Origin of the sequence: Hydrotalea flava (assembly GCF_001623405.1) — a bacterium.
In the GTDB taxonomy this organism is placed as follows: Bacteria; Bacteroidota; Bacteroidia; order Chitinophagales; family Chitinophagaceae; genus Hydrotalea; species Hydrotalea flava.
The window spans coordinates 1-115,343 of sequence record NZ_LUHG01000065.1 but is presented as its reverse complement, the minus strand read 5'-3'; the positions used below and the strand labels follow the sequence as shown (position 1 = coordinate 115,343).

101 protein-coding genes and 1 pseudogene (1 of these 102 running past the window's edge) are annotated in these 115,343 nt (G+C 37.4%); 63 read left to right on the top strand and 39 right to left on the bottom strand.

What is annotated here, in order from left to right; translation table 11 throughout:
- Together galA and A0F92_RS07365 are read left to right on the top strand one after the other, a co-directional pair.
- Positions 1-1,470, top strand: partial view of a beta-galactosidase GalA gene (gene galA / locus A0F92_RS07370; protein ID WP_068243608.1) — the end only. The gene continues 1,956 nt to the left of window position 1, outside the view; only the last 1,470 of its 3,426 coding nucleotides appear in the window; the start codon falls outside the window, past its left edge; the stop codon is at positions 1,468-1,470.
- Between the two features lie 57 nt (positions 1,471-1,527).
- Entirely contained in the window at positions 1,528-2,118 is a 591-nt protein-coding gene (locus A0F92_RS07365) for a methyltransferase family protein (RefSeq protein WP_167516894.1), read from the top strand.
- Between the two features lie 155 nt (positions 2,119-2,273).
- Here A0F92_RS07365 and A0F92_RS07360 read toward each other — a convergent pair whose 3' ends face one another.
- The 3 genes from A0F92_RS07360 to A0F92_RS07350 form a co-directional block, all read right to left on the bottom strand.
- Entirely contained in the window at positions 2,274-3,554 is a 1,281-nt protein-coding gene (locus A0F92_RS07360) for a M24 family metallopeptidase (RefSeq protein ID WP_167516893.1), read from the bottom strand.
- A 150-nt stretch (positions 3,555-3,704) separates the two neighbouring features.
- On the bottom strand, positions 3,705-5,483 hold the full coding sequence (locus A0F92_RS07355) for a glycoside hydrolase family 2 protein (RefSeq protein WP_068243603.1): 1,779 nt from the start codon (positions 5,481-5,483) through the stop codon (positions 3,705-3,707).
- Between the two features lie 146 nt (positions 5,484-5,629).
- Complete coding sequence (locus A0F92_RS07350; protein ID WP_068243600.1) at positions 5,630-6,010, bottom strand: YidH family protein; 381 nt, start codon at positions 6,008-6,010, stop codon at positions 5,630-5,632.
- 845 nt (positions 6,011-6,855) lie between these two features.
- Between A0F92_RS07350 and A0F92_RS07340 the strand changes: the two genes are divergently transcribed.
- The 4 genes from A0F92_RS07340 to A0F92_RS07325 all read left to right on the top strand — a co-directional run bounded on the left by A0F92_RS07340 (position 6,856) and on the right by A0F92_RS07325 (position 16,392).
- Positions 6,856-9,831, top strand: a complete 2,976-nt coding sequence (locus A0F92_RS07340) for a PAS domain-containing protein (protein WP_068243593.1) — start codon at positions 6,856-6,858, stop codon at positions 9,829-9,831.
- A 143-nt stretch (positions 9,832-9,974) separates the two neighbouring features.
- Positions 9,975-14,330, top strand: coding sequence for a PAS domain-containing protein (locus A0F92_RS07335; RefSeq protein ID WP_167516892.1), 4,356 nt, complete (start codon positions 9,975-9,977; stop codon positions 14,328-14,330).
- A 179-nt stretch (positions 14,331-14,509) separates the two neighbouring features.
- Entirely contained in the window at positions 14,510-14,935 is a 426-nt protein-coding gene (locus A0F92_RS07330) for a response regulator (protein ID WP_068243587.1), read from the top strand.
- 14 nt (positions 14,936-14,949) lie between these two features.
- Positions 14,950-16,392, top strand: a complete 1,443-nt coding sequence (locus A0F92_RS07325) for a response regulator (RefSeq protein WP_068243583.1) — start codon at positions 14,950-14,952, stop codon at positions 16,390-16,392.
- 37 nt (positions 16,393-16,429) lie between these two features.
- Here the strand turns inward: A0F92_RS07325 and A0F92_RS07320 are convergent, their stop codons facing one another.
- Positions 16,430-16,702 carry a CBU_0592 family membrane protein gene (locus A0F92_RS07320; RefSeq protein WP_068243742.1) on the bottom strand — a complete coding sequence of 91 codons (273 nt, stop codon included), beginning with the start codon at positions 16,700-16,702 and terminating at the stop codon, positions 16,430-16,432.
- 5 nt (positions 16,703-16,707) lie between these two features.
- Positions 16,708-17,478 (bottom strand): biotin--[acetyl-CoA-carboxylase] ligase, encoded by a 771-nt coding sequence (locus A0F92_RS07315; RefSeq protein ID WP_253810251.1) that lies wholly within the window; start codon positions 17,476-17,478, stop codon positions 16,708-16,710.
- Positions 17,479-17,653: 175 nt separating this feature from the next.
- Between A0F92_RS07315 and rsfS the strand changes: the two genes are divergently transcribed.
- From rsfS to A0F92_RS07295, 4 genes are read left to right on the top strand one after another with little or no spacing between them, the layout of a single operon-like run.
- Positions 17,654-18,061 (top strand): ribosome silencing factor, encoded by a 408-nt coding sequence (rsfS, locus tag A0F92_RS07310; protein WP_068243580.1) that lies wholly within the window; start codon positions 17,654-17,656, stop codon positions 18,059-18,061.
- 47 nt (positions 18,062-18,108) lie between these two features.
- The gene (ftsH, locus tag A0F92_RS07305; RefSeq protein ID WP_167516891.1) at positions 18,109-20,196 is read left to right on the top strand and encodes an ATP-dependent zinc metalloprotease FtsH; all 2,088 of its coding nucleotides are present in this window, start codon (positions 18,109-18,111) and stop codon (positions 20,194-20,196) included.
- A complete protein-coding gene (locus A0F92_RS07300; protein ID WP_068243577.1) occupies positions 20,196-20,837 on the top strand; it encodes a LutC/YkgG family protein in 642 nt (213 codons plus the stop codon). The genes ftsH and A0F92_RS07300 overlap by 1 nt, the downstream gene beginning before the upstream one ends.
- Before the next feature lie 27 nt (positions 20,838-20,864).
- Complete coding sequence (locus A0F92_RS07295; protein ID WP_068243574.1) at positions 20,865-21,623, top strand: UDP-2,3-diacylglucosamine diphosphatase; 759 nt, start codon at positions 20,865-20,867, stop codon at positions 21,621-21,623.
- A 191-nt stretch (positions 21,624-21,814) separates the two neighbouring features.
- Here the strand turns inward: A0F92_RS07295 and A0F92_RS07290 are convergent, their stop codons facing one another.
- From A0F92_RS07290 to A0F92_RS07275, 4 genes are all read right to left on the bottom strand, one after another.
- A complete protein-coding gene (locus A0F92_RS07290; RefSeq protein WP_068243571.1) occupies positions 21,815-22,381 on the bottom strand; it encodes a hypothetical protein in 567 nt (188 codons plus the stop codon).
- Positions 22,350-22,883 carry a hypothetical protein gene (locus tag A0F92_RS07285; RefSeq protein ID WP_167516890.1) on the bottom strand — a complete coding sequence of 178 codons (534 nt, stop codon included), beginning with the start codon at positions 22,881-22,883 and terminating at the stop codon, positions 22,350-22,352. The genes A0F92_RS07290 and A0F92_RS07285 overlap by 32 nt, the downstream gene beginning before the upstream one ends.
- Positions 22,884-23,099: 216 nt before the next feature.
- Positions 23,100-23,666: a hypothetical protein gene (locus A0F92_RS07280; RefSeq protein ID WP_068243562.1), complete on the bottom strand. Its 567-nt coding sequence runs from the start codon at positions 23,664-23,666 to the stop codon at positions 23,100-23,102.
- The gene (locus tag A0F92_RS07275; RefSeq protein ID WP_167516889.1) at positions 23,635-25,086 is read right to left on the bottom strand and encodes a hypothetical protein; all 1,452 of its coding nucleotides are present in this window, start codon (positions 25,084-25,086) and stop codon (positions 23,635-23,637) included. Before A0F92_RS07275 ends, A0F92_RS07280 begins: the two co-directional genes overlap by 32 nt.
- A gap of 219 nt (positions 25,087-25,305) precedes the next feature.
- On the opposite strand from A0F92_RS07275, the gene A0F92_RS07270 reads away from it, so the two are divergent.
- Entirely contained in the window at positions 25,306-26,409 is a 1,104-nt protein-coding gene (locus tag A0F92_RS07270) for a mechanosensitive ion channel family protein (RefSeq protein ID WP_068243556.1), read from the top strand.
- Positions 26,410-26,411: 2 nt separating this feature from the next.
- Here A0F92_RS07270 and A0F92_RS15555 read toward each other — a convergent pair whose 3' ends face one another.
- Entirely contained in the window at positions 26,412-27,002 is a 591-nt protein-coding gene (locus A0F92_RS15555) for a MerR family transcriptional regulator (protein WP_167516888.1), read from the bottom strand.
- A 75-nt stretch (positions 27,003-27,077) separates the two neighbouring features.
- On the opposite strand from A0F92_RS15555, the gene A0F92_RS07260 reads away from it, so the two are divergent.
- From A0F92_RS07260 to yidD, 18 genes are all read left to right on the top strand, one after another.
- Positions 27,078-27,929, top strand: a complete 852-nt coding sequence (locus A0F92_RS07260; RefSeq protein ID WP_068243550.1) for a 3-hydroxyacyl-CoA dehydrogenase family protein — start codon at positions 27,078-27,080, stop codon at positions 27,927-27,929.
- A gap of 40 nt (positions 27,930-27,969) precedes the next feature.
- The gene (locus A0F92_RS07255; RefSeq protein WP_068243548.1) at positions 27,970-29,100 is read left to right on the top strand and encodes a glycosyltransferase family 4 protein; all 1,131 of its coding nucleotides are present in this window, start codon (positions 27,970-27,972) and stop codon (positions 29,098-29,100) included.
- Between the two features lie 95 nt (positions 29,101-29,195).
- On the top strand, positions 29,196-29,549 hold the full coding sequence (gldC, locus tag A0F92_RS07250) for a gliding motility protein GldC (RefSeq protein WP_068243545.1): 354 nt from the start codon (positions 29,196-29,198) through the stop codon (positions 29,547-29,549).
- A gap of 32 nt (positions 29,550-29,581) precedes the next feature.
- On the top strand, positions 29,582-30,034 hold the full coding sequence (locus A0F92_RS07245) for a GatB/YqeY domain-containing protein (protein ID WP_068243544.1): 453 nt from the start codon (positions 29,582-29,584) through the stop codon (positions 30,032-30,034).
- A 105-nt stretch (positions 30,035-30,139) separates the two neighbouring features.
- Positions 30,140-30,649, top strand: coding sequence for a CvpA family protein (locus tag A0F92_RS07240; protein WP_068243542.1), 510 nt, complete (start codon positions 30,140-30,142; stop codon positions 30,647-30,649).
- A gap of 204 nt (positions 30,650-30,853) precedes the next feature.
- Positions 30,854-31,633 carry an alpha/beta fold hydrolase gene (locus tag A0F92_RS07235; RefSeq protein WP_068243539.1) on the top strand — a complete coding sequence of 260 codons (780 nt, stop codon included), beginning with the start codon at positions 30,854-30,856 and terminating at the stop codon, positions 31,631-31,633.
- A gap of 30 nt (positions 31,634-31,663) precedes the next feature.
- Positions 31,664-32,323, top strand: coding sequence for a CBS domain-containing protein (locus tag A0F92_RS07230; RefSeq protein ID WP_068243536.1), 660 nt, complete (start codon positions 31,664-31,666; stop codon positions 32,321-32,323).
- Positions 32,324-32,448: 125 nt separating this feature from the next.
- Positions 32,449-33,849: a POTRA domain-containing protein gene (locus tag A0F92_RS07225; protein WP_068243532.1), complete on the top strand. Its 1,401-nt coding sequence runs from the start codon at positions 32,449-32,451 to the stop codon at positions 33,847-33,849.
- A gap of 178 nt (positions 33,850-34,027) precedes the next feature.
- Complete coding sequence (locus A0F92_RS07220) at positions 34,028-34,906, top strand: NAD kinase (RefSeq protein ID WP_068243529.1); 879 nt, start codon at positions 34,028-34,030, stop codon at positions 34,904-34,906.
- Between the two features lie 71 nt (positions 34,907-34,977).
- Positions 34,978-35,829, top strand: a complete 852-nt coding sequence (porG, locus tag A0F92_RS07215; protein ID WP_068243526.1) for a type IX secretion system protein PorG — start codon at positions 34,978-34,980, stop codon at positions 35,827-35,829.
- Between the two features lie 178 nt (positions 35,830-36,007).
- Positions 36,008-36,769: an isoprenyl transferase gene (locus A0F92_RS07210; RefSeq protein ID WP_068243523.1), complete on the top strand. Its 762-nt coding sequence runs from the start codon at positions 36,008-36,010 to the stop codon at positions 36,767-36,769.
- Between the two features lie 160 nt (positions 36,770-36,929).
- Positions 36,930-39,686 carry a BamA/OMP85 family outer membrane protein gene (locus tag A0F92_RS07205; protein ID WP_068243732.1) on the top strand — a complete coding sequence of 919 codons (2,757 nt, stop codon included), beginning with the start codon at positions 36,930-36,932 and terminating at the stop codon, positions 39,684-39,686.
- Between the two features lie 87 nt (positions 39,687-39,773).
- On the top strand, positions 39,774-40,292 hold the full coding sequence (locus A0F92_RS07200; protein ID WP_068243730.1) for an OmpH family outer membrane protein: 519 nt from the start codon (positions 39,774-39,776) through the stop codon (positions 40,290-40,292).
- 38 nt (positions 40,293-40,330) lie between these two features.
- Positions 40,331-40,930, top strand: a complete 600-nt coding sequence (locus A0F92_RS07195; protein WP_167516887.1) for an OmpH family outer membrane protein — start codon at positions 40,331-40,333, stop codon at positions 40,928-40,930.
- Between the two features lie 70 nt (positions 40,931-41,000).
- On the top strand, positions 41,001-41,831 hold the full coding sequence (gene murI / locus A0F92_RS07190) for a glutamate racemase (RefSeq protein ID WP_068243517.1): 831 nt from the start codon (positions 41,001-41,003) through the stop codon (positions 41,829-41,831).
- Positions 41,832-42,050: 219 nt separating this feature from the next.
- The gene (rpmH, locus tag A0F92_RS15550; RefSeq protein ID WP_074419624.1) at positions 42,051-42,206 is read left to right on the top strand and encodes a 50S ribosomal protein L34; all 156 of its coding nucleotides are present in this window, start codon (positions 42,051-42,053) and stop codon (positions 42,204-42,206) included.
- A gap of 76 nt (positions 42,207-42,282) precedes the next feature.
- Entirely contained in the window at positions 42,283-42,696 is a 414-nt protein-coding gene (gene rnpA, locus A0F92_RS07185; protein WP_068243514.1) for a ribonuclease P protein component, read from the top strand.
- On the top strand, positions 42,668-42,901 hold the full coding sequence (yidD, locus tag A0F92_RS07180) for a membrane protein insertion efficiency factor YidD (protein WP_167516886.1): 234 nt from the start codon (positions 42,668-42,670) through the stop codon (positions 42,899-42,901). Before rnpA ends, yidD begins: the two co-directional genes overlap by 29 nt.
- A gap of 5 nt (positions 42,902-42,906) precedes the next feature.
- Here the strand turns inward: yidD and A0F92_RS07175 are convergent, their stop codons facing one another.
- The 6 genes from A0F92_RS07175 to A0F92_RS07150 all read right to left on the bottom strand — a co-directional run bounded on the left by A0F92_RS07175 (position 42,907) and on the right by A0F92_RS07150 (position 49,659).
- The gene (locus A0F92_RS07175) at positions 42,907-43,521 is read right to left on the bottom strand and encodes a hypothetical protein (RefSeq protein WP_068243508.1); all 615 of its coding nucleotides are present in this window, start codon (positions 43,519-43,521) and stop codon (positions 42,907-42,909) included.
- A 49-nt stretch (positions 43,522-43,570) separates the two neighbouring features.
- Positions 43,571-45,367, bottom strand: coding sequence for an AMP-dependent synthetase/ligase (locus tag A0F92_RS07170; RefSeq protein ID WP_068243504.1), 1,797 nt, complete (start codon positions 45,365-45,367; stop codon positions 43,571-43,573).
- A 171-nt stretch (positions 45,368-45,538) separates the two neighbouring features.
- A complete protein-coding gene (locus A0F92_RS07165; RefSeq protein ID WP_068243501.1) occupies positions 45,539-46,561 on the bottom strand; it encodes a tetratricopeptide repeat protein in 1,023 nt (340 codons plus the stop codon).
- A 33-nt stretch (positions 46,562-46,594) separates the two neighbouring features.
- Positions 46,595-47,830: a DUF1015 domain-containing protein gene (locus A0F92_RS07160; RefSeq protein ID WP_068243498.1), complete on the bottom strand. Its 1,236-nt coding sequence runs from the start codon at positions 47,828-47,830 to the stop codon at positions 46,595-46,597.
- A 33-nt stretch (positions 47,831-47,863) separates the two neighbouring features.
- Complete coding sequence (serC, locus tag A0F92_RS07155) at positions 47,864-48,934, bottom strand: 3-phosphoserine/phosphohydroxythreonine transaminase (protein ID WP_068243727.1); 1,071 nt, start codon at positions 48,932-48,934, stop codon at positions 47,864-47,866.
- A gap of 83 nt (positions 48,935-49,017) precedes the next feature.
- The gene (locus A0F92_RS07150; RefSeq protein ID WP_068243490.1) at positions 49,018-49,659 is read right to left on the bottom strand and encodes a DUF502 domain-containing protein; all 642 of its coding nucleotides are present in this window, start codon (positions 49,657-49,659) and stop codon (positions 49,018-49,020) included.
- 218 nt (positions 49,660-49,877) lie between these two features.
- Between A0F92_RS07150 and A0F92_RS07145 the strand changes: the two genes are divergently transcribed.
- From A0F92_RS07145 to lpxD, 11 genes are all read left to right on the top strand, one after another.
- A complete protein-coding gene (locus A0F92_RS07145) occupies positions 49,878-50,246 on the top strand; it encodes a YciI family protein (RefSeq protein WP_068243487.1) in 369 nt (122 codons plus the stop codon).
- A gap of 293 nt (positions 50,247-50,539) precedes the next feature.
- Positions 50,540-51,166, top strand: a complete 627-nt coding sequence (locus A0F92_RS07140; protein WP_068243484.1) for a TetR/AcrR family transcriptional regulator — start codon at positions 50,540-50,542, stop codon at positions 51,164-51,166.
- A gap of 80 nt (positions 51,167-51,246) precedes the next feature.
- Positions 51,247-52,653 (top strand): TolC family protein, encoded by a 1,407-nt coding sequence (locus A0F92_RS07135; RefSeq protein WP_068243481.1) that lies wholly within the window; start codon positions 51,247-51,249, stop codon positions 52,651-52,653.
- A 26-nt stretch (positions 52,654-52,679) separates the two neighbouring features.
- Positions 52,680-53,882 carry an efflux RND transporter periplasmic adaptor subunit gene (locus tag A0F92_RS07130; RefSeq protein ID WP_068243479.1) on the top strand — a complete coding sequence of 401 codons (1,203 nt, stop codon included), beginning with the start codon at positions 52,680-52,682 and terminating at the stop codon, positions 53,880-53,882.
- A 51-nt stretch (positions 53,883-53,933) separates the two neighbouring features.
- A complete protein-coding gene (locus A0F92_RS07125) occupies positions 53,934-57,536 on the top strand; it encodes an efflux RND transporter permease subunit (protein ID WP_068243477.1) in 3,603 nt (1,200 codons plus the stop codon).
- Positions 57,537-57,650: 114 nt separating this feature from the next.
- Positions 57,651-58,442, top strand: coding sequence for a TIGR00266 family protein (locus A0F92_RS07120; protein WP_068243724.1), 792 nt, complete (start codon positions 57,651-57,653; stop codon positions 58,440-58,442).
- A gap of 10 nt (positions 58,443-58,452) precedes the next feature.
- Positions 58,453-58,944 carry a DinB family protein gene (locus A0F92_RS07115; protein WP_068243721.1) on the top strand — a complete coding sequence of 164 codons (492 nt, stop codon included), beginning with the start codon at positions 58,453-58,455 and terminating at the stop codon, positions 58,942-58,944.
- Between the two features lie 80 nt (positions 58,945-59,024).
- A complete protein-coding gene (locus A0F92_RS07110; RefSeq protein ID WP_068243474.1) occupies positions 59,025-60,920 on the top strand; it encodes a mechanosensitive ion channel family protein in 1,896 nt (631 codons plus the stop codon).
- A gap of 84 nt (positions 60,921-61,004) precedes the next feature.
- Positions 61,005-61,568 carry a Crp/Fnr family transcriptional regulator gene (locus A0F92_RS07105; RefSeq protein ID WP_068243471.1) on the top strand — a complete coding sequence of 188 codons (564 nt, stop codon included), beginning with the start codon at positions 61,005-61,007 and terminating at the stop codon, positions 61,566-61,568.
- A 68-nt stretch (positions 61,569-61,636) separates the two neighbouring features.
- Positions 61,637-64,024, top strand: coding sequence for a glycoside hydrolase family 3 C-terminal domain-containing protein (locus A0F92_RS07100; protein ID WP_068243468.1), 2,388 nt, complete (start codon positions 61,637-61,639; stop codon positions 64,022-64,024).
- Between the two features lie 188 nt (positions 64,025-64,212).
- On the top strand, positions 64,213-65,235 hold the full coding sequence (gene lpxD, locus A0F92_RS07095; protein WP_068243465.1) for a UDP-3-O-(3-hydroxymyristoyl)glucosamine N-acyltransferase: 1,023 nt from the start codon (positions 64,213-64,215) through the stop codon (positions 65,233-65,235).
- A 32-nt stretch (positions 65,236-65,267) separates the two neighbouring features.
- Here the strand turns inward: lpxD and A0F92_RS07090 are convergent, their stop codons facing one another.
- From A0F92_RS07090 to A0F92_RS07045, 10 genes are all read right to left on the bottom strand, one after another.
- Complete coding sequence (locus tag A0F92_RS07090) at positions 65,268-66,245, bottom strand: fatty acid desaturase family protein (RefSeq protein ID WP_068243462.1); 978 nt, start codon at positions 66,243-66,245, stop codon at positions 65,268-65,270.
- A gap of 70 nt (positions 66,246-66,315) precedes the next feature.
- Positions 66,316-67,458: a methionine aminotransferase gene (locus tag A0F92_RS07085; RefSeq protein ID WP_068243460.1), complete on the bottom strand. Its 1,143-nt coding sequence runs from the start codon at positions 67,456-67,458 to the stop codon at positions 66,316-66,318.
- A gap of 33 nt (positions 67,459-67,491) precedes the next feature.
- A complete protein-coding gene (locus tag A0F92_RS07080; protein WP_068243457.1) occupies positions 67,492-68,802 on the bottom strand; it encodes a TolC family protein in 1,311 nt (436 codons plus the stop codon).
- 62 nt (positions 68,803-68,864) lie between these two features.
- A complete protein-coding gene (gene pyrH / locus A0F92_RS07075) occupies positions 68,865-69,581 on the bottom strand; it encodes a UMP kinase (protein ID WP_068243449.1) in 717 nt (238 codons plus the stop codon).
- A gap of 110 nt (positions 69,582-69,691) precedes the next feature.
- Positions 69,692-70,534 (bottom strand): translation elongation factor Ts, encoded by an 843-nt coding sequence (tsf, locus tag A0F92_RS07070; protein WP_068243448.1) that lies wholly within the window; start codon positions 70,532-70,534, stop codon positions 69,692-69,694.
- 193 nt (positions 70,535-70,727) lie between these two features.
- Positions 70,728-71,609, bottom strand: a complete 882-nt coding sequence (gene rpsB / locus A0F92_RS07065; protein WP_068243447.1) for a 30S ribosomal protein S2 — start codon at positions 71,607-71,609, stop codon at positions 70,728-70,730.
- 51 nt (positions 71,610-71,660) lie between these two features.
- Complete coding sequence (gene rpsI / locus A0F92_RS07060) at positions 71,661-72,050, bottom strand: 30S ribosomal protein S9 (protein WP_068243446.1); 390 nt, start codon at positions 72,048-72,050, stop codon at positions 71,661-71,663.
- Between the two features lie 28 nt (positions 72,051-72,078).
- Positions 72,079-72,522 (bottom strand): 50S ribosomal protein L13, encoded by a 444-nt coding sequence (rplM, locus tag A0F92_RS07055; RefSeq protein WP_068243444.1) that lies wholly within the window; start codon positions 72,520-72,522, stop codon positions 72,079-72,081.
- 316 nt (positions 72,523-72,838) lie between these two features.
- Positions 72,839-74,494 carry an amidase gene (locus tag A0F92_RS07050; protein ID WP_068243442.1) on the bottom strand — a complete coding sequence of 552 codons (1,656 nt, stop codon included), beginning with the start codon at positions 74,492-74,494 and terminating at the stop codon, positions 72,839-72,841.
- Between the two features lie 130 nt (positions 74,495-74,624).
- Positions 74,625-75,368, bottom strand: a complete 744-nt coding sequence (locus tag A0F92_RS07045; protein WP_167516884.1) for an NUDIX hydrolase — start codon at positions 75,366-75,368, stop codon at positions 74,625-74,627.
- A gap of 148 nt (positions 75,369-75,516) precedes the next feature.
- Here A0F92_RS07045 and ligA point away from each other — a divergent pair, with 148 nt between their 5' ends.
- The 3 genes from ligA to A0F92_RS07030 all read left to right on the top strand — a co-directional run bounded on the left by ligA (position 75,517) and on the right by A0F92_RS07030 (position 78,983).
- Positions 75,517-77,631: an NAD-dependent DNA ligase LigA gene (gene ligA / locus A0F92_RS07040; RefSeq protein WP_068243436.1), complete on the top strand. Its 2,115-nt coding sequence runs from the start codon at positions 75,517-75,519 to the stop codon at positions 77,629-77,631.
- A 13-nt stretch (positions 77,632-77,644) separates the two neighbouring features.
- Positions 77,645-78,223 carry an HNH endonuclease gene (locus tag A0F92_RS07035; protein ID WP_068243435.1) on the top strand — a complete coding sequence of 193 codons (579 nt, stop codon included), beginning with the start codon at positions 77,645-77,647 and terminating at the stop codon, positions 78,221-78,223.
- 91 nt (positions 78,224-78,314) lie between these two features.
- On the top strand, positions 78,315-78,983 hold the full coding sequence (locus A0F92_RS07030) for a DUF2461 domain-containing protein (protein ID WP_068243430.1): 669 nt from the start codon (positions 78,315-78,317) through the stop codon (positions 78,981-78,983).
- On the opposite strand, the gene A0F92_RS07025 is transcribed toward A0F92_RS07030, so the two are convergent.
- Together A0F92_RS07025 and A0F92_RS07020 are read right to left on the bottom strand one after the other, a co-directional pair.
- Positions 78,980-80,482: a bifunctional ADP-dependent NAD(P)H-hydrate dehydratase/NAD(P)H-hydrate epimerase gene (locus tag A0F92_RS07025; RefSeq protein ID WP_068243427.1), complete on the bottom strand. Its 1,503-nt coding sequence runs from the start codon at positions 80,480-80,482 to the stop codon at positions 78,980-78,982. The genes A0F92_RS07030 and A0F92_RS07025 overlap by 4 nt on opposite strands.
- An 84-nt stretch (positions 80,483-80,566) precedes the next feature.
- Positions 80,567-81,556: an aspartate-semialdehyde dehydrogenase gene (locus tag A0F92_RS07020; protein ID WP_068243425.1), complete on the bottom strand. Its 990-nt coding sequence runs from the start codon at positions 81,554-81,556 to the stop codon at positions 80,567-80,569.
- A 268-nt stretch (positions 81,557-81,824) separates the two neighbouring features.
- Here A0F92_RS07020 and A0F92_RS07015 point away from each other — a divergent pair, with 268 nt between their 5' ends.
- The 4 genes from A0F92_RS07015 to A0F92_RS07000 all read left to right on the top strand — a co-directional run bounded on the left by A0F92_RS07015 (position 81,825) and on the right by A0F92_RS07000 (position 86,858).
- Complete coding sequence (locus A0F92_RS07015; RefSeq protein ID WP_068243422.1) at positions 81,825-82,874, top strand: 3-oxoacyl-ACP synthase III family protein; 1,050 nt, start codon at positions 81,825-81,827, stop codon at positions 82,872-82,874.
- Positions 82,875-82,928: 54 nt separating this feature from the next.
- Entirely contained in the window at positions 82,929-83,840 is a 912-nt protein-coding gene (locus A0F92_RS07010) for a diacylglycerol/lipid kinase family protein (RefSeq protein ID WP_068243419.1), read from the top strand.
- Positions 83,841-83,993: 153 nt separating this feature from the next.
- Positions 83,994-84,449 (top strand): universal stress protein, encoded by a 456-nt coding sequence (locus tag A0F92_RS07005; RefSeq protein ID WP_068243716.1) that lies wholly within the window; start codon positions 83,994-83,996, stop codon positions 84,447-84,449.
- Positions 84,450-84,470: 21 nt separating this feature from the next.
- Positions 84,471-86,858 (top strand): plasma-membrane proton-efflux P-type ATPase, encoded by a 2,388-nt coding sequence (locus tag A0F92_RS07000; protein WP_068243713.1) that lies wholly within the window; start codon positions 84,471-84,473, stop codon positions 86,856-86,858.
- A gap of 10 nt (positions 86,859-86,868) precedes the next feature.
- On the opposite strand, the gene A0F92_RS06995 is transcribed toward A0F92_RS07000, so the two are convergent.
- Complete coding sequence (locus tag A0F92_RS06995; RefSeq protein ID WP_068243711.1) at positions 86,869-88,077, bottom strand: glycoside hydrolase family 27 protein; 1,209 nt, start codon at positions 88,075-88,077, stop codon at positions 86,869-86,871.
- A gap of 29 nt (positions 88,078-88,106) precedes the next feature.
- On the bottom strand, positions 88,107-89,105 hold the full coding sequence (gene mgrA, locus A0F92_RS06990; RefSeq protein WP_068243417.1) for an L-glyceraldehyde 3-phosphate reductase: 999 nt from the start codon (positions 89,103-89,105) through the stop codon (positions 88,107-88,109).
- A gap of 243 nt (positions 89,106-89,348) precedes the next feature.
- On the opposite strand from mgrA, the gene A0F92_RS06985 reads away from it, so the two are divergent.
- The 3 genes from A0F92_RS06985 to A0F92_RS06975 all read left to right on the top strand — a co-directional run bounded on the left by A0F92_RS06985 (position 89,349) and on the right by A0F92_RS06975 (position 92,029).
- Complete coding sequence (locus tag A0F92_RS06985; RefSeq protein ID WP_068243415.1) at positions 89,349-90,479, top strand: redoxin family protein; 1,131 nt, start codon at positions 89,349-89,351, stop codon at positions 90,477-90,479.
- 62 nt (positions 90,480-90,541) lie between these two features.
- On the top strand, positions 90,542-91,543 hold the full coding sequence (locus A0F92_RS06980) for a Gfo/Idh/MocA family protein (protein ID WP_068243708.1): 1,002 nt from the start codon (positions 90,542-90,544) through the stop codon (positions 91,541-91,543).
- Positions 91,544-91,645: 102 nt separating this feature from the next.
- Positions 91,646-92,029 carry a hypothetical protein gene (locus A0F92_RS06975; protein ID WP_068243412.1) on the top strand — a complete coding sequence of 128 codons (384 nt, stop codon included), beginning with the start codon at positions 91,646-91,648 and terminating at the stop codon, positions 92,027-92,029.
- 49 nt (positions 92,030-92,078) lie between these two features.
- On the opposite strand, the gene A0F92_RS06970 is transcribed toward A0F92_RS06975, so the two are convergent.
- Positions 92,079-93,002 (bottom strand): LysR family transcriptional regulator, encoded by a 924-nt coding sequence (locus A0F92_RS06970; RefSeq protein ID WP_068243407.1) that lies wholly within the window; start codon positions 93,000-93,002, stop codon positions 92,079-92,081.
- An 86-nt stretch (positions 93,003-93,088) separates the two neighbouring features.
- Here A0F92_RS06970 and A0F92_RS06965 point away from each other — a divergent pair, with 86 nt between their 5' ends.
- The 4 genes from A0F92_RS06965 (at position 93,089) to A0F92_RS06950 (ending at position 97,810) form a co-directional block, all read left to right on the top strand.
- Positions 93,089-94,525: an NADP-dependent isocitrate dehydrogenase gene (locus tag A0F92_RS06965; protein WP_068243405.1), complete on the top strand. Its 1,437-nt coding sequence runs from the start codon at positions 93,089-93,091 to the stop codon at positions 94,523-94,525.
- A 488-nt stretch (positions 94,526-95,013) separates the two neighbouring features.
- Positions 95,014-95,616 carry a YceI family protein gene (locus A0F92_RS06960; RefSeq protein ID WP_068243402.1) on the top strand — a complete coding sequence of 201 codons (603 nt, stop codon included), beginning with the start codon at positions 95,014-95,016 and terminating at the stop codon, positions 95,614-95,616.
- A gap of 34 nt (positions 95,617-95,650) precedes the next feature.
- Positions 95,651-97,045: a hypothetical protein gene (locus A0F92_RS06955; RefSeq protein ID WP_068243399.1), complete on the top strand. Its 1,395-nt coding sequence runs from the start codon at positions 95,651-95,653 to the stop codon at positions 97,043-97,045.
- A 153-nt stretch (positions 97,046-97,198) separates the two neighbouring features.
- Positions 97,199-97,810, top strand: a complete 612-nt coding sequence (locus A0F92_RS06950) for a YceI family protein (RefSeq protein WP_167516883.1) — start codon at positions 97,199-97,201, stop codon at positions 97,808-97,810.
- Here the strand turns inward: A0F92_RS06950 and A0F92_RS06945 are convergent.
- The gene (locus A0F92_RS06945; protein WP_068243706.1) at positions 97,807-98,214 is read right to left on the bottom strand and encodes a hypothetical protein; all 408 of its coding nucleotides are present in this window, start codon (positions 98,212-98,214) and stop codon (positions 97,807-97,809) included. The genes A0F92_RS06950 and A0F92_RS06945 overlap by 4 nt on opposite strands.
- Before the next feature lie 229 nt (positions 98,215-98,443).
- Here A0F92_RS06945 and leuC point away from each other — a divergent pair, with 229 nt between their 5' ends.
- Genes leuC through leuB form a run of 4 tightly spaced genes read left to right on the top strand, consistent with a single transcriptional unit; the run spans position 98,444 to position 103,147 of the window.
- Positions 98,444-99,850, top strand: coding sequence for a 3-isopropylmalate dehydratase large subunit (gene leuC / locus A0F92_RS06940; protein ID WP_068243393.1), 1,407 nt, complete (start codon positions 98,444-98,446; stop codon positions 99,848-99,850).
- 23 nt (positions 99,851-99,873) lie between these two features.
- Positions 99,874-100,470, top strand: a complete 597-nt coding sequence (gene leuD / locus A0F92_RS06935; protein ID WP_068243390.1) for a 3-isopropylmalate dehydratase small subunit — start codon at positions 99,874-99,876, stop codon at positions 100,468-100,470.
- Between the two features lie 55 nt (positions 100,471-100,525).
- The gene (locus A0F92_RS06930; RefSeq protein WP_068243387.1) at positions 100,526-102,052 is read left to right on the top strand and encodes an alpha-isopropylmalate synthase regulatory domain-containing protein; all 1,527 of its coding nucleotides are present in this window, start codon (positions 100,526-100,528) and stop codon (positions 102,050-102,052) included.
- 15 nt (positions 102,053-102,067) lie between these two features.
- Positions 102,068-103,147: a 3-isopropylmalate dehydrogenase gene (gene leuB / locus A0F92_RS06925; RefSeq protein ID WP_253810245.1), complete on the top strand. Its 1,080-nt coding sequence runs from the start codon at positions 102,068-102,070 to the stop codon at positions 103,145-103,147.
- A 93-nt stretch (positions 103,148-103,240) separates the two neighbouring features.
- On the opposite strand, the gene A0F92_RS06920 is transcribed toward leuB, so the two are convergent.
- From A0F92_RS06920 to recA, 3 genes are all read right to left on the bottom strand, one after another.
- Positions 103,241-103,750, bottom strand: coding sequence for a GNAT family N-acetyltransferase (locus A0F92_RS06920; protein WP_068243385.1), 510 nt, complete (start codon positions 103,748-103,750; stop codon positions 103,241-103,243).
- A gap of 55 nt (positions 103,751-103,805) precedes the next feature.
- The gene (locus A0F92_RS06915) at positions 103,806-104,273 is read right to left on the bottom strand and encodes a methylglyoxal synthase (RefSeq protein ID WP_068243383.1); all 468 of its coding nucleotides are present in this window, start codon (positions 104,271-104,273) and stop codon (positions 103,806-103,808) included.
- A gap of 132 nt (positions 104,274-104,405) precedes the next feature.
- Positions 104,406-105,431 (bottom strand): recombinase RecA, encoded by a 1,026-nt coding sequence (gene recA, locus A0F92_RS06910; protein WP_068243379.1) that lies wholly within the window; start codon positions 105,429-105,431, stop codon positions 104,406-104,408.
- 258 nt (positions 105,432-105,689) lie between these two features.
- Between recA and A0F92_RS06905 the strand changes: the two genes are divergently transcribed.
- The 5 genes from A0F92_RS06905 to pdxH all read left to right on the top strand — a co-directional run bounded on the left by A0F92_RS06905 (position 105,690) and on the right by pdxH (position 113,053).
- Complete coding sequence (locus tag A0F92_RS06905) at positions 105,690-106,667, top strand: c-type cytochrome (RefSeq protein ID WP_068243376.1); 978 nt, start codon at positions 105,690-105,692, stop codon at positions 106,665-106,667.
- 321 nt (positions 106,668-106,988) lie between these two features.
- Positions 106,989-107,948: a nitrilase family protein gene (locus A0F92_RS06900; RefSeq protein ID WP_068243374.1), complete on the top strand. Its 960-nt coding sequence runs from the start codon at positions 106,989-106,991 to the stop codon at positions 107,946-107,948.
- 196 nt (positions 107,949-108,144) lie between these two features.
- The gene (locus A0F92_RS06895; protein WP_068243371.1) at positions 108,145-109,203 is read left to right on the top strand and encodes an efflux RND transporter periplasmic adaptor subunit; all 1,059 of its coding nucleotides are present in this window, start codon (positions 108,145-108,147) and stop codon (positions 109,201-109,203) included.
- Positions 109,204-109,255: 52 nt separating this feature from the next.
- Positions 109,256-112,321 (top strand): efflux RND transporter permease subunit, encoded by a 3,066-nt coding sequence (locus A0F92_RS06890; protein ID WP_068243368.1) that lies wholly within the window; start codon positions 109,256-109,258, stop codon positions 112,319-112,321.
- An 87-nt stretch (positions 112,322-112,408) separates the two neighbouring features.
- Entirely contained in the window at positions 112,409-113,053 is a 645-nt protein-coding gene (gene pdxH, locus A0F92_RS06885; RefSeq protein ID WP_068243700.1) for a pyridoxamine 5'-phosphate oxidase, read from the top strand.
- 90 nt (positions 113,054-113,143) lie between these two features.
- Here the strand turns inward: pdxH and A0F92_RS06880 are convergent, their stop codons facing one another.
- The 4 genes and pseudogenes from A0F92_RS06880 to A0F92_RS16050 all read right to left on the bottom strand — a co-directional run.
- Positions 113,144-113,707: a TlpA family protein disulfide reductase gene (locus tag A0F92_RS06880; protein ID WP_068243366.1), complete on the bottom strand. Its 564-nt coding sequence runs from the start codon at positions 113,705-113,707 to the stop codon at positions 113,144-113,146.
- Positions 113,708-113,763: 56 nt separating this feature from the next.
- Positions 113,764-114,183, bottom strand: coding sequence for a Fur family transcriptional regulator (locus A0F92_RS06875; RefSeq protein ID WP_068243362.1), 420 nt, complete (start codon positions 114,181-114,183; stop codon positions 113,764-113,766).
- Between the two features lie 16 nt (positions 114,184-114,199).
- Positions 114,200-114,838 carry an SCO family protein gene (locus A0F92_RS06870; RefSeq protein ID WP_068243356.1) on the bottom strand — a complete coding sequence of 213 codons (639 nt, stop codon included), beginning with the start codon at positions 114,836-114,838 and terminating at the stop codon, positions 114,200-114,202.
- Between the two features lie 289 nt (positions 114,839-115,127).
- Positions 115,128-115,208 (bottom strand): annotated as a pseudogene (locus A0F92_RS16050) (DUF2442 domain-containing protein); the annotation flags it as partial.
- Positions 115,209-115,343: the final 135 nt, after the last annotated feature.

Sequence of the window (115,343 nt, the reverse complement as noted above, 5' to 3'; positions counted from 1 at the left end):
AAAAGCCTTGGCAAAAAAACAATGCCGCGCAATGGGCATTTACAATGGTCGGTACCCTATCACCCGGGTACCTTATCTGCTATTGCTCATAAAGCAGGCAGGGTTTTAAAAACAGCCATTGAAACTACAGGTATACCTGCCGAAGTAGTGCTATCGCCTTCTTCAACAACTATTTTGGCCGATGGTAAATCCGTGGCCGTTATGAATGTTTCATTAGTAGATAAAGAAGGAAGAGAAGTGCCCAATACCGATAATATGATTCGTTTTTCTGTTACCGGTGATGCCAAGATTATTGGTGTTGGCAATGGCGATCCCAGCAGTCATGAACCTGATCAATGTATGGATGGTGCCTGGCAACGTAGTGCCTTTAATGGAAAGTGTCAGTTTATTGTACAGGCCGGGAAAGTACCCGGAATGATAAAAGTAGAAGCAACAGCTGCTGGTTTATGGCCGGGTTGTACTGAAATAATAACGGTTTCACCAACAAGTTTACAAAATAACCACATTGATCCAAAATATGCTGTATCTGCTACGGAAAGCCAACCACGTAATTCGGGTAAAATGATTGGTGCCGATATTTCTTTTCTTCCACAGTTAGACGCTGCCGGTAAAAAATTTTACGATGGTAATACTGAAAAAGATGCCATACAAATTTTAAAAGATCATGGTTTCAATTATATCCGATTACGCATTTTTAATGACCCAGCAACCGATAGTGGTTATGCTCCCGGAAAAGGGTTTTGCGATTTAGCTCATACTTTGCAAATGGCTCAACGCATTAAGGCCGCAGGCATGCAATGGCTACTCGATTTTCATTACAGCGATACATGGGCCGATCCCGGTAAACAATTTATGCCTGCAGCCTGGCGCCATTTGAATTTTCAGGAATTGAAAGCTGCTGTGTATCAATATACCCGGCAAGTGTTACTGGCTTTAAAAAAACAGGGCACACTACCCAATATGGTTCAGGTAGGTAATGAAATTAATCATGGTATACTTTGGCCGGCGGGCAGTATACAACACCCGGATAGTTTGGCGCAATTGCTGAATGCAGGAATTGCTGCGGTGAAATCGGTGGATCCTTCCATAGTAATTATGTTACATATAGCTTTAGGCGGACAAAATGATGAGTCGGTTTTCTTTCTCAATAATATATTGGCTCGTGGTGTACATTTTGATGTAATTGGATTGTCATATTATCCTAAATGGCATGGCAGTTTAGATGATTTAAGGAATAATTTAACCGATTTGGTACAGCGGTATGGAAAAGATGTTGTGGTGGTAGAATATTCTGCCCGAAAAGAAGCGGTGAACAATATTGTGTTCCATTTACCTAATGGAAAAGGGAAAGGTACTTTTATTTGGGAACCATTGAATACCTGGGAAGCTTTGTTTGATAAGGAAGGTCACTCCAATCAATATTTACCTTTGTATGATACATTGCACAATTTGTATTTAATGAAGCATTAAAAAAGTGTGCAATAACTTTTTTTTGAAATAAATGTTGCTTAATTCATCATCAATTACATGAACCAATCACTCTGGATATTAATGATTGCATGGCTGCTCTTTGCCACCATACATAGTCTTACTGCGTCATTGCAGTTTAAGCGTCTCATGCAAAAGTGCATGAGACAATGGTTTCCATATTATCGCCTGTTGTATGCGCTGTTTGCATTATTCAGTATGAGTGGTATTTTGTATTATCAGTTTCATATACCTGCTAAACCTATTGCATTGCATCAATACATACGTTATACTTTTGGAATGTTAATGGGTGTTGCAGGCTTGGCGTTAATGAGCATCACCATCCGTAAATATTTTTTTTATCTCAGTGGTATTGATGTGTTTTGGAAGAAAAAAAAGGAAGCACATTTAGATACTACGGGTATTCATCAATTTGTACGCCATCCCTTGTACTTAGGAACACTCTTGTTTGTTTGGGCATGGTTTCTGTTTTCACCATTGGTAACCAACTTATTAAGTTGTATTATGATGAGCTTATATACATGGATAGGTATGTATTTTGAAGAAAAGAAATTAGTGAAAGAATTTGGCGCTGAATATAGCGCCTATCAACAACGTGTTCCCATGATTATTCCCTTTCTTAAAAAATAATACATTATTACATGTTGCTATTCAATGGCAATCTTGCAATAACAAATCCGTTTCATAGAAATTATTTCAACAGGTTGTATAACATGCATAGCTAATTGCGGTTTTAATGGTGCGTTTATGCAATAAACATCCATGTATTTAAGAAAGCTGTTTTTTTATGCAAATGGCGCATCAATACTATGTGCAGGTTTAGAAAACCAGTGTGCACCATCTTCAGCAATGTATGCACAATCTTCCAATCGCAAACCCATTTCACCGGGAATAACAATGGTAGGCTCAACACTAAAACACATACCCACTTGAATGGGTTGTTGATTGCCATTCACCATATTACCCCATTCATGTCCATCCATACCAATACCATGACCGGTTCTGTGCGGACAGCCGGGTAATTGATACCCTGGCCCAAATCCCGCATCAATTAATACTTTTCGGGCAGCATGGTCCACATTTTCGCAAGGCTGTCCAATTTGTGCAGCAGCAAAACCTGCCGCCTGTGCCTTCTTCTCTAAGTCCCAGATAGTACGTTGCCTTTGTGTAGGTGCTGCACCAAATACAATGGTTCTGGTAATGTCTGATGTATAGCCTTCAATTTTACATCCACAATCCATGAGTAACACTTCGCCTTTGTGCAATTGCTGTGGTTGAATGCTTCCATGTGGTAAAGCAGAAGCGGCACCAATGGTTACCAATGCACCATCTGATTCTGCTCCCATTTTTCGTTGTGCCTGACTAATGATAGCAGCTACATCGTTATTCGACATTCCTTCTTTTACATTAGCTGCACAAAATTGTATGGCGGCAAGGGTAATATCATTGGCTTTTTGCAACAAGGCAATTTCTGCCGGCGATTTAATGAGCCGGCATGGAATGCTGATTGGATCGCCACTAATGAAGTTCATGTTCGGTGCGGCTTTTCGTAGACCATCCAATATAAAAAACCGCAAACGTTCTTCCATGCCGATATTACCACCGGTAATGCCATTTTGATGTAATACTTCCACTATTTTTTCATAAGGACTTTCATCTTCCTGCCATATATGTACACCCTGACCAATGATAATTAATTCTTTCAATCGGTCTGCTTCAAAAGCAGGGCTCACATAAGTCACTTCCCCTTTTACAGGAATAATGGCTACCATGGTTCTTTCACTGGGCCACCAGGGTATTCCTGTAAAATAATTTAATGAGGTACCTGCATCTAAAATCAATGCCTGTATTTGGTTGCTTGCCATGAGTTGTTGTGCCTTGGCAATTCTTTGTTGTCTTTCGGCAACGGTAATGGGTTTTACATCTCCCGTCATATTGTGTAACTGGCTCCAATCGGGGTCATTGTATTCAGTTTTTTTAGTAAAGGCAATAATGCCCGAAAAAAATGAAACGGAAGCAGCACTTCCGGCTGAGTATTTTAAAAATTTTCTGCGTTCTATGCCCATCTTGATGCGTTGAATAGTGAAGGAATTATTTTGCTATACACAACTTAAAGTTATTAAAACAGAACTGTCTTATGAATATAATGTATTGTATTTGTAAAAAACGGTTTGATTAAAAAATCAGAAATTTTTTTTGTACTTTAATACTGGTTATCAATTAAAGTTATTTTGTTCCTTCTCCTCATAAAATACCCGCATAATATACCAGGCTTTCTTTTTATATCCCTTATCCGATAATAATCCTTTTCTGTTCCAGCCTTGCTGATACACGGGTTGTAGCCGACTGGGCGAACGAAAATCGGCCAATACCCATGGGGTGGTACCACATAAAAAGGGTATATTTTTAAACATAGCTACCTGATTTTTATACAATTGTTCCTGATACTCCTCACTCCAACTGCTGGCAGTATCTTTCGATCCATGATGGCCATACAGTGCTTCTCCACCAAACTCTGACATAATCAGTGGTTTATTGAAAGGATTTTTCCAAACCATTGCTTCCGGTTTTGCAGGCCAGGGGGTATACCAACCAATATATTCATTTACACCTACCACATCCAATATTTTACTGAGGCTGTCATCAATGGTAACGGTATTGCCCTTGTATGCAACATGATTGAATGCAGATGTAATGAGCCTTGTAGGATCTAATGCTCTGGCATGTGCTGCCATTGCGCTTAAAGTGGTATCCCTGCTTTCAGCTGGTGTGGTTTCATTAGATAAGCTCCATAGTATAATGGCACTGCGGTTTTTATCGCGTTCTATCATTTCATCCAACAACCGGTTGGCTTTGGCTAATATAACGGGGTTACTAAATTGTATGCCCTGCCAAAGCGGAATTTCTTCCCATAACAATATGCCCATTTTGTCGGCCATCCGCACCATGTGTTCATTGTGCGGATAGTGGGTTAACCGTACAAAATTACAACCCAGTTCCTTTGCCCAACCCAATAGCATGGCGGCATCTGTTTCAGAATAAGCCCTGCCGGCACGTTGTGGTATTTGTTCATGAATATTAATGCCGCGTAAAAATATCGGCTGTCCATTTAATTCAATTTCGGTGCCCTTTACTGCAATAGTTCTAAAGCCAATGGCTTCTGCAACAGTATCTGTGGCTGTAGCAATTTGAACAGTATATAAATGCGGATGTTCGGGGCTCCATAATGCAGGATGTGCTGCAATACTGATATTGGCCCTGCCTGCTGCATTGGTTTGGGTAGTGTAATGTATGTGTAAATCAGGAATATGAATGCTTACTTTTTGCGGGCCATTGCTTCCTGCAACCTGTACCCAGCCTGCTATATGGCTGGTATCATTTTTTTGCAATTGAATAAAATAATCCTGAATATAATTGCCCGGTGTAGTTACCAAATCTACATCGCGGGTAATGCCACCATAATTCCACCAATCGTAGTTCAATGCAGGAATGGCATCTGCCCTGCGTTGATTATTCACCCGAACAATTACCTCGTTTTCGCCCGCTTTTAACAAGTGCGTTACATCAAACTGAAAGGGGGTAAACCCACCTTCATGGCTACCGGCTTTTTGTCCGTTGCAATACACATCTGCTATATAATTGGCCCCGCCAAAACAAAGAAAACTGTGCTGGCCGGGCTGCGGTTGGTATTGAAAAGTTTTTTTATACCATACTGTTCCTTCATAATACACCAAATCGTTGCGTTGCGAATTCCAGTCGCCAGGCACCTGTAATGTAATGGTATTGTCAAATGCATATTCAAAAAAATCATGCGCACCAGTAGCATGCTGGTCTTTCCATATCGGTTTCCAGTTACTTTCGCCTGCATTAAACGGGTCTACAATAACCGCCCAGCTTCCATTTAAGTTCAAGGTATTTCTTCCTGCAATATTGGCTACCAGCCATTGGGCCTGTACCACTGTTGCTATACAAAAACAAGTGAACAGTAATGTCATTTTTTTTAAAAAAACGATTGGTGAAGTTGCTTGCATGGCTATCAATATTGTAAGGTTAGATAAATGCAGTGTATGGTTTGTTCAATCACGAAATGCACTTCCACTTTTTTGTATGCCTTGGTTTAAAATGTGGCAGTGTTTGCATTTTATATGCTCCTGATGAGATAAACCAATAATAAAATGCTCACCAAAAATATGCCTATGGTTAATAAGCTAACCAAACGGGAGGAGTGCCGGTAATACCCATCTAATAACTGCTTTTCTATGTTTTTATAACGTAAATAAGATAAAAGCAATACCAATGCACCAACGGCTACCAGTACTATGCCAATAATGTCCGAATAACTGCCTGTTGGCGTACCATTTGTTTTACCCAAAATAAGGGAAATTTGTTTTACAAACAGGGTAAATTTTACTACTACAAAACCAAAGGCCATAATGCCAATACTGGTGCGTATCCACGATAAAAAAGTTCTTTCATTGGCCAAGTGGTCGGCTGTTGTTGAAGTTGGATGGGTTTGCTGCATATATTTCAATATTCAAACAATAAATGAGTATGTATACCTGTATGCGCTTTTCGTTAAAACACATCATAATAACATACGCCCTTGTTCAAGGGGGAATCAATACATTCAAACTTCAAGTTACATCAACTATTGTTTTTGGGACGATAAATTTTATCGGCTAATCAAAAACAATGGGATGATACGGATGATAGTAAAAAATACACCCTTTTAAACCACGTAAAATGCAATCAGCTATCATTATATCCTAAATAATGGGCTTTAAATAGCGGTAATTAGCGTAAAATAGTATTACAACCGCTAATGATTCGGATGTTATTCATACTAATATAGTGGGGCTTATCAGTGGCTTATCTATGGCTTTTCACCTCCTTATTTTAGATTGGGATATCTATTTTACCTTACCAAAAACTGTTATTTCTTTTTTTAAGCGCCAATACCTATTTTTATTAAGCGGATACTTTCCTATTCCTATTACAGTTGAATCCAATACAATTATGATAAATACCCAAACAATGTTGCAGGCACGCACCTCCCATTCCAACAATTTTTCTTTGCTTCCCTGATTATTGGGCAGTTTTGGTATTTTAAAATGCAAAACAGTTCTTTCAAAGGGAGAAACTATTATACATGTAGGATATTTTATTGCTGCAGGGAAAAAGAGGTAGTATTGGCTATTTTTGGTAACATTTATTTTCACTATGATCTTTATACATAAAAGTTACAATAGCCTAAATAGTAATGGGTTTAAGTATTTCAATCAATATAGAGTAGTTGTTGCCGATATTTATTGCGGATACTGAGGTACATGTCCCAATTATTTTTATTCACAAAAGCGCAAGTAAACAATGTTTTCAAACGAGGCTGAACAGTTATTACATTTTGGCACCTGGCAATACAATTTGGCTACTCAGGCAATTGTTTGGTCAGATGGTGTATACCGTATTTTAGGCTATGCACCGGGTGAATTCGAATTGAATTTTGATTCCATTATATCGTTATTGCATCCTGACGACAGGCAGTCTACAATAGATCAAATACAGTTTACCATTACAACCGGTCAGCCATATGCTATTCAAAAGCGGTTTATCCATAAAAACAATCAAATTATTCTAGTGCTGTCGGCAGGAAAATTATTGTATAACGAAGCAGGACAACCCATTGAATTAACAGGTGTTTTTCAGGGTATAACAGAACAGGGAAAAGAAAAGGAACGCTTAAAATTATTAGAATCGGTTGTAGTACATACCAACGATGCAGTCATTATAACTGAAGCTGAGCCAATAGAATTACCCGGACCCAAAATTTTGTATGTAAATGCCGCATTTACTGAAATGACAGGCTTTACAGCTGAAGAAGTAATAGGTAAAACACCCCGTATTTTGCAAGGTACTGACACCAATAAAGCTGAACTAGAAAAATTAAAAAAGGCACTAAAAGCCTGGCAACCTTGTGAAATAACCGTATTAAACTATAAAAAAAACGGGGAATCTTTTTGGTGCAATATGCAAATAAAACCCATTACCAATGAACAAGGCTGGTATACCCATTGGATTTCCATTGAACGAGATATTACCGAACAAAAAAAACTACAAACACTGTTAGATGAGTCGAATGAACTGGCACAAATAGGAAGTTTTGAAATTGATGTCGTAAAAAATAAAATGTACTGGTCTCCTATTACTAAAAAAATCCGAGAAGTGCCACCCGATTTTGAGCCCGATTTACAAACCGGAATTAGCTTTTTTTATGGCGATAAAAACCAATCTATCATTGCACAATGTGTTTACAATTGCATTGAAAAGGGTACCCCGTGGGATGAGGAATTGGAAATAATAACGCATAAAGGCAATCCGAAATGGGTAAGAACCATTGGCCGGGCTGAATTTCAAAATGGCCAATGTATTCGGGTATATGGTAGTTTTCAGGATATTGATAAACGAAAGCGAACAGAAATTGAATTACTGAAATTGTATGAAGAACGCAACACAATATTAGAAAGTATTGGTGATGGATTCTTTGCCGTGAATGCCCAATGGGAAGTGAGTTACTGGAATTATATGGCTGAACAATTGCTAAAAGTGACTAAAACCCAAATACTGGGTAAAAATTTATGGGAGGTATTTGCTGATTTTAAACAGTCGCTTTCCTGGCAAAATTATCATAAAGCATTGGAGACTCAGCAAGTGGTGCATTTTGAAGACTATCATCACGGCTTGGAGCAATGGTTTGATATTAGTGTATACCCTACGCCCAACGGACTTTCTGTTTACTTTAGAGATATTACCACACAAAAAATAGCACAGGAAGCTATTGCATTGAGCAATGAACGATACGATTTAATTGCCAAAGCTACCAATGATTGCATTTGGGATTGGGATTTACAAAAGAATGTGGTAGTAAGGCCGGGTAAAAAATTAGAACAGTTAATTGGACACCCACTCATACCCCCCGAACACGTAGATGCATTTTGGGCGGAACATGTGCATCCGGATGACTGGCAGCGCATTACTACCCATCGCACTGTTTTATTGAATAATCCTCATGAAAATTATTGGGAAGATGAATACCAGTTTAAAAAACCCAACGGGCAATATGCCATTGTGTACGACCGTGGTTATATTATTAGAAATAAAGATGGGAAAGCCATACGTATTATTGGTGCCTCTCGCGATGTAACCCGCGAAAAAGAACATACCAATGAAATTAAACGCATACAGCAAAACTTAGATGCACTCATTAATGCCTCCAACGAATTTATTTGGTCGATTGATATTAACATGAAGTTAATTACTGCAAATAAAACCTATAAACAGTTCATTGAAGCAATAGACGGAGTGGCACCAAAAGAAGGGGATGATATTATTCGCCCCTCTTTTACTAATGCTATGAACCAGAAATGGGAAATGCTTTACCACCGTGCATTATCTGGAGAAGCCTTTAGCTTTGAAGAATCAGTAACACACCCCATCACCGGTAAAATTATTTATAATTTAATAACCTTAACACCTATATTAACAGCCAGTGCCGAAATTATTGGCGTGGCTTGTTATGCCAAAGATATCACTGATGTTAAAAAAGCAGGATTACAGTTAGAATTGATGAATGAAGATTTAAAAAAACATGCTACAGCATTGGCTACTTCAAATGCTGAATTGGAGCAATTTGCTTATATCGTTTCACACGATTTGCAGGAGCCGCTACGGATGGTGGCAAGCTTTCTGACTCAGTTAGAAAAAAAATATGCCAAACAATTAGATGAGCAGGCTAAAATATACATTCATTTTGCGGTCGACGGCGCAAAGCGTATGCGGCAAATTATTTTAGATTTATTGGAATACTCCAGAGTTGGGCGTATGGAAGAAAAGGCAGAAACCATTCCGGTAAAGGCGCTGATTGATGAAATCGAAATTTTATACCGTCAGCAAATAAAGCAGAAACAGGCAGTGATTCATGCAAAAAATTTACCTGTACTGGTTCAGCCCAAAGCGCCGGTACGGCAGGTATTTTTAAACCTGATCCAAAATGCATTAAAATATAGTAAAGAAGGGGCGTCACCTGACATCTATATTCAAGCGACAGATGCCGGTCATTTCTGGCAGTTCAGTGTGCAAGATAACGGTATAGGAATTGACGCTGATTATTTTGAACAGATATTCATCATATTTCAACGCTTACATACCCGCGATGAATATGGCGGCAGTGGCATGGGATTGGCCATTGCCAAAAAAATAATTGAAAATTTAGGTGGAGAAATTTGGGTGGAATCTGAACCCGGTAAAGGCAGTATATTTTATTTCACCATTCCTAAATCGGCCATTTAAAAAAGAAATCGATAGGGTATTTTAAAACTATTGTTGAATTGTTTAACTTGTAACGGATAGAAAATCGTAGGCTCGTCAGCCGTTAAAAAAATTGACATTTACATCCATCATGATCCCATACCATGAATAAAAAAAGCCACTCAATGTTAACAGATATTGCTTCCCGCGAAAAACTGTTGCTGCAGCAAATGGAAGAACTGGCCAAAACCGGAAGCTGGGAGCTCAATCTGGATACGGTTGCATTGTATTGGAGTGATGGTGTTTTTAAAATATTGGAATATGAACCGCAGGCATTTGAGGTAACTTTTAAAAAGGGGTTGGAAGTGATACATCCCGACGATCGCAATGATGCCTTGCAAGCCATGCAGGAAGCCATTAAAACAGGAAAACCATACAGCATCGAAAAAAGATTTGTTACCAAAAACGGTGTGGTGAAACACATCCGTTCAATTGGGAAAATATTATGGAATGAAGCCAAACAACCTATTAAAATGGTAGGCGTTTTTCAGGATATAACAGAAAGGGTATTGGCAGAAAATGTATTAAAGGAAACGAATCAACGCCTTGAAATGGTGATGCAGGCCGGTTATGAAAGTATTTGGGATTATAATCCACTTACCGATGAGCTGTATATGGGTGAAGGGTTTACCCGAAATTTTGGTGTACCTGTTTATGATGTAACTAAAAACAGTGCATACATCAATTCCTTGTTTCATCCTGATGACCGGGAAAGTGTTTTAAGCGATTTCAGTCATAAAGTATTTCATACCAACGAAACCAACTGGATCAAAGAATTTCGTTTTAAAAAAGCAAATGGAGAATATGCCTTTGTTCGCGGCAGGGCGATCATTAAAAGAAATGAAGCCGGTGTGGTCATGAGAGTAGTAGGCGCTATTCAGGATATGACAGTGGAGCATTATTACCGTGAATTGGATAGAATTGAAAAAGAAGCAATGACGCTCAGTTTTCGGGAAGATATAACGGTGCCGGATTTGCTTTCAAAGTTTTTGTTGCAGTTGGAATCTGTTTTTCCTAACCTCAAAACATCTGTATTAAGGGTATTAGATGGCAAGCTATTCAATATGGCTTCGCCTTCTTTGCCGGAAGCCTATATTGCCACCATCAATGGCATGGCCATTGGCGATGAATCGGGCGTACACACAAATGCCGCTACTGCTCAAAACAAAACCACTGCTACCCACCAGCTTACAGAGGCGCGCTGGGCAAATTTTACCGGTTTGGCGCAGCAATTCGGTTTGGGCTCTTGTTGGGCGCAGCCGGTATTAAATGCCAAAGGGAAACCTATTGCAAACTTATTGGTATATTTTGATAGTAATAAGGGAGTAACGAATATTGAAGCACAAGCCATTAGCAGGGCACAACGCCTAATCAGTGTATTGCTGGTAAAGTTTGAATATTTGGAACATATTCAAAAAACGAATGAACGTTATGAGTTAATGAATAAAGCCACCAATGATGCTATGTACGATTGGGATGTTCAAAATGATGTGTTTTATTGGGGCGATAGTTTTTACAGGATTTTTGGACATGCAAAAAAAGAGCAACCTTTCCGGCTGATTGACTGGGCCATACTCATGCATCCTTATGATGCTGAAATGCATCAAGCCGGTTGGGAAAGTTTTTTGAAAGATACCGCGCAGGAACGCTGGCAAAAAGAATTTCGCTTCAGGCGGGCTGATGGTTCTTTTGCTTTTGTAGAAGAAAATGGCTATCTGATCCGTAATCAGCAAGGCCATCCCGTTAGAATGATTGGCGTGTTACGCGATATCTCTGATTCTAAGATAACCGCTTTACAACAACAGGTGCAACAGCAGGTGGCACAGTGCTTTAAAATGCACTTAAGCTTGCAGGAGCAAATGCACCAGGTATTGCAATACCTGGCAGAGTTTGGCAGTTTTAAGACTGCAGAAATTTGGTTGCTCAATTATAACCGGGAGTTTTTGCAATTGGCAGCCACTTATTCGGCAGATGAAAAAGCAGCTTTGTTATATACATATTACAGTGCTACTAACCAATTTAAATTGAGCGAAGGAATTCCGGGTAAGGTTTGGCAAACAAGACAATGGCAAGTGCTGGAAAATACGGATGAAAACGATGCATTTGTGCGGTGGGAAGCAGCCAAACAAGCCGGACTGAAAGCTGCCCTGGCACTGCCTTTATTTGATTTTGACCAGGTGGTGGGCGTACTCTTGTTTACAAGCAATACCTCCATCCGGAAAGATGATGTCAAGATTCAACTATACCGTCCGTTGAGTGATTTTCTGGGTGCAGAAATTGTTCGCAGGCAGCAGGAAGCACAATTGGCTTTGTTTTTTGAAACTGCTACCGATATTTTGGCCATTGCTGCACCCAATGGGCGTTTTGCAAAAGTAAATCCGGCATTTTGTGCTTTATTGGGTTATACTGAAGAAGAACTAACTACTCAGCCATTTTCAGAATTTGTACACCCAGATGATTTGAAAGCAACCCAACAGGACTTTTCAGAAACCATTCTGGGTAATCAAAAATCTAATAATTTCATCAACCGCTTCCGAACCAAATCGGGAAACTATCGTTGGATTTCTTGGAACTCATCACAACCCTTTGGAGAGGATGGTCTGGTGTTTGCGTATGGCCGCGATATTACCGAAATGCGGCATCTGGAAGAATTATTGCAGTTGGCAACACAATTATCTAAAGTGGGAGCATGGGAGTTGGATCCCATACATCACAAACTGCAATGGTCTGAAATAACCAAAGCCATTCATGAAGTACCGCCCGATTATCAGCCCGAGCTGGAAACAGCCATTGGTTTTTATCGTGCAGCGTATCAAGCTGTTGTCAGAGAAAAAATCAGTGAAACAATGGCTAACGGTGTACCATTTGATATACAAGCACCCATTATAACAGTCAAAGGAAATGAGCGTTGGGTGCGTGTTATTGGACAGGCAGAAATGTACAATGGCCAATGTATCCGTATGTATGGCAGTATACAAGATATTCATGACAGAAAAATGATTGAATTGCGCCTTAAAAATATTTCTGATAATGTACCCGGTGTTATTTTTCAATATCATTTAAAACCCGATGGAACAGATCAGTTGTTATATGTAAGTGAGGGTGCACATCGTATCTGGCGTGTTGCACCTGAGGAGTGTATGACAGATATCCAAACCATTTGGAAAGGCATTATAGCCGGCGGAGATATTGAGGCAGTAAAACAATCTATTATACAATCGGCTACACATTTAACACCCTGGCATGCCACTTGGAAGTATGTGTTATCGGATGGAAGCCTGCGTTATCATGAAGGTTTTGGTAACCCGCATAAACCAACCGATGGCTCTATTGTATGGGATTCTATTGTTATGGATATTACCGAAAAACACAACCTGCAAGAGCTCGCAAAGCGCACCGCTCGTATGGCAAAAATTGGTAGCTGGGAGTTAGACTTGGTAGATGATATTAACGATAGCATGTTTTGGTCGGTAATTACCCGCGAAATATTTGAAGTGCCGGATGATTATATACCTTCTGCTTCAAAATGTATTGAATTTTTTAAAGGAGATAGTCGCATAAAATTAGAAGAAATTATACAACAATTAATACAACATGGAACAGATTTTGATGAAGAATTTTTGATTACTACTTATGCAAATCAGTCGAAGTGGGTACGTTGTATTGGCCGTTCAGAATGGGCTATGGGAAAATGCGTTAAAATTTTTGGCAGTATTCAGGATATTCATGACAAAAAAACGGCAGAACAATTATTGCAGCAGCATGTGCAGGAATTGGCCATTAGTAACCGTGAACTGGAGCAGTTTGCCTATATAGCTTCACACGATTTACAGGAGCCGTTACGTATGGTTACCAGTTTTTTAAGTTTGTTGGAACAAAAATATAAAGACCAGTTAGATGATCAGGCAAAACAATACATTGGCTTTGCAGTAGATGGCGCCAAAAGAATGCGGCAATTAGTATTGGATGTGCTGGAATTATCAAGAGTGGGAAAAACCAGAACCAAAAAAGAGCAAATTGATATGGATGCGCTGATGGAAGAAGTGTGTACCATGCAAAAAGCACAAATTGAAGAAAGTGGTGCAATTGTGCAGATACATGAGTTGCCGGTATTATTCAATTATCGCAGTAGTTTGTTGCAGGTGTTTAATAATCTGCTCAACAATGCATTGAAATATCGGAAAAAAGATGGAATACCTGTCATCAATATTACTGCAACAAAAGAAAACAAAGGCTGGTTGTTTGCAGTTGCCGATAATGGCATTGGCATTGAGCAGGAATATCTGGAACAAATATTTGTTATTTTTCAACGGCTGCATACCAAAGAAAACTATAGTGGCACAGGAATTGGGTTGGCCATTGTAAAAAAAATAGTAGAACATTTAGGAGGAAAAATATGGGCCACATCTACCCCCGGTATCGGCAGTACTTTTTATTGCTGGCTGCCGGAAGCGGAAAGTTTATCTGATTCAATATTTTAATTGCCCATTCGTATCTTACACTTAATCAGTAAATTCAATGATAGAATTGTTAGAATGAATCCTTTATAAAAAAACCGGTAAACTATATTCATCCTGGTTAACAATACAAAATAAATATAAAGTATGATATATGCTGATGTTATATATTCCTTATATTTACCTTACATAAATTCAATCCAATGAAAAATTTGCATTTGTTGTTGGTAGAAGATAATGAAGGAGATGTATTGTTAACCACCGAGGCCTTGCGTTCAGGTAAAGTAATCAATCAGATTAGTGTTGCCAGAGATGGTAAAGCGGCGATTGATTTTTTAACCCACGAAGAGGCTTTGTTCAATAATAATTTGCCCGATTTAATATTGCTGGATATCAACCTGCCCAAAAAAAGCGGACATCAGGTATTGCAATTCATTAAAAATACTGATTACTTAAAACAAATACCGGTTATTATGCTCACTACCTCTTCATCTGATACAGATGTGGAATTGGCCTATAAAAACTATGTAAATTGCTATATTACTAAGCCCGTTGAAGTGCAGGAATTTATGAATGCAGTACGTGAAATTGAAAATTTTTGGATGAATATTGTAACGCTTCCGGAATAAATAAGAAGAAACCTATGCAGAAGCACACAAAATCAGTTACATTATTGGTGGTAGAAGATAATTCCGGTGATTATTTATTGTTGGATGAATACTTACGGGAGCGCTTTGACGAAGTAACTATTGCAAGAGCTATTACTTACAAAGAAGCCGCCGCCTTATTACAGCAACAACATTCGTTTCAGGTAGTATTACTCGATTTGTCATTGCCCGATATAAGTGGAGAAGCATTGGTAAAAGAAATGATGGCCATTGCCGGAGACATACCGATAATTGTATTAACCGGGTATGCCGATATTGAATTTAGTATTGCTTCCCTTTCATTTGGTATTGCCGATTATTTATTGAAAGATGATATACAGGCCGATGTTATTTACAAAAGCATTGTGTATGCTATTGAACGTAAAAAAGTATTATGCCTTTTACAGGAATCTGAAAAAAAATACAGTAGTCTGTTTCAGTTCAGTCCGCAACCCATGTGGGTATATCACCCTCAAACACTGGAAATACTAGAAGTAAATAATGCAGCCGAAGTAGCTTATGGATATAGCCGCAATCATTTTTTAAAAATGCATATTTCTGATATTTTTTTAGAAAAGGAATTTGCAAAATGGATTGCTGCTAATTCAGCAAATGCATCTATTCAAAATTATTTAGATGCTGCAGTTGTATATAATCACCGGAAAAAACAGGGTGAAATTTTACTCGTTAATATTCTTACCTCCGGTATTGAATACAATAACATGACCTGTGTGTTAATGGTAGCCCACGATGTATCAGAACAAACATTATTGAAACGATCATTAGAAGAAGCCTATGCCAATATAGTTTCGGTAGAAGAACAGGAAAGGGAACGTTTTGCCGCTGATATACACGACGGGGTAACACAAAATTTAATTGCATTAAAAGTCTATTTTTCTTTCCTGAAAAAAAGCATGGAAAAAGAAAATAATGTGATTACAGAAAATATTGTGGATTTATTAGAAAAATCTATTCGTGATTGTAAAGACATTGTGAGCAATATCAGGCCAAAGGCGTTAATTGATAACGGATTATTTGCCGGATTAACAACACTTGTGCAACAGATGGCCGAGGCCAGCGCCATTCATATTGATACGCATGTTGATTTGTCGTTAGAACATTATTTTGATTTTAATGCACAATTAAATATTTACCGGATTATACAGGAGTGTATCAACAATCTGTTAAAGCATGCACAGGCAACTGCAGCCGTACTATCTATAACCCGTGAAGACGCGCACATGAAAATTGTTTTTTTCGATAACGGAAAAGGCATTGCTGAAGAAGTATTAACCCGGCAAAGTAGTTTTCTTTCCATGAAAAGAAGAACCGCTGTTTTAAATGGCAGGTTTCATGTGCAGAACAATCGAAATGTGGGTGCACGGTTTACATTCCATTTTCCTCTAAAAAATATACCCCATTCTGCCCGTTCTTTTTAAAGTAAAGTGATAATTTAAAATAATTGCTGATCCCATGCTATGAAGTAGCATGAATATTTATAACCTTTTTTTCCTTTCTTCTAAATAAGGCTCCGGCAGAAACCAACATCCAGGTAGCTTCTAAAATGATAAAGGGTGTATAATGAATTAAAATACTGGCTAAACAGGAAAGGCCTGCACCTATAATATTCATCCACAAATACAAAAGGCTGTCTTTGCCAATGGTATTGCGCAATTGCAGTAAATAGGCTATCAGCAGTATGAAAACACCGGTAAAGCCAATCCAATCGTTCAAATTAAAACTTGCCATGCGTGTTATTTTGTTGATATTATCCATTCTACCTCACCAAAACTAAAACTATTGGTAAAGGTATTGCCGGTGAGTAAATTACCTGATTGATCAACACCCTGAATAGTGGTGGTAAAAACGGCATTGTTTTTTTTTAGTTTTACCATCGCTCCTTTTTTATACAGGTAGTTGTTGTATTGTTGCAATATTTCAGTAAAGGCGCCTGCTTGTAATAATTGGTAATAATGGTTCAGATATTTGCACAATTCTTTGGCTAATTCCAAACAATCCAACTTTTTACCGGTAATCTGTTTTAAAGAAACGGGGTTGGGCAACCAATCTGGAAAATGGATTTGATTGATGTTTAAACCAATGCCCACCACTGCCCATTGCCAGCTGCCATTCCCGGAAATGATATTTTCAATTAAAATACCACCTGCCTTCCTGTCATTCCAGTAAATGTCATTTGGCCATTTTATGACAGTTTCATTTGCTGTATAATTGTTAAAAAAATTGTGTACAGCCAATGCCATTGCTGCATTAAAAACAAATTGTTGGTGCAGATGCAGAAATTCGGTTTGTACAATAATCGATAAAATAAGGTTGCTATTGGGTTCGGTAATCCAGACTTTACCACGTTGGCCTTTGCCTGCAGTTTGTTCCTGCGCAAAAACAGTGGTACCATGCTCCGCCAAATTAGTCTTAATAAGGCCAAGGGCATAGTTATTGGTACTGTCAACCGTGCTGAGTTCAATCCAGCGTTGCCCAATGGCGGATATATTGCTGTTAGATGACAAAAGATTGTTACTTTTGACACAAAGATATAAACAGGCAGATGAAGCCTTTTAAAACAGTTTTTTTACAACAGTTGTCGATGGATTCGTAAATAGGTTGAACTGTTTTAGTTGTTCAGCTGTTTTGTATATATTCAACAATTAAACCTTTATTTCATAACTAAAATTTACCTGATTATTGGCACCTCTTTCAGCAATCAATAACCGCAAAACAAACAAAGTTTCCCGGCTAAATAGAAACTCAAAATTTTTTAAAACCATTATTGGGGCTATTCAGGAAAAGAAGGGCGTACATATTACCAGTTTAGACCTGCGTAATATACCCGAAGCAGTTGCAGACTTTTTTGTAATATGTGAAGCTACCAGTACCACACAGGTAAAAGCAATAGCCGATTTTGTTACATTTCAGGTAAAAGAAGTATGTAACGAATTGCCTTACAGGCAGGAAGGAACCCAACAGGCCCATTGGATATTGGTAGATTATGTTAGCATAGTAGTGCATATCATGCAACCCGATGCCAGAAAATTTTATCAGTTGGAAGATATGTGGAGTGATGCATTGGCAATGGCACACAGCGAAGTTTAACCCTAATATTTTTATAGAGAAACACTTAAAATTGAAGCGCAATTTATATGGCACAAGAAGATAATAAACCCAAATTCCCATTTACAGATAAAGGTGGTGATGGTAGTTCGAATAAAAAAACACCCAAATTCAATATTTATTGGATTTATTTAATTGTTTTTGCTGTGTTAATCGGCTCTACTTTTTGGGGCAGGTTTACGCCTGAATCGGCTAAAATCAGCCAGCAGGATATGGAACAAAATATGCTGGCTAAAGGCGATGTGGAAAAATTAGACCTGGTACGTAATAAAGAATTGGTGCGGGTATACATTAAACCCGATAGCCTGAGCAAACCTTTTTATACCGAAAAGTTTAAGCGGAAATTGAATCCCGCCGACTTCAAAAATGTTCCGGTATTTGAATTTAAAGTAACCGACTGGAAAGTGTTTAACGACCAGATGGACCAATTCTATAAAACCCATCCGGAAGTACAACAAGTGCCCACCTATCCAACAGATGATGCCGACTGGTTTGGCGGTCCTATTTTCAGTACCCTCATTTCAATGGCATTGGTAATTGGCGTATGGATTTTATTTATGCGTAAAATGGGTGGCGGCGCTGGTGGTGGCGGTGGCGCCGGCGGTATTTTCAGCATTGGAAAATCAAAAGCTACTTTGTTCGATAAAGGTGCTAAAGTAAACATCAACTTTGGCGATGTGGCCGGCTTAGATGAAGCCAAAGTAGAAGTAATGGAAATTGTTGATTTCCTTAAAAATCCCAAAAAATATACAGCGCTGGGCGGTAAAATTCCAAAAGGCGCTTTGTTAATTGGTCCTCCGGGTACAGGTAAAACCTTATTGGCAAAAGCAATGGCCGGTGAAGCACAGGTGCCCTTCTTTAGCCTAAGTGGTAGCGATTTTGTAGAAATGTTTGTAGGCGTTGGTGCCAGCCGTGTTCGCGATTTGTTTAAACAAGCCCGCGAAAAAGCCCCCTGTATTATTTTTATTGATGAAATAGATGCCATTGGCCGTGCCCGTGGCAGAAACGCTATTATGAGTAACGATGAACGCGAAAATACCCTAAACCAATTGTTGGTTGAAATGGATGGTTTTGGGGGCGATTCAGGCATAATTATTCTGGCAGCTACCAACCGTCCGGATGTATTAGACAGTGCTTTACTGCGTCCGGGTAGGTTCGATAGGCAAATTACCATCGATAAGCCCGATTTAAAAGGCCGTGAAGCCATATTTAAAGTACACTTAGCACCCATTAAAGTATCTGAAACATTAGACATTTATAAATTAGCCGAGCAAACCCCGGGATTTGCAGGTGCCGATATTGCCAATGTTTGTAACGAAGCCGCATTGATTGCTGCCCGTAAAAACAAAACAGCAGTTGAAATGATTGATTTTCAAGATGCTATTGACAGGGTAATTGGTGGTTTGGAAAAGAAAAACAAAATCATTGCGCCGCATGAAAAAGAAATCATTGCCTACCATGAAGCAGGCCATGCTATTTGCGGTTGGTTTTTAGAATATGCTTACCCGTTATTAAAAGTTACCATTGTTCCCAGGGGCACTGCTGCATTGGGCTATGCACAATACACCCCCAAAGAGCAGTATTTATACAACACCGACCAACTGATGGATCAAATTTGTATGACGCTGGGTGGCCGTGCATCTGAGCAAATTTTCTTTGGTAAAATTTCTACCGGTGCCTCCAACGATTTGCAACAAGTAACCCGTATTGCCTACAGCATGGTTACCGTTTATGGTATGAACGATAAAATTGGAAATGTTAGTTTCTACGACCCCTCACAAGAAAATACATTTACCAAGCCTTATAGTGAGGAAACCGGTAAAATGATTGATGAGGCAGTGCGAAAAATTATTGAAGAGGCTTATCAAAAAACCATTCAGTTACTTACCGAGAAGAAAGCAGAAGTAGAAAAATTAGCCAAAGCATTGTTAGATAAAGAAGTTTTGCACAAGAGCGATGTGGAAGAACTAATTGGCAAACGGCCTTTTGAAGAAAAAAAGATATTGGATAACCCAATTGAACCTGATCCTATTGGCGGGGTACCTCCTACCAATATACCAGCCGTAAGCAGTGATGGTATTGCAGGCAATCAGGAAGCAGAACAAAAAGAAGTATAATGATGCAAGTTTCTTCCGCAAAAGAAAATATGCTTAAAAAAATAAGGCAGGCACTGGCACAACCGGTGCCTGTTCCCTTTCCGCATACTGAAGGCAGCGACCCTTCGTTTTCAACGCCAAATGAAGATCTGGAATTATTGTTTGCTGAAAATTTTACACAGTTAACAGGTAGGTTTTCTTTTTGTGCCAACCTTCAGGAACTGGTAACACAATTACAAACCTTAGTGAATGCCCGCCAATGGCCCGCTTTGTATTGTAGAGAAGATACATGGAGTGAAATATTGCAGCAACATGGGTTTACCCATTTGCAACAAAATAATTTAAACAACTGCCCGGCTGCTATTACCGGCTGCGAATTTTTAGTAGCCAGAACCGGCAGTATTGTGCTGAGTAGTGCACAGCAAAGTGGTAGAACGGTAAGTGTGTATACGCCGGTACATATTTGTATAGCCTATACGCATCAATTGGTGTTTGATGTAAAAGATGGTTTACAGTTATTGTACAACAAATACAAAGGCAATTGGCCATCGCTGGTTAGTTTTGCAACAGGCCCCAGCCGTACGGCCGATATTGAAAAAACATTAGTGGTGGGTGTGCATGGCCCCAAAGAAGTATTTTGTTTTTTGGTAGATGCCGGTTAAACATCCATTTTTATTATTACAAACAGCATGAACGATTTTCCTGATAAAAAAATATTTTTTCTCTCCGATTTCCATTTAGGTGCGCCGGATTATACCAGCAGCTTAGTTAGAGAAAAGAAAATTGTTGCTTTTTTAAACAGCATACAAGCACAGGCAGCCCAAATATTTATTATGGGCGATATTTTTGATTTTTGGTATGAATACAAAACAGTTGTACCCAAAGGGTATACACGTTTACTGGGTAAACTGGCCGAATTAACCGATGCAGGTATTCCGGTACATGTATTTGTAGGCAATCATGATATGTGGATGAGCGATTATTTTCAGAAAGAACTGAACATACCCGTTTATTTTGAACCTAAGGTGTATGAGTGGAACGGAAAAAGCTTTTATATTGGTCATGGTGATGGTTTAGGCCCCGGCGATTATGGCTATAAAATGATTAAAAAAATATTTCGCAATCGCTTTTGCCAGTGGTTATTTGGACAGTTGCATCCTACTTGGGGAATGGGTTTGGCCAATTATTTAAGCAGAAAAAGCCGTGCTAAAACAGGTATTAGCGAAGATCATTTTTTAGGCGAAAACAATGAATGGCTCATTGTATATGCCAAAGAACTGTTAGCAGAGCGGCATTATGATTATTTTATTTTTGGCCATCGACATTTCCCTATTGATTATGCATTACAAGAAAACAGCCGTTATATTAACCTCGGCGATTGGATTCAATATTTTACTTATGCTGTGTTTGATGGTACAAAGGTTGATTTGAATAGATGGAAGGAATAATTAGGAAACAACGTAAGTAGTAAATTGGATGTATTGTTGTTTTTTTTACAACTGTTAAACCCTTGGTAGGTAATGAGAAGTTTATACTGCGCCAACCAATATAAGCTACTAATGGTTGCTGTTTAGTAATACATATTCAAATAAAAATATTAAAAAGCCCCTTATTTCATTGTATGCAAGTAAGCAATATATTAATAACTTAAAATTTTACCCATCACTAACAATTTACTCCATTTTCCCTTTTCTTTTTTATACATATATGTCCATTCTTGTGATTCATCAGGTTTTACAACTGACATAAAACTAAATACGCATAAAGAAAAATTTCTTAAGAAAATAGGTTTTGAGAGCCTATAATAATAATTTTCATTCTCAGAAACAAATTGAATATTTTTCATCAGATGTTTATTAATATAATATTTGGTTGTGTCAGTATATATAGCTTTTTGCAAAGCAGATTTTTCTTCATTAGATAGTCCATATACACCGGTTCCAAATAATATTATACCATTAAATAAACCCTTGTTGCATAGGTAATTATTGATTTCTAAAACAGGGTATCGCTCAAATTCACTTTTCCTAATAAATTTCATAAACTTTTTCATTTCTCTTTTGTACCTGCCATTATTTGTTTGTGCCTTTAATCCATTATTTATAAAGACAGATAAGATAATAAACAAGAATAAGCTTACTGAAATAAAATGTTTCATAAACAATTCATTAAATTTAATTACTGCATTGCGTTCCGATTGTGCCATATTCAAATTGGCTTGAAAAAAATTGATAGCTACTTCTGCTGCCAACATCTGTTGTAAAACCATATTTCGTTAAAGCATCATTGAAGGCAGGTGAGCCTAACAAATCTCTGCCTAATCCACCCAAAGCCAAACTTGCGGCCTCTTGTGTAGATAAGGAGGGGAAAAAACTTTGTAAAGCACCAACTATACCCCCTACATAATTTTGTAATAGGTATGCGTGTTGTGTTAAACCATTTAATACAGATGGATTAGTGAATATATAAGCATGTACAATTTCATGAATTAAGATACTGGCCTTATATTCCTGACTTGCTGCAGGGTTAAATTGATCCAATCGAATATAGGTTGTTATATTTAAAGTTTTATTAATTGCATCATAACTTGATTGTGTTTGTGCAGGAACGGGTTCCCCTCTTGAACTTACTATTGTGGTGCTCTCAGCAAAAGTTAAATTTATTTTTGGGCCAACACCAAAAGTATTTTGCAAAATATTGGTTACCATATTTTGTAAATTATTATTTATCATATAATCAGCAATAGCTTTAAAACAATTATCCTACAAGTTGTTTTTTTTACAACTGTTAAAACGTTGGTAGGTATTGGGAAGTTCATCCTGCGCTATCCAATATAAGCTAAGAATGGGTGGTGTTTAGTAATGCATATTCAAGTAAAAATATTAAAAAGGCAATTATTTCATTAAATGTAAGTAAGCAATATATTAATAACTTAAAATTTTACCCATCACTAACAATTTACTCCATTTTCCCTTTTCTTTTTTATACATATATGTCCATTGTTGTGATTCATCAGGTTTTACAACTGACAAAAAACTAAACACGCATAAAGAAAAATTTCTTAAGAAAATAGGTTTTGAGAGCCTATAATAATAATTTTCATTCTCAGAAACAAATTGAATATTTTTCATCAGATGTTTATTAATATAATATTTGGTTGTGTCAGTATATATAGCTTTTTGCAAAGCAGATTTTTCTTCATTAGATAGTCCATATACACCGGTTCCAAATAATATTATACCTCTAAATAAACCTTTATTGCATAGATAATTATTGATTTCTAAAACAGGGTATCGCTCAAATTCACTTTTCCTAATAAATTTCATAAACTTTTTCATTTCTCTTTTGTACCTGACATTACTTGTTTGTGCCTTTAATCCATTATTTATAAAGACAGATAAGATAATAAACAAGAATAAGCTTGCTGAAATAAAATGTTTCATAAACAATTCATTAAATTTAATTACTGCATTGCGTTCCGATTGTGCCATATTCAAATTGGCTTAAAAAAAATTGATAGTTACTTCTGCTGCCAACATCTGTTGTAAAACCATATTTCGTTAAAGCATCATTGAAGGCAGGTGAGCCTACAACATCATCGTCCAATCCACCCAAAGCCAAACTTGCGGCCTCTTGTGTAGATAAGGAGGGGAAAAAACTTTGTAAAGCACCAACTATACCCCCTACATAATTTTGTAATAGGTATGCGTGTTGTGTTAAACCATTTAATACAGATGGATTAGTGAATATATAAGCATGTACAATTTCATGAATTAAGATACTGGCCTTATATTCCTGACTTGCTGCAGGGTTAAATTGATCCAATCGAATATAGGTTGTTATATTTAAAGTTTTATTAATTGCATCATAACTTGATTGTGTTTGTGCAGGAACGGGTTCCCCTCTTGAACTTACTATTGTGGTGCTCTCAGCAAAAGTTAAATTTATTTTTGGGCCAACACCAAAAGTATTTTGCAAAATATTGGTTACCATATTTTGTAAATTATTATTTATCATATAATCAGCAATAGCTTTAAAACAAGGATTCTGTAAGTTATTTTTTACGTCTGCTAAACTGTTGGTAGGTAATAGAATTCCAACTCTTCCACCACCTCCACTATGCACCGGTGTTGTAGCCCCTAAACCTGAACTGCCGTAAGCATTACTTCCATTATCAATATACATAGCATTGGTTTGGCACTGCGTGCCTATTGCAATGCCTATACCTCCGTATGAATCTGCTGGATAAGTATAACTATAAGTCCAACAATCGGTAAAAACTGCCACATACATTTCTACAGGCCTAAGGCTCATGGTAGCAGCATTCCTATTCTGGGTTTCTTGTGGTGCACCCCTATTTACAATATTCTTCCAATTAGATTCAATGGCATTGAAAATTCCATATAAAGTTGATTGTGTAAATGCAGTGGCTTTGATATTGCCATGTTTTGCCAGATAGTTTTGTGGAGTAGCTTTATCAATTAATCTAAAAAATGTATAATCCCTATTCCTTTCAGAACCAAATAACAATGCCGTTACTTTATTTTTCGAATCAATAATGGGAGTAGCCAATGTAAAGGTCCCGTTTTTATCTTTTAATACTACGCTCAAATCCCAAAACGCTTTTCCATACTTGTTTTCAATTACAGCAACAATACCGGTTCTATTATCATCATCTTTAAAGTGGAGAATGGTTCTGTTCAGTAAATCTTCATCAGCTAAGCTTCCATTTACCAAACTATATACCTGCTTTAATGAATCAATTCGCTCAAAAAAAGTATTCTTTTGTTCGTATAACTTATCATTCGTTTGTTTGGTGCAGGTTGTAAATACAATGCAGACAGCAATGATGAACAGCCTTATTTTATTAACTTCAGCATCAACACCGAATTTATTCCATCGGTGTATCAAAATAGTGCGGGGGGGGGGGTAAATATTTTTTCATAAGTAAATATATTGTTATGCTAATATAGCTTAAATATGTATTATAAACAAAATATAAATAGAAAATTTTTGCTTGTGGTTGTTTTGGATTGAATATGTATTTTAAAATTTTGGTTTTTTGATATTTACACTTGCTATATTTACTTTCCCACTTTTCAGTAGATTTACAGCCATTATAAAAAAGCTATGGAGCAATTTCTGAAACAAGTTTTTTTGGGTAATAGCATGCGCAGTTATATGGTAGTGCTGGCTACTATTATACTGGCTTTTATTGTAAAACGGTTTATTTCTAAATACTTAGCCAAAATTATTTATCGCATTTTTACTAAAAAGGGCAAAATCAATCATCGCGATGCATTTATCAGTCTCATTTTACCGCCGTTAGAATTGTTTTTGTTGTTGTTTATTGCTTTTACTGCCTTTGATGCATTGAATTTTCCGAAAGAGTTTGATATTCACATTTATAAAGTTACTTTTTTTGAGGCGATTGACAGCCTTTCCAATGCTGCACTTATTATAGTGTTTATCTGGCTCTGCCTGCGTATTATTGATTTTATTACATTGGTAATGGCCGATAAAGCAGCCACATCAAAAGAAGCTGCAGACCGACAGGTTTTATTTTTCTTCAAAGATTTTTTAAAGGTTTTGTTGGTTTTGGCAGGTGTTTTAATGGTATTGAAATTTTCCTTTCAACGCGATGTAAGCGGTTTACTTACCGGGTTAAGTTTGGTAGGTGCAGCCGTAGCTTTTGCTACTAAAGAAAGTATTGAAAATTTAATTGCTTCTTTTATTATTTTTTTCGACAAACCTTTTCGTGTAGGCGATTTTGTAAAAGTGCAAAGTTTTGCCGGTACGGTTGAAAAAATAGGGTTACGCAGCACCAAAATACGGTCGGCTGCTAAAACATTGCTCACCATTCCCAATAAGCAAATGGTAGATAGTGTAGTAGATAATGTTACATTAACCACTCAGCGTATGGCCGAGTTGCGGATGGAGTTGGGCTTAACCACAACCCCAACACAAATGAATGAATTGTTGAATGCCATTAGAGCATACCTGAAGAATAATAGTCAGGTGGTAAGCAGCATGGTGAATTTGGTAGATGCAGGCAAAAAAGCACATATTATTAGTGCATTGTATTATGTAAAAATGCCACAGGAGTACAGTGATTTTTTATTGCTGTGCGAAAGTGTAAATTTATTTGCCATACAAAAAGTGCAGGAATTGGGCATTGATTTGGCAGCAGCCAACACAGAGGTGCATGTTAAAAACATCAACAACACGCAGTAAAATTAACTGTTTAGGTTGGTTTGTATTTCTAATAAAAACTGTCGCATTTTCTCTAATAACTGTACCAGCTCAAATTGTTCGGCAGCCTTGTTTTTATTGGCTTTTAAATATTGTTTAGCACCTTCAATACTTAGTTTTTTATCGCGCAGCAAATAATAAATCAGAGCAATATTTTTAATGTCTTCATAACGGAAAAGCCTGTCGCCCTTTCTGGTTTTGCGGGGTTTTAAAATATCAAATTCATTTTCCCAATAGCGAATTAATGAAGTGGTAACGTTAAACCATTTGGCCACATCACCAATAGGATGATACAATTTTTGTTGTAAAGTAGCATCATCGGGCAGTTGTATGGCTTCGGCAGAAGTTAGTAAAACTTTATATGATTTTCGACCTCGTTTATTTTTAGTAGTTGCCTCTGCTAACGGTACCTCATTGTTGTTGGATTCAGAGGCGGTAGCTTCCGGCGTATTGGGCGAGATAACTTGTTTGGCTTTTATTTTTACCTGAATTTGATTATTGGCAAAAATTACCTTGCCCTTGCCGGAAGCATCGGGTATGGGATTGCCAAATAAATCTAATTGCTGAAAAGCCATACCGTAAAATTAGCAACTATTATATAATCGGTCATAATATGCACAATAAAAGATTGTAATTATCTTGCAGCATATATGGAAACAATTTCAACCATTGGAGTATGTGGCGCCGGTACTATGGGTAGCGGCATTGCACAACTTTGTGCCCAAAAAGGCATCCATACTGTATTGTTCGATGTAAATGAAACGGTTTTGCAAAATAGTCGCAGTAATATCTGGAAGAATTTGGAAACCCTGCAACAAAAAGGTAAAATATCAAAAGATGCCTGCATGGCCATAAAAAACCAATTGCATTTTACCCATGAGTTAACCGATTGTAAGGCACCTGTTATAATTGAAGCCATCATTGAGCAAAAAGAATCCAAGGCAAATTTATTCAATCAGTTAATTAGCATTAACAACCACCAAACCATTTTTGCCAGTAATACCTCTTCCATCTCCATTAATGCATTGGCTGCCTCCATAACGCAACCGCAAAGGCTGGCCGGCTTACATTTCTTTAATCCCGCTACCATTATGCAATTGGTAGAAGTAATTAAAGGAGAACAAACAGCACCCGAAGTAATCACCAAATTAGTGGCTTTAAGCCAACAATTGGGTAAAACACCGGTTCTTTGCAATGATGCACCCGGTTTTATTGTTAACAGAGTGGCAAGGCCTTATTATTTGGAGGCGCTGCGGTTGGTGGAGCAGGGACTGGCTACGGTTGAACAAGTGGATGCCATCATGGAAGCATCCGGTTTTAAAATGGGCCCATTCAAATTAATGGATTTAATTGGTATTGATATCAATTACAGTGTAAGTTGTATTGTTTGGGAAGCACTAGGAAAGCCTACCCGGCTTATGCCTTCTACTTTACAACAACAAAAAGTGGAAGTAAAACAGTTAGGAAAAAAATCAGGAATAGGGTTTTATTTCTATCAATAAATGTTACTGCCAAATATTTTTCTGCTTTAATCCATCAATTATGAAATGTGTTGCTTTGAATGCCCGGTTTTTACGGGCAGATGTTATGGAAGGATATGGAAATTATGTGCACGAAATATTTAAACGGTTGGTACTGCAACATCCGGAAACGAGTTTCATTTTTATTTTCGACCGGCCTTATGATGAAGCTTTTATAACCGGCAGCAATATAGTACCGTTAGTAGTTCCTCCATCTGCAAAGCATGCCCTTTCATTTAAATATTGGTACGATGTAAAAGTGCCTTTGGTATTGCGTAAATTTGCACCGGATGTTTTGGTGCAGCCTTATGGTTTTGCATCGCTTACTACAAAAATACCACAGCTTTTGGTGGTACACGATTTGGCTTTTAAACACCATCCTTCCTTTATTCCAAAACATCATTTGTATTATTACCGCTATTTTACTCCCCGCTTTTTAAAAAAAGTACAAAGCATTGTAACGGTTTCTGATTTTTCGAAAGAGGATATTGCACAACATTATCCATTTGCAGCAGCTAAAACTACCGTAGTGTACAATGCAGCCAAATCGGGTTTTCAACCTTTACCATTTGAGGCAAGGCAGGCTATTAAAACCCAATATGCCAATGGTTGTGAATATTTTTTATTTGTGGGAGGCATTCACCCCCGAAAAAATTTACTGAATTTGTTAAAAGCATTTACCATTTTTAAAAAATGGCAGAAAAGCAATATGAAATTATTGGTAGCAGGGCGTTTGGCTTGGCAATACAATGATATTATGGAAAAATTAGACAGTTATAAGCACCGGGATGATGTGGTGTTGTTAGATTATGTAAGTGATGCCGTTTTACAACCTATCATGGCAGCAGCATATGCACTGATTTACCCCTCTTTTTTTGAAGGTTTTGGTGTGCCCGTTATAGAGGCCATGCAAAGTGGAACGCCTGTTATTTGCAGCAACACAGGCAGTTTACCTGAAATTGCCGGCCATGCCGCCTTATTGGCAGCACCGGATGATGTGGAAGAGCTGGCACAACAAATGCAACTGATATATAAAGATGAAATAAAACGGAACCAATTAATTGAAGCCGGAAAACAACATTCCAAAAAATTTAACTGGGATGATAGTGCCAACCGTTTCTGGCAGGCTATACAACAACTCGCTAAAAAATAATACATTTTATATTTTAAGCACCATACACTGTTAATTGCATGCTGCCTTTAACTGAATATTGTATTTTTGCCACTTTACACTACATAAATTAGAAAATGATGCATCAATCAGATATTCACATTAAAGTTACGTTAGATACCGATAAAATTCCGGCAAACATTCTATGGCAGGCCAGCGATAGTACGGTGGATGAACCACAGCAGGCAAAAGCCATGATGGTGGCTTTTTGGGATGGTTTTGATAAAAGTGCTTTGCGAATTGATTTGTGGACCAAAGAAATGATGGTAGATGAAATGGCCGATTTTTATTATCAAAACCTTATGTCAATGGCCGATACCTTTGCCCGTGCAACCCAGCACAAGGAATTGGTAGAAGATATGAAAGCATTTGCCAAAAGCTTTTATCAAAAATTCAGAGAAATACAACTGCAACAAAACAAGTTGATGTAAGTATGATATTTTAAATTAAAAAAAATTACAATATGAATTTAGAAGAAAAAGTAATGGCAGAAATGAAAGAAGCTATGAAGGCTAAAAACGAAGCCTTGTTAAGAGGCTTAAGAGCCATTAAAGCAGAAATTATAAAAGCTAAAACCGAACCGGGAGCCAATGGGCAAATTGCCGGAGAAGCAGAATTAAAACTATTGCAGAAGTTGGTGAAGCAAAGAAAAGATTCTTTGGAAATTTATCAAAAGCAAAACAGGCCTGATTTGGCTCTAAAAGAAGAAGAAGAAATAGCCGTTATAGAAAAGTTTTTACCCCAACAATTATCGCCCGAAGCATTGAAAGAGGCCGTTCAAAAAATTATAGCTGCCAACGGCGCTACTACTGCAGCCGATTTGGGAAAGGTAATGAGTGTAGCCTCTAAACAACTAGCCGGACAGGCAGATGGAAAGGCCATTGCAGCCTGTGTAAAAGAATTATTGCAATCATAACATGGCTTGTTTATTGTTTTCATAATGTGCTGGCACCTCAATGGTAAACATGCTTTACTATAAATATCATTACAGAAAAATATTTTTTACTGAAAAGGATGTATCATGTTGATTGATGTGCCGGTAATATTGCTGCTACTGTTGGGTTTGTATAAAGGATACAAACGCGGTCTCGTTGTAGCTGTATTTTCAATGGTGGCTATTATTGCGGGTTTGGTCATTGCATTTAAAACCTTTGAGTGGGTAGCTGTTTGGTTACAAACGCAAACCACATTAAGTGGCCAGTGGATGAGTTTTGTAGCCTTTTTGATGGTATTGGCTATTATAATGGTGGTGGTGCATTTTTTAGCCAATTTGCTGCAACAAACCATTGAACTGTTGTGGATGGGTTTGTTGAACAAGTTATTGGGTATGGTTTTGTATGTATTTTTATATGTAAGTATTGGTGCCATTATTATGTATTATGCCGCTAAAGTGCATGTATTAAGCAATACAGCCATCCAAACTTCTAAATGCTATCCTTATATTCAAAAAAATGTACCTATATTACTGCACAAAGCAGGGATGGTGATTCCTTTTTTAGAACAAAGCATACATCAGTTAAGAACTATATAGCACATTTAAAATGGCAGATGCCCGCAACAACTTTTTTTCTTTATATTTAGGTATCTGTTCAGCTCAAACAGGAATATGATAACTTAGCGAACAGATTGCCGTTCAAAGTAACAGCCCAAGTGAGGCCTGACTTTTATTTTTTCGGTATATTTTGCTTTTATTTGTAAACAAACACGCAGTAGAACTTGGTTTAAGCATCGTATCATGAAGTATCAATTAAAACAAATAGATAAATTTAAATTTCTCGAAGAGGGAGAAGGTGAACCATTATTGTTGTTGCATGGCCTTTTTGGTGCATTGAGTAATTTTACGTATTTGGTAGAGCATTTTCGAAAAACACACAAAGTTATTGTACCCATTTTGCCCTTATTTGAATTAGATATTTTTCATACCACCGTACATGGCCTTGAAAAGCATGTACATAAATTTATTGAAATGCGTGGTTATGATAATATTCATTTGCTGGGCAACTCGCTTGGCGGGCATGTAGCTTTGGTTCATATTTTAAAACATCCTGAAAAAATTAAAACACTCACTTTAACAGGCAGTTCGGGGCTTTTTGAAAATGGAATGGGCGATAGTTACCCCAAAAGAGGTGATTATGAATATATTCGAAAAAAAGCAGAATTAACTTTTTATGATCCGGCCATGGCTACCAAAGAACTGGTAGATGAAGTGTTTGAAATTACCAATAACCGTTTAAAAGTTATTAAAATAATAGCACTGGCTAAAAGCGCCATCAGAAGTAATTTGGGTGAAGAACTGAGTCAGATTCAACAGCCAACCCTATTAATTTGGGGAAATAATGATACCATTACACCACCTTTTGTAGGCAAAGAGTTTAACAAGCTGATTCCCAATAGTGAATTGCATTTTATAGATAAATGCGGACATGCGCCCATGATGGAAGTGCCGGATGCATTCAATAAAATATTGGAATCCTTTCTGTCTAAAATAAAACAATCTGCCGAACAGTTACGTTAATACAATATATTTAATACGTTACCAACTGGCATGTTAGCACAACAATTCATACATACCGATTATCCAATATTACAATTAACAGATAAAGCTTATAAAGCTTTAGAGTTAATAGAATCTTACGATGTGCGCCATTGGCCTCTTTGTGCGGATGATAAATATGTTGGCCTTATTTATAAAGATGCGTTGTTAGATGTAACCGACGATGCCATACTTGGCAACTTGCAAAATAGTTTACAATCAGTAGCTGTTAAAAGTACCGATTCCATTCTTACCGCAGTAAAACAGGCCGCTGCCCACCATTTATCTTTAATTCCTGTAGTAAATGAGCAGAACATTTTAGAAGGCATACTTCGTTCGGAAGATTTACTCGGCATTTTAGCACGTTATATAGGCGTAGATATGCCTGGCGCTACCCTTGTTTTACAAATGGAAAGAAAAAATTATTCTTTTGGTGAAATTAACCGGCTGGTTGAAACCAATGATGCATTTATTACTCAACTCAACTCTTATTTTAATAACGATACCGGTCTTTTAGAGGTAACTATTAAAATTAATAAAACAGAAATAAGCGATGTTGTTGCTACTTTTCAGCGTTATGAATATGCTGTTCTCTATTACTTTGGCGAGGAATTATATGCCAACGAAATAAAAGACAATTACGATAACCTTATGGCTTATCTAAACGTGTAACATACCCTGCACAACCATTTCTTTGTATATTACGTATATGTATCGTTGTTAATTTTTTTAAGTGTTTTTACGCAAATAACAGCTAAACCTTACTTTTACCACCCAGCAAACCATCCATCATTTTTATGCGCTATTTGTGCCTTGTTATTTTATTATTCTGCTTCATTCATATTCAGGCACAACCCATTGATAGACTTCCTTTACAAAAACCTGTTGAATACATTATTGGGGGCATTTCTATTTTCGGAAATAAAAAAACAAAAGATTATATCATTTTGCGGGAAGCAACATTGAAAAAAGGTGACAGGCTTACCCCTGAACTGTTACAGCAAAAACTAATTGAGTCAAAAGAATTGATTTATAATACCGGTTTATTTGTGGATGATAGTGTTTATGTAGATTGTTTACAGGGTAATATTGCCTTTGTTCATATACGCGTAAAAGAGCGATTGTATTTTTTGCCCCTGCCTTATTTTCGGTTGGTAGACAGAAATTTTAATGAATGGTGGGTGCAGCAACACCGCAGTTTTAGCCGGGTGAATTATGGTATTAAATTTAATTATAACAATTTTACAGGACAGAACGATAATTTAAATATTTGGTTGATTAATGGTTATAACCAACAGGTGGCACTGCGGTACAATTTGCCTTTTTTCGATAAAAAATTAAGGCAGGGCATTAATGTGGGATTTGCATACTCTAACCAACGTGAGGTGAATTATGCCACCAGCCTTACCAATCAGCAATTGTTTTTTAAGAATGATAACAATTATGCCCGTACCTTTTACCGTTTTGATGCCACCTATTCTTATCGTCCCGATCAGTACCAGCGCCACTATTTCAGGGTTTCATATGATCATGATGCCATATCCGATACCGTTGCGGCTTTAAATCCGCAGTTCTTCCCCAATGGGTTAAACCAGGTAAAGTATATTGATTTTTCATACATCTATCAATATTTTAAAACCGATTATAATGTTTATCCCACAGATGGTTGGCAGGCACAAGGCAGTTTATATAAAAGAGGTATTGATAAAACTACTAACTTATGGCAGTTAGGTTTATATGGATTGTTTGCAAAACCCATTATGCCCAAAACTTTTATTGTTGCCGATGCTTCTGCTACTGTTAAATTTCCTTATAATCCCTATTTTTTCAGTCAGGCTTTATTGGGTTATGGCAGCTATCAAATGAGCGGATTGGAATATTATGTGGCAGATGGGATGGCCGGTGGATTGGCACATTTTTCTTTAAACAGGCAACTGTTTACCTATATTTTCAAAAATCCTATAAAAAGTAAAACACACGACAAGATACCTTTTCGGTTTTATGCCAAAATATATACGGATGTAGGGTATGCTTTTAACCCTTATGTGAACAATAATTTATTAAACAACAAACTGTTGCATACATGGGGTTTTGGGTTGGATATTGTATCAATATACGATTTTGTATTTCGTTTTGAATATAGCTTTAATCAACTCGGAGGCAAAGGTTTATATTTACATGCCAATAATAGTTTTTAGCCGATGGCGTTGATGTACAAAATGGTGCAACCTGCCTTTGTTGACTGTCATCCCTAAAACTTAGAATTAAAAAATCACATCATTAATTGTAGCGGTTTTAAAAATCCAACCATTCTTTGAAAGCAAAATTTATACAAATCAGGAATATTTCCTGTTGCAGAAAATAAATCAGTAACAAATGAAAGTAGCTATTTATAGCCGTGGTTTAGATATAGAACAGGGCAATCCATTGCAACTGCTGGTAGAATTATTAATACAGCAAAATATTGGAATATTATTATACCGGTCATTGTTAGGAAGATTTCCATTGCCTGCAGCTTTATTGCAACATATTACGCCTTTTCAAAGTGCAGATGATTTTGATGCAGAAGTAGAATGTTTAATCAGTTTAGGAGGGGATGGAACCATGTTAGATGCAGTTACTTTAATTCGCAACAGCAATATTCCTATTCTGGGTATCAATTTTGGTCGGCTTGGTTTTCTGGCAAGTATTAGTCCTGATGAACTTTCCAGTGCCGTAGATGCGCTGATGAACCGCACTTTTGTAGTAGATAAAAGAAGTTTATTGCATATTGATGCCAATGTGCCATTATTTAACAATGCACCCTTTGCATTGAATGAATTTTCAATACATAAAAGAGATACTTCGCCCATGATAAAAATTCACACGTATTTAAATGGTGAATTTTTAAACACTTATTGGGCAGATGGCTTAATTATTGCTACACCAACGGGTTCAACAGGATATAATATGAGTTGTAACGGCCCCATTTTATTTCCCGATTCGCCCAGTTTTGTAATTACCTCGGTGGCACCGCACAATTTAAATGTACGGCCCATCGTTGTAGCAGATACCAGTGTAATTTCATTTGAAGTAGAAGGCAGAACCGATCAGTTTATTTGTGCTTTAGATGCCCGAAAAGAAATTGTAGACATCAATACACAAATCGCCATTCGAAAAGAAAAATTTCATGTAAACTTAATACGGTTAAATGAAAATAGTTTTCTTTCTACCCTGCATTCTAAATTAACCTGGGGGCTCGATAAAAGAAATTAGTAATGTTATCATTATTTTTTAATCGGGTTGTATTTTAAACTTATATTTACATCAAATTATATTGCTATCTGATGATAAGAAAGTATTGGCTGTTATTCACCCTCTGCCTCGTATCTAACCTGCCTTTGCATGCGCAAATGTATGATAGCTTTGTGCACGATGGGGAGTTTGGGGCTTCCCTTGGGCTCGACCATTATTTTGGTGATTTGAACCCTACCGGCAAATTGAATAAACCCAAATTTTCCGGCGGCTTATTCTATCGTAAACAAATCAACAATTACGTAGGAATTCGTTTATCGGGCAATTATTTGTTTTTGGGCTATTCAGATAAGTATAGCGATAACCCTTTTCAACGGCGCCGCAACCTGAGTTTTAATACAGATATTTGGGAAATGGCCATTAGCGGCGATTTTAATTTTTTTAAATTCCTTCCTGGTTTTCCCGAATACCGGTTTACACCTTATATTAGTTTGGGTATTGGTATTTTTTCTTACAATCCCTACACCTATTTAAATGGCGCCAGAGTGTATTTGCGGCCATTAGGCACAGAAGGCCAGGGCAGCCCCTTATATCCCAATAGGAAACAATATGGCACTACTGCATTATGTATACCATTTGGGTTAGGTGTAAAATATGCTTTAAATGAAAAAATGAACCTGTTTGCTGAAGTAACTTACCGGTTTACTAATACGGATTATATAGATGATGTAAGCACTACATATGCTCCCGATGCTTACCCTGCCATAGATGCCAATGGAAATCCAACCACCTGGTTTTTATTGCAAGATCGCAGTTATGAAACAGGCACTGTTATTGGCATTAAAGGTCGCCAGCGTGGCACCAGCCTCAAAAACGATTCTTATGTTTCTTTACAAATTGGCGTTTCATTCAATTTGCAATCCTATAAATGCCCAACGCATTAAAATGTTCTATTTTACCCTTTATTTTAGCTAAAATGGTATGTTTACAACTGCACATGCATTTGTACAATAATGTTGTAATGCCAAAAACAGAGAAAACCTTTTAGTCAGGGGCTATATTTTTATTCACAAACCCATTGCTTTCCCTACATTTGCCGCTACAAAATCGTACGGGTTTCACATGCAAGCCTTATTACAACAAATTGATACATCCAGACTACCCCGCCATATTGCTATTATTATGGATGGCAATGGCCGTTGGGCAGAAGAAAAGGGTCAGGAGCGCTTATATGGCCATTTTCATGGGGTAGAAAGTGTACGTAATATTGTAGAAGGGTGTGCCGAATTGGGCATTGAATACCTTACACTGTATGCATTTAGTACCGAAAATTGGGATAGGCCACAACCGGAAGTAGAAGGATTAATGACATTATTGGTTGAAACCATTCGCAAAGAAGTGCCGGTACTCAATAAAAATAATATCCGTTTACATGTTATTGGTGAATTAAGCATGTTGCCCGACTTTGCCAGAACTGCATTAAACGAAGCATTAGCTTTAACTGCTGCCAATACCGGTTTAAATTTAGTGATGGCATTGAGTTATAGTAGCCGATGGGAGTTGGTAAATGCCGTAAAAAACATTGCAAAAGATGTAAAAGCCGGTAAAATTGAACCCGATAGCATTAATCAGGATACCTTGCAAAAATACCTGAGCACCAGTAACCTGCCCGATCCGGAATTGATGATTAGAACCAGTGGAGAGTATAGAATCAGTAATTTTTTATTATACCAATTGGCGTATGCCGAATTGTATTTTACCAATACACGCTGGCCCGACTTTAGAAAAGAAAACCTTTATGAAGCCATTATCGACTTTCAAATGCGGGAACGGCGTTTTGGAAAAATTAGCAGGCAAATTAAAGCGAAGGAATTACACAAATAAAAATTTAATATGCTATTGTGATGAATTTAACGGCCGATTTAACAAACACTTTTAATTATTCCCTTTAATTTGCTCCAGTTAATATATGCTGAAACAACTGTCTAATGCTACTTTTTTATGGTGCAATAGAACGGCAACCATACCAAAAAACCCTATTCGGATGCAGAAAACGCTTAAGCTTTTGACTCTTGCTTTATTTCTTAGTTGCTTTCACCTGTCTGTATATGCCCAGCAAAAGGCTGATACAACTATCACTTCTATAGACGCTGACCTTATTAATATCTTCAATCAAAAAACCCCAAAAAAATATAAAATTGAAGCTATTAAAGTAACCGGTAACAAATATTTTGATGAAAACCTGCTAATTTCCATTTCCGGATTAAATGTGGGCGATGAAGTGGTAATTCCGGGAGGCGATAATTTTTCAAGAGCCATTAATAAATTATGGAGCCAAAACTATTTCTCGAATGTAGAAATTTATATTACCAAATTAGTAGGTACTAATATTGACATTGAAATAAATGTTACCGAAAGACCACGCCTCTCAAAATTTTATTTTAAAGGCATTGGGAAAGGAGCTACCGACGATTTAAATTCCAAAACCGGACTGGTGCCGGGAAGGGTAGTTACCGAAAATATGAAACGCACAGCTTCTGAAGCCATTCGTAAATATTTCTTCGATAAAGGCTATCAAAATGCTCATGTAACCATTCAGGAAATAAAAGATTCTACCCGTTCTAATTCAATGGATTTGGTATTTGTGGTGGACAGGGGCGGAAAAATTAAAATTAGCGATATTTATTTTGCCGGCAATACTGTAGATGCCGCCAAACTAAAAAAACAAATGAAGGGAACCAAAGAAAAAGGCCATTTAACCTTATTCCCATCGATTGATTCCAGCGGGTTTATTAAACCACAACCCTATACTTTTCAACAATACATGCGTGATAAAGGCTTTTTAAACTTTACAGATACACGTAAAGTAGTAGCTCCATATATCCGCATAAAACCCTTTGTTTCTGCCAAGTATAATGAGAAGAAATATAACGAAGACAAAGAATCGATTATTGATTTTTATAACTCCATTGGTTACCGCGATGCCCAAATTGTAAAAGACCAGGTATTTAAAAATTCAAAAGGAAATTTAGATATTGATATTGCAATAAGTGAAGGCCATAAATATTATTTTGGAAACATTAGCTGGAGGGGAAATACCATTTATTCTGATTCTATTTTAACTGTAATACTCGGCATTAAAAAAGGCGATACGTACAATATGGAAATATTGAACAAGCGCCTGGGTAAAGGTGGCGGTGCTCCCGATGGTAGTGCCGATATCAGCAGCTTGTATTTAGATAATGGTTACCTCTTCTTCAGAGCTGATCCGGTTGAAACTGCAGTATACAATGATACCATTGATTATGAAATCAGGATGGTAGAAGGGCCACAAGCTACTATTAAAAATGTACGGATTTCAGGCAATGATAAAACAAAAGAATACGTTATTCGGCGTGAATTACGTACCATTCCGGGTGAAAAATTTAGTAGAACCGATTTAATCCGCTCTCAGCGTGAAATTGCTCAGTTAAATTATTTTAATCAGGAAAAAATAGGTATTAACCCTGTTCCTAACCCCGATGATGGAACAGTAGATATAAATTATTCTCTTGAAGAAAAATCAAGTGATCAGTTAGAGTTAAGTGCCGGTTGGGGTGGCGCCATTGGCTTAACCGGAACAGTGGGCGTTTCCTTCAATAACTTCTCCATCAAAAATATATTCAGTAAAAAAGCCTGGGATCCGTTACCTATGGGTGATGGACAAAAATTGAGTTTCCGTGTACAAAGTAACGGGCGGGCATTTCGTTCCTATAATTTCTCTTTCACCGAACCATGGGTAGGTGGTAAAAAAAGAAACGCACTAACATTTTCTATTTATGATACCAAATTTGCCAATGCCTACGACCCGCTTACCGGTACCTATACTGCCGCAGCAGCAGGTCGTTCATTCCTAAAAACAACCGGTGCTTCGGTATCATATAGCAAACAGTTAACCTGGCCTGATGATTATTTCTCCCTTTCATTCTCTGTTAATTATACCCGTTATCAATTGGTTAACTATGCTATTAGTCAGCAACTTAAATTACGCGACGGTACTTTATTTAACAATGGTATTTCCAATAACTTCAATTTTAAGGTTGCATTACAACGGTCATCTGTTAACCAGCCTTTATTCCCAACTTCGGGTTCAACCTTTTTAGCAAGTTTAGCCGTAACCCCCCCCTACTCAGCATTTAATCCGGGTGTGGTTACACAAAATGATCCTTATAATTTTATTGAGTATCATAAATGGCGCTTCAATGGTGAGTGGTATGTGCCCTTAAGTAAAGGTACCGGTGAAGACCATAACAAAATGTTTGTTTTGAAATTAGCAGCTAAATTCGGCTTCCTCGGAAGATATAATCCGCAACTGCAAATCTCACCCTTTGAGCGTTTTCAGTTGGGTGATGCCGGTTTAAGCAACCAATATGCTTTAATAGGATACGATATTATTTCGCAAAGAGGTTACCCTGTGTATGAAACCTCTAATCCGCGTATTAACCCCGACCAAACCGGTGCAAGTCAGTATTTTACCATGTTTAATAAATACACTGCCGAATTAAGGTACCCATTAAGTTTAAACCCCAGTAGTACAATTTATGCAGAGTCATTTTTTGAAGCAGCCAATGGCTGGTATGATTTAAAAGATTATAATCCGTTTCAGTTAAGGCGTTCCGTGGGTGTGGGTATGCGCTTCTTTTTACCTATGTTCGGATTGCTGGGATTTGATTATGGAATAGGGTTAGATAGGTATACGCCTGGTGCCAGCTTAAAAGATATTTCCAGATTTACCTTTATGTTAGGATTTGAACCGGAATAGGATTGTATTGAATTTGCTTAATTTGTATGGTTAAATACAGCCACTGCAACCAAGCAGGAGGATGTTCATAAATTGAAAAATACAGGTATGAAAAAATTATCGTTTTTACTGATTGGCTGTATCCTGCTCAGTCTGGGTGCAGTGCAGGCGCAACGTTATGCCGTAATAGATACCAAGTATATTTTAAACAAAATGCCCGAATATGTTCAGGCAAATAAACAAATTCAACTGATTAGTGAGCAGTGGCAAAAAGAAATAGATGATAAACAGGCTGCACTGGATCAGATGTATAAAAATTATGCCGCTGAACAGGTAATGTTAAGCGATGAACTAAAAAATAAACGCGAAGCAGAATTGTTTAATAAAGAAAAAGAGGTACGTGATTTGCAGAAAAAAAGGTTCGGTTATGATGGAGATGTGTTTAAAGAACGTCAACGATTGATAAAGCCCATTCAAGACAAAGTATACAATGCCATTCAAAAAATTGCTGTTGAAAAAGCTTATGATTTTGTTCTGGATAAAAGTGAAGGAATTACCGTTATATTTGTCGACCCAAAATTAGATAAGAGTGATGATGTGCTCCGTGAATTGGGAATTAAACCTTAAAATAACATAAACAAAAAACAATCTATAAAACAAAAACAATGAAGAAAGCAATAGTATTATTTGCCGCACTGGGTTTGAGTATGATAATGGCAGGCACCACAATGGCCCAAAATATTAAAATTGGCGTTTTTGATGAACAAAATGTTTTGGCATTAATGCCCGGTATTCAAAAAGTAGATACGCTTTTGAACCAATACATGACCGATTCGCTGAATGAACAAAGAGATTATGCCATTAGTGAGTTTAAAAGAAAAGACAGTATTTACAAAGCAGATTCTGCCCGTATGAATTCCAGTATGAAATCAATTATGCAGAAAGATTTAGCAGATCAGTTTGCCAAACTTCAAAATTGGCAGCAATATCAAAATCAAATGATGCAGCAAAAACAACAACAATTGTTACAACCATATTATGATATTATTGGTAAAGCATTTCAGGCGGTAATGGCTGAGCAAAAATATACCTATGTATTTAAGCCGGATGCTTTATTATATGCTGAAAAATCTGAAGAGCTAACTTTACGTGTACTGGCTAAAATGAAAATTCCTTTACCCAAAGAACTGGAAGACCAAATAAAAGCGTTGGGTATTAGTACTTCAGGTGGAATAACGCCCTCTAAAGCACCTGTGAAACACTAAAAATATTTTAAACATCAATAAAGAAGCATCCGCAGCATGAAAAGGCCGGATGCTTTCTTATTTTTGAGCTATGCTAACACAGAAGGGTCCAATTGGCGTATTCGACAGTGGCTATGGTGGGTTAACTGTTTTAAAAGAAGTAACTGCTTTATTGCCGCAATATGATTATATCTATTTGGGTGATAATGCCAGAACTCCGTATGGTTCACGCAGTTTTGAAACGGTTTATCATTATACCCTGCAATGTGTAGAGTGGTTTTTTGCTCGGGGTTGTTCGTTGGTGATTATAGCATGTAATACAGCATCTGCTAAGGCATTGCGTACCATTCAGCAAAAAAATCTACCGGTTATTGGGGCTAATAAACGTGTGTTGGGTGTCATCAGGCCTTCGGCCGAAGTTATTGGGTCATTTTCCAAAACTGGGCATATCGGTATAATGGGTACCCAGGGAACGGTATCATCACAATCTTATTCACTCGAAATTAAAAAATTTTTTCCCGAAGTGAAGGTTTGGCAACAGGCCTGTCCTATGTGGGTGCCCCTGATCGAAAATAACGAACACCTTAATGCCGGCGCCGATTATTTTGTTACTAAATACACGCAACAATTATTGGCGCAAAGTGCAGCTATTGATACGGTTTTACTAGCCTGCACGCATTATCCGCTATTGTTCAATAAAATTAAAGCCGCATTACCGCCACATATTCAGGTAATTGTGCAAGGTGGAATTGTAGCCAAAAGTTTGCAGAACTACTTAATGCGACATCCTGAAATGGATGAAAAATGCACCAAAAATGGCAGTAAATCTTTTTTTACTACGGATGATTCAAAAAATTTTGAGCAACAGGCCGGGTTATTTTATGGACAACCCATTCGGGCCATTCAGGTAGAAATAGGTTAAAACTGCTTTTGTATACCTTTTATTTCAATAATATTTGCATTCCGCTTCATGTTTTTTTGCATTTGAATGAGTAGAAATAGGCTGAGTTAAAAAAAATTAGGGCAAAAGTTCAAACTTTCGGTCTGTGCCCTTACCTTTGCCATCCTTTCACAAAAGAGTGGTATGGTGGCCACTGTTGAAGTTGAAAAATTATTATTGGGTTAGAAAAATAAAATTATTATGAAACGTACATTCCAACCACATAAGCGTCGCCGTAAATCGGTTCACGGTTTTCGCAAACGTATGCAAACTGCTAATGGAAGAAAGGTATTAGCCAGTCGCAGAAGGAAGGGTCGCAAAAAATTAACCGTATCTAGCGAGAAAGGATTAAAATAGTCAATTTCAATTCTATTCATATCTTTAAAAGCCTCACCTTCGGGACGAGGCTTTTTTCATGTACCATTTTTAAAATATGCCGGGCATTTTTTCATATTCCAAACAAGAAAAATTAAAAAGCCGCAAACAAATTGAAGCTTTGTTTGCGAAAGGCGGGCAACTGTATAGCTATCCCTTTAAAATGCTATATCAAATAGCGTCGCAAACTAGTAATGAAGCATTGCTGCAGGCCGGTGTTACAGTGAGCAGCCGTCATTTTAAAAAAGCAGTGCAACGCAATCGTATTAAAAGGCTCATGCGTGAAGCCTATCGTAACAATAAAGTAGAACTGCAGCAATTATTATCTGAAAAGCCGCTACGGCTTTATTTGTTTATTATTTATGTTGGCAAAGAAATGCCCGAACGGGAAAAACTACCTGCTGCATTACACAAATTACTGACGCAACTGTATGGCATATTGCATGAAATGGATATTAAAAATAATACTTAGCTGGCCATTCATTCTATTGATAAAATTTTATCAATACGTTATTTCGCCCAATATTGGCCCTAAATGCCGGTATACGCCCACCTGCTCACAATATGCCATTGAGGCATTAAAAAAATATGGCATTTTTAAAGGTGGTTGGCTTTCTATTAAACGTATCAGTTCATGCCATCCCTGGGGTGGCCATGGCCATGATCCAGTACCTTAAATTATTTATTTTACCGTTGGTGGTGCCGTTAAGGCTTTTAATTTTGCAAGCTTTTCCTTTATTTCATTTAAAGTATAAAAACGGTATACTTCCGGTTCTTTATCGCCTACTTTTTCAATCGAGGTCATTCTGTGAAAAGGAGGTACTACAAAAGCATCCATATTCGCTGTAATTTTTACAATATTACTTGGCGTAACAAAAAAATTGCGATTGGCTGCATTTACATTTTTACCTTCAATCAGTTGGCTCAATGAGTCAATTCCTCTTTCAATGGTTTCCTGTTTAATGGTATCTACTTTAGTTTTAGGTGTACTATAATTTTGATAAGCCCCTGCAATGGTATCCTTTCTTGCATTCAAAATATAATAGCCATTATCATTTACCGAAATGGCAGCGCTTTTACCGTCTTCATCCTTAAGAGTAAGCGTTAATGGTCCTGCAACATTAAAGTCAACGGTTTTGTCATTTGCGCCTGCTCCCCCACTAAGGGTAATGGTTTTGGCATCCATATTAACATCTATATTACCGGTGGCTACAATCATTATTTTTTTAGTGTTATTAGTAGAACAAGCTGCCAAAAAAATACCCATTATAGTTATTAATACAATGTTACGAATCATACATATATGTTTTAAATTGAAAAATAAAGACGTGTTGCTGTAATTTAGGTTAGTTATTATTTTCAGCATAAATTTTTTCAATATCTGCTGCATATTTTTCCATAATAATTTTTCTGCGCAGGCTCATTTTGGGTGTCATTTCTCCTGTTTCAATGCTCCATTCAACAGGCAATAATCTAAATTTTTTAATTTGTTCAACATGATTGAACAACTGGTTGTATTTATCAATGATTTTATTGTAATGCTCCAGAACTTTGGGGTTTTCAATAGCCGCCTGTTGCGTAGTAAAAGGTATATTGTTTTCTTTCATCCATGATTGTAGCCTATTGAAAGCAGGTACAATGAGTGCCCCCACAAATTTTCTTTCGGGGCCTACCACCAATACCTGTTCAATGAAAGCATTTTCTTTTAATTTATTTTCAATTGGTTGCGGTGCTACATATTTGCCTCCACTGGTTTTAAACAATTCTTTTTTGCGGTCGGTAATCTTTAAAAAAGTACCATCTTCCCATACGCCAATATCGCCCGTGTGTAACCAACCATCTATTACAGTTTCGGCAGTTAAGTCGGGGCGTTTATAATAACCCACCATTACACAGGGGCCATTTACTAAAATTTCACCATCATCTGCCAGTTTCACTTCAATGCCATTAATGGGTGGGCCTACTGTGCCAAATTTCATTCCACCCGCAACTTTCCTGTTTACAGCAATTACCGGACTGTTTTCTGTAGGGCCATAGCCTTCGTATACCGGAATTTTGGCAGCATTAAAAATGCGTAATAATTTAACCTGACAGGCTGCACCACCTGTTACAATATATTGCACATTGCCTCCCAAAGCAGCACGCCACTTATTAAAAATAATACGATTGGCTATTGCCAGTTGTGTATTGTACCAAAATCCTTTATTGATTCTATTATCGTATTGTGTACCCAATGATACAGCCCAAAAAAACAACCAACGTTTTATACCGGTTAACTGGTTACCAGTATGCATAATTTTTTCAAAAACTTTCTCTAACAAACGGGGTACCGTTGTAAAACCATCGGGTTGTACTTCTTTTAAATTGTCGCCAATAGTTTCTAAACTTTCGGCGTAATAAATAGATATACCACTGTACAGGTAAATATAAGTAACCGTTTTTTCAAATATGTGATTGAGTGGTAAAAAGCTCAATACTTTTGTGTGTGGTGCATCTTCAAATGGGAAACTTTCTTTACTAAACATTACATTGCTGTAAATATTGGTATGGCTCAGCATTACACCCTTTGGGGTACCGGTGGTTCCGGAAGTATAAATGATGGTAGCCAAATGTGTAGCCGGTATTTGTGCCCGAATTGTTTGTACCCTTTGCAGGGCTGCATCATCTTTTATCAATAACTCACTCCAATGTCTGGCACCTTCTATTTTGTTGAAAGTGAAAATATTTTTTAATGTAGGAACATTGGATTGAATAGATTTTATTTTTTCCAATAAATCAGCATTACTGATGAAAATGGTAGTCACTTTTGAATCGTTTAAAATAAATTCTATCTCCAATGGATTGGTAGTGGGGTAAAGCGGCACCAAAATGGAACCTGTTTGTTGAACGGCCAAATCGGTGATAATCCATTCCGGGCGATTATTGCTGATAATGGCCACTTTATCGCTGCCTTCAGGGGTAAAATCATTACCGCTTAAGCCGAGTGATAGAAGACCGGCACTTAATTGTAAGGAAGTTTGCTGCACATGTTGCGTGCTGTAACTACGCCATTGCCCATTTTCTTTTGCTGCCAGCATGGTTTCTTTTGGAAAATGTTGCAACTGATGATCTGTTACTTCAAATAATCTTTTGGGTGTTATCATATAGGCAATCGTTATAAACTAAAATATTGCGGTAACGGTGTTTTTAATATTGAACACGATACAAATTAAGTAAACATCGCTAATTAAAAAAACAGGAATGATAGGGGGTGAATAAGAAAATCTATTTTCCTAAATCAATGCTGGCATTTTGATGTTAAGTAAGTGAGTGTATTATTGATGATAATACTGGCCTAAAGGAATTTTAAAAATACGACTGGCCTGATATTGTTTAAAAGCATCGGCCAGTGCAGTATGTGTTTGCACCCAATTTTGATAATTAACAGGACTGGCAGCAGCACCAAATATCCATTGGTTATAGGCCTCAAACATACCATCTCTTAAAAAGTATTGCCACTGATCGAAAAGGCGGGAGGGAAATTGCTGGTTTAGGCCGCTATTATACCAATCCAAAATAAAGCGGGTTCTTACAGCCATTAAATTATCGGGTGTTACACCCGTAGCAATTTGATAAATACTATTTTTTAACACCTGAAAAAAGGCCAGTGCAAAAGGTGTTTTTTTATAACCGCTACCCCATTGTTCGGGTTTGTATTGGGTATATAGTTTTTTATAAGTATCTAAAATGGTGCTTTTCATGCTGGCAGTGCGGGTAGTGTAACTTTCCAAATTAATGAATATTTCGCCATAGTATATCACCCACAACAGGTTATCGTTGTTTTGTGCATAATACATGGCTGCATTGAAATAGTTGCTGCTGTAATTTGGGTCTGCCTCAATGCCTTTTTCCCAATATTGAATGGCTTTGTCTAATGTTTTATTCATGGCCAACATTTCGCCATATTCATTGTATAATACACCACTATTGGGGAATTTTTTTAAACCTTTTTCATATAAATCGCCAGCCTCTTTGTATTCTGCAATGGCTTTATAGCACATGCCCAATATTTGATAGGCCTGTTCATCGGCACCAGGTTGGGCAATAATTTTTTTGCTGACATTAATGGCGCTGGTATAATCTCTGTTCAAAAAATTAGCAAAGGCCAAATCTTTTTGTATGTCTAAGTTGTTCGGATCTTGCTGTAATGCATTGTTCAGCACCATTACTGCATTATCGTAATCGCCCTGTTGCATTAATTGTTTGCCATCTTTATACAACTGGGCAGCATCCTGGGTTTGCGCCATTGCCATTATTCCCAATAAACCAAAAAAACATAGAAAAACAACATGTTTCATAAAAATACATTTCAGGCTTTGGCGAAAATACACTTATTCATAAATTAAATGTGTTAATAAACCATCGCGTAATTTAGGTTCAAACCAAGTGCTTTTAGGAGGCATTACATTATTGGTATCTGCAATGGTGAATAATTGTTCCATGCTAACAGGAAATAAACTGAATGCCACTTTCATTTCGCCACTGTTTACACGGCTTTCCAATGCTGCCATACCTCTAATGCCACCCACAAAATCAATTCTTTTGTCTGTGCGTTGGTCAATAATATTGAAAATGGGTTCTAAAATATTTTTTTGCAAAATACTAACATCTAAAATGCCAATCGGGTCGGTGCTAAAGGTGCCGGGTTTAGCGTTTAATTGATACCAGTTGCCATTCAGGTACATACCCATTTCGTGTAGAGCAGTAGGTTTCAATGCTTTTTCTCCGATGAGTTGAACTGTAAAGTTTTTTGATAAGGCTGCCAATAAGCTTTCTTGTGTATGCCCATTTAAGTCTGATATTACCCTGTTATAATCCATTATCGATAACTGATTAGCCGGGAATAAAGTGGTTAGAAAATAATTGGCGGCTTCAGGTATTTTACCATTGAATGACTGTCGTACTTTGGCAGCAGAAGCTGCCCGGTGGTGGCCATCAGCAATATAGGTTACCGGAACATGTTTGGCGAATAAGTCGGTAATGGTTTCAATTGCATTACCATCATTCATTACCCAAATGCTGTGTTGCACTGCATCATCGGCAACAAAATCATAACCGGGTGTTTTGGCGGTGGTCCATTGTGTAATAAAAGCATCAATGGCATCAACATTTCTGTAAGCAAGAAATACATTGCCGGTTTGGGCACCGGTAAAGGTTATATGATTAATACGGTCCTGTTCTTTATCGGGCCGGGTAAATTCATGTTTTTTGATGATGTTGTTATCATAATCATCAACCGCACTGGTACAAACCAAACCGGTTTGGCTTTTGCCATCCATCATTAAGCGATAAATGTAATAACAGGGTTTCGATTCCTGAAACAGGATTTCTCTTTTCAGAAAAGCATCTAAGTTTTGTTTGGCTTGTAGATATACTTCCGGTGCATGAACATCTGTTTGTTCGGGCAAATCAATTTCGCTTTTGGTAATGTGCAGAAAGGAAGCAGGATTGCCTTGTGCTTCAATTTTTGCTTCAGCACTGCTTAATACATCGTAGGGTTTACTGGCCACTTGTTTTGCAAACTGTGGTTGTGGTCTTAAAGCTTTAAAAGGTTGAATAATCGCCATGCTATCGTACTTGTTTAAATGATTTAAAATAATTTAACCGTGTTTTTGTGCAAAATCCTGCGCCAGTTGGCAAAATGCCTGAACACTTTCTAACGGTAAGGCATTATACATGCTTACCCTTAAGCCACCCACAGTTCTGTAACCTTTTACGCCAATCATTCCATTTTCGGTACAGGTTTTTAAAAAAGGCTGGAGTAATGCTTCATTCTTCATAAAAAATACAGCATTCATTAAACTCCTGTCTTCTTTTGCAATGGCTGAAGTAAAAATGGGCAAACTGTCAATCGTTTGGTATAACAGGTCAGCTTTTTGGTGGCTTCTTGTTTCCATAGCAGCCAATCCGCCTTCCGCAACAATCCATCTAAGGGTTAATAATGCTACATAAATAGCAAAAACCGGTGGGGTATTCATGAGCGATTTTGCTTCAATGTGTTTTTGATAGTGCATAATGGGGGGCACCGGCTTTTGTACCGAAGCTGCCCATCCCTTTTTGATGACCACCAATGTTACCCCTGCTGCACCCATGTTTTTTTGTGCACCCGCATAAATGAATGAAAATTGATTAAAGGGCATGGGTCGGCTAAAAATATCGCTGCTCATATCGGCTACTAATGGCAAATTTGTGGGTGGTATTTGATGCCACTGTGTTCCTTCAACCGTATTGTTGGTGGTAATATGCAGGTAATTGGCTTTTTCAGGCAGCGATAAATTTTTAGGAATATAAGTATGATTTTTATCTTTAGAAGAAGCTGCAATATGAACATTTCCAAAATAACCCGCTTCCTGTATAGCCTTACTGCCCCAAATGCCGTTATCGCAATAAGCGGCAGTTTCGCCGGGCGATAAAAAGTTCATGGGAATTTGCATGAATTGCGTGGTGGCTCCGCCGTGTAAAAACAAAACTTCATAATCATCATTCAACTGCATCAGTTGTTTTACCAACATTTTTGCTTCTTCTAATACTGCTACAAACCAATCGGTACGATGCCCAATTTCAAGGATAGATAAGCCAATGCCATTAAAATCGTGTAAGGCCGCAGCAGCCTGTTCTATTACCGTAGCCGGCAAAATAGAGGGGCCGGAATTAAAATTATGTTTTTTCATGGTTGCTAAAAAAAAGTGCTGCAATTTAATCAAATAGCAGCAAAGCAGGCCGTTAATAAATATGCATTAAAAGGGTATTGGGTTTAATCGTGTTCGGTAATGCCGCCGCTAATGATAAATTTCATGGCATCGGCAGCATTTAAATTGCGAATAATACGTACCCGATCTTTTGGAACAATATAGGTTATGCCGCTAATTGCGTATGAATGGGGTACATACACCACAATATGGTCGGGCAGGTTTAAACCAGCAGCATCTTTATTGGTAATAAACCCCATTCTCCAAACATCAGTAGCATCTACATTCACCATTACCGGCTTATCAAATTTCTTTTTGTTACCCGAAAATGCTTCAAAAAAATCTTTTACCGATGAATAAATAAATTTTACGCCCGGTGTATGTTCCAAAATGGAATCGAAAGCTTCTACAATTTTAGAGAAAATAAATGAGGAAGAAATACGACCCACTAATAAAACCAAAGTGAGCACTACTATAAAACCAACACCGGGTATACGTTTCAGACTGCCATCGGTATCTACCTTTATTAAACTCGGGAAAATGGAATGAATAATATTGGGAAGAATGCCATCAATAAAATTAAACAAACTAATAACCAGCCAAATGGTAATACCAATGGGGGCAAGTACGGCAAGCCCTTGTAAGAAATATTTAAAAATATTTCGAAGAAAGAGTTGGAATATCAAGGAAAATCGTTCCCTTTTCATACCACAAGTTTACAATAAATATGCATATAAAAATGCAGGATGCCATTTTACTTTTTTTATTGCCAAAAACGGATAATAACAATGCATCAATTTAGTATATTCAAATAATTGATGGAAGCGACATGTCCCTTTTTAGCCGTATCAATTGTTATAAACAGATACACTGCAACTATTCATCATTCATTAAAATTAAAAAGCCATGAAAGCGTTTTTTACTAATTTACAGACACGGAAACGCTACAGGAAAAGTTTCGCCTGAGCAAATGCAAATTTGGATGCAGCAACAAATGGAATGGGTAAATAGTATTGCTGCCCAAAACAAGTTTATGGTTGGAACGGGATTGTTATTTGAAAATGCAAAAGTGGTACACCATAACAAAACCGTTACAAACGGACCATTTGGCGATATTAAAGAAACCCTGGGTGGTTTTATTATGATAAAGGCTGAATCGGCCCAAGAAGCAACACAATTTGCAAAAGCTGCGCCGGTACTGCGGGGAGAAGGTAATACGGTTGAAGTAAGAGAAATCATGCGGCATTCAACAATGAATATTTATAAACAACCATTATTATTATCTGTTGCATAGCTATTTGTATCATGAGCATCACACAAGTATGGAAAAAATTGTTTAATGCTGGCATATTCACTTTGCCGGTCAGTCACTGAAAAAAATCGTATTCAACAAAAATGGCCTGTTTACATGTTTAAAATTTATTTTACCCAACAATCATTACACACTTATTTTCAATTCGGAAAACTGATAACCGAACGTTTGTTTGTTCATTCATCCTTCCCGTAAACCATTCATGTAAAAATAATATTAAAAAACAGAATAGAAACTTTTGCTACATTAAAAGTTTCCTTAGTTTTGCGGCCATTATGGAACATGATGAGAGAATAATAACAAAAGCCCATGAATTGTTTATGCGTTTTGGCGTGCGCAGTATTAGCATGGATGAAATTGCCTCTCAATTAGGGATGAGTAAAAAAACCCTGTATCAATATTTTACCGATAAAGATCATTTGGTAGAACAGGTTATCCGGTTAGAAATAAACCGAAATGCCGATTACTGCCAATTGCAATATTCCCAAAGTGAAAATGCCATTCATGAAGTGTTTCTGGCCATTGACATGGTTGAAGAAATGTTGAAAAACATGAACCCGCTGCTTTTGTTTGAGCTGGAAAAATACCATCCCAAAGCTTTTCAGCAATTTTATGAACATAAAAACAAATTCCTGTTTCAGGTAATTACCAACAATTTAAAAAGAGGAATTGAAGAGGAATTGTACAGGAGTGAATTGCCGGTTGAAATTATGGCAGCCTACAGAATTGAATCAATTTTTTTAATATTCAACCCATCTTTTACACAGGCAATCGGCAAACACAGTTTAGATGAATTGGCTGAGGCCATCACACACCATTTTTTATATGGTATTGCCACTCCTAAAGGTCAAAAACTAATTACCAAATACCTGCAAAAACGACAAAAACCAATTGCTAAATAAATTTAAAAAACATGAAAAAAATAATAAAAAATATTTATTTAAAATTCTAATTGCAACCTATTCATGATAAAAACAATTGTATGAAGATAAAATATCCGCTACTATGGCTGCTGGCAATCGGCAGTAGTTTTTCTTTAAAAGCACAAAGCAATGAACAGATGCATGCTTTTTCATTGCAACAATGCCTTGATTATGCACATAAAAACAATACACAAATTAAAAATGCCTTACTGAATGTGCAAATTCAGCAGCAAATAAACAGGGGTGTTACTTCGGCTGCACTGCCACAAATTAATGGTGGTATTGGTACCAACTATTACCCCAATGTGGCCGTACAAAGCTTTCCCAATTTTATTGCCGCAGCAACCTATGGTGTTTTAGTACAGGAAGGTGTAAAAAACGGTGCGGGTAACCCTATTGTGCCACCTTCCGACTTTGGTTATGTGCAGGCACAGTTTGGTACACCTTATAATGCCAGTGCCAATGTTTCATTAACTCAAATATTGTTTGATGGACAAGTATTTGTGGGTTTACAAGCCCGTGCTACTTCTATCCAATACCAACAAAAAAATGTAGAAGTAACAGAAGAAAATATTAAAGCCAATATTTACAAAGTGTACTATCAATTGGTAGTCAGTAAAACACAAATTGGATTGTTAGATGCCAATATTGAGCGTTTTCAAAAACTGTTGCATGATACACAGGAATTGTATAAAAATGGTTTTGCCGAAAAATTAGATGTAGATAAAACTTCAGTACAATTGGCCAACCTGCAAACAGAAAAACAAAAAACTTTAAACAGTATTGCAGTAGGGTATCTGGGTTTAAAAATGTTAATGGGAATGCCTGTTAAAGACTCATTGGTATTAACCGATACAATTAATGAAGACGTTATAAAAGACAATATTCTCAACGATACCGTTTATCAATACAATAACCGTAAAGATTATCAATACTTAGAACTGGTTAAAAAATTAAACCAATACAATGTTAAAAGGTATCAAATGAGTTATTTGCCATCTGTTACGTTGTCCGGTTCCTTTGCAAAACAAGCCTATCGGGGCAAATTTGATTTTTTTGACCACAAGGGCGATTGGTTTACCGCATCTGCCATTGGCTTAAATATTGGTATTCCCATTTTTGATGGTTTTGCAAAAGATGCTAAAATTAAACAATCCAGGCTGGAACTGAAACAAACCGATAATTCATTAGATAATTTAAAACTATCTATTGATAATGATGTAAAAACAGCACAGCTCAATTTTGCTTCTGCATTACAAACCCTCAATTTCCAGAAAAAAAATATGGAACTGGCCGAAACAGTATATAGCCAAACAAAGAAAAAATATGAAGTGGGTACCGGAAGCAATACTGAAATTACTGCTGCCGAAACCGATTTAAAAACGGCCCAAACCAACTACATCAGTGCAATGTATGATGCAGTAATAGCCAAAGTAGATTATTTAAAAGCAACCGGAAAACTTTAATTCATTCAAATAAACAAATCATTTATATGCAAAAAATATTTCAATTTTCATTTGTTGTGGGTACAGTGGTTTTGATGGCTGCCTGTTCAGGTAAAACCACTTCTACCGAAATTCAAAAAGAAAAACAACAGTTAGCAGATTTAAAAAAGCAACAACAAAAAATTAATCAGCAAATCAGCGATCTGGAAAATAAACTGGCACAACAAGATACTGCATTTGCCAATACTGAAAAAGCAAAATTAGTGATGCTTACAACCGTTGCCCCCCAAACATTTATACATTTTATTAATTTACAGGGAAGGGTTGATGCGGTGAATATAGCTTACGTAGCACCAAAAGGTACCGGCGGTGTAGTAAAAGCTTTGTACGTTAAAAAAGGTGACAAAATTCATAAAGGCCAATTGTTATTACAGTTAGATGATGCCATTGCGCAACAAAGCTTAACAGCAGCACAACAAAATATAGAAACCGTTCAAACACAATTCGCTTTTGCCAAAACATTGTATCAAAAACAAAAAAACTTGTGGGATCAAAATATTGGTACCGAGGTACAATTAATTACTGCTAAAAATAATGTTGAAAATTTACAAAGCCAGTTGGCCACCTTACAAAAACAATTGAATATCACCAAACAGCAATTAGACTATACCAAAGTATATGCTGAAATTGATGGTGTTGCCGATGATGTAAACGTGCGGGTAGGTGAATTGTTTACAGGTTTTTCAGGCACATCGCCCCAAATAAAAATTGTAAATACCAATAATTTAAAAGTTACTACACAGGTTCCTGAAAATTATTTGGGGAAAGTAGTTGTAGGTTCTCCGGTAAAAATTACATTGCCCGACATTAATAAAACCATTGATGCAACTATTAGTGTTACGGGTAATTTAATTGATGCTAATAATCGCAGTTTTTTTGCCGAAGCGAAATTGCCTTCCGGTAAAGAGTTTTATCCCAATCAGGTAGCCGTAGTTGCCATTCAGGATTATAAAGCATTGAATGCCATTACCGCACCTATTAACACCATTCAAAATGATGAAAATGGAAAATATGTGTTAGTAGCCGTGAAAGAAAACAATCGGTTAATTGCTAAAAAACGCCCCGTTAAAATCGGAATGATGAATAATGATAGTGTTGAAATTTTAAGCGGTTTACAGGCAGGTGATCAAATTATTACCGATGGCTACCAAAGTTTGTACGACGGGCAACTAATTACTACACAATTATAGTACCGTTATAGCTATTGTTAACCTTATACATGCAGCTTTTAAAATACGTTTATGAGTTTATTAGAAGATATTAACAGCAAGTTTAAAGAGTTTACACCTACTACATGGAGTATTAAAAACAAAACGGCTATCTATTTAATTATGCTCTTTGTTAGTTTAGGTGGCATTTATCAGTTTGTTACTTTACCCAAAGAACAATTTCCTGATATTGTTATTCCAACTATTTATGTGCAAACCATTTATGTAGGCAACTCGCCTAAAGACATTGAAAATTTGGTAACACGCCCCATCGAAAAACAAATAAAGGGCATTACCGGTGCAAAAATTAAAAAGTTTACCAGTACATCGCAACAAGATTATTCAGCTATTACAGTTGAATTTGAAACCGATGTTAAAACCGAAGTGGCACTCCAAAAAGTGAAAGATGCAGTAGATAAAGCCAAACAAGATTTGCCTACCGATTTAACACAAGAGCCTACCGTTTTAGAAGTGAGTTTTAGCGATCAACCCATTATGTATGTAAACCTGAGTGGCGATTACGATCTACAACAGCTCAAAAAATATGCTGATGATGTAAAAGATGAATTGGAAAATATTCCCCAAATTAATCGGGTTGATGAAGTGGGCGCCCCCGATCGGGAGTTCCAGATTAATGTAGATAACTTCCGCATGCAATCGGCAGGAATTACGTTTGATGATATCAGTAATGCTGTACAGCGCGAAAACTTAGATATATCAGGCGGTTTATTAGATGTGGGTAATATGAAACGCAACCTGCAAATTAAAGGCCAGTTAAAAACCGCTGCCGATATTGCTAAAATTATTGTGCGCAACCAAACCGGCGGCCCTGTTTATTTGAAAGATATTGCCACCATTAAAGATACTACTAAAGAAAGTGAAAGCTTTGCCCGATTAGATGGTAAAAATGTAATTACATTAAACATCATTAAACGTTCCGGCGAAAACCTGATTGAAACCAGTGATGCTGTGAAAGCAGTAGTAGAAAAAATGAAAGAAACTGTATTACCCAAAGATTTAAAGGCGATGGTTACAGGCGATCAAAGTATTAAAACAAGAAGTTCTTTTAATGATTTGGTTAACTCTATTGTAATTGGCTTTGTATTGGTATTAATAGTGTTGATGTTTTTTATGGGTGTCGTCAATGCATTCTTCGTTGCCCTTTCTGTTCCACTGAGTATGTTTGTGGCATTTGTATTTTTGCCCGGAGCCGATTTAGTTGTAGGCTCGCATGTAACCTTAAACTTTATCGTATTATTTGCATTGCTGTTTGGGTTAGGTATTATTGTAGATGATGCTATTGTGGTAATTGAAAATACCCATCGTATTTTTATGCAAGGCAAAGGCAAAATACCCATACAAACCTCAGCTCGTATGGCTGCCGGAGAAGTATTTGTGCCCGTATTTGCGGGAACGCTTACTACCTTAGCCCCATTCTTCCCCTTGTTATTCTGGCCGGGTATTATAGGTAAGTTCATGATTTACTTGCCCACCATGCTCATCTTTACATTAGCAGCATCGTTGGTAGTAGCATTTATTATGAACCCCGTTTTTGCGGTCGATTTTATGAATCATCCTGAAGATGAAGTAAAGCCTCCTAAAAAAGATCTTTTTAAGAAAACTTCTTTCTGGGTAGCTATAGCCATCGGTATTTTATTAGATATTACCGGATTAACCTTCTTTGGTAATCTGTTAATCTTCTTCATGTTGCTGGTTATATTAAACAGGTTTGTGTTAGATGATGCCATTCATTATTTCCAGAATCATGGATTGCCCTGGATCATGAATCATTATGAAACTTTATTATGCTGGGCATTGCAAGGATGGCGTCCTGTAAAATTGTTATTGGTTACTTTCGGTTTATTAATTGTGGCAGTAGTAGGTTTTGCCATTGCTATCAGTACCAGTCATGTGGGTATTACATTCTTCCCGAAAGGGGATCCCAACCAAATTTATGTATACCTGAAATTGCCGGTTGGAACGAATGTGTTATATACTGACTCCGTTACCCGTGTATTGGAAGGAAGGGTGAATAAAGTTTTGGGCATAGATGAAGCAAAAGGCAAAACCAATCCTATTGTTGAAAGTGTAATCAGCAATGTGGCCGTGGGTGCCAGCGATCCGATGAGTGGCGATAGAAGTACCAGAAGTGAATTGGGTAGAATTCAGGTTTCATTTGTGGAATATGAAAAACGCCACGGTGTTTCTACTGCCCCTTATTTAGATCAGATTAGGGCAGTTATGAAAGGAATACCCGGTGCCGAAATTACTGTTGACCAGGAAAGCTCAGGCCCTCCTACCGATCCTCCGATTAATATTGAAATTGCCAGCGAAAATTTTGATAACTTAATTGGAACGGCTACTTCGTTAAAAAATTATTTAGATTCCATTCAGGTACCAGGTGTGGAAGAATTAAAAATGGATGTGGATTTAAAAAATCCTGAATTAACCCTTACCATTAATCGTGACAGGGCTTTAACCGAAGGCGTTTCAACGGCACAAATTGGCCAGCAAATTCGCACTTCTTTATTTGGTAAAGAAGTATCAAAAATTAAAGAAGGGAAAGATGAATATAAAATTCAATTGCGTAGTCAGGATTATCAACGTCAAAATTTAAACGATCTGTTGAATATGCGTATTTCATTCCGCGATATGGCATCGGGTGGTGCGGTAAAAAATATTCCCATTAGTGCATTAGTAAAAGTAGAACCCACTACTACATTGGGAAGTGTAAAGCGCAAAGATCAGAAGCGATTAATTACCCTTCGCTCTAATGTATTAACCAATCAGGGTTATGATGCAACGGGTGTAAACCAGGTAATAAAAAAATACATTGATCAGTTTAAGCCCAAAGTGCCCGCCGGTGTATCCATTAAACAAACGGGAGAGGGTGAGCAACAGGCTGAAACCGGTGCATTTTTAAGTAAAGCTTTATTAATAGCATTGGCACTTATCTTAATTATTCTGGTACTGCAATTCAATAGCGTTAGTAAACCCATTATTATATTAACAGAAATTGTGTTTAGTGTAATAGGTGTTTTACTCGGCTTTGCAATATCTGGTTTGCAGGTATCTGTTGTAATGACAGGATTGGGTATTGTTGGCCTTGCAGGTATTGTGGTAAAAAATGGAATTTTGGTAATAGAATTTGCCGATGAACTAAGAGGCCGTGGTATGAAGACAAGAGAAGCAGTGATTGCTGCAGGAAAAACCCGTATTATACCGGTATTGCTTACTGCATTGGCTGCCATCCTTGCATTTATTCCTATTGCAGTTGGATTTAATATCAATTTCATTACTTTATTTTCTGAATTAAATCCACATATCTTTTTTGGAGGTGATAATGTGGTGTTCTGGAAGCCATTGTCATGGACCATTATTTTTGGTTTGGCATTTGCATTCTTTATGACACTTGTAATTGTACCTTCCATGTATTTAATAGCAGAACGTTTACGCAAGCCCATGCGCAGAATGTTTGGTGGAAAATGGATTAGTTTCTTAGCCATTCCTCCTTTCACCATCATCTTCCTGTTATTGATTTTAATTACTTTATACAATCACAGAAGGCATGTTCAAAAAAGAAAGCGCCTGCAATTGAAACATGTAAATAAAGCTTTTATAGGAAGTTGGTTTTAAAATCTAAAGTTTTTAACAAAAGGCCGTTATAATATTTTCATAGCGGCTTTTTTGTTTTTTATTTCTATTCAAAATGCAGCAAAACCTTTTGTATTTTCACACAAAATTTTTGGTATGATTCAAAATCATGAAATTGACTATAGAATTATTGGTGAAGAAATGCAATATGTTGAGGTAGAATTAGATCCCAATGAAACAGCAGTTGCTGAACCCGGTGCCTTTATGATGATGGAAGATGGTATTACCATGCAAACTATTTTTGGAGATGGCAGTAACCAGAATAACGGATTGTTAGGCAAATTATTTTCGGCTGGAAAGCGCATGCTGGTGGGTGAAAATCTGTTTATGACTGCCTACACCAATGTTAGTGCCGGGAAAAAGCATGTAAGCTTTGCTGCACCTTACCCCGGCAAAATCATTCCTCTCGATCTCAATCGATTGGGCAATAAAGTAATTTGCCAGAAAGATGCATTTCTATGTGCAGCCAAAGGGGTAAGTATTGGCATTGAGTTTCAAAGAAAATTAGGAACGGGTTTGTTTGGCGGGGAAGGATTTATAATGGAAAAATTAGAAGGTGATGGTATGGCCTTTGTACATGCATGCGGACATGTTGAACAAAAAGAGTTGCAACCCGGCGAGTTACTTAAAATAGATACAGGTTGTATTGTTGGGTTTACTGCAACTGTTCAATACGACATTCAATTTGTAGGAGGTATTAAAAATACATTATTTGGCGGTGAAGGGGTTTTCTTTGCCACACTCAGGGGGCCGGGAACCGTATGGATACAAACTTTGCCGATTAGCCGCCTGGCCGGCCGCATTTTACAATACGCTACGTTTAAAAGGAAAGAAGAAGGAAGTGTACTCGGCGGTCTGGGCAATTTATTGGATGGTGATGGCTGGTAAAATTATTGTTATGACTTATGATATTCAACAAGCATTGGTACAAACCTGCCTGCATTACTGGCAGGAAAATGTAAAGAAAACGGAGTATTGCTTTACCTTATTGTCTGAACAACAGGTTTGGCAGCAATACAATACCGTTAGTAACAGTATTGGTAATTTGATAGTACATCTTTGCGGAAACATCAGCCAATATATACTGGCAACTTTAGGAGCGCAGGGTTTTCAACGCAATCGGAATGCAGAGTTTGAGCAAAAACCTCAATTATCTAAAGCGGCATTGTTAACGCAATTGAATGCGATTATAGAGGCAGCCGTTCAAATAGCAAATAATTGTTCCTCTGATTGCCTGTTGAAAAATTATTCCGTTCAAATTTATGAAATGAGTGGTATTGCCATTCTTGTTCATGTAACCGAACATTTTTCTTATCATACCGGTCAAATTGCTTTGTTAACCAAACAAATGACCGGAAAAGATTTGGGTTTTTATGCTTCCTTAACTTAAAACGATTATCTTTTTCTTCTATCAACATCATGTTGCATGGCTCAAATGGGAATGACTGAAATGTATTAAATTTATGCCTGATGAAAAAGATAAATGCAATAATAATTCTGTGTTGGATGCTACTGCCCATTTCAATAATGGCACAGCACAAAAAAGATACCCTTGCTTTACATACCGATTCAGCACAGCAAATATATATTCAGCAACAAGCCAATCAATTGAAACAAATTGAACTGGAACGTCAGGCCGATTCTTTAAAAAGAATCAATCTCATACTTAAATTGCAAAACTTTTCAGCTGCCAATCAGCAACAAAAACAATCATTGCAGCAGGAACTGGATGTTTTGAAACAAAAAGACAGCCTTCGTGTGGCCATGCAAAAACAAAAAATTGATTCATTAAAAAAAATAATGCATGGTTATGCTGTAGCTCCTTTTGGTGATACCTTGTTTACTGTTTATACTTCATTGGGTAGTTTTTCTGCTGCCGACAGAGCAAATGCTATTAACAATCGAATTCAGGCATTGGCCGATAATTATAATTTTGCTGTTGATTCGCTAAGTATTGTGGATAATGAAAGTACGGTAGATATAGTGTTTCATGATTTAGTTGTGATGAGTATTACAGAAAATGATGCGTTATGGGAGAATGTAAGTAAACTTCAATTAGCCAATACGTATCTACTTAAAATTAAAACTGCCATTCAGCAATATCGTAACGAAACCTCTTGGCAAAATATTTTGAAGCAAGTTGCACTGGCATTGATCGTTATTGTTGTGTTGATATTTTTAGTGTATTATATAAAGAAAATATTTTCAAAAATTGAATCAAAAATTGCTTCAGCAAATTTTATACAGATACAAGGCATTAAAATTAAAAATTATGAATTGCTTTCTATTGATCAGGAAGTAAATTTGATTAAATCTTTACTGCGTATTATAAAATGGCTCATTATCCTCATTGCTGTTTATTTGGCTTTTCCATTGGTGTTTGGTATTTTTCCTTGGACTAAAGCAATTGCCACAAAATTATTATCCTATTTTGTTGATCCGTTAAAAAGAATTTTACTTGGTATTTGGGATTATTTTCCCAACTTAATTACCATTATTGTAATACTATTTGTATTTAGATTGGTTTTAAAAGGCATTCGTTATCTTAAAAAAGAAATTGAAAAGGGATCTTTATCTATTCCGGGTTTTTATGCAGATTGGGCTAACCCTTCCTATCAAATTATACGAATTCTTTTGTTTGCTTTTTTGTTGATTGTAATTTTTCCCTATCTGCCGGGTTCAAATAGCCCTGTATTCAGGGGGGTTTCGGTTTTTTTAGGGGTCTTATTCACGTTTGGTTCATCAGGATCACTTAGTAATATTATTGCAGGATTAGTATTAACATATATGCGCTCATTTAAAATGGGTGATCGAATTCAAATAGCAGATGTTTCAGGCGATGTGATTGAAAAAACCTTGTTGGTTACACGCATCAGAACCATTAAAAATGAAATAATTTCTATTCCCAATGCTACTATTTTAAATAGCCATACCATTAATTACAGCAGCGATGCGCCGGAACGAGGTTTAATTGTGCATACAACTATTACCATTGGGTATGATGCTCCATGGCGGCAGGTGCATGCTTTATTAATTAAAGCTGCATTAGCTACAACGTATGTTGAAAAAAATCCGGAACCTTTTGTATTGCAAACTTCGTTGAATGACTTTTATGTAAGTTATCAGATTAATGCCTACACCAAACAACCCAATAAGCAGGCAGAATTATATTCCCTTTTGCACGCCAATATACAAGATACTTTTAATGAAGCGGGCGTAGAAATTATGTCGGCGCATTATACCAATTTACGAGATGGAAATCAGACCACTATCCCTTCTGATTATCTGCCTGATAATTATACTGCACCGGGTTTTAAAGTAAATACTGAAAAAATGAATCCAGATAATGCTAAAAATAAATCATAAATCGGGTAGAATTGCTATTCAGCATTTTTATAACTTTCTATTGAACTAAAGCCTAATTTCGTTGGCACAAAGTTGGTATGTACTATGGACCGTTTGACCCAAAAAATTTCTGCAACCGGCTATTTTTCTGAAGATAGTTTACAGGCTTTTTTACAACAATGGCAACAATGGAAATTGCCCAAAGATTATTTACTGCTAAAAGAAGGCATTGTTTCAGATTATATTTATTTTGTATCTTCCGGTTTGGCCCGTATTTATTATTTTAAACATGGCAAAGAAATTACCGAATGGCTGGCCATGGATGATACTTTTTTTCTTTCTATTACCAGTTTTTTTAAACGTACACCCAGCAAACTGAATATCCATACCATTGAGCCATCTGTTATCTTAGGTATACATCATGATGATTTGATGCGTTTGTGCGACGAATACCATGATGTGGAACGATGGCTGCGTAAATTGTTAACCCGCTCATTGATTTCTTCTCAGCAAAGAATGGATGCCATACAATTTGAAACCGCCTTACATCGTTACCGGCGTTTGGCCGATGAGCATCCTACTATTTTGCAGAGGGTACCATTATCTTATATCGCTTCATTCTTAGGTATTACGCAGGAAACACTGAGCCGTATTAGGGCGCATCGTTAGTTTTTTGATAATTATCAATGAAAGGTGTTCACATTCGTATGAACTTTATGTTTCATTAATTTTTAATCATGAAACTTTCTACACTATTGCCTGCCCTTGCTGTACTATGCAGCACACCAACGCTATATGCCCAATCGGGTAAAGCCAATGAGTTAATAGCACGGATGACCTTGGAACAAAAAGTTGAATTGTTGGTAGGAATGGGTATGCGATTGCCAGGCCCAACTGCAGCATCAGATAAAAAAACCGATACCGGAAAACATGAAATTGCCGGATTTCAATTACCACCATCGCTACCAAAAGATGCTTCTATTCCCGAAAAAGTTCCGGGTGCTGCGGGCAGAACACATGCCATTGAAAGTCTTGGGTTGCCTTCATTAACCCTGTCGGATGGTCCGGCCGGCGTACGCATCAATCCATTCAGATCCAATCATCCTAACAAAACTTATTATGCCACCGCATGGCCGGTGGGAACTTTGCTGGCCTCATCTTGGGATACAGCATTGGTACAACAAGTGGGCAAGGCTTTTGGGAAGGAAGTGAAAGAATACGGTATTGATGTGTTACTGGCACCTGCTATGAATATACAACGCAATCCATTGGGTGGTAGAAATTTTGAATATTATTCTGAAGACCCATTTGTTTCAGGACATATTGCAGCAGCATTTGTAAACGGAATTCAACAAAACGGAGTAGGCACCTCTATTAAACATTTTGTTGCCAATAATCAGGAAACCAATAGAAACAGCGTAAATACCATTGTGAGTGAAAGGGCATTGCGTGAAATTTATTTAAAAGGATTTGAAATTGCAGTGAAAGAATCTAAACCTTGGACAGTAATGTCATCTTATAATTTAATTAATGGAACCTATGCTTCAGAAAGCCCTGATTTATTAACCGGCATTTTACGCGATGAATGGGGTTTTAAAGGCTTGGTAATGACCGATTGGTTTGGCGGGAAAGATGCTGTAGCGCAAATGAAAGCCGGCAATGATTTATTGATGCCCGGGACTATTATGCAATACAACGCTATTTTAAAAGCAGTAAAAGTTGGAATTTTGGATGAAAAAATTATTAACCGAAATGCAGCAAGAGTGGTTGATTTAATTTTAGAATCGCCTACTTATAAAAAATTTGCCTACACCAATCAGCCTGATTTGAAAGCCGATGCGGCACTATCCAGAAAAGCTGCTGCTGAAGGTATGGTGCTGTTACAAAACAATAACAACGCATTACCATTGACGAATACCACTCAAAAACAAGTGGCTTTGTTTGGCAATACATCCTATGATATTATTGCCGGAGGAACCGGAAGTGGTGATGTAAATAAAGCCTACACTATATCATTAGAACAGGGATTATTAAATGCCGGTTTTGCCATTGATAAAAATTTAATAGATGCTTATACTACTTACATTACAACCGAAAAAGTTAAACAACCCAAACCCCGTTTCTTTTTTGAGTTGGTACCTCGTGTAAAAGAAATGGATTTAGAATTGCCTTTGTTGCAAACTGAAGCCGATAAGGCAGCGGCTGCAATTATTACCATTGGTAGAAATGCAGGAGAAGGTGCCGACAGAAAAGTAGACAATGATTTTACTTTATCAGATGCCGAAAAAAATATGATTCGCCAGGTTTGCGATGCCTTTCATGCAAAAAATAAAAAAGTAATTGTAGTATTAAATATTGGCGGTGTAATAGAAACAGCCAGTTGGCGTAATATGCCGGATGCTATTTTATTGGCCTGGCAACCTGGTTTAGAGGCAGGAAATGCTATTGCAGATATCATTAGTGGTAAAGTAAATCCTTCCGGAAAATTAGCAGTTACTTTTCCCATGAATTATCAGGATGAACCTTCTGCAAAAAATTTCCCGGGAAAAGCGTTGCAACCTGCCCGGCACAAAGGGTTCTCTTTAATGGGTAATCCGGCTGAAGTGGTGTATGAAGAAGGCATTTATGTTGGTTACCGTTATTTTAATACATTTCATGTACAACCGGCTTATCCTTTCGGTTATGGATTATCGTATACTCATTTCTCAACAAAACCTATTCACCTCAGTACTACTGAAATGAAAAAAAATATTACTGCTTCTGTAACAATTACTAATAAAGGCAAAAGAGCCGGAAAGGAAGTAATTCAGGTATATATAACGGCACCAAAAAGTAATATTGATAAGCCTTCTGAAGAATTAAAAGCCTTTGCTAAAACAAAATTATTACAACCCGGCGAATCGCAAACCTTAACATTTATCATTTCACCTGCCGATATTGCATCTTTTCAAACCACGCAATCTGCATGGATTGCCGATGCGGGTACTTATACCATTAAAATTGGCAATTCGTCCGAAAACATGCTACAAACAGCCACTTTTCTATTGCCACAACAAATGATTACAGAACATGTAACCCATTTACTGGTTCCAAAGCAGGTTATTACAGAATTAAGTATGCAATAAATTGTAGCCCCTATAACAACCAAAAGTGCAATTCAACTTCAACCTGTTGCACAAATAAAAGGCAGCGTTTTTCGTTGCCTTTTTTATGGGTTCCAAACTTTAGCATTTCATTGCAACAGGCGTACAAAATTCTGTTACCTTTAAAATTATTTCTGCAAATTTCATTTAAAATATATTAAAAATAAATTATGCAATTTTCGGCACAACAAATAGCAGAGATGCTTCAGGGTACAATAGAAGGTAATGCCACAGTAACTGTATCTACTTTATCCAGAATAGAAGAAGGCGTACCGGGTTCGTTATCTTTTTTAGCCAATCCTTTGTATACGCAATACCTGTATACTACAAAGGCTTCTATTGTAATTGTGAATAAAGATTTTGAAGCAAAAGAACCGGTAACGGCAACATTAATAAGGGTAGAAAATGCACAAACTGCTTTTGCAAAATTATTAGAACTATACAATCAGATAAAGCTGAATAAAACCGGTATTGCACCCAATGCACATATTGAGCCATCGGCAATAATTGGTGAGCAAATTTATGCCGGTGCATTTGCTTATGTTGGTGAAAATACAAGAATAGGCAATGGTGTTAAAATATATCCGCAGGTATATATTGGTGATAATTGCGTAATTGGCGATAATACCACCTTGTTTGCGGGTGTTAAGATTTATTCAGAAACACACATTGGAAAAAATTGTATTATTCACTCCGGTACTGTTATTGGGAGTGATGGTTTTAGATTTGATCCGCAAAATGAAGGCAATAAAAAAATTGCACAAATTGGTAATGTAGTAATAGAAGATGATGTTGAAATTGGCGCTAATTGTGCTATTGACCGTGCAACACTGGGTTCAACAATATTAAGAAAAGGTGTAAAGTTTGATAATTTAATACATATTGCCCATAATGTAGAAGTGGGCGAAAATACCTACATCGCAGCACATGGAGTGATTGCGGGATCAACAAAAGTGGGTAAAAATTGCATGTTTAGCGGACAGGTTGGTATTGTGGGTCATTTGCAAATAGCCGATAATACAATTATTACAGCACAATCAGGCATATCCAAAAGCATTACCAAGCCCGGCGAAGTTTATATGGGTTCACCAGCCTTTGATGCCAATAAATACAGAAAGGCTTATATCCATTTTCGTAATTTAGATCAGTTGGCACAACGGGTAGCTATACTTGAAAAAAAGCTAACTGATTAGTTAAATGCATTAATTCTTAAAGCCAATTTGCACTAACGATCTAAAGGAACCATTTTATTCAGATTGGGGTCCCAAACTTTTAAACGAAGGCAGGCAATAATATCTTTAGGACGCAAACTGGTTACCGTTGCTTGCTGTAGGGCAGGTATATGTGCCATTGCTTCGGGTAAGCGGTAAAAAGGAATTTTGCAATTGAGGTGATGGATATGATGGTAGCCAATATTTGCAGTAAACCATTGCCATAAGGTACTCATTTTCATATAGCTGGAAGATTCTAATGCAGCAGCAGCATAACTCCATTCTGTATTGCAACGGTAAGTAGCACCGGGGAAATTATGTTGCGCATAAAATAAATATGCACCCAGCATGTGTGATAAGAAGAAAGGCAGAAAGAATACAAAAAACCAAATTTGCCATCCAAAATGAACCCATAAAACAATGGCAATACCAAAGTGTATCAGCAAAACGATGGCAGAATCCCAATGTCTTTTCTTTGAACTGAGAAACGACCGAACACACATGCCAAACATAAACATAGTAAAATAAGAAAAGAACATATTGAGTGGATGCCGGATAGCCAGATAAATACTTTGCTCTTTTTTATCCGCAGCATAAAACTTTTGTTTGGTCATAATCGGATAGGAACCAATACTGGCGCTGTACAATTTAGCATTGTTGTTGTGGTGGTGATCATGCGAACGTTTCCAGATACTTGGCGGTGTTATCATGTAAGCACCAAAAATGGTAAATAAAATATTGGCAGCAAACGATTTGTTTAAAATAGTATGATGCTGAAAATCATGAAAAATAATGAACATGCGGGAAAGCAGTAAAGCACTGAAAATGCTAAAAGCCAATTTAATTAGGATGCCCGGTAGTAAAAAAGAACCTGTTAAACTTGCAATTAATAAAACTGTAGTAGAAAGTGTATAATACCAACTCTTCCAGCGAATTTCTTTGGCAAACGGTTTGGTGGATAAAATTAATTCCTTTTCGGAGGAAGTATGCATTAAACAAACGTATGAAAAGAATGGAAATAAAACATACAATTGCTGTTAATTCACACAAATTTTTTTGGATTTATAAGTGTTTCAATCGTTCTGCTGCTTCCAGAAGTGTTTCTTCCTTTTTGGCAAAACAAAAGCGAAGTACCTTTTCATCGGTTTTATGATGATAAAATGCAGAAACCGGAATGGTGGCTACACCGGCTTTTTGTACCAATTCAACTGCAAATTCTGTATCGGGCTTATTAGATAATGCAGCATAACTGTAACATTCAAAATAGCTTCCGTGTGAAGGAATACAAACAAAACCCGTTTGCTGCATTAATGTTCTAAAAAAATCGCGTTTTTTTTGTATTTGCGCACCCAATTGTACATATTTATCCTCTTCCTGTAAATAAGTTGCCAAAGCATATTGTTTGGGGGTATCGCAACTAAAGCAATTAAACTGGTGTACTTTTCTAAATTCCTGCATCAATGGTGCTGCTGCTATGCAGTAACCCAACTTCCAGCCGGTACAGTGATAGGTTTTTCCAAACGAAAAAATGATAAAACTTCTTTCTAACAAATCTGGATAACGGAGCAGGCTTTGGTGCGGGATAGCATCAAATATTAAATGTTCATATACCTCATCACTCACTATCATTATATTGGTCTTGGCTACCAGTGTTCTCAAAGTCATAATATCCTGCTCACTTAATACAGCACCTGTTGGGTTATGGGGCGAGTTGATGATAATGGCTTTTGTTTTGGAATTGATTTTCTGCGCTACTTCATGCCAGGGAATGGAATAATCGGGATATTGTAATGCAATAAAAACCGGTTTAGCGCCATTTAAAACAATATTGGGAACATAGCTATCGTATGCCGGTTCAAAAACAATCACTTCATCGCCGGAATATAAAAACGAAGTGAGTGCGGTGTAAATGGCGTAGGTGCCGCCCGGGGTAATGGTAATTTGTGTTTCAGGATGGATGGAGGTGTTGTACAATTTTTTTACCTTTTCGGCAAGGGCATTCCGTAGAGCAGGTAAACCATTGGTATGCGTATACTGATTGCAACCATCTATCATGGCTTTTTGTATCAAATCAATTAAGGCCTCATCCATCATAAAATCAGGAAATCCCTGCCCAAGATTAATGGCGTGATGTTGTTGTGCCAACTGGCTCATTATAGTGAAAATGGTAGTACCTACCTGCGGTAATTTAGATGCAATGTGCATAGCCCTTTTTTATAAAATGGGAAGTTAGTAAACTTAAGGTGCCAAAATGCCAGCTACCCTTTTTAATTCAATTTCTGCAGCTTTTGCGGCATAATTTAAATTCACTAATTTATAACCTGCTTCTTCAAAACTTTGTTGTGCGGCTCTTACTTCCAAAATAGTAGCCTGCGATAAACTAAAACGCTGCAGGGTTAAATTCACCAATTGTTCGGTTAACCGGTTAATGGCGTATTGGGTGGCAATCAAATCTAATGTATGGATATACATCTGATATGTTTTTGTGAGATCGGTTTGATAATTTAAAATGGTGGCATCTTTTTGCACTCTTGCAATGTGTGTATTGATGGCAGCAGCTTGTTGTTGCCGTTTTAAAATACTTCCAGTATAAATGGGTACGGATAAACCAAGTCCAACATAAGGGCCATACGACTGGTTTAATAAAATTTGCCCGCCATTGCTGGTGCTTCTACCATAATTTATCCCGCTATTGACACGCAGTGTAGGATATCTTAGCGCTGCTGTTTGTTTTTCGGCAAGGGAGTTAATGCTGATTTGCTGATCGGCAGCTATAATATCCGGGTTTTGGTTCATTCTGTTCAGTACCTCTTCTAATTTTATATTGTTTTCAATAGTAATAGAATCAGTAAATATTGCAGAAGAATCTGCGGGCATGCTGAGTAGATTAAACAAATCAGCTCTGCCTTGTTCCAGTATAATTTTTTGCGATTGAAGGTCTTGCTCTTTACTATGTAAATCAATTTCAGCCTGAAAATAATCGGCATCATTGGCAAAGCCAATTTTGCGTTTTACTGCTATTATTTCTAATTGTTTCTTTGAAACTTCAATACTTTGTTCCAAAGTTTTCATATAGCTGCGCTGCCGAATTACATCAAAATATTTTGTCATTACTACCGCAATCGTATTTTGTACCTGCGAATTAAAAAAAGATTCGCTTTGTGCCTGAATCATTTCTAATTGTTTTTTTGTAGTAATTACTCTGTAACCATTATACAACACCATAGTACCTGCAATGCCGGCATTTAAATTATTACTGATGGCGCCATTGCGGGTTAAATCTCTATCGCCGGTTACACTGTTGATTTTTTGATTGATGTTTACAATACTTTCCTGATTGGTGGCAGTACCTGTTACGGTTGGTAAACCCCCTGCCACGCCTATATTGTTATTCAGCGTGGCTATCGCAATATTGCTCTTAGCAATTTGAATATTAAAATTATGTTGAAGTGCAAGGTTCACAGCCTCGTTTACAGAAATTGAGCGTTGGGCTGTTGCTTGCAGCATGCAGCAGAGCATAACAGCACCTGATAAAATTGCTTTTCTCATAAACCATGAAATTAGCTATGGAGCTATGTTGTATCAAATAAATTTTATGAGCGGATGAAGGGTTACTGTACCAGTGTTCCTACATTCATTCCTTCTACTACTTTAAGCAGGTTACCCGGTTTATTCATATCAAAAACAATAATGGGTAATTTATTTTCCATGCAGAGTGTAAAAGCTGTCATGTCCATTACTTTCAGGTTTTGGTTAATACATTCCTGAAAGCTGATATTTTCAAATCTTTTGGCATTGGGTTCTTTTTCGGGATCGGCGTTGTAAATACCATCTACCCTTGTACCTTTCAAAATAACATCTGCTTTCATTTCAATGGCTCTTAATGAACCTGCAGTATCGGTAGTGAAATAAGGGTTGCCTGTGCCGGCACCAAAAATAACTACCCTACCTTTTTCTAAATGACGCAATGCTTTTCTGCGGATATAGGGTTCGGCCACCTGCTCCATATTAATAGCGCTTTGTAAACGGGTGTATACGCCAATTTTTTCCAGCATTGCCTGCATGGCCATTGCATTGATTACAGTTGCCAGCATGCCCATATAATCGCCGTGTGCTCTTTCAATACCACTTTCAGCTTCATTCATGCCTCTGTAAATATTGCCGCCTCCAATTACAATGGCTACCTGAACACCAAGGTTGGTTACTAATTTAATGTCTTGTGCATATTGTTCAATGATTTTTGGATCGAAGGGATCACCATTTTTTACATCACCAACAAGGGCTTCTCCGGATAGCTTCAGTAAAATGCGTTTGTATTTAGGCAGCATAATTAAAAGAGTTGATTATACTGCAAATAACCTGATTTTTTGCAGAAGTTTCAAAATGAATAAAGGGAACCTTGTGGGTTCCCTTTAAAATATAGTTATAATAAATTATATTATCCCAATGCAATACGCTTAAAAGAAACTACTTTTAAATCAGCATCTACCGATTTCAGGTAATCGCCTACGCTTTTGCTACCATCTTTTACAAAGGCTTGTGCTAATAAAGTTTGCTCTTTAAAGAAGGCATTTAATTTGCCATCTGCAATTTTAGCAATCATTTCAGCGGGTTTACCGGCCATTTTTGGGTCGGCGGCAATTTGTTCGGTAACAATAGCTCTTTCTCTTTCTACCACATCGGCAGGAACGGAATTAGCATCGACAGCTACGGGGTTCATGGCGGCAATTTGCATAGCCAGGTCTTTACCGGCTTCTGCAGCAGGTTTATTTAAACCAACCAACACACCCATACGGTTGGCACCGTGTATATAAGAGGCTACATAAGGGGCTTCAATTCTTTCAAATTTTTGGATGCCTATTTTTTCGCCAATCGCGGCTAGTTTATCATTAATTAAATCGGCTACTTTAGCACCATTTACGGTTACTTCATTTAATTCATCTGCACTTTTTACATTGTTGGCTACAGCTGCATCGGCAATAGATTGTGCAAAAGCCACAAAGTCGGCATTTTTGGATACGAAATCGGTTTCGCAACTAATGCATACAATAAAACCAGTGGTATTATCGGCAGTGGTTTTTGCAATAATTACGCCTTCTTTTGCTTCACGATCGCTGCGTTTGGCAGCAACTTTTTGTCCTTGTTTGCGTAACCAGTCAATAGCTGCTTCAAAATCGCCATTGGTTTCGGTGAGGGCTTTACGGCAGTCCATCATACCTGCGCCGGTTGCCTGACGCAATTTATTAATATCGGCTGCGGTTATAGAAACGGATGTACTCATTTGTAAAATTATTTAGTCATTAAAAAAATTGTTGCAAAGCTACCTATACTTTTATAAACGCTGTGTTGTTTACAGGTTATGAAATGTTGAAGAAAGTACAGGTGTTGCAGTGTGCGACGCAACGGCAGTTGAAATAAAAAGATACAGCCGGGCCCAAAATATAGTAGCGTTTCAGGCCCGTTGTAAATATGTTTTATCGGCCTCCGCCTGCTGGTCTGCGGCTATTGGGCACTCTACGTTTGGGAGCGCCGGCACCGGGTTCGGCACCACGGCCACCTTTACGGGTACGTGCGGCTTCGCTTTGTGCTTCAGCTTCCAGTCTGCGGGCTTTTGCTTCTAATTCGTTTGCATCATCGTTGGTATCTTCTTCTTCTTTATTTGCCTGACGTTCTGCCAAACCTTCTGCAATAGCAGCGGTTAAATAATTGGTAATGATGGCAATTGATTTAGTGGCATCATCATTGGCAGGAATAGGGAAATCAACTTTATTAGGATCACAATTGGTATCTACCATACCAAAAGTGGTAATGCCTAAGCGTTTGGCTTCTGCTAAAGCAATGTGTTCTACGCCAATATCTACTAAGAATAAAGCTGCGGGCAGTCTGCTCATTTGGGCAATCCCGCCTAATACTTTTTCCATTTTTTCTTTATCGCGGCTAAGGGTAAGGCGCTCTTTTTTGGTTAGACTGTCGGCACTACCATCGTTCAGCATTTTTTCAATGCTCTGCATTTTTTTAACGCTTTTACGAACAGTGTTAAAGTTAGTGAGCATACCACCTAACCAACGTTCAGTAGCAAAAGGCATGTTTACGCGTTTTGCGCATTCAGCCACAATTTCTTTAGCCTGCTTTTTGGTAGCCACGAACATGATTTTTTTACCGTTCTTGGCAATTTGCTTCATAGCGGCGGCTGTTTCCTGAAGATGGTCTACTGTTTTGTTCAGGTCAATAATGTGAATCCCTTTTTTTTCTGCATAGATATAAGGCAACATTTTAGGATTCCATTTCTTTTTTAAATGGCCAAAATGCACACCGGCTTCTAACAACTGCTGCTGTAGTGAAGTATTATTTTCCATTGTGTTTGTATAAATAGTTTGAATGATAGGGTTTGCGTAATCCAATACAGGTTAACGTTTGCTGAACTGGTAGCTCTTACGGGCTTTTTTATGACCAAATTTCTTACGTTCAACACTGCGGGGATCGCGTTTTAAGTATCCGGCGGCTTTTAATACAGGCCTAAACTCGGGGTTTACTTCTAATAAAGCACGGGCTATGCCTAATTTTGCTGCTTCAGCCTGGCCTTTTAAACCACCACCTTGTGCATTGATTACTACATCAAATTTTGTAATTACCTCAGCAGTTTTTAAAGGGGCTTCTACCTGGTTTTGTAAGTAAACCAACGGAAAATATTCTTTATAATCTTTGTTGTTCACGGTAATTTTACCTTCACCCTTACTAATAAAAACCCGGGTTACGGCTTCTTTACGGCGACCAACTGCGTTTTTTTGCTTTTCCATTTATTTGGAATTGATGTTAGAAATTAGATTAAAATTTTAATTCTTTGGGTTGTTGTGCACTGTGCGGATGCTCATTGCCGGCATAAACAAACAATTTATTGAACATTTTGCGGCCGAGGCGATTTTTAGGTAGCATGCCTTTAATGGCTCTTTCTAAAAGCACTTCAGGTCTGCGTTTTAATAAATCTTTTGCTGCTTCTTCTTTTTTACCGCCGGGATAACCTGAGAAGTTAATGTACATTTTATCATCCATTTTGTTGCCGGTTAAAACAACTTTATCGGCATTGATGATAATAACATAATCGCCACAGTCTACATGCGGTGTATAATACGCTTTGTTTTTGCCTCTTAACACAGCGGCAATTTTTGAAGCAAGGCGCCCTACGGTTTGATTAGTACCGTCTACAACATACCAGTTGTGCTTAACGGTAGCCGCGTTTGCATGCTTGGTAGTGAAATGAAGATGACTCATAATATGGTTTGTTTAAATGATACCGGGGCTATCCCCCCGGTGAATGTCCCATTTTTTTGGGATGGCAAAGGTAGGTGTTCTATTGTTGAATTTTTAGTGTCTTGACGATCTTTTTTTGATAGTACTTTCATAACTCATTGATTTTCAATAAAATTTTTGATTAAAAATTTTCATCGTGTTATAAAACTGCCTTTTTTGGGTGCTTTTTATCTTGCTTTTTTGTTTTGATTGTACAATGAAAAGTAATTTCCTATGAATGATGGCATAAAAAAAGCAGCTATGAAAAGCTGCCGGAGTGTTTAAAACTTATTCATCTTTATTGAAATAGCTTAGGATAGGTTTTGTTCCAAGGTGTTGCCTGCTGATAAGCTTCTGCAATGCGCAACAGTGCGCCTTCATCGTATAAATTACCAATAAAAGTAATGCTGGTGGGTAAATGAAACCTTTTATCAAAACCCGTGGGAACACAAACTACCGGATTGCCCGTTAAGTTGGTAATGGCCAACTGGTTGCCACTACCATGGGTGGGACAAATAACCGCATCGTATTGTTGCAGCAATGCATTTACTTTTTGCATCAGCAAGTAACGGTGCCGATTGGCATTGATGTATTCTACGGCGGGTATTAACCTGGCTTCTCTAAACTGGTTGGGCCAGTCGTAACGGCTTTGCCGGGTCATTTCATCATCTAAATTACTGCGAGTAAATGCATCAAAAGCAGCGGCACACTCAGCACCAATTACAATACTCATGCTATTGACATTGTAAACCCCACTGTCGGGAAAATTAACGGGAATTAATTGAACCCCCATTTTTTTAAATGTTTGTAACACTTTCCATTCATTTCTGGAGGTATCGGTTATTTTATCGAAATAGTTTTTGGCATACGCTATTTTATAAGCTTGTATGGGTTTATTAGGCGTGTAATTAAATGGGCGGTTTACAGCCGATTCATCTATTCCATCGGTACCATGAATGGCATTAAATACAATAGCCGCATCATTTGCAGAGCGGCAAATGGGGCCAATTTTATCTAAACTCCAGCTAAGCGTCATAGCGCCTGTTCTGCTAATACTGCCAAATGTGGGGCGTAAACCGGTAACGCCACATGTGGATGAAGGCGAAACAATACTTCCCCAGGTTTCTGTGCCAATGGCAAAAGGTACCAATCCTGCTGCAGTAGCGGCTGCTGGACCTGCCGAAGAACCGGATGACCCTCTTGTTAAATCCCATGGATTTTTGGTGCGTCCGCCAAACCAATAATCGCCCATGGCCAAGGCCCCTAAAGTAAATTTAGCTACTAAAACGGCACCCGCTTTACGTAATTGTTCATATACAAAAGCATTTTCATCAATGGTTTGGTTTTTGTAGGGTGCTGCGCCCCAGGTAGTTTTATAGCCTTTTACAGCAAATAAATCTTTCAATCCATAGGGTATGCCATGTAACATGCCTTTGTATTTGCCGGCGGATATTTCAGCATCGGCCTGTCTGGCCTGTTGCAGGGCCAAATCTTCAGTTAGTGTAATCACACATTGCAGCGTGTCACCAAATTGTTTGATGCGTTGAATGAAAAACTTTGTTAGTGCTACTGAAGTAATTTTTTTGTGTTGAATTAAATAAGCCAATTGAGGTATGGAGTAAAATGCTAATTCGTTTAAATGGGTGGGTAATACCACTGTTTTAGGCATTTTCCAATGAATAGGTAATTGTTGATTAGAAAAATGCATGCCGGCTACTACCGGGCTTTGCCACAAGCTCATGGGCACATCGTTAGGCAGTGATTGGCGGTGTAACGATTGATAAGTGTGATAAAATTGCGTTATACCCTCTTGCATGGAATCTAATTCCTGTTGGGTAAAAGAAAGATCAGCTAAGCCGGCAACCATGCGAATTTGTGCAGTGGGTATGGTATCTTTTTGTGCCTGAAGAAATAAGGGTAAGGCGAAAAAGCATAAAATGGTGATTGTTCTCATGTTTAAGTGTTTTGGTTAGAATGAATGATGCGAAAAAATACAGCAATGGGTATTAAACTATCATGTACTGCCCATTTCACTTGTGAACACAAAAGTGCTTTTCTTGCAACGGAAAGTTATGGAACCTTTTTTAGAAATCAATACCAATCCATTTGCGTTTATTCTTTTCGTATTTCTGGAAATTGAATTTATAAAGTTTCCCGGGACGATGCGGCACATCCTGTTCCATTTCACCCACATCAATCAACAACCCCATGGCAGCAAATTTTTTTCTGAAATTGCGTCGGTCTAATTGTATGCCTAAAATGGCTTCATATAAATTCTGTAATTCACGAAGGGAGAATTTTTCTGGTAATAAATTAAAGCCCAATGGATGCTCCTGAATTCTTTTTTGTAACCACTGATGGCAGGTGTCTAAAATTTCTTTATGGTCAAAAGCCATTTCTTTAATAGAATTTACACTATGCCAGTGCAACTCATTGTCCAATATTTTCACTTCGTGGTGCTGAATGTTTAACAGTGAGCAATAGGCAACGGTTAATACCCTTCCGCCAGGGTGCCTGTTGGGTTTGCTGAAAGTGCGTACCTGATCTAAATATACATCTGTCATGCCTGTTCTTACTTTCAGTACCCGGTAAGCGGCATCATCCAATTCTTCATTGTCTTCTGCAAAATCGCCCAGCAAAGTCCATTTACCTTTGTACATTTCCAGGTCACTTCTAATTAATAAAACCTTCAGGTCCTGTCCATCAAACCCAAATATTACACAGTCAACCGTAATAGGTACACGGGGATAGGAATTAACTAAGGCATGAACATCGGTAATCAGTGGCCGTTTCTCCGGCAATTCGGTTTGGTGGTTGTTCAGTTTCATTGTTGGCAAGTATTTTCCTTACATCTTAAAAAATGTATGGGAATTTTGGGGCAATGAAGGTAATACTTTTAGGCATTGTGTAAATTTTACATGGGCAAAAAAATTGAATTTATGTGCAAGGCTGTAAATTTGAAGTTAATTTTTTAGCATGTATAACACTGAGCATATTCATATTTTATCACATTTAACACAACAATGGCTTCAAAAGGAATCGGCGCCTGATGCAATGCAGCATGCTGCTGCAAATATTGAAGAGCTGCGTGAAGTATTGCGATTTCATGAATACCAATATTATGTAGCCAATACCCCCCTGATTAGTGATTATGAATATGACAGGTTGTATAAGTTATTAGAAAAAACTGAAAAAGCGCATCCGGAATTAATTACGCCTGTTTCGCCTACACAACGGGTGGGTAATAGTTTGAATCAAACCTTTTTAACGGTAGCCCATTTGGTACCCATGTTAAGTTTGGAAAACAGTTATAATAAAGCCGATTTGTTAGACTGGGATAGAAAAGTACGGGAATTGATCAATTTGTCCGTGGTTGAATATACACTGGAACCAAAATTTGATGGTGCCGGCATTTCACTGGTATATGAAAACGATATTTTAATTCGGGCTGTTACCCGTGGTGATGGGGTAGAAGGAGAGGATATTACCAACAACATCAAACAAATTCGTTCTATCCCCTTAACGGCCCCTTTTTCTAAACATGGTATTCAGTTAATAGAAATAAGGGGAGAAGTAATTATGAGCAAACACGCCTTTGAACTGTATAACGAAAAATTAGCTGAACAAGGCTTGCCCATTATGGCCAATCCAAGAAATGCCGCTTCGGGTAGTTTACGAATGAAAGACCCGAAAGAGGTGGCCAAAAGAAATCTGGAAGCTTTTTTATATCATGTTAGTTACTATACAAAATTTACAGATAATGGCTCAATGGCATCTGCTTTATTGCAAACCCATGCAGGCATGTTACAACTGCTTTGGGAATGTGGCTTGCATGCACCGGTAAAAGAGCGGAAAATAGTACAAGGTATTGATGGAGTAATAGAACAGGTAGAAGCATTTGAACATTTGCGAGATACACTTCCCTACGAAATTGATGGCATGGTAGTAAAAGTAAACAGTTTGGCCTTACAGGATTTATTAGGAATGACCAGTCACCACCCACGGTGGGCCATTGCCTATAAGTTTAAAGCACGTCAGGCCACTACCGTTTTAAATGCGATAGAGTTTCAGGTAGGTAGAACCGGCGCCATTACACCGGTGGCAAAGCTAACGCCGGTAGCCATTGGCGGAGTAACGGTATCTAGTATATCGGTACACAATGAAGAGTACATCAAAGAAAAAGACTTGAAAATTGGTGATACGGTATTAATTGAAAGAGCCGGAGATGTAATACCGCAAATTGTAAAATCTTTACCTGAACTCAGAACCGGCCATGAAAAAACAATTCATTTTCCAAAACATTGCCCAGTATGTAATAGCCCACTATTTAAAGAAGTCGGTGAAGCGGTTTGGCGTTGTGTAAACATAGAATGTAAGGCCCAGGTGGTAGAAAGAATGGTTCATTTTGTGAGTAAAGATGCCATGGATATTAAAAGCCTGGGAGAAGCCAATATCAGGCGTTTTTATGAATTAGGGCTGTTGAAAGATATTCCGGGCATTTATAAACTCGATTTTTCTGCTATTGCACAATTGGAAGGATTCGGAAAAAAGTCGGTTGATAATTTACAGCAAGCCATTGAAGCCTCTAAAAAGCAACCACTACATCGGTTAATTTATGCGTTGGGTATACGTTTTGTAGGTGAAACAACCGCCAAAACACTGGCTAATGCCGTTACCCATTTGTTCGATTTAGAAAAAATGGATACATTGGCATTACAACAATTAGAAGATGTTGGCGTTAAAGTAGCAGACAGTATTCGTCATTTTTTTAGCAATCGCCAAAATATGGCTATGTTAGAAGAATTAGAGGCTTTGGGTGTTCAGTGTTACAACGAAAAACGAACAGAAACGCAAAGCAGCAGCCTGCAAGGGCAAAGTTTTTTATTTACAGGTACACTTACCAAATTTAAAAGAAGTGAGGCAGAAGAAATGGTAGAACAACGGGGGGGCGTTATTGTTGGCAGTGTTAGTAGTAAGCTGAATTACCTGGTAGTTGGGGCAGATGCGGGAGGAAAACTGGAAAAAGCAAAAAAGATTAATACAATTAAGATAATTGATGAAAATGAATTTCTATCTTTATTGCAACAATAAATAACCTTTAACTATGTTTGAACACCTACCCAACGAAAAGTGGCGCCAGTTCTCCTTTACGAACTCAGATGCCCTTCAAAAAAAGTACATGGTAAGCAACATGGGAAGAATTGCCTCTTTTACTACCAATTTTAAAAAAGACGGCACCCTGCTAAAAGGCTCTGCGATAGAGGGTTATCGCATCATTCGCCTGAAAGTAAAGGATAGTTATACCCATTTTCTTTTACACAGAGCTGTGGGCGAGTTATTCCTGAAAAAACCTAAGGCAAACGAAAAATTTATTATTCATCTCAATCATAATAAAAAAGACAACCGTGCCGAAAATTTAAAATGGGCTACTCAGGAAGAAGTGATTGAGCACAATAAAAATAACCCACGTGTAAAAGCAGCCAGAAAAAAACTGCTTCAAAGAACATCTGAACTTAAAAAGGGATTGAAGTTAACCCTTGCTCAGGTGAAGGATATTAAAAAAATGCTGGCTAACCCTAAGCGTAAATTAACCTATAAGCAATTGGCCGAGAAATATGGCGTAAGCGAAATGGCCATTACACGTATTAAGCGGGGCGAAAACTGGGGCCACGTTAAAGTGTAACCTATTTTTGAATCGAAAAAATATTTTATTCAATACTTTGTTTTGTTAACGGAATTCCATTTGCGTTTCTTGTTAACATTTTTATTTGTATATGTTACAACTATCTACCCTCCGTTTTCTGCAACATTTGGCAAAGCACAATAACAAAGAGTGGTTCAATAAAAACAGAGTAAAATACGATGCGGCACGAGCCGATTTTATTGCATTCACAACACAAATACTATCCGGTTTTTCAAAGGTGGAACCCGATTTATTGCCGCTGCATCCCAAAGATTGTATTTTTCGCATCAATCGCGATGTGCGTTTCAGTACCAATAAAAGTCCTTATAAAACCAATATGGGCGCTGCATTTAGCAAGGGTGGCAAAAAATCAATCCTGGCAGGCTATTATTTTCATTTGGAACCTGGAAAAAGTTTTGTAGGTGGCGGCCTCTGGATGCCGGAAAAGGAAGTGATCCAAAAAGTACGGCAGGAAATTGATTATTGTTGGGATGAATGGGAAAGCCTCATCAAAGCAAAACCTTTTCGGCAGCAGTACGGCGATTTAAGCAGAGAAGAAGGCATGTTTTTACAGCGTGAGCCCAAAGGTTATAATAAAGACAATCCGGCCATTGCTTATTTAAAATTAAAAAGCTGGATTGCCACAAAACCCTTATCGGATGAGGATTTAACTAATAAAGTCCTGCTTCAAAAAGTTATCCGGGCTTTTGAAGCACTGCAACCGGTTATTCATTTTTTAAATCGTGCTATTGAAGGTTAATGATTCAAAAAGTCAGTCGGTTTGCAATAAGAAAATGCTTTTCCTAAATTTTCAATTACATCGGTTGCCAGTAAACTTTCTTCCGACTGCATTTCTAATGCCAGATCAGCTGCCAATCCATGTAAATACACACCTAATTGTGCAGCTGTTTGCGGCGCATAACCCTGTGCCAGTAAAGCTGTAATAATGCCGGTTAAAACATCGCCGGAACCGCCCTTGGCTAATCCAACGTTGCCACTGGTATTAAAACTACCCTTTCCCTGATGTGCTACTAATGTATAATGACCTTTTAAAACCACTGTAATGGCAAGGGCAGCAGATAATTGCACTGCTTTTTCAATTCTTTCAAATTCATTAGCCGATGTACCAAATACCCGGTCAAATTCTTTAGGATGTGGTGTAAGAATGGTTCCGGCTGGTAATTGTTGCAACCAATCTTTATGTTGTGCTACAATGTTGAGGGCATCTGCATCAATAACCATAGGTTGATTATAATGCGCTATTAGCTGTTGAAGCAGTAATGCTGATGCATCATTCACACCCAATCCGGGGCCAATACCTACCGATGTATAAGGGGTAAAATCATTCAAGCCCGCTTCTCTCATTAATAGCATTGCCTCAGGATAGCGAATATTTAATGTAGCAGCAGCTTGAGCAGGCACCTGAGTGGTAACCAATCCACATCCGCTTCGCAAGGCAGCACCCGTTGCCATGAGTGCAGCACCCATTTTTTCTGTACTGCCTGCAATGAGTAATGCATGTCCAAATGTGCCTTTATGTGCAAACGGATTTCTAACGGAAATGCATTGTTGTATGCCATCCAATTCAATCATTGAAAATGTAGTATCCAATTTTTGTAGAAATTGGGGGTGTAGCCCAATATCCAAAATATGTACTTTCCCAAAATAGGGCGCATTTTCAGCTACCAAAAAACACAATTTATAGCATTGAAAAGAAAGGGTATGCCGGGCAGTTACAACGGTACCCCCATTTATACTACTATCAATAAACATACCTGTAGGAACATCGATGGATATTATTGTTGAATGAGCTTTATTGATATGCTGTACAATTATTGCATATAAGCCACTTAGTGGTTTATTCAGTCCTGCACCGAGCAATGCATCAATAATCACTGCATTTTCAGGAATAATTGGTAATAAAGCTTCTGTAGAAATATATTGAACAGCCAGACCTAATATATGCAGCCGGTGTAAATTTTCCTGAAAATTATCGGTACCTGGCCTGCCAAATTCCAAAATATAAACGGATGGTATAATGCCGGCCTCAAATAATTGGCGAGCAATGGCTAATCCATCGCCTCCATTATTGCCTTTGCCGCAAAAAATAAAAACAGGTTGTTGTATAAAATTTTGCTGTAATAGCCATTTGGTGCAGGCTAATGCTGCCCGTTCCATTAAATGGATAGATGCAATGGGTTCGTGTTGCATGGTAAATGCATCCCATTGTTGCAGTTGTGCAGCCGATAATAACTTCATACCCTAAATTTATTCCAAAAAAATTACACCTTCCCGCCGGTTTAAAACTTTAAGGAAGGTGTAAAAAAAATAAAATCCATAATACTACAGCAAATGATTAGCCATTAAGTATTCGGCAATTTGAACGGCATTGGTAGCAGCACCTTTGCGCAGGTTATCGCTCACTACCCACATATTCAAAGTTTTGGGCTGTGTTTCATCTCTGCGAATGCGGCCAACAAAAACTTCATCTTTTTCATGCGCCCAAAGTGGCATGGGGTACAATTGAGCAGCATCATCCTGTTGTACAATTACTCCGGGTGCTTTGTTCAACAAGTTTATTACTTCCGCTACATCAAATTCTTTTTCAAATTCAATATTTACACTTTCGCTATGCCCGCCCACTACCGGAATACGAACGGTGGTTGCCGTTACGCGAATACTGTCATCCTGCATAATTTTTTTGGTTTCATTCACCATTTTCATTTCTTCTTTGGTGTAACCATTGTCTAAAAACACATCAATTTGAGGAATTACATTTAAGTCGATGGGGTATTTATAAGCCATTTCTCCCTGAATACCTTTTCTTTCATTCATTAACTGGTCAACCGCTTTTTTGCCTGTGCCGGTAACACTTTGGTATGTACTTACCACAATACGTTGTATGGTATAGGCTTTGTGAAGGGGTTGCAAAGCAACTACCATTTGAATGGTAGAACAATTGGGATTTGCAATAATAAAATCATCTTTGGTTAACACGTTGGCATTTACTTCAGGCACTACTAGTTTTTTAGAAGGGTCCATACGCCAGGCACTGGAATTGTCAATTACCTTAATGCCTGCTGCTGCAAATTTGGGTGCCCATTCTAATGAAGTGCCACCGCCTGCAGAAAAGATAGCAACAGCCGGTTTGGCTGCAATGCCCTGCTCCATACCAACTACAGTGTGTGGGTTCCCTTTAAAAATAACCTGTTTGCCAACAGATTTTTCAGAGGCAACGGGAATTAATTCAGTAACGGGGAAGTTTCTTTCTTCCAAAACTTGTAACATTTTTGAGCCTACTAAACCGGTAGCTCCAACTACGGCTACTTTCATTGTTTGTTTTTTTTGTGAATGAATGATGTTTGCTTGCTCTAACGCTTTGTGTTATGTTTATTGAATGAAGTGTAACAATAAAAAAACCTTCCGTTGAAGGGAAGGTTTTAATTTATGTTGCCTATACACAAACAAAGTACCTTCCCGCTAAACAGGTTTCTTGGTACGTTTGGTATAGATTACTTTATTCATTGCGGGTGCGAAAATAGACTCAAAATTCATTCTGTCAAAATTATTTTCCTTTACCTTCACTTCTAAATTGAGAATTATGATACGATCTGCAATTGCTGGTATTGGCATGTATGCTCCTGAACAAGTGATAACGAACAATGATTTGCTGCAATACATGGATACCAGTGATGCCTGGATACAGGAAAGAACAGGAATAAAAGAGCGTAGATATGCACACCGTACCAATGAAACCACAACTACAATGGGTGTAGAAGCCGCTAAAATAGCCATTGAGCGTGCCGGAATTACGCCTCAGGACATTGATTTTATCGTTTTTGCCACCCTTTCACCCGATTATTATTTTCCCGGTTGCGGTGTTTTATTGCAACGTGCTTTAAAAATGAAAGAAGTGGGTGCTTTGGATGTCAGAAATCAATGCAGTGGATTTGTGTATGCATTAAGTGTAGCAGACCAGTTTATAAAGACCGGCATGTATAAAAATATATTGGTGGTAGGTTCTGAAAAACACAGCTTTGGTTTAGATTTTAGCACCCGTGGTCGTAATGTAAGTGTTATTTTTGGTGATGGTGCTGGTGCCGTGGTGCTGCAGCCAAGTGAAGATACAAATCGTGGAATTTTAAGTACACACTTGCATAGTGATGGTGAATCGGCTGAAATTTTAGCCATGTACAATCCCGGAACCCATGCCAACCATTGGGGCACTAAAAATTATGCAACCTTTAATGATGCACCCATTGCAGATATGTTTATGAGTCATGCTATGATCGACAATGCAGAAAATTTTCCGTTCATGGATGGCCCCGCCGTTTTTAAAAAAGCAGTGGTAAAATTTCCGGAAGTAATTAAAGAGGCCCTGCAGGCCAATGATTATCAGCCGGCCGATTTGGATATGTTAATCCCCCATCAGGCCAATTTACGCATAGCGCAGTTTGTACAACAGCAATTGGGATTGCCCGATGAAAAAGTATACAATAATATTCAGCATTATGGCAACACAACAGCGGCATCTATACCCATAGCCCTTTGCGAAGCTTGGGAGCAAGGCAAAATAAAAACAGGTAATCTTGTTTGTTTGGCTGCTTTTGGCAGCGGATTTACCTGGGCAAGTGCATTACTAAAATGGTAATGCCTGCTTCGGTTTCATTCCATTTGTATCCTCTATTTTCTAATTGTTGCAAACATGGCCCGTAAAATTATTTATTTAGTGAATCCCATTTCAGGTACCACTAAAAAAGATGCCCTTATTCATTTAATTGAATCTGAAACAAGTGCCCGAAATATTCCTTTTGAAATTTTATCTACTTCACCAATTGGGAATTACGATGTAGTGAAAGATAAAATAGAAAACGAAGGATTTACCGATGTGGTAATTTCCGGAGGAGATGGAACTGTTAATCAGGTTACACAAGCCTTACGAAATAATAAAGTACAATTTGGAATAATACCTGTAGGCTCGGGTAACGGATTGGCATTTGCGGCAAATATTCCCAAAAAACCAAAGGCAGCATTAGCAGTAATTTTTAATGGGAAGGCGAAGCCGGTGGATGCTTTTACTTTAAACCAGCATTACTCTTGTATGTTGAGTGGGTTAGGTTTTGATGCACAAGTAGCCCACAGGTTTGCAATGAATTCTAAAAGAGGGTTATTTACTTATACCAAAGAAAGCCTCATTAATTTTTTTAAAGCACAGCCCTTTCAATTTGAAGTGAAGCTGAACGATTTTTCATTTTATACCGATGCTTTTGCCATTACCATTGCCAACAGCAATCAGTTTGGAAATAATTTAACCATTGCACCTGCTGCCAGTTTAAATGATGGTTTGTTGGATATTGTGATTATACAAAAGATGAATAAAGCCAAAATTCCATTTGCTTTACTGAAACAAATTAAGGGAAATAACCGCCTGCAGGAATTGGTAGATGAAATTACACACAAAAATGTCATCTATTTTCAAACACCGGCAGTTACCATCAGTAATTTAAAACATGCACCTATGCATATTGATGGCGAACCGGTAGATACCAATGATACCATTGAAGTAAATATTGTTCAAAATGCATTTGAGTTATTACAGCCCAATGCATTAAACTAATTTTTTATACATTTTTTACTGGCTAAAAATAGCTGGTATCTTTTAAAATTTATACCTTACAAGTCTATTTAAACACAAACATGGTATAGCAGCAATGCCTGTTTGTATGCCTTTGAAAATGCTGTTTTTATTGAAAGTATTAAAAATCATTTTATGAAAAAAGTATTAATTGCCCTCGATTACAATCCTTCCGCCCAGTTTATTGCCGAACAAGGTTATCAGTTAGCCAAAGCCATGCAGTCCGAGGTTTGTTTGGTGCATGTGGTGGCAGATGCCGGATATTATTCTGTTGATTATTCACCTATCATGGGATTTGGTGGGTTTAATACGGCTAATACAATTGAATTGGTGGAAGAATTAAAAAAACAGGCACGCCAGTTTTTGTCATCCGCTGCTTTGCATGTAGGTGATGGTAACATACCTACTATGATTTTAGAAGGAGATACTGCAGATGCAATTCTGTCTTATGCCGATGAATACAAAGCAGATATTATTGTTTTGGGCTCACATAGCCACAGCGGTTTAGATACTTTGTTAATGGGCAATGTTCCGGCTAAAATTTTAAAATACACCAAAAAACCTTTGTTCATCATTCCAACTGGTCAGTAACGGTTCATTAAATTGGTATATATGTCTGATGTATCCCTGCAAGATCAAATGAAGGCGTTTGGTACAGATGTACGAACCGGGCTTTCAGATGCACAGGTAGCTGCCTTGCATTTAAAATATGGCGCCAATGAGGTAGTAGAGAAAAAACCATCTGCTATTTTATTGTTCCTCCGCCATTTCTGGGGATTAACTGCCTGGATGCTGGAAGCAACTGTTGTTATTTCTTTTATATTGCATCGTAATTTTGACGGTTGGTTAATTGCCGGATTATTATTTTTTAATGGCTTGCTTGGTTTTTTGCAAGAGTTAAAAGCAGCTAAAACGGTTGAGTCGTTAAAAACAAAATTAACTGTTATGGTAAGGGCTTTGCGTAATGCAATTTGGGTCAATCTTCCCTCCAGAGCAATTGTTCCGGGTGATGTACTCAGAATCAGAACCGGCGATTTTCTTGTAGCCGATATGCAAATTATTGAGGGCAATATTCAGGTGGATAAATCGGCTTTAACCGGCGAGTCAGCTTTAATTAAAGCTGCAGCGAATGATAATATTTATTCCGGCTCTATTGTTAAAAATGGTGAGTGTACAGCTTTGGTAACAGCCACTGCAGCCAATACGGTTTTTGGTAAAACTGCCGGTTTAATTATGGCAGCCAAACATAAAATGCACATGGAAGAAATTGTGGGAAAGGTGGTGCAAATTTTGTTTTCAATTGTGGTGGTGGTGTTGGGAATAACTGTATTGGATGCGTTATTGGGTGGTGCTTTTTTTTTAACCACATTGCCGCTTATTTTAATATTGTTGGTTTCAGCAGTACCTATTGGGTTACCTGCTATGTTTACCATCAGCATGGCCAAAGCATCGCAGGAGCTGTCTGAAAAGGGTTTGCTGGTAAGCCGCTTAAGTGCAACGGAAGATGCTGCCACTTTAACCACGCTGTGTATTGATAAAACCGGTACCATTACCGAGAATAAACTTTCCTTGCAGGAAATGAAGGCTGCTAAAGGCTTTTCTGAAAATGAAGTATTGTTGTATGGCATGCTTGCCTCGGTAGCGGCCAATAATGATGCTATTGATGAAGCTTTTTTTCAAAAATTTAAAACTGCCGAAATTACATCAAATACTTACCAGCAAAAAACGTTTGTCCCTTTTTCTGCAGCTACTAAAAGAACCGAAGCAATGATTGTACACAATAATGATACATTTGTTGTACTAAAAGGCGCCTACGTTACCATTCAGTCATTGTGTACACCATCATTACCAGAACTGGATGCTACGGTTGAAGTCTGGGCCGGTAAAGGATTTAAAACAATTGCAGTAGCTATTCAAAAAGATAATACAACACAATTGGTTGGCATAGCCGCTTTGTACGATCCGCCGCGTCCTGATTCTGCCGGGATGCTTTCAGCTATTAAAGAGTTGGGTGTAACCGTAAAAATGTTAACCGGCGATGCATTACCCGTAGCAAAAGAAATTGCACTGCGGGCCGGTGTGGGTAGTAGAATTATTGCCATTAATGATGTAAGAGCTGCATTGCAGCATTCCGGTACCATTATTCAGCAATATGATGGCTTTGCCGAAGTATTGCCGGAAGATAAATACAATATTGTAAAAATATTACAGCAAGAAAAGCAAATTACAGGAATGACGGGTGATGGGGTGAATGATGCACCTGCATTAAAGCAGGCAGAAGTAGGCATTGCTGTTAGTACTGCAACAGATGTGGCCAAACAGGCTGCCAGTATTATTTTATTACAGGATGGGTTAAAACAAATTGTAGATTTAATACGGGTAGGCAGAATTACCCATGTGCGCATCTCTAATTATACGGTAAATAAAATTGCCAAAACGCTACAAACTATTTTGTTTGTATGTGGGGCCTTTCTTATTACTAAAACATTTGTAGTAGGAGCTATTGATATGGTATTGATGCTTTTTTTAATTGATTTTGTGGTATTGGCATTGGCAACCGATAAAGTACAATGGAGCAAGTTGCCTGCTAACTGGAATATAAAACCTATGGTGATAAAAGGTTTTGTATTAGGCGTTTTACTTTTTGCAGAATGTTTGGTTTGGTTTTTATGGGCATCACATTATTTTCAACTATTACAACCCGAAACTGCACATACACTTGGTTTTGCTACGTTATTTTATTCCGGTATTTGTGCTGTATTAACGGTAAGAACCAACCAAAGGTTTTATCAGGAACCTATCAGTAAAACGTTGTTATGGGTAATTATAGCAGATATGGCAGTAGTACTGGTATTGCTTCAAATTGGTTTCACCGGATTTACTGCGTTGCCAATATTGCCCGCAATTAGTACAGTATTATATTTTTTGTTTTGTAATTTGATAGTGAACGATGTTATAAAAGTATGGCTGCTGCGAACATTGGACGTAGCAGCAGCCTAAGAGAAATTATTTAATTTTCTTTCTTCAAGCGCAACATCACTACATCATGTGCACCCACTGTTGCTTTGAATGTATGATTGGTAGTGCCTTCGGTTTTTTTTGACCAGATATTAAAAATTTGATAAGAATTTTTTTCAGCATCTAAGGAAGCTTTTGAAAGTGAATCGAAAATGGGTTTTTCTTTCCAGTTCATTTCAAAAGACACCGGGTGCGTGCTTCTGTTTAAAAAACATACTGCCCAATCGCCGTTTTGTAAAGGTTTAAGCCATGTTTCCACACTGTCTTTTTCTGCATAAGCAAAGCCTTCTATTCCCATTTTATCCTGATCAACAGCAATGGCATCTTTGTTAATTAAAATATTTTTTGTTTCGGTACTCATGTTTCGTAAATCGTTTCCGGCAATTAACGGTGCCGCCAGCATACACCACATGGAGAAATGTGCTCTGTTTTCAGCTTCGGTTAAGCCATTGCCTACTTCCAGCATATCGGGATCATTCCAATGGCCCGGACCTGCATACTTACGCAGCCCTTTTTGTAAATCAATAATTTTTAAAACACCCAACGCATGCCAGGTGCCCATATCTTTGGTTCCGGCAAATATGTTTGATATATCGCCGGTAGTGCGCCATAAATGCCCCACATTTTCAGCCCATTCCCATGGTTTATTTTGTCCCCATTCGCACATGCTGAAAACAATGGGTCTTCCGGTTGTAGCCAATGCTTTACTCATGGTGGTATAGGCTTCTTTTGCATTGATGCCTTCAGTATTGCACCAGTCGAATTTTAAATAATCTACATCATGTGCTGCATAATAGCGGGCATCCTGGTATTCATAGCCTCTGGTACCCGGGTATCCTGCACAGGTTTTTGTGCCTGCACAGTTGTACAAACCAAACTTTAATCCTTTTGAGTGCACATAATCAGCCACAGCTTTTATGCCATGCGGAAATTTTTTGGGGTCTGCTACCAGATTTCCATTTTTATCGCGTTCCATAGCCATCCATCCATCATCCAATACCAAGTATTCATAGCCTGCATCTTTCATGCCGCTGGATACCATTACATCGGCAATATCTTTTACCAACTGTTCATTAATATTGGTTTGAAATGTATTCCAGCTGTTCCAGCCCAATGGCGGTGTTAAAGCAAGGCCTTGTGTTTTTTGGCTATAGGCATGTGAAAAAGAGGCAAATAGTAAAATAAATGTAATTTTTTTCATATATTTTTTTGATGTATTATCATTCAATTTTAAGCATGTAGAATCGCTTCAATGCTTTGTAACTCCTCTGTTGAAAAAGAGTAATGTTGCAATGCTGTTAATGAATCGGTTAATTGTTCGGGTTTACTTACACCAATTAATACAGATGTAATGCGTTTGTCTTTTAAAATCCATGCCAGTGCCATTTGTGCAAGTGACTGATTGCGTTTGTCTGCAATTTCATTTAACGCATTCAGTTTATGAATGAGTTGGGGCGTAATTACATTTTCTTCAATAGCACCATTGCCCCGATGGCTGGCCGCACGGCTATCGGCAGGTATTCCTTTTAAATATTTATTGGTTAAAACGCCTTGTGCCAATGGCGAAAATGCAATACACCCAACGCCATTTTTCTCTAATACATCTAATAAACCATCTTCTACCCATCTGTCTAACATGGAATAACGCGGCTGATGTATTAAACAGGGAGTGCCCATTTGTTGTAGTAGCTGAAATGCTTTGGCAGCTTCTGCAGGCGGATAACTGGATATACCAACGTAGAGTGCTTTGCCTTGCTGAACCAGTAGGTGTAAGGTAGCCATTGTTTCTTCTAAAGGTGTATGAGGATCAGGACGGTGGTGATAAAAAATATCTACATAATCCAATCCCATTCTTTTTAAACTTTGGTCTATACTGGCTACCAGATATTTTTTTGAACCATAGTCACCATAAGGCCCTTCCCACATTTTCCAGCCGGCTTTTGTGCTGATAATCAATTCATCACGATACGGTAAAAAATCTTCTTTGAAAATTTTACCAAAATTAGCCTCTGCACTGCCCGGAGGGGGTCCATAATTATTGGCCAAATCAAAATGTGTAATACCTTTATCAAAGGCTAAGCGTAAAATAGCACGGGCATTGGCTTGTGAGTCAATATCTCCAAAGTTATGCCATAAGCCCAATGAAAGGGCAGGTAATAATAATCCGCTGTTGCCGCATCTGCGATATTCCATGTTATCGTAGCGATGAAGGCTTGCTGAATAATGCATTTTGTTTTGTTTAAAAGGTGTAATAAAGTTGGTAAATAGTGTTGTTATTTGTGGAAAGGTAGCTGAACTTCAGGTTTTAGAAGATACTAAGTTAAAACAGTACAGGCATATGATAAACTTGTTTAAAAATAATTGATGTTCATCAAATTGTTTTGGTTATTCAGGATACTGTTTGTCTTTACCTTTTTTCTAAGTACCTTTTGGACCTGAAATTGCAGTTCTTTTTATTTAAAAAATTGCCATATGTTAAAGTACCTGATTCCTGTTTTTTTATTGGTTTCGATTGCTAAAATTAGTTTTGCTGACAATTTATTTTTGAATGAACATCCTACATTAGCCATTGGTGCGGCTGCACCCGATTTTAATTTACCGGCTACCGATGGTAAAAATTATACTTTGGCATCATTTAAAGAAGCTAAAATTTTAGTGGTTGTATTTACCTGTAATCATTGCCCTACTGCACAGGCATATGAAGACAGAATAATTGCATTAACCAATACCTACAAAAATAAAGGTGTTGCCGTGGTTGCCATTATGCCGAATGATCCCAAATCGATTCGTTTAGATGAATTAGGGTATACCGACTTAAGCGATTCGTTTGATGAAATGAAAATAAGGGCTTCCGAAAAACATTTTAATTTTCCTTATTTATATGATGGCGATAATCAGGAGGTATCTAAAAAATATGGTCCCATTGCTACCCCACATGTATTTATTTTTGATGCAGCAAGAAAATTACGTTATTCAGGAAGGGTTGATGATGTTGAAAAGCCGGGCAAAACCCCACACCATACTGATGCTGCCAATGCCATTGATGCACTTTTGCAAAACAAGCCCGTTACCGTTACTACTACCAAAGTATTTGGTTGTTCAATTAAATGGGCCGAAAAAAGTAATTGGATAACTCTGGCACAACAACAATGGGCGGCAGAACCGGTAACATTACATCCAATTAGCACCGATAGTATTCAGTATTTATTACAAAATCATTCAGATAAATTACGACTAATTAATGTGTGGGCTACCTGGTGTGGCCCGTGCGTAACTGAATTTTCGCAGTTTATTACCATTAATAGAATGTATAGGGGCCGCGATTTTGAGTTTATTTCCATTAGTGCAGATGATCCAGCCAAACAAATGAAGGCATTGGAGTTTTTAAAATCGCAGCAGGCTTCCTCCCGCAATTATATTTTTAATAGTGATGACAAATATAAATTGATTGAAGCCATTGATCCCAACTGGCAGGGCGCACTTCCCTACACGATATTAGTTGAGCCCGGCGGAAAAATTGTTTATGCTAAAGAAGGAGCCATTGATCCTGCTTTGATGAAAAAAACAATAGTAGATAATCCCTACATCGGGCGGTATTATTAAAAATAAAATGGTAACACCCTAACCATAAAGCGTTACTACATTTAATGGGAAAAAATAAAAACATGAAAAAAACAATTCGATGGGGAATTATTGGTTGCGGAAAAATTGCCGCAAAGTTTGCAAGCGATTTAAAATTAGTAGATGATGCAGTATTGTACGCAGTTGCAGCACGATCTTATGATGCAGCCGCTGCATTTGCTGCTACGCATCAGGCATCAAAAGCTTATGATAATTATACAGCATTGGTACAAGATGAATCGGTAGATGTAATTTATATTGCTACGCCCCATAGTTTCCATTATGAACATACCATGTTGTGTATTGCACATGGTAAAGCAGTTTTATGTGAAAAGCCATTTGCCATTAATACTTTGCAGGCCACGGAAATGATAAATTTTGCAAGAAAACAAAAAGTATTTTTAATGGAAGCCTTATGGACCAAATTTCTTCCGCATTATCAACAACTCATCCAGATGATTCAGGAAGGGAAATTAGGCGTATTGCAATCTGTCTTAATCAACTTTGGGTTTAAACCACAGGCTCCCGTTTCGCCTCGTTTGTTCGATCTTAAACTAGGTGGTGGTACCCTAATGGATATTGGTATTTATAATGTTTTTATGGCATTAAGTATATTGGGTAAGCCTCAGCAAATTCAGGCTGTAATGGTGCCTCATGCTGCAACGGGTGTAGATGAGCAATGTGCAGTTTTGTTTACCTATCCCAATGGTGCAATGGCACAATTGTTCTCTTCATTTGTAACAACATTACCTACCGAGGCAGAAATTGCAGGAACCGCCGGTAGTATTCGTTTAACATCCAGATTTTATGAGCCTTCTGCAACCATTCAATACTATCATTTCACCATTCGCGAAACAACTGAAATTCAGGTGCCAAAAGAATCCGGTTTCGGGTATCAATACGAAGCACGGCATGTAAACCAATGCCTGCAGCAGGGTTTAACAGAGAGCCCGGTTATGGCACATGCTGACACTTTGTTATTGATGGAAACTTTAGATGCTATTCGTGCAACAGCAGGCATACACTACCCTGAAGATGCCTTGTAAATACAAAGTACTATAGATGAAAAAATTTTTGTGATAATATATGATTTGTCTAATTTAATTTCTAACTTGTAACAAATTATTGTTTCACATAAAAAACCTTGTATGAAAAAATTAATAATGGGTATTGTAATTGCTATGGCAACCATGATGGTAATACCTGCTGCAACAAATGCACAAACCGTTGCTAAAAAAACAACAAAAGCTAAAAAAGAAAACGCCGTTAAAATCAATGCTAAAAAAACAAAAGTAGCCGCAGCAACTGAAGAAAAAAAGCAATCTGCTCCAAAAGCTGTTACCACTAAACCAGCAGCACCTGTAACCAAGTCCGCAAAAAGTTATACGAAGCCTGCTCCATCAACGGCTGCTGCCGGTAACGACAAAGTAATTGGGAAAGATGATAAAGGTAGAACCATTTATGAAGGGAAACGTGGCGGCCATTATTATATCAACTCAAATGGCAATAAAACGTACATTAAAAAAAATTAATCTAATTTTCAATGCTTCATCTGTTTACAAAAGAAAGATGAAGTAGTGATTAATATTGTTCATACCAATTGAAATATTTTTCAATAATCTGATCTTTTTCACGGGCAATATAGCTTAACAATGCTTTTCCAATTGCGGAATGTTTCTTTCCTTTCAGCCAAATTAATTGCCAGTTTGTAATAATTGGGAAATGTTGTAGTGGAACAATTTGAAGACTTCCATTCAATAACTCATTTTTTATACCAATTAATGGCATAATGGAACTGCCTAATCCTGCTAAAACTGCCTGCTTTACTGCTTCATTCGATGTTAGCTCTAATTTTTGCTTCACTTTTAGTTGTTGTTTTTCAAAAAATAATTCCATGGTTAAACGGGTACCACTGCCCTGTTCTCTGAAAATGAGCGGCATTTTTTCCAGTACAGATATATTGTGTTTTTTTTGTTTGAAGTTTTGTGCGGTATTGTTTACAAGGTATAATTTGTTTTGAAGTAATTGGATGTTTTCAATGGCCATATTTTCCGGCAATACAGAAACCATTGCAAAGTCAATGGCATTATTTTCTAAACTTTCCAATACTTTGGCTTTGTTGGTAACATCTAATGATAATTCAATTTCCGGATGTTGTTGCATAAAACCCTCTAAAAAATAGGGCATTACATAAATGCCGGTAGAAACTACCGCAATTTTAAGTCTGCCGCTCAGCAACCCTTTATAAGCAAGTGTTTTATAATTAATGGCATATACTTCATCTAAAATATTATTGGCCGCTGCAGCAATTTCCTTTCCAAAATCTGTAACAAATAATTTTCTTCCAATGATTTCTGTTAAAGGCAAATCGAACTGATCCTGAAAGTTTTTTAATTGAATGGAAACTGCCGGCTGGGTTAAATTTAATTCTTCTGCAGCTTTTGTTATACTCTGTGTTTTTGCAATAATTGAAAACACCATGAGTTGATGTAAAGTGTAATTCATAAATAATATTTATGTATTTCATTATAAAGATAAATAAAACACAATGAAAAGCTGCCAATACTTTTGCGCCGTTCAATGAAACAGATATGAAAAAAATAACAGTAGCAAAAGGCGATGGCATAGGCCCCGAAATTATGGATGCCACGTTAAAAATTATGATGGCAGCCGGTGCACAATTAGAAATTGAAGAAATAAAGATTGGTGAAAAAGTATATTTGGCGGGAAACAGTTCTGGAATTGATCAGCAGGCATGGCAAAGCATCAGAAACAATAAAATTTTATTAAAGGCGCCCATTACAACCCCACAGGGTGGCGGTTACAAAAGTTTGAATGTTAGTATCCGAAAAACATTAGGCCTGTATGCAAATGTGCGTCCATGTAAAAGCATGTTTCCCTATGTTAGCACAAAACATCCGGAAATGGATTTGGTAATTATTCGTGAAAATGAAGAAGATTTGTATGGAGGTATCGAGCATCAGCAAACAGATGAAGTGGTCCAATGCCTGAAATTAATTTCCAGACCCGGTTGTGAACAAATTATCCGATATGCTTTTGAATATGCTCAACAATACGGCAGAAAAAAGGTTACCTGCTTTACAAAAGATAATATTATGAAACAAACAGATGGGTTGTTTCATCGGGTATTTAATGAAATTGCACAGGAATACGCTGATATTGAAAATCAACATTTGATTGTTGATATTGGTGCAGCAAAATTGGCCAATAGCCCTGAACTGTTTGATGTAATTGTAATGCCCAATTTATATGGCGATATTTTATCGGATGTGGCTGCTGAAATAGCAGGCTCAGTAGGTTTGGCAGGCTCTGCCAATATAGGTGCTACCTGCGCCATGTTTGAAGCCATTCATGGCTCTGCACCGGATATTGCCGGTAAGAATATAGCCAACCCATCCGGGTTAATTCAGGGCGCCATTTTAATGTTAAACCATATTGGCCAGAATGAAGTAGCTGAAAAAATACAAAACGCATGGCTTGCTACCATTGAAGAAGGAATACATACATTTGACATTTATAAGGAAGGATTCAGTACTCAAAAGACAGGTACTGCCGAATTTGCCAATGCTGTTATTGAAAGGCTTGGAAAAAAACCAAAACTGCTTCCATCTGTTTCCTACGCAAAGGGTATAGCGCTAAACATTCCTGTATATCATCGAAAAGCGCCATCACAAAAAATGTTGGTAGGGGTAGATGTTTTTGTGGATTGTCCCGATATTCAACCCGAAGCACTTGCAGATCGCTTGCAAAAACTAAATTCCGGTTCAATTGAATTGCAAATAATTACCAACCGTGGTACGAAAGTTTGGCCCAATGGTTTTGATGAAACCTTTTGCACCGATCACTGGCGTTGCCGGTTTTATGCGAAAGCAAATCATACAGTTCAAAAGCTGGATATTGTTCAGCTATTGTATGCTGCAGCAGAACAGGGAATCGATATTATTAAAACCGAGAATTTATATACTTTTAATGGTATCAGAGGCTTTTCATTAGGGCAGGGCCAATAAATAAAATAATTTTTCAATGAATAGTATTGCCGATAAACTTATAATGAATATCATTATATAACGGCAGATGCCTTGACTCGTATTGTACAAATGGTTCAAGCTTAAAATCCATTTCAAATAAAATTGGATGTACTTCTAATAAAGTAGAGACATCTATAAAAGTGAGAAAGATACAATCTGTATAGGATAATTAGCTGTATTTACTGCCCCGCTTGCAAATACGAATATGCTTTATTCCATTCAGGCATGAAATGCAATAGAATAAATTAAGGATTGCATCATTACTGATAATGCAATTGATTGAAAGCGATAGCATCATGACTATCGCTTTTAGTCACTGCAGAGTATTGTTTTACTTTCTGCACTATGCATATCATAATTTAATGAACTGATATCTATCATCTTTTTAAATGATATCTGTCATGTTTCCTACATAAATGGTAGAATAGTTTTGTGTCGGCTTATTCAAAACATCAAAACTTTCAGTTATGAAACAGTTTAACAAAGTAGAACGAATTTCCGGAATAGTCTTTATGGCAATAATGGTTGTAATGTTTATCCCTTCCAAATTACAAGCACAAAGTAAATATAAAAGCGAACAGGTAAATCTTGTCATATCCGGCACATCAACTATGCACGATTGGGAAGAAAAGGCCAATAATGTTATTGTGAATGCGGACTTTTCAATACAAAATGGCATCATTCAATCGTTGAATAGTGGTTATGTAAGTGTAGAGGCCAAGTCTATTAAAAGTAAAGAAGGTTCAATGATGGATAATAGAACTTATACTGCTTTGCAGGCTGATAAATATCCCAACATAACATTTCAGGTTACAAAAGTTGTATCTGTTCAAAACAACAATGGCATTACCATTATTGATGTTTTAGGAAATTTAACCATCGCAGGTAAAACGCAAAATACAGATTTAAAATTGGCATGTAAAACAGTAAATGGTACAGTAGAGTTAACTACCAACAAAAAAATAAAAATGACCGACTATGGTATTAAGCCACCTTCTTTCATGTTCGGTGCATTAAAGTTAGGAAATGATGTAACCCTTACTATTCATGTAACCCTTGTAAAAGATTAACTAATATCTTAAAATAACCTAAACTAAAAAGTATATGAAAAAGATGCATTTAAAACAACTTGCTATTGCGCTGGCTACCATTGTACCAGTAACATTAATAGCCCAACAGCCTAAAATTGGATATTTACGCCCATATGATAAATCCGGAATTAATGTATTTGAAGAACCAAAATCTGACTCCGTTAAATTTGAAGGATTAAAAGTTAGATGGGGCGCAGCATTTACACAACAATTTCAAAATTTAAAAGATGAAAACCCTGGTGCACTCAATAACAATGCCGGTGCATTTGTAAATGGCGTTTCAACACCCGGTAATAAATTAAAGGTAATTACACCGGGTTTTCAAACAGCTATGGCCAATTTGTATATGGATGTGCAATTGGCAGATGGTATTCGCTTAAATGTTACTACTTACTTATCATCTAAACACCACAATGAAGCCTGGGTAAAAGGTGGATTTATTGAATTCAATAAACTTCCTTTTAAGGGCAAAATTTGGGATGATATAATGAAAGTTACAACCATTAAAATGGGGCACTTTGAAGTAGATTATGGTGATGCCCATTTTCGCAGAAGTGATGGTGGACAAGCCCTATACAATCCCTTTATGGAAAATAATATTGTAGATGAGTTTGCAACAGAAATTGGCGGTGAAATTTATGTAAAGAAAAACGGCTTTTTTGGAATGGTAGGTTTAACCAATGGTATGATTAAAGGAAATATTGATTCTTTATATGCTGCCAGTAATCCGGATGGTAATTTACACAAATCACCCTCCGTACTTTTAAAAGCAGGGTTTGATAAAACAGTTGCGCAGAATGTTCGTTTAAGAATGTCATTATCTTATTATGGCAATCAAAGTAGCGGCGGTAATACATTATTTGGAGGCGATAGAACCGGATCAAACTATCAGTTTGTAATGGAACAGGCTTCTGCAAATCCAAGTAGTACTACAGGTGCAGGTACACCTCTTGCATTTTCCGGAAGATTCAATCCGGGATTCAGCAAAAAAATTAATGCGGTTATGTTTAATACTTTTCTTAAAGTAAAAGGATTTGAATTGTTTGGTACTGCTGAAGCTGCATCTGGTAGAACTGCTGTTGAAACATCTGACAGAAGCATGAGTCAATATGCTATTGATGGTGTATACCGCTTTGGCAAAACAGAAAATTTGTTTGTTGGTGTACGTTATAATACAGTAAAAGCAGCATTAGTTAATAATCAAAGAGGAACTGGAGCCGGTCCCATTGTGTATACCAACGATGTAACCATTAATCGCTTTGCTATAGCCGGTGGTTGGTTTTTAACTAAAAATATTTTACTGAAAGCAGAATATGTGGATCAGGTTTACAATAATTTTCCTGCTGCCGATTTTAGAAGCACAGGTAAATTTTATGGATATGTTGTAGAAGCAGTAGTTGGATTTTAATATTGTGCTTTATTTTAAAGGTTAAAATTAAATCGGGGTAGAAAGCTACCCCGATTGTTTTTATTGTATATTATATGAAGTATTTCACTTTTATACGCTTGTACAATCATATTTTTTTATATGCTTTTTTGTAAAAATATATGGAAAGTCTTTTTGATTATCCTGATGTTTTGTCAGGCATCTGTTATTGCACAAGTAAAAAATGAACTCAGCAGCCTTGCTGTAAATAATAATATCGAAAAATGGTTAGTACTGAGGGGTAGTAGCTTAGTGGTTAATGGAAGCACCAATATCAATAAATTCAGTTGTCGTATTCCTGAATACATTAATAATGATACCCTTTATTTTTATCGCAATAGTTTAAAAAATGAATCTTGTATTTTAAAAGGCAATCTTATTTTGCAGGTAACTGATTTTGATTGCCACAATGCCATGATGTCAAGTGACTTGTGTAAAACATTGCAGGCAAAAAAATATCCTGCTTTAATTATTCAGTTTTTATCCATAAATACCATTCCCGATGTAAAATCAGGAAAAGGCTGGATAAAGGGTGATGTATCCATTGAAATGGCTGGTGTAAAAAAAGTATTTGAGGTAAACTATCAGTATGCTTTTATTACACCTACACTGCTGTATATGATTGGTACAAGACCCGTTAATTTTTCAGATTTTAATTTAGAACCACCCAGAAAATTAGGTGGAATGATACGAACCAATGAAAAATTGGATGTGGCCTTCACTTTAAAAATGGAGTTGATGCACTAAGGATTTCTTTTTGCAAAGAACATACCTGCAATAATTGACTGTATAAAGGCATACAATAGCCAACTGCCAACCATGAGCAGTGTTACATCCATTGAGGCGAATGTAATCCATAAAATAGGGACAACGCCTACCAATGTATAGGTACATCCAAATTGTATACCTCGGAATAAAAAGTTTCCTCTAAAAATTGTTTTAAGGTTTTCCCAAAACCACGATAAAGCAAAACTGATAATGAAGGTATGCGAATAGAATAAAACATCTCTACTGCCATCTGAGTGAAAAAGCGGGTTATTGTATTCTTCAAACAAAAAAGGAAAGAAGCGGATGGATAAATACAATCCTCCATAACTGATAATGGTTAGAATAATTCCAGCTAATATGCCGTTGATGAATATTTTTTTCATAAACATAAATAAATAATAAGTTGTTGTAAGCTATACAAAAGTGGCATACAAAGTTGATTTGTTTCCTATAATAAAATTTTCTTTTAATTTTCAGACAAACATTCGTTAGTATTTAATAAAAATCCCAATATTTAAATAAATATTTAAAAAAACCTGCCAAATCGCTAAAAATTGTCGAATTTTGCGTTCTTGTTTTTAATTGCTTGATTTGTATTTAAAATTAAATTCCATGAGCACTACACCTACTACCTTGTTCGATAAAGTTTGGGATGCACACGTTGTTCAACATATAGATGATGGCCCTGATGTTCTGTTTATTGATCGTCACTTTATTCATGAGGTAACCAGCCCGGTTGCATTTTTAGGCTTAAAAAACAGAGGCCTATCTGTGATGTTTCCTGACAAAACTTTTGCTACTGCTGATCATAATACGCCCACCATTAACCAACACATGCCGGTGCAAGACCCACTTTCTGCCAATCAGCTGAAAGCCTTGGAAGATAATGCTGCCAAATATGGTATATCACATTGGGGTTTGGGTAATCCTAAAAATGGTATTGTGCATGTAATTGGGCCCGAAAATGGTATTACCTTACCCGGAATGACCATTGTATGCGGCGATTCACATACTTCTACTCATGGCGCTTTTGGTTGTATTGCTTTTGGTATTGGTACATCTGAAGTAGAAATGGTACTTTCATCGCAATGTATCATGCAACCTAAACCTAAAAAAATGCGTATTAATGTGCATGGTAAATTAGGAAAAGCGGTATTGCCCAAAGATGTTGCTTTGTATATCATATCTCAAATTACCGCAAGTGGTGCTACCGGTTATTTTGTAGAATATGCCGGCGAGGTGTTTGAAAATATGAGCATGGAAGGTAGAATGACAGTTTGTAACATGTCTATTGAAATGGGAGCTCGTGGTGGAATGATTGCACCTGACGATACCACATTTGCGTATTTAAAAGGAAGAGAGAAATCGCCCAAGGGTGCTGCATGGGATTCGGTTTTGGCTTATTGGAAAACATTAAAATCCGATAAGGATGCTACATTCGATAAAGAACTCAATTTTAATGCTGCCGATATTGAACCTCAAATTACCTATGGCACCAATCCTGGTTTGGGTACCGGTATTACTAAAAAAATTCCGGCTGCTGCTGAAATTGCCGGCAGTGAAAACTCTTACAAAAAATCGTTAGAGTATATGGGCTTTCAGGAAAATGAACTCATACTTGGTAAGAAAGTAGATTATGTGTTTCTGGGAAGTTGTACCAATGGGCGTATTGAAGATTTTCGTGCATTTGCTTCATTGGTGAAAGGCCGTAAAAAGGCAGATAATATCACTGCATGGTTGGTACCCGGTTCGCATATTGTAGAACAGCAAATTAAAGAAGAAGGTATTTTAAATATATTAACCGAAGCCGGTTTTCAATTACGGCAGCCCGGTTGCTCTGCCTGTCTGGCCATGAATGATGATAAAATTCCTGCAGGTAAATATGCGGTAAGCACCAGCAATAGAAATTTTGAAGGAAGGCAGGGCCCCGGCAGCAGAACTTTATTGGCCAGCCCATTGGTGGCCGCCGCCGCCGCCGTTACAGGTGTGGTTACCGATCCAAGAGCGTTAATGCAATAATTTTTTATACAAATATTCATGATATGGCTTACGATAAATTTACTGTTTTAAAAAGTACTGCAGTTCCCATGCCAATGGAGAACATCGATACCGATCAAATTATTCCTGCACGTTTCTTAAAAGCAACAGAAAGAACAGGTTTTGGTGATAATTTATTTCGCGACTGGCGCTATAATCCTGATAACACACCCAAACAAGATTTTATATTAAATAATCCACTGTATTCGGGTAAGATATTGGTAGGTGGAAAAAATTTTGGTAGTGGCAGTAGCCGCGAACATGCAGCCTGGGCTATTTACGACTATGGTTTTCGTTGCGTGGTATCCAGTTTTTTTGCAGATATTTTTAAAAACAATGCATTAAATATTGGCATTCTTCCGGTACAGGTAAGCCCCGAATTTTTAGAAAAAATTTTCAAGTCAATTGAAACAGATCCTAAAGCTCAGTTTATCGTTGATCTGCCGGCTCAAACATTCACTATTGCAGCAACCAGTGAAATAGCTGTTTTTGATATTAATACATATAAAAAACATAATATGTTAAATGGGTTTGATGATATAGATTATCTGCAATCCATTAAACCGGCTATTCAGGCATTTACTGAAAAAAGTTTTTATTAATTGACAATAATGGGTTGTATGCGAATAGTTTACAACCGGAAAGGATAGGTATCGTATGCATGAAAATAAACTGCGGCACATTGAAATAATGGATACTACCCTGCGGGATGGTGAACAAACCAGTAGTGTATCTTTTTCTGCTTCAGAAAAATTAACGATCGCACAATTATTATTAACCGAAGTAAAAGTAGATAGAATTGAAATTGCCTCTGCACGTGTATCAGAGGGTGAATTTCAGGCGGTAAAAAAAATTACACAATGGGCAAGTGATAATGGCTATCTCGATAAAATTGAAGTACTCACTTTTGTAGATGGTACTACTTCAATTGAGTGGATGATGGAAGCCGGGGCTAAAGTGATGAACCTGCTTACCAAAGGTTCGCTGAATCATTTAACCCATCAGTTAAAGAAAACACCCCAACAACATTTTAAAGAAGTTGGCGAAGTAATTGCATTGGCGCAACAGCATAAAATTGATTGTAATGTGTATTTAGAAGACTGGAGTAATGGGATGCGCCATTCTAAAGGTTATGTTTTTGAATATCTTGACTTTCTGGCAACGCAACCAATCAAAAGAATTTTATTGCCCGATACACTCGGTGTTTTAATTCCTTCTGAAACTAAAGCATACATTTCTTCAATTGTTCAGCGCTATCCTGATATACATTTCGATTTTCATGCCCATAACGATTATGATTTAAGCATAGCCAATGTATTAGAAGCAGTGAATGCCGGCGCCAAAGGCTTACATTTAACAGTAAATGGCATGGGCGAGCGGGCAGGTAATGCACCTTTAGCCAGTGCAATTGCTGTTTTGAATGATTATGTAAAAGATGTAAAAACTTCTGTAGCCGAAAAATCGTTGTATACCGTAAGCAAATTGGTTGAAACATTTTCGGGTTTCAGAATCCCGGTTAACAAACCGGTGGTGGGCGAAAATGTATTTACACAAACTGCCGGAATACATGCCGATGGCGACAAAAAAAACAATTTATATTTTAATGATTTAATGCCCGAACGCTTTGGACGTCAAAGAAAATATGCATTGGGTAAAACCAGCGGTAAGGCAAATATCGAAAACAACTTACAGCAATTAGGCATTCAATTATCAGATGATGATTTGAAGAAAGTAACCCAGCGCATTATTGAACTGGGCGACAAAAAAGAAGTGGTTACACAATCTGATCTTCCTTACATTCTTTCAGATGTATTAGACAGTAATTCTATTGAAGAAAAAGTACATATTGAAAATTATGTTTTAACACATTCAAAAAATCTGCGCCCATCGGTTACTCTGAAAATAAATATGGAAGGGGAAATATTTGAAGAACATGCACAGGGAGATGGGCAATATGATGCTTTTATGAATGCATTAAAAAACATTTATGCCTTAAAGAAAAAGGAACTGCCGCAATTAACAGATTATGCAGTGCGCATTCCCCCCGGTGGAAAATCAGATGCATTATGTGAAACCATTATAACCTGGTGCTATCAGAACCGCGAATTTAAAACCAGAGGATTGGATAGCGATCAAACAGTATCTGCTATAAAAGCTACACAAAAAATGTTGAACCAGATTTAAAGTAAGTAAATAATTATGGTGCAAAAAAAAATTTTAATAGTTCCCGGTGATGGTATTGGACAGGAAGTAACCGCAGTAGGAAAAAAAGTATTAGATGCCATTGCAACCAAATTTTCGCATCAATTTACTTATGATACTGCTTTAATTGGGCATGTGGCCATAGAGGCTACCGGTACCCCCTTGCCGGATGAATCATTAGTTAAAATGAAAGCGTCTGACGCGGTTTTGTTTGGTGCTGTGGGTCATCCTAAATATGATAACGATCCAACAGCAAAACTGCGACCGGAACAGGGTTTATTAAAAATGCGCAAAGAGTTGGGGTTGTATGCTAATATTCGTCCCATTCAATTATTTGACGAATTATTGGGCGCTTCCAGCATTAAACCTGAAATTTTAAGGGGTGCCGATATTTTGTTTTTCCGGGAATTAACCGGCGATATTTATTTTGGAGAAAAAGGAAGAAGAAATAATGGTGATACAGCTTATGATGTAGCCGAATATAGCCGTTATGAAGTAGAACGTATTGCCCGAAAAGCTTTTGAAGCGGCAAAAACACGCCGAAAAAAATTATGTTCGGTAGATAAAGCCAATGTTATTGAAACCAGCCGTTTGTGGCGGGAAGTGGTACAACAGGTAGCATTAGATTATCCTGATGTAACTGTAGAACATCAGTTTGTAGATGCTACAGCTATGTTGCTGATTAAAGATCCGAAACGATTTGATGTGGTTGTAACCGCAAATTTGTTTGGCGATATATTAACCGATGAAGCTTCGCAAATTGCTGGTTCAATGGGCATGCTGGCTTCTGCATCTATTGGCGATGGAACCGGCGTTTATGAACCCATTCATGGTTCTGCTCACGATATAACCGGTAAAGGCATTGCTAATCCGTTAGCTTCCATCCTTTCTGTGGCATTAATGTTAGATATTTCTTTTGGATTGAAAGAAGAAGCAAATACCATCATAAAGGCTGTTGATGCGGTATTGAAAGCTGGTTTTAGAACCCGTGATATTGCCGATGCAACAACAGTTGCTGATAAAATTTTGGGTACGCAGCAAATGGGAGATATAGTGCTGCAACAGCTTAATGCTTAATTATTTCAAATTGTAAAATGATAAGTATTCTGTAGCAAAGTAAACAGATGAATGAGCGTACATTTTTAAAAACTGTATGTTGATGCAACTTGTTTATTTTGATTCTAAAAACTTTACCCATATATAAATGTCCAACATAACGTTGTTTTTAATGGCTGCCTTGTGTTGTATGCCTTCTAAGTAAAATTTATTTCTTTGCAGCACTTTCATTGAAGCTGTGTTTTTCGAAAATACATATGCCTCTATTCTGGAATATTTTTTTTCTTGTTCAATCAATGCTAATAATTGTTGTATTGCAGTTGTTGCAATACCCTTACCCCAATAAGCTTCCCCTATAAAATAGCCTATTTCAGCAACATGCCGGCGCTCATGTTCCTGTGGCACAAAACCAATACTTCCTACTAACTGATCATCTGCCCAAATTGCATAATTCTGATAAGGATTTTTTGAACCATGTATTTCAATCCATTTTAATGCATCGGTAACAGTATAGGGTTGTGGAAAAGAATCTCTTACCTGATTAAATATATTTCTGTTATTGGCAATCACAGCTAATGCAGCGGCATCTGTTTTGTGCCAAATTTTTAAAGTTACCGGCAACATGGCATGTATTTAATAATTTTAAAATGCATGTAATACAAGTGAAAGGAATTAAAAATTAATTTTCCGATGTTTCTATTTTTCTGGTTAAATAATTCGTATAATCCGGTAGTGTAAGTTCATATGGTTCATGCATAAAAGGCGATGTCATAATGAAATCTGCTGTTGAACGATCGCATGCCATGGGTATGTTCCAGGCTACACAAAGCCGTAACAATGCTTTTACATCACTGTCATGTGGTTGTGCTTCCATAGGATCCCAGAAAAAAATCATGATATCAATTTCGCCGGTTGCAATCATACTGCCAATTTGCTGATCGCCGCCTAAAGGGCCACTTAATAATTTTTTTACAGGCCGATCTAAGGCTGTTTCTATTAATTTACCGGTGGTACCGGTGGCAATTAACTCGTGTTTGGCCAATACTGTTTTATTGTATTCAGCCCACGCCATTAAATCTGCTTTCTTATTATCATGTGCTACCAATGCAATTCTTTTTCTTTTTGCTAATAATCTAAACTCGGCCATATTGTTTGTTTTTATTTGGAGCTTTGAAGATACAATTTGCGCATAAACTTTGGGTATTGGTTATAAAAAAAGCCATCTCCCAGAAGAGAGATGACTTTACACTTACTAACCTGTTAAATCCAAAAATACTTATTATGGTTTTGCCGGAATGGGTTCAGCCGGAGTTGCTGCTTCTAATATTTTAGCCCTGATTTTAGCTTCAATTTCATTGGCCAAATCAGGATTATCGAGCAGCAATTGTTTAACGGCATCACGACCCTGACCTAATTTATTACTATCGTAACTAAACCAGCTACCGCTTTTTTGCACAATACCTAATTCAACACCCATATCAATAATTTCCCCAATTTTACTGATACCCTGTCCAAAAATAATATCGAATTCGGCAGAACGGAAAGGTGGCGCCACTTTATTTTTCACCACTTTTACTTTTACACGGTTGCCAATGGCTTCGTCTCCATCTTTTATTTGAGAAATTCTGCGAATATCTAAACGAACGGAAGAATAAAATTTCAAGGCGTTACCACCGGTGGTTGTTTCCGGATTGCCGAACATTACCCCAATTTTTTCGCGGAGTTGATTAATAAAAATACAAATGGTATTGGTTTTACTGATGGTTGCTGTTAATTTTCGCAAAGCCTGGCTCATTAAACGGGCTTGCAAACCCATTTTGCTATCACCCATTTCACCTTCCAATTCGCTTTTCGGAACCAATGCAGCAACAGAGTCAATGACTACTACATCCAATGCGCCCGATAAAATTAACCGGTCTGCAATTTCCAAAGCCTGTTCACCATAATCGGGTTGAGAAATTAAAAGATTATCTACATCAACCCCTAACTTCTGTGCATATACACTATCAAAGGCATGTTCCGCATCTATAATGGCACAAATGCCTCCTTTTTTCTGTGCTTCTGCAATTACGTGTGTGGCAATAGTGGTTTTACCTGACGATTCAGGACCATAAATTTCAATCACTCTTCCTTTGGGTAATCCTCCAATACCCAGTGCAATATCTAAACCAATAGAACCGGTAGAAACCACCTCATTCAATCTTTCCGGTTTTTCATTCATCATCATTACACTGCCCTTGCCATAGTCTTTATCAATTTTATCCATGGTAAGCTTCAGCGCTTTCAATTTATCTGCATTACTCATAGCTGTATATTTTCTTTCAAAATTAATGATGCCACGAAGTTATAGAAATAAAATTACACACACTAATAAATTTAGCAAAAATTGCTAAAAATATTACTTAATTATTGTAACTAAATATTTTCCGGTTGTTTACTTGCATGATTGAAAACTGTACAGTATATTTCTAAATGGCTTAAGAAGCTAAGTAGTGTGCCGCATAACTGCCAAATGAACCCATGTCTCTTTTTTTAAATAGTTCAAAAAATAAAAATAAATTACATGAAAAAAGTACTTTTTTGGGTGGGTTTGTTGCTGCTATTATTGGTAGCAGGCTTGCTCGTATATCTTAAGTTTTTCCTCCCAAATGTAGAAAATGCGCCTGTTTTAACGGTAGAAATTACACCGCAACGGGTGCGGCATGGGGCATATCTTGCCAATCATGTTACGGTTTGTATGGATTGCCATTCTACCCGCAACTGGTTAAAGTTTACCGGACCGATTGTGCCGGGTACAGAAGGGGAAGGTGGTGAATATTTTGGTGTAGAATCCGGTTTCCCCGGAAAATTTTATTCAAAAAATATTACTCCGGTTAATTTAAAAAACTGGACTGACGGGGAAATTTACCGCGTTATTACTACAGGCGTTGATAAAAAAGGGAATGCAATTTTTCCGGTAATGCCTTATACCTATTTTGGGAAAATGGATAAAGAAGATGTGTATGATATCATTGCCTACATTAGAACATTACACCCAATTCAAAATAATATTCAGTCGCGTTCCATCAACTTCCCTATGAACTTTATTTTAAATACACTGCCTCAAAAAGCAGTACCGCTCAAAAAACCTTTAAAATCAGAAACGCTTTTGTATGGCCACTATTTGGTGAGTATTGCCGCTTGTATGGAATGCCATACACAACAGGATCAAGGAAACCTTAAAACAGAACTGGCTTTTGCAGGTGGGCGTGCATTTAAAATGCCAAATGGCATTACCGTTTCTGCCAATATTACCCCCGATTCGGCTACCGGCATTGGCAATTGGAGTAAAGAAAGCTTTGTAGCCCGATTTAAAACCTATAGTGATACTGCCAATCTGGAAACAATTACGCCAGATAAAGTAAATACCATTATGCCCTGGTCGATGTACGGGGGGATGAATACAAGCGATTTGGAAGCGATTTATGTTTATTTAAAATCCTTACCACCTATCAAAAACAAAGTGCAGCATTTTGAATTGAATGCCATTCAAAATAAATAGTAAAAAATCGATATATTGAGTGGTAGGGACAAAGTTTCCTGACGTTTTAGTTGAATTGCCGTTGTATCATAATTTGTCTATTAAAGATGAATACAAAAAATGTTAACTGTCGCTAAGTTTAACTTAAAATTGTGGTGGATCTCTCTAATATTCTGACCAATGTTTTTTATTTGAGCTGTAAATCAAATACTTATAAGGAGAACACTGAATATGAACTTTGTAAAAACTACAATAACTTTTGATAATTTTTTATGGTATAGCAACGCATAATTAGATCAATACAAACTTTTTTATCATGATAATTTTTTAAAAATATTATAAATGAACAAATTTAAAATATCTACGGCTCAATTTGAGAACAAAAGTGGCGATAAGAATTACAATCTTTCCATTATTGAAAAACTATCGGAAAAGGCATCTAAAGAAGGTTCTAATGTGATTGCATTTCATGAATGTTCTATTACTGGATATACTTTTGCACGACAACTTTCAAAAGAGCAAATGCTTGATTTAGCAGAATTCATTCCTGAAGGTCAAAGTATTTTAAAACTGAAAAAAATTGCAAATAAATTTGATATCATTATACTGGCAGGTTTGTTTGAGAAAGATAAAAATGACAATTTATTTAATGCCTATGTTTGTGTTGATAAAAATGGTCTGGTTGCAAAATATAGAAAACTGCACCCTTTCATTAACCCTTATTTAACGGAAGGAAAAGCGTATTGCATTTTTGAAATTCATGGATGGAAATGTGGAATCCTGATTTGTTATGATAATAATGTAATAGAGAACGTAAGAGCTACAACACTTTTAGGAGCTAATATCATTTTTATGCCGCATGTTACTATGTGTACCCCTTCCACACGGCCAGGTTCGGGATTTATTGACCCGAAACTTTGGGAAAATAGAGAAGCTGATCCAACATCATTACGATTAGAATTTGACGGGATGAAAGGACGAGATTGGTTAATGAAATGGTTGCCCGCAAGAGCATATGATAACGGGGTATATGTCGTTTTTTCAAATCCAATAGGCATGGACGATGACCAATTAAAAAATGGATGCTCTATGATAATTGACCCTTTCGGCGATATTCTTGCAGAGTGTTGCATTTTTGAAGACAGTTTGGTAACAGCCACTATCACCCCGGAAAAACTTATTCAAGCCGGTGGACATCGTTATATTAAAGCAAGGAAACCAGAATTGTATAAGGACATTATTGGGCAAAATCACAAATCGGAACAGACGGTTGTATGGCTAAACACTGATGAAAAAAAATAAAAACTGCCGCTAATAACTAGAACAAGGTATCCTATGTACGGTTGAATAGAATTAACCCCTTTATAGCACTACTTCGCATTTTCAAATACCTTCTTTTGAATCTAAAATTCAAGGGTTTCATCCATTCATCCCTGATATACGTTCCCACCTTTTATTTTTGGCTATATTAGCAACCAAACTTTAACCCGCTGTTTCAATGATAAAACCCATTCTTGCAGTAATTGTACCGCTTGCTATTTTTATATATGGATGCCATAGCAAAAAAGAAAACAATGCTGCCCAAACACCACCATCGGTTACACCGGTTGTAGATGTATTAATAGCAAAGCCACAGAATATTGTTTCGCAAATTGAAGCCAATGGAACTGTTGTTGCCAATGAATATGTTGAACTAAAACCTGAAGTAAGTGGCCGACTCTCCTATTTGAATGTACCCGAAGGTAAATATGTTACCAAAGGCACTGTTGTTGCTACTATGAATGATGCCGATTTGCAGGCACAATTGGCTAAATCGAGCGTATTGTTGCAGTTGGCTGAAATTACAGCGGCACGTAACAAAAAATTACTCGCCATTAATGGCATTAATCAAAGCGATTATGATGCATCACTAAACCAGGTAGAAAGTATACGGGCAGATATGGCGTATACCCAGGCGCTGATTGATAAAACGGTAATTAAAGCTCCATTTGATGGTGTAATGGGATTGCGACAGGTAAGTCTGGGTGCATATTTAACACCTGCCAATACCATTGCCACTTTGCAACAATTGAATCAGGTTAAAATAGATTTTACCCTGCCGGAAGAGTATGCCCGTTATATTCGCAAAGGCAATACCGTTATGGTGCAAAGCGATGCCGCTGTTAAACCGATACAAAAAGCCACTATTATTGCCGCTGAACCACAAATTAATACAGCTACCCGTAATATTAAGGTAAGAGCTGTATTGGAAGAAGGAGGGGTTAACCCCGGTGCTTTTGTGAAAGTATTGGTAGCCACTAACCAGGATAAAAAAGCCATTTTAGTACCTACCAATGCACTGATACCCGATGATAAAAATAAACAGGCAGTATTAGTGAAGCATGGAAAAGCTTTTTTTGTAAATGTAGAAACGGGTTTACGGCAAGCCGATGCTATTGAAATTACAAAGGGTATTCAGCCTGGCGATTCTGTTGTGGTAACAGGCGTTTTATTTGCCCGTCCGCAAAATGCAGTTCAGGTGAGAAGCATTAAACAACTGGCTGATTTTAGTAATTAATGCCATCCCACCCGGGTTTCTGCTATTGTTCAACTTATAGATACACTGATACATGAATATATCTGCTTTATCGTTAAAACGTCCGGTATTAGCTACTGTGATGAACCTCATTATTATTTTATTCGGAATAGTGGGGTATACTTTTTTGGCTGTTCGCGATTATCCGGCAATCGATCCTCCGATTATTACCGTTTCCACCAATTATACCGGCGCCAATGCCGATATTATTGAGAGCCAGATTACAGAACCATTAGAAAAGCAAATTAATGGCATACCCGGCATTCGCTCTATTACTTCTTCCAGTAGTTTGGGCAGCAGCCAAATTACCGTTGAATTTAATTTGGGTACCGATTTAGAAGCAGCAGCCAGCGATGTGCGTGATAAGGTAGGGCAGGCACAACGGGGACTTCCGCAAGATATAGATGCACCACCAACAGTTTCAAAAGCCGATGCCAACAGCGATTTTATTTTAATATTGGCCGTGCAAAGCCACACTAAAAGCTTATTGGAATTAAGTGATTATGCCGAAACAGTTTTGCAACAGCAATTGCAAACCATTAAAGATGTAAGTTCCATTAATATATTCGGACAGAAAAGATATGCGATGCGACTATGGCTAAATCCGGCAAAAATGTTGGCACATAATGTTGCTTTTACCGATATTGGTGATGCGCTCAAAACTGAAAACATTGAATTACCACCCGGTAAAATTTATGGTAATAATACCGAAATGGTGATACGAACTATGGGGCGTTTAACCAATGAACAACAATTCCGCGATTTAATTATAAAAGAAGATTCAACCGGCATTGTACGGCTGAACGATGTAGCAATAGTTGAATTAGGGCCTGAAAATTTAGAGCAATCCTGGAAGTATAATGGCGTCAATGCAGTAGGGTTAGCTATTATTCCACAACCCGGCGCCAATAATATTGAAATTGCGAATGAGTTTTATCGCCGTCTTAAACAAATAGAATCTTCCAACAAATCTGATATTCAGTTTCATGTATTAATAGATAATACCATCAATATCCGAAAAAGTTTGGCCGAGGTAAAAGAAACATTACTCATTTCTTTTGCCTTGGTGGTATTGGTTATTTTCTTCTTTTTCAGAAACTGGCTCATTGCATTGCGACCGTTAATCGATATTCCCATTTCATTAATCGGAACTTTCTTTGTAATGTATATTGCCGGCTTTTCCATCAATATTCTAACCCTGTTAGGTATTGTACTGGCAACGGGTTTGGTGGTGGATGATGGTATTGTAGTAACCGAAAATATCTTTCGAAAGTTAGAGGAAGGCATGCCGATAAGGAAGGCTGCTTTAGAAGGCAGTAAAGAAATTTTCTTTGCAGTAATATCTACCTCCATTACGTTGGCGGTAGTATTTCTGCCGGTTATTTTCTTAGAAGGATTTGTGGGCCGCCTGTTTAGAGAGTTTGGAGTAACACTGGCTGCCGCTGTTTTAATTTCTGCTTTTGTTTCTTTAACCATTACACCTGTTTTAAACGTTTATTTAAACACTAAAAATGCGCATGAAGGTTGGTTTTATAAAAAAACAGAACCTTTTTTTACCGGTATGGAGGCTTTATACCAACGTACTTTGCTAGGCTTCATGAAAATAAGATGGATGGCCTGGGTTATTGTTGGTATATGTTTGGTATTAATTGGTTTTTTAATTAAAAACTTGCAAACAGAACTGGCTCCGGTTGAAGATCGCAGCAGTATTCGTTTTGTGGTAACGGCACCGGAAGGCACCAGTTATAATTATATGGTAAACTTTGTAGATAAGTTTGCCAATTATTTGTATGACTCTATACCAGAAAGAGATTTTGTTTTTGCCAGAACACCTGCTGGACCGGGAAGCAACACATCACAGCCGCGTTTGGGCTTAATTGATCCTGCATTCAGAACACGCAGCCAGGCAGATATAGCCAATGATCTTCAAAAAAAATTAGGCCGGTTTAATGATGCCCGCATTTTTGCTATTCAGGAGCAAACTATTTCTGTTGGTTTGGGTTCAAGAGGTTCTTTGCCTATTCAATTTATTTTGCAAAATCAGGATTTGAATAAACTAAAAAATATTATTCCAAAGTTTTTGGAAGAGGTTCGGAAGGATAAAACTTTTGCCAATGCAGATGTTAATATCAAGTTCAATAAACCGGAAGTACAACTTACAGTTGATAGGATGAAAGTAAAAGACCTGGGCTTAAGTACTGCTGATGTGGTTGGTGCCATTCAGGCTGCATTCAGTGGTGGACGATTGGCTTATTTTATCATGAATGGTTATCAGTATCAGGTAATTGCACAGATTAATCGGTCAGGAAGGAATAATCCTGATGATATTAAAAATGTATTTCTTCGTTCTAAAACAGGCGAAATTATTCCTTTGGATGCGGTTGTTCATTTAGAAGAAAACAGTAACCCGGCTACGTTATATCACTTCAATCGTTATAAATCGGCTACTATTTCTGCTTCATTGGCTGAAGGTAAAACCATTGGCGATGGTATTAAAGCCATGCAGGCCATTTCAAATCGGTTGTTAGATGAAACTTATCACACGGCGCTGAATGGCCCGTCCCGGGATTATGCAGAAAGTTCTTCTAACATTCTGTTTGCTTTTATCTTAGCATTAATACTGATTTATTTGGTATTGTCGGCTCAGTTCGAAAGTTTTCTGGATCCGTTTACCATTATGTTAACCGTACCACTGGCGCTGGCAGGTGCTTTGCTTAGTTTGTTTCTTTTTCACCAAACACTCAATATATTTTCTGAGATTGGTATGATTATGTTGATTGGCCTTGTTACTAAAAATGGTATTTTGATTGTAGAATTTGCTAATCAAAAAAGAGGCAATGGGTTAGAAAAAGAAGCGGCAGTTGTGCAGGCTGCTACGCAGCGCTTAAGGCCTATTTTAATGACGAGTCTGGCTACTTCATTAGGCGCTTTGCCTATTGCACTGAGTTTAGGGGCAGCTTCAACCAGTCGTATTCCCTTAGGTATTGTTGTGGTAGGCGGTATTTTGTTTTCACTAATTCTTACCCTGTTTGTTATTCCTGCTGTATACACGTATATTTCCGGAAAACACAAGCGTAAAGAGTTTGAGATTATTGAATAAGGCAGGTGCTTTTAATTTGTCAATTTGTATGAACTGATGAAAATCAGTACATGCATTGTATACTTACCATTAATTTTGTACAAAAAAATGCGTTTAGATATTGCGAATATCCGGAAAGATTATAAGTTGCAATCTTTTGACGAATCAGATTGTGCAGATAATCCGTTTACTCAGTTTGAAGCCTGGTGGAAACAGGCTATTGAAAGTGAAATTGATGAAGTCAATGCCATGACGTTAGCTACTGCTTCAAAAACAGGGTTACCTTCGGCCCGTATTGTATTGTTGAAAGATTATAGTGAAAACGGCTTTGTTTTCTACACCAATTACAATAGCCATAAAGGCAAGGAGTTAGAAGAAAATCCACATGCTGCATTGGTATTTTTTTGGAAAGAATTAGAGCGACAGGTGCGTATACAGGGTTTGATAGAAAAAGTTCCTGCGTCAGAAAGTGATGCCTATTTTCAACAAAGGCCTGTGGGCAGCCGTATTGGTGCCTGGGCATCGCCTCAAAGTGCTGTTATAGCTAATCGGTCAATTTTGGAAAATGAGGTATTGTTGTTTGAAAATAAATTTAAAGAAACTGCTATTCCACGCCCTCAGCACTGGGGTGGGTATGTGGTAAGGCCTACTGCCATTGAATTTTGGCAGGGTAGAAGCAATAGGCTGCACGACAGGATTCAATATACTTTACAACCCGATGGCAGCTGGAAAAAAGTTCGACTGGCGCCATAACGGTAATGGGTTTACTGTTTCTGTTGGCTATGCTTTGGTTTTTTATAATTGAGTAACATTTAATTGCACAATTATTCCGCAAGTTTTATTTTATTGAAGTAATTGTTTTATTTCCGGACTGGTATAATCGCCCATACCGGTTTGCTGGTGAATAATCTTCCCGTTGGCATCAAAAATGAAAGTAGTGGGTATCCCCTCTACATTAAATAAAGCAGGAAGTTCCTGCGCAGGATAATACACGGGCATGGTATATCTTTTATCTTTCATAAACTGAATGGCTTTGCTAAAATCATCATCCATTGAAAGAAATACAAAAGCCACTTTACTGCTGTCGGTGCTGCTGTATAAAGTTTGTAAAGAAGGCATTTCGGCACGGCAGGGCGGGCACCAGGTGGCCCAAAGATTTACTAAAACTTTTTTTCCTTTAAATGCATCTTTGATGTTGATTACATTTCCGGCTGCATTTTTTATATTGAATATTGGTAATGCACTGGCATTGCTGTTAACAGCAGGTGGTGGAGGCGGCGGAACTGAGTTGCTACCTGGAGCCTGCATATTTTCATTATTGCCACTATTTTTACAGCCTGTAAATGTGATAAAACTTGTAACAAATACAAGTATTAAAAATTTGGTTGTTATTTGTTTTATTGACATGAATCTATAGTTTTAAATTTTAAAAATTTTTTTGTTTTATTTATTTTTTTATATGTTTACTGATTACAATGTGCACACAAACCTTTAATGAGTACATCGGTTTGATTGGTTTGAAAACCTTTGGGCAATGCAATGGCCGGCGATATAATATGGTCTAGGCAATATGTGGTGCCGCATTTGTCGCAGATGAAATGAATATGGTTATCGTGGTGATGGCCTTCTGTACAGGTATCTTTACATAATGCGTATAAAATAGAATTATCCGGACTGGGAATGGTGTGAATTAAACCTTTCTCAACAAAAATCTGCAATGTGCGGTAAATAGTTACCCGATCAAACTGATCACCGGTTTTTTCTTCAATTGCAGCATGGGTTAGTGCACCGTTTGATTGATGAAACAGTTGCAAAATAGCCAGTCTGCTCGGGGTAATACTTAAACTGCTTTTTTTTAATATTGAATTGATTGCATCGGGCATATTGCAAATAGGTATTTTATTTCGCCGTGTTATTATCGGGTTGTTCTTTTAATAATTCCTCAATATCGTGTTTTAATTTATCTAATTCATCTTTTTTCAGCGTATCATACACCTGGCCGCGTACAATGCCGTTTTTATCTACCAGTGCTACAAATTGGGTATGAATAAAATCATCTTTTATGTCGTTTACAGCATTTTTAGGATCATCAATGCCATAGCTGTAACGTGCCATTTTATACAAACTGTCTTTTCTTCCCGTTAAAAACTCCCATTGTTGGGTATTTACCTGCATCGAGTCTGCATACCTTCTCATTCTTGGCACTGAATCTGTTTCAGGATCGCAGGTGTGTGAAAGTATCATAAAATCTGGTCGTCCTTTAAACGTTTCATAAATGGATTTTAAATTGTTGTTCATTCTTGGGCAAATGCCTTTACAAGTGGTAAAAAAATAATTAACAACACATACCTTGCCTGCAACATCTGCATTGGTAATATCTTTTCCATCCTGATTGGCAAAACGGAAAGGTTGCACCGTACTTCTTTCCGTTAGGGTACTTCGCTTAAACATGTCGGTTACTCTTGAAATAACAAACATGAAAACAGCAGTTAATCCAATAAAAAATAATCCATAACCTAAAGCCTTCTTCTTATTCATCTGCTCAAATTTAGGCTACAAATTTACGGTAACGTTCAGATAAATGTATTTTGTGTAATAGTGCCATCATTCAATTCCTAAATAGATCGTATATTCTTCGTAAACTTTAACAATTCACCTGTTTTTAAAAAAGAATTTAGTTGGTTACAAAATTTAAGATAATTGTAAAGCAAACGGTAATAAATGGTCAGCCTAATTGAACAAAATGGAGAAGAAATTACTCAATTATTCAAGAATTACTTAAAATTTATTACTGCAAATGAAAAGGTTACAGCAAAGCAGTATGCAATTAGTTCCCGTATGTTTTAAGAATTGCTTCTATTGATAAATCCTCATCAATAAGTGGCCAATGAATACCATACCCGGAAGGTGATACCTCCTGTTTTCCTCGCCATTAAATAGATATTTTTCTAAGTTATTGATTATCAATTATTTGTTTATTTTATTTTTGGTGTCTTGGGTGTCCCAGCGTAATTTTTTATCTTTCAGAAGTGTTTATAAGAAA

Coding starts and splice junctions, on each gene's coding strand:
- A0F92_RS07365 (WP_167516894.1), top strand. CDS start 1,528: ATGAACCAATCACTCTGGATATTAATGATTGCATGGCTGCTCTTTGCC.
- A0F92_RS07360 (WP_167516893.1), bottom strand. CDS start 3,554: ATGGGCATAGAACGCAGAAAATTTTTAAAATACTCAGCCGGAAGTGCT.
- A0F92_RS07355 (WP_068243603.1), bottom strand. CDS start 5,483: ATGACATTACTGTTCACTTGTTTTTGTATAGCAACAGTGGTACAGGCC.
- A0F92_RS07350 (WP_068243600.1), bottom strand. CDS start 6,010: ATGCAGCAAACCCATCCAACTTCAACAACAGCCGACCACTTGGCCAAT.
- A0F92_RS07340 (WP_068243593.1), top strand. CDS start 6,856: ATGTTTTCAAACGAGGCTGAACAGTTATTACATTTTGGCACCTGGCAA.
- A0F92_RS07335 (WP_167516892.1), top strand. CDS start 9,975: ATGTTAACAGATATTGCTTCCCGCGAAAAACTGTTGCTGCAGCAAATG.
- A0F92_RS07330 (WP_068243587.1), top strand. CDS start 14,510: ATGAAAAATTTGCATTTGTTGTTGGTAGAAGATAATGAAGGAGATGTA.
- A0F92_RS07325 (WP_068243583.1), top strand. CDS start 14,950: ATGCAGAAGCACACAAAATCAGTTACATTATTGGTGGTAGAAGATAAT.
- A0F92_RS07320 (WP_068243742.1), bottom strand. CDS start 16,702: ATGGCAAGTTTTAATTTGAACGATTGGATTGGCTTTACCGGTGTTTTC.
- ftsH (WP_167516891.1), top strand. CDS start 18,109: ATGGCACAAGAAGATAATAAACCCAAATTCCCATTTACAGATAAAGGT.
- A0F92_RS07300 (WP_068243577.1), top strand. CDS start 20,196: ATGATGCAAGTTTCTTCCGCAAAAGAAAATATGCTTAAAAAAATAAGG.
- A0F92_RS07295 (WP_068243574.1), top strand. CDS start 20,865: ATGAACGATTTTCCTGATAAAAAAATATTTTTTCTCTCCGATTTCCAT.
- A0F92_RS07290 (WP_068243571.1), bottom strand. CDS start 22,381: ATGGCACAATCGGAACGCAATGCAGTAATTAAATTTAATGAATTGTTT.
- A0F92_RS07285 (WP_167516890.1), bottom strand. CDS start 22,883: ATGGTAACCAATATTTTGCAAAATACTTTTGGTGTTGGCCCAAAAATA.
- A0F92_RS07280 (WP_068243562.1), bottom strand. CDS start 23,666: ATGGCACAATCGGAACGCAATGCAGTAATTAAATTTAATGAATTGTTT.
- A0F92_RS07270 (WP_068243556.1), top strand. CDS start 25,306: ATGGAGCAATTTCTGAAACAAGTTTTTTTGGGTAATAGCATGCGCAGT.
- A0F92_RS15555 (WP_167516888.1), bottom strand. CDS start 27,002: ATGGCTTTTCAGCAATTAGATTTATTTGGCAATCCCATACCCGATGCT.
- A0F92_RS07260 (WP_068243550.1), top strand. CDS start 27,078: ATGGAAACAATTTCAACCATTGGAGTATGTGGCGCCGGTACTATGGGT.
- A0F92_RS07255 (WP_068243548.1), top strand. CDS start 27,970: ATGAAATGTGTTGCTTTGAATGCCCGGTTTTTACGGGCAGATGTTATG.
- gldC (WP_068243545.1), top strand. CDS start 29,196: ATGATGCATCAATCAGATATTCACATTAAAGTTACGTTAGATACCGAT.
- A0F92_RS07245 (WP_068243544.1), top strand. CDS start 29,582: ATGAATTTAGAAGAAAAAGTAATGGCAGAAATGAAAGAAGCTATGAAG.
- A0F92_RS07240 (WP_068243542.1), top strand. CDS start 30,140: ATGTTGATTGATGTGCCGGTAATATTGCTGCTACTGTTGGGTTTGTAT.
- A0F92_RS07235 (WP_068243539.1), top strand. CDS start 30,854: ATGAAGTATCAATTAAAACAAATAGATAAATTTAAATTTCTCGAAGAG.
- A0F92_RS07230 (WP_068243536.1), top strand. CDS start 31,664: ATGTTAGCACAACAATTCATACATACCGATTATCCAATATTACAATTA.
- A0F92_RS07225 (WP_068243532.1), top strand. CDS start 32,449: ATGCGCTATTTGTGCCTTGTTATTTTATTATTCTGCTTCATTCATATT.
- A0F92_RS07220 (WP_068243529.1), top strand. CDS start 34,028: ATGAAAGTAGCTATTTATAGCCGTGGTTTAGATATAGAACAGGGCAAT.
- porG (WP_068243526.1), top strand. CDS start 34,978: ATGATAAGAAAGTATTGGCTGTTATTCACCCTCTGCCTCGTATCTAAC.
- A0F92_RS07210 (WP_068243523.1), top strand. CDS start 36,008: ATGCAAGCCTTATTACAACAAATTGATACATCCAGACTACCCCGCCAT.
- A0F92_RS07205 (WP_068243732.1), top strand. CDS start 36,930: ATGCAGAAAACGCTTAAGCTTTTGACTCTTGCTTTATTTCTTAGTTGC.
- A0F92_RS07200 (WP_068243730.1), top strand. CDS start 39,774: ATGAAAAAATTATCGTTTTTACTGATTGGCTGTATCCTGCTCAGTCTG.
- A0F92_RS07195 (WP_167516887.1), top strand. CDS start 40,331: ATGAAGAAAGCAATAGTATTATTTGCCGCACTGGGTTTGAGTATGATA.
- murI (WP_068243517.1), top strand. CDS start 41,001: ATGCTAACACAGAAGGGTCCAATTGGCGTATTCGACAGTGGCTATGGT.
- rpmH (WP_074419624.1), top strand. CDS start 42,051: ATGAAACGTACATTCCAACCACATAAGCGTCGCCGTAAATCGGTTCAC.
- rnpA (WP_068243514.1), top strand. CDS start 42,283: ATGCCGGGCATTTTTTCATATTCCAAACAAGAAAAATTAAAAAGCCGC.
- yidD (WP_167516886.1), top strand. CDS start 42,668: ATGAAATGGATATTAAAAATAATACTTAGCTGGCCATTCATTCTATTG.
- A0F92_RS07175 (WP_068243508.1), bottom strand. CDS start 43,521: ATGATTCGTAACATTGTATTAATAACTATAATGGGTATTTTTTTGGCA.
- A0F92_RS07170 (WP_068243504.1), bottom strand. CDS start 45,367: ATGATAACACCCAAAAGATTATTTGAAGTAACAGATCATCAGTTGCAA.
- A0F92_RS07165 (WP_068243501.1), bottom strand. CDS start 46,561: ATGAAACATGTTGTTTTTCTATGTTTTTTTGGTTTATTGGGAATAATG.
- A0F92_RS07160 (WP_068243498.1), bottom strand. CDS start 47,830: ATGGCGATTATTCAACCTTTTAAAGCTTTAAGACCACAACCACAGTTT.
- serC (WP_068243727.1), bottom strand. CDS start 48,934: ATGAAAAAACATAATTTTAATTCCGGCCCCTCTATTTTGCCGGCTACG.
- A0F92_RS07150 (WP_068243490.1), bottom strand. CDS start 49,659: ATGAAAAGGGAACGATTTTCCTTGATATTCCAACTCTTTCTTCGAAAT.
- A0F92_RS07140 (WP_068243484.1), top strand. CDS start 50,540: ATGGAACATGATGAGAGAATAATAACAAAAGCCCATGAATTGTTTATG.
- A0F92_RS07135 (WP_068243481.1), top strand. CDS start 51,247: ATGAAGATAAAATATCCGCTACTATGGCTGCTGGCAATCGGCAGTAGT.
- A0F92_RS07130 (WP_068243479.1), top strand. CDS start 52,680: ATGCAAAAAATATTTCAATTTTCATTTGTTGTGGGTACAGTGGTTTTG.
- A0F92_RS07125 (WP_068243477.1), top strand. CDS start 53,934: ATGAGTTTATTAGAAGATATTAACAGCAAGTTTAAAGAGTTTACACCT.
- A0F92_RS07120 (WP_068243724.1), top strand. CDS start 57,651: ATGATTCAAAATCATGAAATTGACTATAGAATTATTGGTGAAGAAATG.
- A0F92_RS07115 (WP_068243721.1), top strand. CDS start 58,453: ATGACTTATGATATTCAACAAGCATTGGTACAAACCTGCCTGCATTAC.
- A0F92_RS07110 (WP_068243474.1), top strand. CDS start 59,025: ATGAAAAAGATAAATGCAATAATAATTCTGTGTTGGATGCTACTGCCC.
- A0F92_RS07105 (WP_068243471.1), top strand. CDS start 61,005: ATGGACCGTTTGACCCAAAAAATTTCTGCAACCGGCTATTTTTCTGAA.
- A0F92_RS07100 (WP_068243468.1), top strand. CDS start 61,637: ATGAAACTTTCTACACTATTGCCTGCCCTTGCTGTACTATGCAGCACA.
- lpxD (WP_068243465.1), top strand. CDS start 64,213: ATGCAATTTTCGGCACAACAAATAGCAGAGATGCTTCAGGGTACAATA.
- A0F92_RS07090 (WP_068243462.1), bottom strand. CDS start 66,245: ATGCATACTTCCTCCGAAAAGGAATTAATTTTATCCACCAAACCGTTT.
- A0F92_RS07085 (WP_068243460.1), bottom strand. CDS start 67,458: ATGCACATTGCATCTAAATTACCGCAGGTAGGTACTACCATTTTCACT.
- A0F92_RS07080 (WP_068243457.1), bottom strand. CDS start 68,802: ATGAGAAAAGCAATTTTATCAGGTGCTGTTATGCTCTGCTGCATGCTG.
- pyrH (WP_068243449.1), bottom strand. CDS start 69,581: ATGCTGCCTAAATACAAACGCATTTTACTGAAGCTATCCGGAGAAGCC.
- tsf (WP_068243448.1), bottom strand. CDS start 70,534: ATGAGTACATCCGTTTCTATAACCGCAGCCGATATTAATAAATTGCGT.
- rpsB (WP_068243447.1), bottom strand. CDS start 71,609: ATGGAAAATAATACTTCACTACAGCAGCAGTTGTTAGAAGCCGGTGTG.
- rpsI (WP_068243446.1), bottom strand. CDS start 72,050: ATGGAAAAGCAAAAAAACGCAGTTGGTCGCCGTAAAGAAGCCGTAACC.
- rplM (WP_068243444.1), bottom strand. CDS start 72,522: ATGAGTCATCTTCATTTCACTACCAAGCATGCAAACGCGGCTACCGTT.
- A0F92_RS07050 (WP_068243442.1), bottom strand. CDS start 74,494: ATGAGAACAATCACCATTTTATGCTTTTTCGCCTTACCCTTATTTCTT.
- A0F92_RS07045 (WP_167516884.1), bottom strand. CDS start 75,368: ATGAAACTGAACAACCACCAAACCGAATTGCCGGAGAAACGGCCACTG.
- ligA (WP_068243436.1), top strand. CDS start 75,517: ATGTATAACACTGAGCATATTCATATTTTATCACATTTAACACAACAA.
- A0F92_RS07035 (WP_068243435.1), top strand. CDS start 77,645: ATGTTTGAACACCTACCCAACGAAAAGTGGCGCCAGTTCTCCTTTACG.
- A0F92_RS07030 (WP_068243430.1), top strand. CDS start 78,315: ATGTTACAACTATCTACCCTCCGTTTTCTGCAACATTTGGCAAAGCAC.
- A0F92_RS07025 (WP_068243427.1), bottom strand. CDS start 80,482: ATGAAGTTATTATCGGCTGCACAACTGCAACAATGGGATGCATTTACC.
- A0F92_RS07020 (WP_068243425.1), bottom strand. CDS start 81,556: ATGAAAGTAGCCGTAGTTGGAGCTACCGGTTTAGTAGGCTCAAAAATG.
- A0F92_RS07015 (WP_068243422.1), top strand. CDS start 81,825: ATGATACGATCTGCAATTGCTGGTATTGGCATGTATGCTCCTGAACAA.
- A0F92_RS07010 (WP_068243419.1), top strand. CDS start 82,929: ATGGCCCGTAAAATTATTTATTTAGTGAATCCCATTTCAGGTACCACT.
- A0F92_RS07005 (WP_068243716.1), top strand. CDS start 83,994: ATGAAAAAAGTATTAATTGCCCTCGATTACAATCCTTCCGCCCAGTTT.
- A0F92_RS07000 (WP_068243713.1), top strand. CDS start 84,471: ATGTCTGATGTATCCCTGCAAGATCAAATGAAGGCGTTTGGTACAGAT.
- A0F92_RS06995 (WP_068243711.1), bottom strand. CDS start 88,077: ATGAAAAAAATTACATTTATTTTACTATTTGCCTCTTTTTCACATGCC.
- mgrA (WP_068243417.1), bottom strand. CDS start 89,105: ATGCATTATTCAGCAAGCCTTCATCGCTACGATAACATGGAATATCGC.
- A0F92_RS06985 (WP_068243415.1), top strand. CDS start 89,349: ATGTTAAAGTACCTGATTCCTGTTTTTTTATTGGTTTCGATTGCTAAA.
- A0F92_RS06980 (WP_068243708.1), top strand. CDS start 90,542: ATGAAAAAAACAATTCGATGGGGAATTATTGGTTGCGGAAAAATTGCC.
- A0F92_RS06975 (WP_068243412.1), top strand. CDS start 91,646: ATGAAAAAATTAATAATGGGTATTGTAATTGCTATGGCAACCATGATG.
- A0F92_RS06970 (WP_068243407.1), bottom strand. CDS start 93,002: ATGAATTACACTTTACATCAACTCATGGTGTTTTCAATTATTGCAAAA.
- A0F92_RS06965 (WP_068243405.1), top strand. CDS start 93,089: ATGAAAAAAATAACAGTAGCAAAAGGCGATGGCATAGGCCCCGAAATT.
- A0F92_RS06960 (WP_068243402.1), top strand. CDS start 95,014: ATGAAACAGTTTAACAAAGTAGAACGAATTTCCGGAATAGTCTTTATG.
- A0F92_RS06955 (WP_068243399.1), top strand. CDS start 95,651: ATGAAAAAGATGCATTTAAAACAACTTGCTATTGCGCTGGCTACCATT.
- A0F92_RS06945 (WP_068243706.1), bottom strand. CDS start 98,214: ATGAAAAAAATATTCATCAACGGCATATTAGCTGGAATTATTCTAACC.
- leuC (WP_068243393.1), top strand. CDS start 98,444: ATGAGCACTACACCTACTACCTTGTTCGATAAAGTTTGGGATGCACAC.
- leuD (WP_068243390.1), top strand. CDS start 99,874: ATGGCTTACGATAAATTTACTGTTTTAAAAAGTACTGCAGTTCCCATG.
- A0F92_RS06930 (WP_068243387.1), top strand. CDS start 100,526: ATGCATGAAAATAAACTGCGGCACATTGAAATAATGGATACTACCCTG.
- leuB (WP_253810245.1), top strand. CDS start 102,068: ATGGTGCAAAAAAAAATTTTAATAGTTCCCGGTGATGGTATTGGACAG.
- A0F92_RS06920 (WP_068243385.1), bottom strand. CDS start 103,750: ATGTTGCCGGTAACTTTAAAAATTTGGCACAAAACAGATGCCGCTGCA.
- A0F92_RS06915 (WP_068243383.1), bottom strand. CDS start 104,273: ATGGCCGAGTTTAGATTATTAGCAAAAAGAAAAAGAATTGCATTGGTA.
- recA (WP_068243379.1), bottom strand. CDS start 105,431: ATGAGTAATGCAGATAAATTGAAAGCGCTGAAGCTTACCATGGATAAA.
- A0F92_RS06905 (WP_068243376.1), top strand. CDS start 105,690: ATGAAAAAAGTACTTTTTTGGGTGGGTTTGTTGCTGCTATTATTGGTA.
- A0F92_RS06900 (WP_068243374.1), top strand. CDS start 106,989: ATGAACAAATTTAAAATATCTACGGCTCAATTTGAGAACAAAAGTGGC.
- A0F92_RS06895 (WP_068243371.1), top strand. CDS start 108,145: ATGATAAAACCCATTCTTGCAGTAATTGTACCGCTTGCTATTTTTATA.
- A0F92_RS06890 (WP_068243368.1), top strand. CDS start 109,256: ATGAATATATCTGCTTTATCGTTAAAACGTCCGGTATTAGCTACTGTG.
- pdxH (WP_068243700.1), top strand. CDS start 112,409: ATGCGTTTAGATATTGCGAATATCCGGAAAGATTATAAGTTGCAATCT.
- A0F92_RS06880 (WP_068243366.1), bottom strand. CDS start 113,707: ATGTCAATAAAACAAATAACAACCAAATTTTTAATACTTGTATTTGTT.
- A0F92_RS06875 (WP_068243362.1), bottom strand. CDS start 114,183: ATGCCCGATGCAATCAATTCAATATTAAAAAAAAGCAGTTTAAGTATT.
- A0F92_RS06870 (WP_068243356.1), bottom strand. CDS start 114,838: ATGAATAAGAAGAAGGCTTTAGGTTATGGATTATTTTTTATTGGATTA.